The 115,343-nt window shown below is 54.3% G+C and carries 100 protein-coding genes and 1 riboswitch (1 of these 101 running past the window's edge); of the genes, 70 read left to right on the top strand and 30 right to left on the bottom strand.

The genetic code is table 11. The features are described 5' to 3' along the window. The 9 genes from RB297_RS23165 to RB297_RS23125 all read left to right on the top strand — a co-directional run. Positions 1 to 233: the 3' portion of a threonine/serine exporter family protein gene (locus tag RB297_RS23165; protein ID WP_009592993.1), read on the top strand. 214 nt of this gene lie to the left of the window's left edge; the window shows 233 of its 447 coding nt (coding positions 215-447); the start codon falls outside the window, past its left edge; it ends in the stop codon at positions 231 to 233. A gap of 411 nt (positions 234 to 644) precedes the next feature. Continuing rightward, the gene (locus tag RB297_RS23160; protein WP_375121547.1) at positions 645 to 2,411 is read left to right on the top strand and encodes a LytS/YhcK type 5TM receptor domain-containing protein; all 1,767 of its coding nucleotides are present in this window, start codon (positions 645 to 647) and stop codon (positions 2,409 to 2,411) included. Continuing rightward, on the top strand, positions 2,398 to 3,192 hold the full coding sequence (locus RB297_RS23155; protein ID WP_081746233.1) for a LytR/AlgR family response regulator transcription factor: 795 nt from the start codon (positions 2,398 to 2,400) through the stop codon (positions 3,190 to 3,192). The genes RB297_RS23160 and RB297_RS23155 overlap by 14 nt, the downstream gene beginning before the upstream one ends. Before the next feature lie 195 nt (positions 3,193 to 3,387). Next, the gene (locus RB297_RS23150) at positions 3,388 to 3,687 is read left to right on the top strand and encodes a DUF485 domain-containing protein (protein ID WP_009593006.1); all 300 of its coding nucleotides are present in this window, start codon (positions 3,388 to 3,390) and stop codon (positions 3,685 to 3,687) included. A gap of 6 nt (positions 3,688 to 3,693) precedes the next feature. Then, positions 3,694 to 5,205 carry a solute symporter family protein gene (locus tag RB297_RS23145; protein ID WP_009593011.1) on the top strand — a complete coding sequence of 504 codons (1,512 nt, stop codon included), beginning with the start codon at positions 3,694 to 3,696 and terminating at the stop codon, positions 5,203 to 5,205. Positions 5,206 to 5,341: 136 nt separating this feature from the next. Next, positions 5,342 to 6,880 (top strand): solute symporter family protein, encoded by a 1,539-nt coding sequence (locus RB297_RS23140; RefSeq protein ID WP_096775749.1) that lies wholly within the window; start codon positions 5,342 to 5,344, stop codon positions 6,878 to 6,880. A gap of 208 nt (positions 6,881 to 7,088) precedes the next feature. Next, complete coding sequence (locus RB297_RS23135; RefSeq protein WP_267132923.1) at positions 7,089 to 7,259, top strand: hypothetical protein; 171 nt, start codon at positions 7,089 to 7,091, stop codon at positions 7,257 to 7,259. 28 nt (positions 7,260 to 7,287) lie between these two features. Next, positions 7,288 to 8,436, top strand: coding sequence for a glycerate kinase family protein (locus tag RB297_RS23130; protein WP_375121546.1), 1,149 nt, complete (start codon positions 7,288 to 7,290; stop codon positions 8,434 to 8,436). A gap of 183 nt (positions 8,437 to 8,619) precedes the next feature. Further along, positions 8,620 to 9,654: a CdaR family transcriptional regulator gene (locus RB297_RS23125; protein ID WP_375121545.1), complete on the top strand. Its 1,035-nt coding sequence runs from the start codon at positions 8,620 to 8,622 to the stop codon at positions 9,652 to 9,654. A gap of 129 nt (positions 9,655 to 9,783) precedes the next feature. On the opposite strand, the gene RB297_RS23120 is transcribed toward RB297_RS23125, so the two are convergent. Continuing rightward, positions 9,784 to 10,665, bottom strand: coding sequence for a class I SAM-dependent methyltransferase (locus RB297_RS23120; RefSeq protein WP_375121544.1), 882 nt, complete (start codon positions 10,663 to 10,665; stop codon positions 9,784 to 9,786). 219 nt (positions 10,666 to 10,884) lie between these two features. Between RB297_RS23120 and RB297_RS23115 the strand changes: the two genes are divergently transcribed. The 4 genes from RB297_RS23115 to RB297_RS23100 all read left to right on the top strand — a co-directional run bounded on the left by RB297_RS23115 (position 10,885) and on the right by RB297_RS23100 (position 13,156). Beyond that, on the top strand, positions 10,885 to 11,625 hold the full coding sequence (locus RB297_RS23115) for an HAD family hydrolase (protein WP_096775753.1): 741 nt from the start codon (positions 10,885 to 10,887) through the stop codon (positions 11,623 to 11,625). Between the two features lie 159 nt (positions 11,626 to 11,784). Further along, entirely contained in the window at positions 11,785 to 12,129 is a 345-nt protein-coding gene (locus tag RB297_RS23110) for an ArsR/SmtB family transcription factor (RefSeq protein ID WP_015737884.1), read from the top strand. Positions 12,130 to 12,227: 98 nt separating this feature from the next. Then, complete coding sequence (locus RB297_RS23105) at positions 12,228 to 12,725, top strand: SRPBCC family protein (RefSeq protein ID WP_015737883.1); 498 nt, start codon at positions 12,228 to 12,230, stop codon at positions 12,723 to 12,725. Between the two features lie 29 nt (positions 12,726 to 12,754). Further along, positions 12,755 to 13,156: a VOC family protein gene (locus tag RB297_RS23100; protein ID WP_375121543.1), complete on the top strand. Its 402-nt coding sequence runs from the start codon at positions 12,755 to 12,757 to the stop codon at positions 13,154 to 13,156. A 184-nt stretch (positions 13,157 to 13,340) separates the two neighbouring features. Here RB297_RS23100 and RB297_RS23095 read toward each other — a convergent pair whose 3' ends face one another. Continuing rightward, positions 13,341 to 14,165 (bottom strand): helix-turn-helix transcriptional regulator, encoded by an 825-nt coding sequence (locus tag RB297_RS23095; protein ID WP_375121542.1) that lies wholly within the window; start codon positions 14,163 to 14,165, stop codon positions 13,341 to 13,343. A gap of 139 nt (positions 14,166 to 14,304) precedes the next feature. Here RB297_RS23095 and RB297_RS23090 point away from each other — a divergent pair, with 139 nt between their 5' ends. Then, positions 14,305 to 16,281 (top strand): glycoside hydrolase family 127 protein, encoded by a 1,977-nt coding sequence (locus RB297_RS23090; protein WP_375121541.1) that lies wholly within the window; start codon positions 14,305 to 14,307, stop codon positions 16,279 to 16,281. Positions 16,282 to 16,461: 180 nt separating this feature from the next. Here RB297_RS23090 and RB297_RS23085 read toward each other — a convergent pair whose 3' ends face one another. Beyond that, the gene (locus tag RB297_RS23085; protein WP_009592987.1) at positions 16,462 to 16,938 is read right to left on the bottom strand and encodes a glutathione peroxidase; all 477 of its coding nucleotides are present in this window, start codon (positions 16,936 to 16,938) and stop codon (positions 16,462 to 16,464) included. Positions 16,939 to 17,202: 264 nt separating this feature from the next. Between RB297_RS23085 and RB297_RS23080 the strand changes: the two genes are divergently transcribed. Both RB297_RS23080 and RB297_RS23075 read left to right on the top strand, forming a co-directional pair. Continuing rightward, positions 17,203 to 18,111 carry an ABC transporter permease subunit gene (locus RB297_RS23080; RefSeq protein WP_009593013.1) on the top strand — a complete coding sequence of 303 codons (909 nt, stop codon included), beginning with the start codon at positions 17,203 to 17,205 and terminating at the stop codon, positions 18,109 to 18,111. A gap of 19 nt (positions 18,112 to 18,130) precedes the next feature. Further along, on the top strand, positions 18,131 to 19,030 hold the full coding sequence (locus tag RB297_RS23075) for an ABC transporter permease subunit (RefSeq protein ID WP_192570316.1): 900 nt from the start codon (positions 18,131 to 18,133) through the stop codon (positions 19,028 to 19,030). Between the two features lie 133 nt (positions 19,031 to 19,163). Here RB297_RS23075 and RB297_RS23070 read toward each other — a convergent pair whose 3' ends face one another. Together RB297_RS23070 and RB297_RS23065 are read right to left on the bottom strand one after the other, a co-directional pair. Beyond that, the gene (locus tag RB297_RS23070; protein WP_192570317.1) at positions 19,164 to 20,633 is read right to left on the bottom strand and encodes an alpha-amylase; all 1,470 of its coding nucleotides are present in this window, start codon (positions 20,631 to 20,633) and stop codon (positions 19,164 to 19,166) included. A gap of 292 nt (positions 20,634 to 20,925) precedes the next feature. After that, on the bottom strand, positions 20,926 to 21,969 hold the full coding sequence (locus tag RB297_RS23065; RefSeq protein ID WP_096775758.1) for a YeiH family protein: 1,044 nt from the start codon (positions 21,967 to 21,969) through the stop codon (positions 20,926 to 20,928). Positions 21,970 to 22,126: 157 nt separating this feature from the next. Between RB297_RS23065 and RB297_RS23060 the strand changes: the two genes are divergently transcribed. Next, positions 22,127 to 23,023 (top strand): LysR family transcriptional regulator, encoded by an 897-nt coding sequence (locus RB297_RS23060; RefSeq protein ID WP_192570319.1) that lies wholly within the window; start codon positions 22,127 to 22,129, stop codon positions 23,021 to 23,023. Between the two features lie 168 nt (positions 23,024 to 23,191). Next, positions 23,192 to 23,410 (top strand): DUF378 domain-containing protein, encoded by a 219-nt coding sequence (locus RB297_RS23055; RefSeq protein WP_009593023.1) that lies wholly within the window; start codon positions 23,192 to 23,194, stop codon positions 23,408 to 23,410. Between the two features lie 395 nt (positions 23,411 to 23,805). Here the strand turns inward: RB297_RS23055 and RB297_RS23050 are convergent, their stop codons facing one another. After that, positions 23,806 to 24,840, bottom strand: coding sequence for a glycoside hydrolase family 18 protein (locus RB297_RS23050; protein ID WP_375121540.1), 1,035 nt, complete (start codon positions 24,838 to 24,840; stop codon positions 23,806 to 23,808). Positions 24,841 to 25,264: 424 nt separating this feature from the next. Here RB297_RS23050 and RB297_RS23045 point away from each other — a divergent pair, with 424 nt between their 5' ends. From RB297_RS23045 to RB297_RS23010, 8 genes are all read left to right on the top strand, one after another. Continuing rightward, complete coding sequence (locus RB297_RS23045) at positions 25,265 to 26,236, top strand: ABC transporter permease (protein WP_375121539.1); 972 nt, start codon at positions 25,265 to 25,267, stop codon at positions 26,234 to 26,236. 15 nt (positions 26,237 to 26,251) lie between these two features. Next, positions 26,252 to 27,160, top strand: coding sequence for a carbohydrate ABC transporter permease (locus RB297_RS23040; RefSeq protein WP_096775761.1), 909 nt, complete (start codon positions 26,252 to 26,254; stop codon positions 27,158 to 27,160). A 43-nt stretch (positions 27,161 to 27,203) separates the two neighbouring features. Then, on the top strand, positions 27,204 to 28,814 hold the full coding sequence (locus RB297_RS23035) for an extracellular solute-binding protein (protein WP_015737871.1): 1,611 nt from the start codon (positions 27,204 to 27,206) through the stop codon (positions 28,812 to 28,814). Between the two features lie 144 nt (positions 28,815 to 28,958). Then, a complete protein-coding gene (locus RB297_RS23030; protein WP_096775762.1) occupies positions 28,959 to 30,344 on the top strand; it encodes an alpha-L-fucosidase in 1,386 nt (461 codons plus the stop codon). Positions 30,345 to 30,407: 63 nt separating this feature from the next. Beyond that, positions 30,408 to 31,694, top strand: a complete 1,287-nt coding sequence (locus tag RB297_RS23025; RefSeq protein ID WP_375121538.1) for an alpha-L-fucosidase — start codon at positions 30,408 to 30,410, stop codon at positions 31,692 to 31,694. Positions 31,695 to 31,759: 65 nt separating this feature from the next. Then, positions 31,760 to 32,785, top strand: coding sequence for a carbohydrate-binding family 9-like protein (locus tag RB297_RS23020; protein WP_192570321.1), 1,026 nt, complete (start codon positions 31,760 to 31,762; stop codon positions 32,783 to 32,785). A gap of 7 nt (positions 32,786 to 32,792) precedes the next feature. Beyond that, positions 32,793 to 35,411: a transglutaminase domain-containing protein gene (locus RB297_RS23015; RefSeq protein WP_375121537.1), complete on the top strand. Its 2,619-nt coding sequence runs from the start codon at positions 32,793 to 32,795 to the stop codon at positions 35,409 to 35,411. A 21-nt stretch (positions 35,412 to 35,432) separates the two neighbouring features. After that, complete coding sequence (locus RB297_RS23010) at positions 35,433 to 36,479, top strand: glycoside hydrolase family 18 protein (protein WP_096775765.1); 1,047 nt, start codon at positions 35,433 to 35,435, stop codon at positions 36,477 to 36,479. 108 nt (positions 36,480 to 36,587) lie between these two features. On the opposite strand, the gene RB297_RS23005 is transcribed toward RB297_RS23010, so the two are convergent. From RB297_RS23005 to RB297_RS22975, 7 genes are all read right to left on the bottom strand, one after another. Continuing rightward, positions 36,588 to 38,885, bottom strand: coding sequence for a helix-turn-helix domain-containing protein (locus RB297_RS23005; RefSeq protein WP_375121536.1), 2,298 nt, complete (start codon positions 38,883 to 38,885; stop codon positions 36,588 to 36,590). A 439-nt stretch (positions 38,886 to 39,324) separates the two neighbouring features. Continuing rightward, the gene (locus RB297_RS23000) at positions 39,325 to 40,902 is read right to left on the bottom strand and encodes an amidase (protein WP_375121535.1); all 1,578 of its coding nucleotides are present in this window, start codon (positions 40,900 to 40,902) and stop codon (positions 39,325 to 39,327) included. Positions 40,903 to 41,264: 362 nt separating this feature from the next. Then, positions 41,265 to 42,038: a twin-arginine translocase subunit TatC gene (tatC, locus tag RB297_RS22995; protein WP_192572731.1), complete on the bottom strand. Its 774-nt coding sequence runs from the start codon at positions 42,036 to 42,038 to the stop codon at positions 41,265 to 41,267. Then, the gene (gene tatA, locus RB297_RS22990) at positions 41,995 to 42,216 is read right to left on the bottom strand and encodes a twin-arginine translocase TatA/TatE family subunit (RefSeq protein ID WP_375121534.1); all 222 of its coding nucleotides are present in this window, start codon (positions 42,214 to 42,216) and stop codon (positions 41,995 to 41,997) included. The genes tatC and tatA overlap by 44 nt, the downstream gene beginning before the upstream one ends. Before the next feature lie 24 nt (positions 42,217 to 42,240). After that, complete coding sequence (locus RB297_RS22985; protein WP_192572732.1) at positions 42,241 to 43,866, bottom strand: PhoX family protein; 1,626 nt, start codon at positions 43,864 to 43,866, stop codon at positions 42,241 to 42,243. Between the two features lie 123 nt (positions 43,867 to 43,989). Further along, positions 43,990 to 44,247, bottom strand: coding sequence for an HNH endonuclease (locus RB297_RS22980; RefSeq protein ID WP_283771839.1), 258 nt, complete (start codon positions 44,245 to 44,247; stop codon positions 43,990 to 43,992). A gap of 102 nt (positions 44,248 to 44,349) precedes the next feature. Then, positions 44,350 to 45,207 (bottom strand): lipoate--protein ligase family protein, encoded by an 858-nt coding sequence (locus RB297_RS22975; RefSeq protein ID WP_375121533.1) that lies wholly within the window; start codon positions 45,205 to 45,207, stop codon positions 44,350 to 44,352. A gap of 586 nt (positions 45,208 to 45,793) precedes the next feature. On the opposite strand from RB297_RS22975, the gene cysK reads away from it, so the two are divergent. Beyond that, complete coding sequence (gene cysK / locus RB297_RS22970) at positions 45,794 to 46,708, top strand: cysteine synthase A (protein ID WP_375121532.1); 915 nt, start codon at positions 45,794 to 45,796, stop codon at positions 46,706 to 46,708. 17 nt (positions 46,709 to 46,725) lie between these two features. Here cysK and RB297_RS22965 read toward each other — a convergent pair whose 3' ends face one another. Both RB297_RS22965 and RB297_RS22960 read right to left on the bottom strand, forming a co-directional pair. Then, a complete protein-coding gene (locus RB297_RS22965) occupies positions 46,726 to 47,280 on the bottom strand; it encodes a P-loop NTPase family protein (RefSeq protein WP_375121531.1) in 555 nt (184 codons plus the stop codon). Positions 47,281 to 47,363: 83 nt separating this feature from the next. Further along, complete coding sequence (locus RB297_RS22960; protein ID WP_192570329.1) at positions 47,364 to 48,533, bottom strand: epoxide hydrolase family protein; 1,170 nt, start codon at positions 48,531 to 48,533, stop codon at positions 47,364 to 47,366. Between the two features lie 191 nt (positions 48,534 to 48,724). On the opposite strand from RB297_RS22960, the gene RB297_RS22955 reads away from it, so the two are divergent. The 5 genes from RB297_RS22955 to RB297_RS22935 all read left to right on the top strand — a co-directional run bounded on the left by RB297_RS22955 (position 48,725) and on the right by RB297_RS22935 (position 52,191). Beyond that, a complete protein-coding gene (locus RB297_RS22955; RefSeq protein ID WP_375121530.1) occupies positions 48,725 to 49,282 on the top strand; it encodes a CGNR zinc finger domain-containing protein in 558 nt (185 codons plus the stop codon). 262 nt (positions 49,283 to 49,544) lie between these two features. Then, positions 49,545 to 49,976 carry a YciI family protein gene (locus tag RB297_RS22950; protein ID WP_009590355.1) on the top strand — a complete coding sequence of 144 codons (432 nt, stop codon included), beginning with the start codon at positions 49,545 to 49,547 and terminating at the stop codon, positions 49,974 to 49,976. After that, on the top strand, positions 49,976 to 51,238 hold the full coding sequence (locus tag RB297_RS22945; protein WP_096775776.1) for an RNA polymerase sigma factor: 1,263 nt from the start codon (positions 49,976 to 49,978) through the stop codon (positions 51,236 to 51,238). Before RB297_RS22950 ends, RB297_RS22945 begins: the two co-directional genes overlap by 1 nt. 124 nt (positions 51,239 to 51,362) lie before the next feature. Beyond that, a complete protein-coding gene (locus RB297_RS22940) occupies positions 51,363 to 51,761 on the top strand; it encodes a VOC family protein (protein ID WP_096775777.1) in 399 nt (132 codons plus the stop codon). A gap of 88 nt (positions 51,762 to 51,849) precedes the next feature. Continuing rightward, positions 51,850 to 52,191: a DUF1801 domain-containing protein gene (locus tag RB297_RS22935; RefSeq protein ID WP_119850991.1), complete on the top strand. Its 342-nt coding sequence runs from the start codon at positions 51,850 to 51,852 to the stop codon at positions 52,189 to 52,191. 97 nt (positions 52,192 to 52,288) lie between these two features. Here the strand turns inward: RB297_RS22935 and RB297_RS22930 are convergent, their stop codons facing one another. Beyond that, the gene (locus RB297_RS22930) at positions 52,289 to 52,420 is read right to left on the bottom strand and encodes a DUF4023 domain-containing protein (RefSeq protein ID WP_009590359.1); all 132 of its coding nucleotides are present in this window, start codon (positions 52,418 to 52,420) and stop codon (positions 52,289 to 52,291) included. A 140-nt stretch (positions 52,421 to 52,560) separates the two neighbouring features. On the opposite strand from RB297_RS22930, the gene RB297_RS22925 reads away from it, so the two are divergent. After that, the gene (locus tag RB297_RS22925) at positions 52,561 to 53,019 is read left to right on the top strand and encodes a hypothetical protein (protein ID WP_015737850.1); all 459 of its coding nucleotides are present in this window, start codon (positions 52,561 to 52,563) and stop codon (positions 53,017 to 53,019) included. 164 nt (positions 53,020 to 53,183) lie between these two features. On the opposite strand, the gene RB297_RS22920 is transcribed toward RB297_RS22925, so the two are convergent. Both RB297_RS22920 and RB297_RS22915 read right to left on the bottom strand, forming a co-directional pair. Further along, a complete protein-coding gene (locus RB297_RS22920; RefSeq protein ID WP_036659302.1) occupies positions 53,184 to 53,489 on the bottom strand; it encodes an antibiotic biosynthesis monooxygenase in 306 nt (101 codons plus the stop codon). A gap of 147 nt (positions 53,490 to 53,636) precedes the next feature. After that, positions 53,637 to 54,866: a DUF418 domain-containing protein gene (locus RB297_RS22915; protein ID WP_213580717.1), complete on the bottom strand. Its 1,230-nt coding sequence runs from the start codon at positions 54,864 to 54,866 to the stop codon at positions 53,637 to 53,639. Positions 54,867 to 55,007: 141 nt separating this feature from the next. Between RB297_RS22915 and RB297_RS22910 the strand changes: the two genes are divergently transcribed. The 13 genes from RB297_RS22910 (at position 55,008) to RB297_RS22850 (ending at position 73,191) form a co-directional block, all read left to right on the top strand. After that, positions 55,008 to 55,727, top strand: coding sequence for a response regulator transcription factor (locus RB297_RS22910; RefSeq protein ID WP_277747270.1), 720 nt, complete (start codon positions 55,008 to 55,010; stop codon positions 55,725 to 55,727). Further along, on the top strand, positions 55,724 to 57,496 hold the full coding sequence (locus RB297_RS22905) for a sensor histidine kinase (protein WP_192570333.1): 1,773 nt from the start codon (positions 55,724 to 55,726) through the stop codon (positions 57,494 to 57,496). The genes RB297_RS22910 and RB297_RS22905 overlap by 4 nt, the downstream gene beginning before the upstream one ends. Before the next feature lie 124 nt (positions 57,497 to 57,620). After that, positions 57,621 to 58,865, top strand: a complete 1,245-nt coding sequence (locus RB297_RS22900; RefSeq protein ID WP_375121529.1) for an MFS transporter — start codon at positions 57,621 to 57,623, stop codon at positions 58,863 to 58,865. A 154-nt stretch (positions 58,866 to 59,019) separates the two neighbouring features. After that, the gene (locus RB297_RS22895; protein WP_375121617.1) at positions 59,020 to 59,610 is read left to right on the top strand and encodes a TetR/AcrR family transcriptional regulator; all 591 of its coding nucleotides are present in this window, start codon (positions 59,020 to 59,022) and stop codon (positions 59,608 to 59,610) included. Between the two features lie 60 nt (positions 59,611 to 59,670). Then, complete coding sequence (locus RB297_RS22890; RefSeq protein ID WP_192570335.1) at positions 59,671 to 60,249, top strand: NAD(P)H-dependent oxidoreductase; 579 nt, start codon at positions 59,671 to 59,673, stop codon at positions 60,247 to 60,249. 106 nt (positions 60,250 to 60,355) lie between these two features. Next, a riboswitch (purine riboswitch) is annotated at positions 60,356 to 60,457 on the top strand. Positions 60,458 to 60,807: 350 nt separating this feature from the next. After that, positions 60,808 to 62,610 (top strand): adenine deaminase, encoded by a 1,803-nt coding sequence (gene ade / locus RB297_RS22885; RefSeq protein WP_375121528.1) that lies wholly within the window; start codon positions 60,808 to 60,810, stop codon positions 62,608 to 62,610. Positions 62,611 to 62,897: 287 nt separating this feature from the next. After that, positions 62,898 to 64,301, top strand: a complete 1,404-nt coding sequence (locus tag RB297_RS22880) for a cytochrome ubiquinol oxidase subunit I (RefSeq protein ID WP_375121527.1) — start codon at positions 62,898 to 62,900, stop codon at positions 64,299 to 64,301. After that, positions 64,288 to 65,304, top strand: a complete 1,017-nt coding sequence (gene cydB / locus RB297_RS22875) for a cytochrome d ubiquinol oxidase subunit II (RefSeq protein WP_009590373.1) — start codon at positions 64,288 to 64,290, stop codon at positions 65,302 to 65,304. The genes RB297_RS22880 and cydB overlap by 14 nt, the downstream gene beginning before the upstream one ends. After that, a complete protein-coding gene (cydD, locus tag RB297_RS22870) occupies positions 65,304 to 67,184 on the top strand; it encodes a thiol reductant ABC exporter subunit CydD (protein WP_375121526.1) in 1,881 nt (626 codons plus the stop codon). The genes cydB and cydD overlap by 1 nt, the downstream gene beginning before the upstream one ends. After that, complete coding sequence (gene cydC, locus RB297_RS22865; RefSeq protein ID WP_375121525.1) at positions 67,181 to 68,977, top strand: thiol reductant ABC exporter subunit CydC; 1,797 nt, start codon at positions 67,181 to 67,183, stop codon at positions 68,975 to 68,977. Before cydD ends, cydC begins: the two co-directional genes overlap by 4 nt. 182 nt (positions 68,978 to 69,159) lie before the next feature. Continuing rightward, positions 69,160 to 70,185, top strand: coding sequence for a DUF2332 domain-containing protein (locus tag RB297_RS22860; protein ID WP_375121524.1), 1,026 nt, complete (start codon positions 69,160 to 69,162; stop codon positions 70,183 to 70,185). Positions 70,186 to 70,493: 308 nt separating this feature from the next. After that, complete coding sequence (fumC, locus tag RB297_RS22855; RefSeq protein ID WP_192570340.1) at positions 70,494 to 71,882, top strand: class II fumarate hydratase; 1,389 nt, start codon at positions 70,494 to 70,496, stop codon at positions 71,880 to 71,882. Between the two features lie 268 nt (positions 71,883 to 72,150). Continuing rightward, positions 72,151 to 73,191 (top strand): hypothetical protein, encoded by a 1,041-nt coding sequence (locus RB297_RS22850; protein WP_375121523.1) that lies wholly within the window; start codon positions 72,151 to 72,153, stop codon positions 73,189 to 73,191. A 111-nt stretch (positions 73,192 to 73,302) separates the two neighbouring features. On the opposite strand, the gene RB297_RS22845 is transcribed toward RB297_RS22850, so the two are convergent. From RB297_RS22845 to RB297_RS22820, 6 genes are all read right to left on the bottom strand, one after another. After that, entirely contained in the window at positions 73,303 to 73,860 is a 558-nt protein-coding gene (locus RB297_RS22845; protein ID WP_096775790.1) for a hypothetical protein, read from the bottom strand. 346 nt (positions 73,861 to 74,206) lie between these two features. After that, positions 74,207 to 75,796 (bottom strand): PTS sugar transporter, encoded by a 1,590-nt coding sequence (locus RB297_RS22840; protein ID WP_192570343.1) that lies wholly within the window; start codon positions 75,794 to 75,796, stop codon positions 74,207 to 74,209. A 151-nt stretch (positions 75,797 to 75,947) separates the two neighbouring features. Beyond that, complete coding sequence (locus tag RB297_RS22835) at positions 75,948 to 77,300, bottom strand: hemolysin family protein (RefSeq protein ID WP_096775792.1); 1,353 nt, start codon at positions 77,298 to 77,300, stop codon at positions 75,948 to 75,950. Between the two features lie 686 nt (positions 77,301 to 77,986). Further along, positions 77,987 to 79,846, bottom strand: a complete 1,860-nt coding sequence (locus RB297_RS22830) for an LTA synthase family protein (protein ID WP_375121522.1) — start codon at positions 79,844 to 79,846, stop codon at positions 77,987 to 77,989. Between the two features lie 268 nt (positions 79,847 to 80,114). After that, on the bottom strand, positions 80,115 to 80,804 hold the full coding sequence (locus RB297_RS22825) for a CidB/LrgB family autolysis modulator (protein WP_009590333.1): 690 nt from the start codon (positions 80,802 to 80,804) through the stop codon (positions 80,115 to 80,117). Then, positions 80,801 to 81,172 carry a CidA/LrgA family protein gene (locus RB297_RS22820; protein WP_096775795.1) on the bottom strand — a complete coding sequence of 124 codons (372 nt, stop codon included), beginning with the start codon at positions 81,170 to 81,172 and terminating at the stop codon, positions 80,801 to 80,803. The genes RB297_RS22825 and RB297_RS22820 overlap by 4 nt, the downstream gene beginning before the upstream one ends. A 126-nt stretch (positions 81,173 to 81,298) precedes the next feature. On the opposite strand from RB297_RS22820, the gene cidR reads away from it, so the two are divergent. From cidR to pdaA, 4 genes are all read left to right on the top strand, one after another. Then, complete coding sequence (cidR, locus tag RB297_RS22815; RefSeq protein ID WP_096775796.1) at positions 81,299 to 82,189, top strand: cidABC operon transcriptional activator CidR; 891 nt, start codon at positions 81,299 to 81,301, stop codon at positions 82,187 to 82,189. A gap of 108 nt (positions 82,190 to 82,297) precedes the next feature. Next, positions 82,298 to 83,920, top strand: coding sequence for a catalase (locus RB297_RS22810; RefSeq protein ID WP_375121520.1), 1,623 nt, complete (start codon positions 82,298 to 82,300; stop codon positions 83,918 to 83,920). Positions 83,921 to 84,116: 196 nt separating this feature from the next. Then, the gene (locus tag RB297_RS22805; protein WP_192570348.1) at positions 84,117 to 85,160 is read left to right on the top strand and encodes an oxidoreductase; all 1,044 of its coding nucleotides are present in this window, start codon (positions 84,117 to 84,119) and stop codon (positions 85,158 to 85,160) included. Between the two features lie 146 nt (positions 85,161 to 85,306). After that, on the top strand, positions 85,307 to 86,101 hold the full coding sequence (gene pdaA, locus RB297_RS22800) for a delta-lactam-biosynthetic de-N-acetylase (RefSeq protein WP_096775799.1): 795 nt from the start codon (positions 85,307 to 85,309) through the stop codon (positions 86,099 to 86,101). Positions 86,102 to 86,118: 17 nt separating this feature from the next. On the opposite strand, the gene RB297_RS22795 is transcribed toward pdaA, so the two are convergent. Then, positions 86,119 to 86,259 (bottom strand): hypothetical protein, encoded by a 141-nt coding sequence (locus RB297_RS22795; RefSeq protein ID WP_155989813.1) that lies wholly within the window; start codon positions 86,257 to 86,259, stop codon positions 86,119 to 86,121. On the opposite strand from RB297_RS22795, the gene RB297_RS22790 reads away from it, so the two are divergent. The 7 genes from RB297_RS22790 (at position 86,258) to RB297_RS22760 (ending at position 95,927) form a co-directional block, all read left to right on the top strand. Continuing rightward, positions 86,258 to 88,546 carry an ATP-dependent DNA helicase gene (locus RB297_RS22790; protein ID WP_375121519.1) on the top strand — a complete coding sequence of 763 codons (2,289 nt, stop codon included), beginning with the start codon at positions 86,258 to 86,260 and terminating at the stop codon, positions 88,544 to 88,546. The two genes, RB297_RS22795 and RB297_RS22790, sit on opposite strands and share 2 nt — an antisense overlap. A 406-nt stretch (positions 88,547 to 88,952) precedes the next feature. Further along, on the top strand, positions 88,953 to 90,065 hold the full coding sequence (gene rsgA, locus RB297_RS22785) for a ribosome small subunit-dependent GTPase A (RefSeq protein ID WP_375121518.1): 1,113 nt from the start codon (positions 88,953 to 88,955) through the stop codon (positions 90,063 to 90,065). 122 nt (positions 90,066 to 90,187) lie between these two features. Next, a complete protein-coding gene (locus RB297_RS22780) occupies positions 90,188 to 90,748 on the top strand; it encodes a MarR family winged helix-turn-helix transcriptional regulator (RefSeq protein ID WP_375121516.1) in 561 nt (186 codons plus the stop codon). A gap of 11 nt (positions 90,749 to 90,759) precedes the next feature. Continuing rightward, a complete protein-coding gene (locus tag RB297_RS22775) occupies positions 90,760 to 92,487 on the top strand; it encodes an ABC transporter ATP-binding protein (protein WP_375121515.1) in 1,728 nt (575 codons plus the stop codon). After that, entirely contained in the window at positions 92,484 to 94,358 is a 1,875-nt protein-coding gene (locus RB297_RS22770; protein ID WP_375121514.1) for an ABC transporter ATP-binding protein, read from the top strand. Before RB297_RS22775 ends, RB297_RS22770 begins: the two co-directional genes overlap by 4 nt. 211 nt (positions 94,359 to 94,569) lie before the next feature. Beyond that, positions 94,570 to 95,385, top strand: a complete 816-nt coding sequence (locus tag RB297_RS22765; RefSeq protein ID WP_375121616.1) for a diacylglycerol/lipid kinase family protein — start codon at positions 94,570 to 94,572, stop codon at positions 95,383 to 95,385. 89 nt (positions 95,386 to 95,474) lie between these two features. Further along, entirely contained in the window at positions 95,475 to 95,927 is a 453-nt protein-coding gene (locus RB297_RS22760; protein WP_090909828.1) for a hypothetical protein, read from the top strand. Between the two features lie 211 nt (positions 95,928 to 96,138). Here the strand turns inward: RB297_RS22760 and RB297_RS22755 are convergent, their stop codons facing one another. Beyond that, on the bottom strand, positions 96,139 to 97,692 hold the full coding sequence (locus RB297_RS22755; RefSeq protein WP_375121513.1) for an FAD-dependent oxidoreductase: 1,554 nt from the start codon (positions 97,690 to 97,692) through the stop codon (positions 96,139 to 96,141). Positions 97,693 to 97,907: 215 nt separating this feature from the next. Here RB297_RS22755 and RB297_RS22750 point away from each other — a divergent pair, with 215 nt between their 5' ends. The 4 genes from RB297_RS22750 to RB297_RS22735 all read left to right on the top strand — a co-directional run bounded on the left by RB297_RS22750 (position 97,908) and on the right by RB297_RS22735 (position 102,507). Continuing rightward, positions 97,908 to 99,269: a spore germination protein gene (locus tag RB297_RS22750; RefSeq protein ID WP_096775807.1), complete on the top strand. Its 1,362-nt coding sequence runs from the start codon at positions 97,908 to 97,910 to the stop codon at positions 99,267 to 99,269. Then, positions 99,262 to 100,371, top strand: coding sequence for a GerAB/ArcD/ProY family transporter (locus RB297_RS22745; protein WP_096775808.1), 1,110 nt, complete (start codon positions 99,262 to 99,264; stop codon positions 100,369 to 100,371). The genes RB297_RS22750 and RB297_RS22745 overlap by 8 nt, the downstream gene beginning before the upstream one ends. Further along, positions 100,368 to 101,477, top strand: coding sequence for a Ger(x)C family spore germination protein (locus RB297_RS22740; protein WP_375121512.1), 1,110 nt, complete (start codon positions 100,368 to 100,370; stop codon positions 101,475 to 101,477). The genes RB297_RS22745 and RB297_RS22740 overlap by 4 nt, the downstream gene beginning before the upstream one ends. Before the next feature lie 79 nt (positions 101,478 to 101,556). Continuing rightward, entirely contained in the window at positions 101,557 to 102,507 is a 951-nt protein-coding gene (locus RB297_RS22735) for an aldo/keto reductase family protein (protein WP_096775810.1), read from the top strand. Here the strand turns inward: RB297_RS22735 and RB297_RS22730 are convergent. From RB297_RS22730 to RB297_RS22715, 4 genes are all read right to left on the bottom strand, one after another. After that, a complete protein-coding gene (locus RB297_RS22730; RefSeq protein WP_036662016.1) occupies positions 102,504 to 103,616 on the bottom strand; it encodes a diguanylate cyclase in 1,113 nt (370 codons plus the stop codon). The genes RB297_RS22735 and RB297_RS22730 overlap by 4 nt on opposite strands. Positions 103,617 to 103,729: 113 nt before the next feature. Next, complete coding sequence (locus tag RB297_RS22725; RefSeq protein ID WP_096775811.1) at positions 103,730 to 104,827, bottom strand: sensor histidine kinase; 1,098 nt, start codon at positions 104,825 to 104,827, stop codon at positions 103,730 to 103,732. Further along, positions 104,820 to 105,515: a response regulator transcription factor gene (locus RB297_RS22720; protein WP_096775812.1), complete on the bottom strand. Its 696-nt coding sequence runs from the start codon at positions 105,513 to 105,515 to the stop codon at positions 104,820 to 104,822. Before RB297_RS22720 ends, RB297_RS22725 begins: the two co-directional genes overlap by 8 nt. A 119-nt stretch (positions 105,516 to 105,634) precedes the next feature. Beyond that, entirely contained in the window at positions 105,635 to 106,645 is a 1,011-nt protein-coding gene (locus RB297_RS22715; RefSeq protein ID WP_375121511.1) for a D-alanyl-D-alanine carboxypeptidase family protein, read from the bottom strand. A 198-nt stretch (positions 106,646 to 106,843) separates the two neighbouring features. On the opposite strand from RB297_RS22715, the gene RB297_RS22710 reads away from it, so the two are divergent. The 9 genes from RB297_RS22710 to RB297_RS22670 all read left to right on the top strand — a co-directional run bounded on the left by RB297_RS22710 (position 106,844) and on the right by RB297_RS22670 (position 115,139). Then, positions 106,844 to 107,239: a Fur family transcriptional regulator gene (locus RB297_RS22710; RefSeq protein WP_009590342.1), complete on the top strand. Its 396-nt coding sequence runs from the start codon at positions 106,844 to 106,846 to the stop codon at positions 107,237 to 107,239. Then, entirely contained in the window at positions 107,215 to 108,033 is an 819-nt protein-coding gene (locus RB297_RS22705; protein ID WP_009590363.1) for a winged helix-turn-helix domain-containing protein, read from the top strand. Before RB297_RS22710 ends, RB297_RS22705 begins: the two co-directional genes overlap by 25 nt. A 186-nt stretch (positions 108,034 to 108,219) precedes the next feature. After that, positions 108,220 to 109,680: a catalase gene (locus tag RB297_RS22700; protein ID WP_096775813.1), complete on the top strand. Its 1,461-nt coding sequence runs from the start codon at positions 108,220 to 108,222 to the stop codon at positions 109,678 to 109,680. A gap of 333 nt (positions 109,681 to 110,013) precedes the next feature. Continuing rightward, complete coding sequence (locus RB297_RS22695; RefSeq protein WP_096775814.1) at positions 110,014 to 110,829, top strand: uroporphyrinogen-III synthase; 816 nt, start codon at positions 110,014 to 110,016, stop codon at positions 110,827 to 110,829. A 108-nt stretch (positions 110,830 to 110,937) separates the two neighbouring features. Then, the gene (locus RB297_RS22690; RefSeq protein WP_009590348.1) at positions 110,938 to 111,576 is read left to right on the top strand and encodes a ThuA domain-containing protein; all 639 of its coding nucleotides are present in this window, start codon (positions 110,938 to 110,940) and stop codon (positions 111,574 to 111,576) included. A gap of 34 nt (positions 111,577 to 111,610) precedes the next feature. Further along, entirely contained in the window at positions 111,611 to 112,309 is a 699-nt protein-coding gene (locus tag RB297_RS22685; protein WP_096775815.1) for a response regulator transcription factor, read from the top strand. Then, the gene (locus RB297_RS22680) at positions 112,306 to 113,658 is read left to right on the top strand and encodes a sensor histidine kinase (protein WP_375121510.1); all 1,353 of its coding nucleotides are present in this window, start codon (positions 112,306 to 112,308) and stop codon (positions 113,656 to 113,658) included. Before RB297_RS22685 ends, RB297_RS22680 begins: the two co-directional genes overlap by 4 nt. Before the next feature lie 88 nt (positions 113,659 to 113,746). Next, the gene (locus tag RB297_RS22675; RefSeq protein WP_375121508.1) at positions 113,747 to 114,367 is read left to right on the top strand and encodes a PepSY domain-containing protein; all 621 of its coding nucleotides are present in this window, start codon (positions 113,747 to 113,749) and stop codon (positions 114,365 to 114,367) included. Positions 114,368 to 114,485: 118 nt separating this feature from the next. Further along, the gene (locus tag RB297_RS22670) at positions 114,486 to 115,139 is read left to right on the top strand and encodes a PepSY domain-containing protein (protein ID WP_375121507.1); all 654 of its coding nucleotides are present in this window, start codon (positions 114,486 to 114,488) and stop codon (positions 115,137 to 115,139) included. Positions 115,140 to 115,343: the final 204 nt, after the last annotated feature.

The following is a 115,343-nucleotide window of genomic DNA, read 5'->3' as shown; positions in this document are numbered from 1 at the left end:
TTTTCGCCAAAAAATACAAGACTCCCATCATCGTGTTCAGCGTGTCGGGGATTATTCCGCTCGTACCGGGCGGTGTCGCCTATAATGCCCTTCGCCATGTGGCCCAGAATCAATTCGATCAGGCCGTCCAGCTGGGGGCCCAAGCGTTCATGATTTCAGGCGCCATCGCGCTGGGGTTGCTGCTGTCGGAGGTGACCAATCAGGTCATAAGGAAATGGTCGATAACCCGATAAACCAGTAACCCTGAAACCCGAACCCCGTCAACCCGAAACGAACCCGGTTTATATGCGAAGCATGCGCTTCGATCCGGCGGGAAAATGCCCATGCTCCGACTCGTTATCATCCGGGGGAGGGACACCTATGCGTGTGTAATTGAATTGATGAACCAGCCGTATGTACGCATTTTGCGGGATACGGTTTTTTACGCGCTCGCCAAGGCGTGAATATCCTCCCCTCCTTCATGCATTTTTTTACATTAGTTTCATGTTATGCCTTTTTATTGTCCAAATCCTCGACATGCTATATAATCTTTCTTGCAAAAATGAAACCGTATTCAAAGGTGTTCTTCCCGTATCTACAGCGTTACCGTACGTCAGATGAAGATTCGATTCGATTCGAAGTCCATCAAAAAAAGAGGGATGTCCATGCAGGAGCTGACGCTGCATTTGTTCGAACGGATGGGCATGCTGCTCATCCTGACTTTTATACTGACGAGAATTCCGCTGTTCCGCCAATTGCTGGACCGCAAAGAGATGTCCGGCATGCGGATGTTCATCTATTCCGGCCTGTTCGGGCTCTTCGGCATCCTCGGGACCTATGCGGGCGTTGTCGTGGAGAACGGCGAGTCCAGTTCCTCCTTCTGGCTGATGCGGCTGACCGGAGAGCAGGCCCTGGCCCACTCCGCCCTGGTCGGGGTGGTGATCGGCGGACTGATTGGCGGTCCCCGCGTTGGCATCGGGGGCGGGCTTCTGGCAGGAGCCCACCTCCTGTATATCGGAGGTGCCACGGGGCTGGCAGGCGCAATCGCCGTGCCGTTAACGGGAGCGCTGGCGGGAGGCGTGGCCCGATTCTTCTCGCAGGAGCGGGTCATCTCGCCGGCGAAAGCGTTATTCGTCGGCATGTTCGCTCCGATCCTGCTCATGGGGATGATTTTGATCTGTGCGGATGAGCCGGATCGTGCAGTGGAACTGGTCAACCTGATCGGCCTGCCGATGGTGCTGACGAACAGCATCTCCATTGCAATCTTTACGACGATGCTGCGGGTCGCGCTCACCGAGGAGGAACGTGCAGCCGCGTATGAGACGGAGAAGGCATTCCATATCGCCGAATCGGCGCTCCCGCATCTGAAGCAGGGACTGACGTACCGTACGGCTCAGGCCGTGGCGGCCTTGCTGCTGCGAGAGCTGAAAACAGCGGCCGTCGCCATTACCGATACGGAGCGGTTCCTGGCCCATGCCGGCACAGCAAGCCGTATCCTTGATCCCGGAGAAGAGATCCAATCGGACTTGACCAAGAGCGTCATCGCGACCGGCGAGCTTCGGATCATCGAGAATGCGGAAGAGATCCAGCCCCGGCATCCGGCGCTCGGCGCCGCCATCCTTGTCCCGATCATAGAGGCGGGCCAGGTCGTGGGCGTCATTCAATTCTACTTCAAGCGGCCGGAGGATATCCGGCGCGTCGAGCTGGTGATGGCCCAGGGGCTGGGACAGCTGATTTCCTATCAGCTCGGGGCCACCGCACACGAGAAGATGAGCCATTTAATGAAAGAGGCGGAACTCAAGCTGCTGCAGGCGCAGATCAATCCGCACTTTCTATTCAATACCCTCAACGCGATTCATTCGTTGATTCGCACCGATCCGCTGCTGGCACGACATGCCACGATGCAGCTGGGGGCGTTCATGCGCCTGAACGTCAAGGTCATGGCGTCCCGCAGAACGACCATTCGCGAGGAGATGGAGCTGTTGAATGCCTATCTGGACATTATACAGATCCGGTTCGAGGATCAGTTCTCGTTTGAGTGCCAGCTCGATCCCGCGCTTGGCGAGCTTATGATTCCGCCGGCAACGCTGCAAATGCTGGTGGAGAACAGCATTAAGCACGGCCTGCGCGACAAAGCGAGCGGAGGCGTCATTCGGCTGAGCCTAAGCCGGGCCGGTGACATGGCGGTTGTTCAACTGCGGGACAACGGGACCGGCATTTCGCCGGAAGTGCTGGACAGCTTAGGCGATCAACCGATCATCGGCAGCGAGGGTACGGGAAACGGCATTTACAATATCAATCAGCGTTTAATCAGCATGTTTGGCAAAGAGGCCAGACTTATCGTGGAGAATCTGGCAGAGGGCGGCTGCAGCATATCCTTCAGCATCCCCTGCAGCTTGTCGGAAGGGAGCCGGTACCGTGAAGCGAATTAAAACGATGATAGCGGAAGACGAACGATTGGCAAGGGAGGAGCTGGCTTATTTGCTGGAACAGGAGCCCGATATCGAGCTGCTTCCGCATGCCGCGAACGGACGTGAGCTGCTGGAGCTTGTCCCCTTGCGGCAGCCGGATGTCGTCTTTCTCGACGTTCATATGCCGGAGCTGGAAGGGTTGCAGGCGGCGCGCATGCTGAAGGCCTCCCCGATCTCGCCCTTGATTGTGTTTACGACGGCCTACGACGAGTATGCCGTTGAAGCGTTTGGCCTGAACGCGATCGATTACCTGCTGAAGCCTTACAGCCATATGCGGTTGAAAGAAACCCTGCAGCGAATTCGAAGCAGGATTCAGGAAGGGAATGCCTTCCCGAAACAGGAGGCTCACGATGCTATTCAGGCTGCTCCCTATCCATCCACGGAGGCTGCCGCCCGCAGCATGCGCGGCAAACTTCTGTTCGACGACGGGGATAAACATGTGCTGGTTGATCCCGAGGCGATCCTGTACGCGGTGCGCGAGGAACGTGTCATTCGCGTATGGACGGCGGAAGGCCAGCGGATTACGAGCAAAAGCACCCTGCAGGAGCTGGAGGAGAAGCTTGCGGGTTACTCCTTCTTTCGCCCTCATCGCAGTTATCTGGTTAACGTGAACTGGATCGCGGAGCTCTCCCCTTGGCAGAACGGGGCTTACAACATCGTGCTGAAGGATGAGCAGCGGTCGATGATTCCATTGTCCCGGGAGGCTGCACGGGATTTGTTCCGGTTGCTCAGGGAGGCTTGAAAAAGAACAAAGAAAGACGCTCGAGTATGGCGGTTGCCTCCCGGTTCGGGCGGCATATCCGCCCTTTCGCGCACCCTGTCGGACGTTTCGCGCAGGAGCTGTGGTCGATGGCAATCCTCCCGTATATAATCATTCTAAAGCGCTTTCATTGATGAAAGACGCAATAGATCCTGATCGTTAATGGAGGGAAAGGCAATGGAAGAAAAAAGCTATACCGAAGTATGGCATTCCGAAAAATTCAAAACGCTGCTCTCCCGCAAGAAACGGTTCATTATTCCGATGACCGTCTTTTTTCTTCTGTTTTATTTTGCGCTGCCGATCCTTACTTCGTACACCGACGTGTTGAATCACCCGGCGATCGGCCCGATCACGTGGGCATGGGTATTTGCCTTCGCCCAATTCGTCATGACATGGGTTCTGTGCATTCTCTACTCCCGCAAGGCGGCCCAGTTTGACCGAATGGTAGACGATATCAAAAAGGATATGGGGGCGTAATCGACTATGGCTATTGCGTTGTTTTGCGGAATTGTACTGCTTACGCTGATCATTACGTATTACGCTGCCAAGAAAACGACCAACACGAGCGATTTCTATACGGCAGGCGGAGGACTCAAGGGCTGGCAGAACGGGACAGCCATTGCCGGCGACTATATGTCTGCAGCCTCCTTCCTCGGGATCGCAGGCTCGATCGCGTTAGTCGGCTTTGACGGCTTCTTCTACAGCATCGGCTTCCTCGTGGCTTACCTGGTGGTGCTGTACCTTGTCGCCGAGCCGCTGCGGAACCTCGGCAAGTATACGGTGGCGGACATGATTGCCGCCCGTTTCTCCGACAAGAAGGTGCGGGGCGTGGCAGCATTGAACACGATTTCCATCTCCATCTTCTACATGATTGCGCAGCTGGTTGGAGCGGGCGCGCTGATTAAGCTGTTGTTAGGCTTGGACTATGTCACGTCCGTATTGATTGTGGGCGTGCTCATGACCATCTACGTTGTTTTCGGGGGCATGCATGCGACAAGCTGGGTTCAAATCTCGAAAGCCGTGCTGCTCATGGCCGGCACGTTCATCATCTCGCTGATCGTATTCGCCAAATTCGATTTCAGCCTGACCCAGATGTTCCACCATATGAAGACGGCCACCCCGCTGCAGGAGGCCTTCCTGAACCCGGGGAATAAATACAAAATCCCGCTCGAGACGCTGTCCCTCAACCTTGCCCTGGTACTCGGCACGGCAGGTCTGCCGCATATTTTGACCCGCTTCTTTACCGTTAAGGACGCGAAGACGGCGCGCAGCTCCGTGGTGTACGCCACCTGGATTATCGGCATCTTCTATGTGATGACGATCTTTCTCGGATTCGGGGCAGCCGCCTTCGTAGGCGCGGCCGATATTACCGAGGTCGATAAAGCGGGCAACATGGCAGCGCCGCTCTTGGCCAAAGCGATCGGCGGCGACTTCCTGTTCGCGCTCATCTCGGCGGTTGCTTTCGCGACGATCCTCGCGGTGGTGACGGGGCTTGTGCTGTCCGCCGCATCGGCCTTCGCCCATGATTTCTACGGCCAAATCGTGCGCCGCGGCGAATCGTCCGAGAAGGAGCAGCTGAAGATGGCACGGTACGCTTCGATCGGCGTATCCGTCGTCTCGATCCTGCTAGCGTTGTTCGCGCAGAAGATGAACGTGGCGTTTCTGGTCTCGTTGGCCTTCGCCGTTGCAGCCAGCGCGAATTTGCCGGTCATTCTGTTCACCGTGTTCTGGAAGAGATTTAATACGACGGGCGCGGTCACAGGGATGCTGACGGGTTTGATCAGCACGGTGATTCTCGTGGCCCTTAGCCCGAATATATGGGATCCGGCCGGCAAAGCGATTTTGGTAGGCGATCCGATCTTCCCGATGAGCAACCCGGGCATCGTCTCCATTCCGCTTGGTTTCCTGGCAGCCTATGTCGGCACGCTGCTCTCCTCTTCCAAGGATGAGGCGAAGTATGCCGAAGTGCTGGTCAAAGCGAATACGGGCGCGTAAACCCAACAACGGTTTCTTATGAAAAAAAGGGTGAACTCCGCTGGTTAACAGCGAAGGGAGTCGCCCTTTTTTTGCCATTCTATCGTAAAATAAAAAGCAACAACATTTTGGGGCCATGGCGGAAGGAGGCAGGCAAGTGAACATATCCGGCATCGTTTTTTTTCTGGCGATTGTGGTCGGCACGTTAATGATTACGTATTATGCCGCCAGGCGGACAACGAGCACGAACGATTTCTATGCCGCAGGCAACCGTCTCAGCGGGCTGCAGAACGGCCTAGCCATTTCCGGCGACTATATGAGCGCGGCGTCCTTCCTTGGCATCGCGGGCTCCATTGCGGTGTACGGCTTCGACGGCTTTTTCTATTCGATCGGCTTCCTTGCCTCCTATGTGATCGTGCAGTACATCATAGCCGAGCCCCTTCATAACCTGGGCAGGTATACGATGGCGGATGCGGTGGCGGTCCGGTTCGGCGAGAAACGGCTGCGCGGATGCATCGCCGTCAATAACATGATGATCACCGTCTTCTATATGATCGCCCAGCTCGTCGGCGCCGGGTGGCTCGTCCATTTGCTGTTCGGGCTGGAGACGTCGCTCGCCATCGTGCTGGTCGGCGGCTTAATGACCGTCTACGTCACGTTTGGCGGCATGCTCGCGACTTCCTGGGTGCAGATCGTCAAATCCATTTTGCTGGTGAGCAGCACCTTTATCGTGAGCCTCATCGTGCTGGCAAGGTTCGATTGGGATCTGCTCGGTTTATTCGAATCCATGAAGAGGGCGACCCCATTACAGGAGCGTTTTCTGATGGCGGGCAACATGTTTGACCACCCGCTGGACATGCTGTCGTTTAATATGGCGCTGGTGTTAGGGACAGCGGGACTGCCGCATATTATTGCGCGCTTTTACACGGTTAGGGACCCGCGTACGGTCCGTGCTTCGGTCAGAACGGCGACGTTTACGATCGGCGTCTTTTACGCCATGACGATTTTTCTTGGCTTTGGAGCGGCTGCCTTCGTAGATTGGTCCATATTGTCCGATCGGGTGGAGCTGGCGGCCCCGCTGCTCGCAAGCGAGCTGGGCGGCGAATTCTTAATGGCCTTTGTATCCGCCGTTGCCTTCGCAACGATACTGGCCGTGATCTCCGGGCTTGTGCTCACGGCCTCCTCGGCGTTTGCCCATGACGTCTACAGCAGCATCTTCCGCAGCGGACGGGCGACCGAGGCGCAGCAGATGAGGGTGGCCAAGCTTTCGGCCATCGTCGTTGGCGCGGCTTCGATCGTGCTTGCGCTCGGGGCACAGACGCTGAACGTGGCGTTCCTCGTGTCGTTTGCTTTCGCGGTTGCCGCCTCGGCTAACCTGCCGGTGCTGCTGTTCACGCTATTTTGGCGGAAATTTAATACGCAAGGCGCCATATCGAGCATTACGGCCGGCCTCTCGTCTTCTTTGCTGCTCATGGCTGTCGGGCCCAATGTAATGGACCCAGTGGCAGGCTGGATTCGGGCGGAAGCGATCTTCCCGCTTAAGCATCCGGGCATCGTCTCCATTCCGATCGGGTTCGCCGGCGGCATCGTCGGCACCCTGCTATCGCGTAAACGGGGTTCGAGCGGCCATTTCGAGCATATGCAGGCCGTTGCCCATGTCGCGCCGGGTGAAAACCGTTCCCGCGAATTGGGATAACTGCTAATTACATATGAATTTTAGTTTGGGCCACAATCGTTTCCCTGTACCGTTCATTGTGCATGTGCACAATAAATACCGTTATGGCGTCAATAGGATTGAACGCGACATTCCGTTTATACTGTATCATGTAAGCGCAATCATAGTTTCATAAGGCATGATTACATCATTGTTCACAAGCTATATTGCTTAAGGAGGCATTCACAACATGGATGGGACAGTTATACATTGGGGCGGAGCCGTTGCCGGACTGATTATCGCCATTGTCTTGATTTTTAGAAAGGTGAACCCGGTCTATGCCTTGTTTGGAGGCGCTGTCATTGGAGGCCTGCTGGGCGGAGCTACCATTGATCTTTTAAGAGATCGTACTGTGGAGTGAAATATATAAGGATAGGCAGGGGATAACCATGAAGCAGGATTATGTTATTGTACTCGCGCCCGATTCATTTAAAGAGAGCATGACCGCAAAGGAAGTCTGCGAAGCGATGGAACGCGGCATCAAGAAGGGAAACCCGAATGTGACGTGTATCCATGTGCCCATGGCTGACGGCGGTGAAGGTACGATGCAATCCCTTGTGGATGCTACGGGCGGTACGGTCCATACCGTCACCGTGACGGGTCCGTTGGGCGATCAGGTGGAGGCATCCTACGGCATTTCAGGCGATGGCAGCACCGGGGTACTGGAAATGGCCAGCGCCAGCGGAATTCATCTGGTCCCGATCGCACAGCGGAATCCGCTGGTGACCACCACCTACGGGACGGGCGAGCTGATCAAGGCTTGCCTTGACCACGGCGTAAGCCGGCTGCTGATCGGGATCGGCGGCAGCGCGACGAATGACGGCGGTGCCGGGGTGGTTCAGGCGCTCGGCGGCAAGCTGCTGGATGCGGAAGGGAAGGAGCTTGCTTTTGGCGGAGGGGAGCTGGGTCGTCTTGCGCGCTTGGACTTAAGCGGCTTTGATCCGCGGCTTCAGGATGTCGAGGTCGAAGTGGCCTGCGACGTGACCAACCCGCTCTGCGGCGAAACGGGAGCCTCTCATGTATTCGGACCGCAGAAGGGCGCTACGCCGGAGATGATCGAGCAGCTGGACAGAAATCTCCGGCATTACGCCGGGGTAATGAAGCAGCAGCTGGGCAAGGATATCATAGACTATCCAGGCGCCGGCGCGGCCGGTGGTCTTGGTGGCGGGCTGATGGTCTTCCTGAACGGGACGCTGAAGAAAGGGATCGATATGGTCGTTGACTATACGGGACTTGAAGAGAAAGTGCGCCAGGCGGATATGGTATGGACCGGCGAAGGCGGGATGGACTTCCAGACGCAGTATGGCAAAACTCCGTTCGGTGTCGCGAGAGTGGCGAAGAAGCATGGCAAGCCTGTCGTTGCTCTGGCCGGCCGGGTTGGTGACGGGATCGATGTGCTGTATGATCAAGGAATGGACGCGATTTTCGGCATCATGCCGGGTGCAGCCACGCTGTCGGAGGCGCTAGCGAACGGCGTGCAGAACGTGGAGAGAACATCCGAGAATATCGTCCGTCTCATGGCTTCTTTGAACAAGTAATCATACCCTTCTTAAAGAGGATGCAAGGGAGCTGACCTGCCGGGGGCGGCTTCTTTTTTCTCTGCGGGCGGGATATGGATCGGCAGCCGGATGTGCACACTAGGAAAAGATTTTTTTCCTATGGAGTCTACAATGTCATCATATTGGTAACAAATGACAGGCATGTTAGGAGGGGCATCATGCATGAAACTATCACGACCTTTGGCGGAAAATATCGCAAGAGAAATGATGCGCGTCATTCCTTACAACATTAACGTGATGGATGAGAACGGAATCATTATGGGCAGCGGGGACCCCGCTCGGATCGGCACGCTGCACACAGGTGCACAGAAAGCCATACAAACCGGACGGATCTATGAGGTTTATGAAGCCGGCGGCGGCATGAAGCCCGGTGTGAACGAACCCATTGTGGTGGATGATGAGGTGATCGGCGTTGTTGGCATTACAGGTCATCCGGATGAGGTGAGACCGCTCAGCAATTTGCTCCAGGTGACCGTTGTGTTATTGATCGAGCAGGAGCGTCAGAACAAGGCGATGTTAAACCAACGTCAAAACCGGGAGAAGTTCTATCATGAGCTATCCTATCGCAAGGTTCCTTATGATGAGCCTTTTATGGAGCGTGCTGAGGCCTATGGGCTTGACCTGACGCGCAAATGCCGGGTGCTGTTAGTGCAGAGCTCGATGGGCGAGAAGGCGTTCCGCCATTTGCAGCAAGCGTACCCCCAAAGCTGGAACTTGGAGAATGACAAAACCGTATTTTTCGTGACGGATGTCTTAAGATTCGGGAGTCTTCTGGACAGGCTGATCGACCTGGACGAAGTCCTTCGCATGGGGATCGGGGAGCAGGAAGAGCTCGCTTCTACCTCGCTGGAGCAGGCGGTATCCGCCCTGGAGCTGGGAATGAACATCGATCCCCATCGCAAGGTGAATTTTTATAAGGATTTAAGGTTTCTGATCGGACTGTCCCATACTTCGGATGATGCTCATGCCTCGCTGTATCCTTTGCTGGAGCAGGGCGGAGACAAGCTGGATCTGATAGAGACGCTTCAGGTCTACATTGCCGAGAACGGTGATCATAACAGCACGGTCAAAAGACTCAACATTCACCGGAACACCTTGAACTACCGCTTAAACCGGATCAAGCAGCTGACTGGCAAAAATCCGCGCCATGTGCTGGAGCTGTTTGAATTGCTGTGCGGGTTGATGTGGAGAAGGTGATGGCCGCTCAAGCATGGGCGGCTTTTATCTCCATAATCTTTCGTGGATGATTACCACCCCGCATTCTTCGTTCTTCACGTTCAAAAGGGCAGTTCCAAGCGTCGATAGACCTTGGGCTGCCCCTTCTGTTTATTTAATGCCAAGCCGCATGCGGTAGCTGAGCATCACGGGAAGCGTCCGCCCCTGGAAATGCTCCTCGACCAGCGCATGGAACTGCGCGATGTTGTCGTTCAATTCGTTTGGTTTCAGCTTGAATACGGTCTGGATGCCGCCTTGGCTGACGGCAAGGCCGGTATACCGGTCGGCGGTGAACGGCTCCATATGGTGGAACACGATCTCTTTGGAGAACCGGAACAGTCCGCTTTCCCGGATATGCTTCAGATGCTCGTTCTTATTTCCTTTATAGGCCTGCTCCTGAGGCTCCACATGGTCGTCGATGATGGCCTCTGCCCGTTCAATCAGCCCATGGTAGGCTTGCTCCACCTTCCAGGTCAGGCTCGGCGGCCAATCGCAATCATATACCGCGAATATCCCTTCGTCACGCAGAACGCGGGAAACCTCCTTCAATGTGCTGGCCGGGTCCATCCAGTGAAAGGATTGGGAACAGGTGATGATGTCGGCGGACTGATCCTTCAGCGCCAATTGGTTGGAATAGCCGGAGACGAACTTGATGTCGGCGATATCCGTGCCGCTGCTGCGTGCTTCCTGTTCCAGCGTTTGCAATTTGGCGACGGCTTTGCCGCGCATATCATCATTCGGCTCAACCCCGATGACTTGATCCGCCACGTCTTTCCATAGAAAGGAGGAAAGCCCCGTTCCGCATCCCAAGTCGACGACGACAGAGGGCTTGCGTTCCAAATAGCCTGTCAGCAGGGCGACAACCTCCTGGGGGGCTTCGGGGCGATGCTGGTCGTAGGTATCCTCAAAGCCGGTAAAACGATCCACGTTGCTGGCACGGTTTCCCTCGGGAACAAAATCCTTGCTCCACACTTCGGTCATATCCTTGGTCATCGTTACTCATCTCCTTATCCGGGTACATGAATCAGGCATTAGGCATCAGGCATAACAAAAGGTGCTTTCTTGGCTTGCGCAATTATGGACGAAGGCTCCAATCGCCGTTTTCTGCCGCTGTAATGCCATCATACCATAGGAAAGGAACTTATTAACAGACGGGCTTGACCCGGGTAGTGCTGATGCGGGTACAATAGAGGAATCGAATGAGGAAGAGGGATGAACATGAAGACACCAACAGCAACGAAGGGGATCTTCTTCGATGTGGACGATACATTGTATGACCATCTGGCGCCTTTTCGCGAGGCCGTGCAGGAGATTGCCAATCCCGATGAGGCATTTCCTTATGAAGCCGCCTACCACCGGATGCGCTATTACAGCGACAAGCTGTCCGTCGAGCTGGGAGGAGCCGGAACGGCAGCTTACGGGGATGCGGTCGAGGATATGCGCAGACGCCGGTTTCAGTTAGCGTTGGCCGAATTCGGCGTGCGACTGACTCTTGAGGAGGCCGAAGCGGTACAGCAGACGTATCTGGACCTGCAGTATAACATCACGATGTTTGAGGGCGCCCGGGAGCTTCTGATGAAACTGGCGGATGCCGGGCATGTCGTAGGCCTGATTACCAATGGACCGGCCGAACACCAGATGAACAAAATCGCGGCGATGAAGCTGGGCGGCCTGATACCGGAGGATCGGCTATTCGTATCCGGTGCCGTCGGCTGGGACAAGCCCGATCCGCGGATCTTCCACCATGTGAACAGGCAGACCGGGACGAAGCCGGAGAACTCTTATTACGTCGGGGACTCATGGCGCAATGACGTGGTCGGAGCCCTGGCTGCGGGCTGGCATGTAATTTGGTTCAATCACCGGAGCGTCGGGCCGGAATCGGAGCATCGGCCGCAGCATACCGTTGCGAGTTACGAAGAGCTCGAGCGGCTGCTGGAAGAGATTATCGGATAACAAAATGGGCGGTCCCCCTGATCCGCTGCCCAAGCGGGCTGCTGCCGCATTGTTCGAAAGGCTATGGTCAGGCTCTTTAAACGAAGAGCTTGGCTTTTTTTTGTTCTATATTCAACCGAATGGTTGACTTTATGTAATTCGCCCATTATAGTTAACCATATGGTTGAACAAAATAATGAAGAACAACTGGATCACATCTTCCATGCTCTGGCTGACCCGACCCGAAGAGAGATGGTGCGCATGATCGCATCGCAGGAACGGACGGTATCTGAGCTGGCTGAACCGTTTGACATGTCGCTTGCGGCAGCCTCCAAGCATATCAAGGTACTGGAGCGCTCCGGCCTGCTCGAACGTTCCATCCATGGACGGACGCATACCTGTCGTCTGAATCCGAACGTCATGTCAAGAGCGATGGAATGGCTGCAATTCTACGAACGATTCTGGAATCGGCAATTTGATGCACTTGAACGCGAGCTGAACAAAGCGAAGAGGGAGGAGCACTAGAAGAATCCTTAGGAATACCGCTGAACATCCTGGACAACGATGAGTAACGTAGGGAAATAGACGCATTACCACTTTTGATAAGAGAAGGATGATTAACATTGGATAACGCCTCCACTACCACGCTGATCATGAAACGCCAATTTGAGGCAGCGCCGGAAAGAGTATTTGATGCCTGGTTAAATCCCGACATGATGAGGAAATGGTTGTTTACGATGGAAACAACGAACAAAATCGCCCGCAACGATCCGCGCGTGGGCGGAAGCTGGGAGATTGTTGACGTGAGGGAAGGCAAGGAGTACCGGGCCATTGGAGAGTATCTGGTCATAGACCGGCCGCGCAAGCTGGTGCTCACCTTCAAGATGCCCCAGTTCAGCGACACCGTGGACCGCATTACGGTGGAGTTCAAAGCCGTAGACGCGGGATGCGAAATGACGTTCTCCCAGGAGATCGTTGTCCCTCATGAGGAAGACTGGACCGCAGAGGATATTGAAAAAGCGCTGACCGAATACCATGACCAAACCGAGCATGGCTGGGGTTATATGTTTGAGGGGCTGAAGCAGCTGTTAGAGACAGGAACGATAAACTACCCATCTTAAACCGATGAATAAGGGAGCGTGTGTTATCGATGAAGAGTGTGACCCCGTTTTTAATGTTTCAGGGCAACGCGGAAGAAGCTATAAACCATTACATTTCCATTATTGAGGATTCCGAAATCATCAGCATTACCCGTTATGGACCCAATCAGCCGGGAGCCGAGGGAAGCGTCATGCATGCGGCCTTTTCGTTGAAGGGACAAACGTTCATGTGCATCGACAGCAACGTGAAGCATGAGTTTACGTTCACGCCTTCCTTCTCCATCTATCTGACTTGCGAGTCCGAAGCCGAGATCGAGAAGGTATACGGTGCTTTGATCGATGGCGGAGGTGCGATGATGCCGCTGGATAACTATGGATTCAGCCAAAAGTTCGGCTGGATCGCGGACAAGTTCGGCGTATCCTGGCAGCTTAATCTGCCAAGCGAAGCGTAGCCTTGAGCAGTTGATTAATCTAGGGACGGGCCCGGAAGGGGCCTGTCCCTTTTTGCGCTGCGCTGCAAGGAAGGCATTGCGCAGCTTGATGCTCTCGATCAAGAGCCGTCTGTCCCTCACCGCATGCCCGACGGAAGAATATAGCAATGCGCAGCCGCAAATCCCATGCCGCTGCTTATGCTGCTTATTCCGTGTACTGCTTTCGGAATTGCAGCGGCGACAGGCCGAAACGGGCGGAGAAGCGGCGGGAGAAATAGGGCGGGTATTGAAATCCCACATGCTCCGCGATCCGGGCCATGGACCACTGGGTAGTCAGTAGCAGCCGCTTCGCCTGGTCCAGGCGGTACTGCAGCAGGTATTCCGTTGGCGTCAAGCCGTGCGAGGCCTTCATGCAGCGCGTCAGGTAATTGTAGTGGAAATGCAGGTCAGACGATAAACGTGCGTTGCTGATGGGCTCGCGGTAATGCATTTTGATATAGGATTCCACCTGCTCCGCGACTTTGCGCACCCGCGATTGCTCCTGATCGGACCGCGACGGATCCAGCAGCTCCAGCAGCTCGATAAACAGGGTCTGTTCGCGCCAAAACGCCGTAGATCTCGGCTCCGTAGCCTGAAGGTGCAAGGAATCGAACAGCTGATAGGCTTGCTCCGGATAAGGGATATGGCCTTGCCTGGGCAGCTTGATATTGTGTGAGATCGACGCATGATCGGTTGTGCTCGTTGCCGCCGATTGAAAATGCAGCCAATAAAAGGAGGTTTCCTCCCGGCACTCTTGCACAGCGTAGTGGTGCGCGTCCGGCATCAATACGGCCATATCCCCGGCACGTAGTGCCCACTGCAGGTTCTCCTCGCCCAGAAACAAGCAGCCGCGTTGAACGAGGATGAGGTCGAAGACGCCAAGGTTTCTCCGGTTCGGATGCGATTCGCCCGGCATGTAGTGCGTTTTACCGGATTCAAGGAAGTAGGGCAGCGGCAGAGAGGTGAAGGAAAGCACTCTTTGTTCCGACATGGTAACACCTCCAAGGAAGTGTGAAATCGTATAAGAAATTAGGTCGATTCTGTTATCGTTTTCATCCTATCATAGATCGTAGAATGGGAAGTGTCGAGGCTTTATCCTATTCGAACCCCAAAAGGAGTGTATATCCGAGATGATGACTCTTACTACGCGTTCAGCTGCCGTGCCTCTTAAGCAAGTGAAACTGACCGACCCTTACTGGTCGAATTACATAGAACTGGTAAGGGAAGTGGTGATTCCCTACCAATACGAGGCCCTCCATGATCGAATTCCGGGCATTGAGCCGAGCCATGGCGTATCCAATTTTCGCATCGCTGCCGGCAGGGACGAGGGTGAATACGGGGGCATGGTGTTTCAGGACAGCGATGTCGCCAAATGGCTTGAGGCTGCGGCTTATTCGCTGGCCACTCATCGGGATCCGAAGCTGGAAGAACAGGTGGATGAACTGATTGATCTGGTTGCCGACGCCCAGCAGCCGGATGGCTATCTGAATACGTATTTTACGGTGAATGAGCCGGAGAAACGCTGGACCAATCTGACGGACTGCCATGAGCTGTACTGCGCCGGTCATATGATTGAAGCCGGAGTTGCTCACTACAGGGCGACGGGAAAGCGGAAGCTACTGGATGTGGTATGCCGCTTGGCGGATCATATCGATAGCGTTTTTGGACCCGAGGATGGGAAAATCCATGGGTTTGACGGCCATCAGGAGATTGAGCTGGCCCTGGTGAAATTGTATGAGGTGACTCAAGAGCCTAGATATTTGAGCCTGAGCCAATATTTCATCGATGAGCGCGGGACGGAACCCCACTTCTTCCTTCAGGAGTGGGAACAGCGCGGGAAGAAATCCTTCTATCGCTCGGTGCTGCACGCCCCGCATTTGGCTTATCATCAGAGCCATCTGCCTGTTAGGGAGCAGACGGAGGCCGTCGGGCACTCGGTCCGGGCCGTATATATGTACACGGCGATGGCGGATCTGGCCGCCAGAACGAAGGACCCGGCTCTGCTTGAGGCTTGCGATGCCTTGTGGCGGAACATGGTCCATAAACAGATGTACATTACCGGAGGGATCGGCTCCACTCATCACGGCGAGGCGTTTACGACGGATTACGATCTGCCGAATGATACCGTGTATTCCGAGACCTGTGCATCCATCGGCTTGATCTTTTTTGCCCAACGTATGCTCCAGCTGGCACCTAAATCCGAGTATGCGGACGTGATGGAGCGCGCGCTGTTTAACACGGTCATTAGCAGCATGGCTCAGGACGGGCGGCATTTCTTCTATGTAAACCCGCTTGAGGTATGGCCTGCGGCCTGCCGCCATAATCCGGGCAAGGCTCATGTGAAGCCGGTTCGGCCGGGATGGTTCGCCTGCGCCTGCTGCCCGCCGAACGTGGCAAGGCTTCTGTCATCGCTGGGCGAATACGTGTATACGATGAATGACGATACGCTGTATGCCCATCTGTACATCGGCGGCGAAGCGGAGGTGCGGTTCGGGGACGTGCCTGTGAAGGTAATGCAGAACAGCGCGCTGCCTTGGGACGGGGACGTTACGTTTACGCTTCAGCCTGAGCAGGCTGTCGAGTGGACGGTGGCGCTTCGCATTCCGGAATGGTCGCGCGGCAAAGCCGGCTTGCGCGTGAACGGGCAAGAAATGAACGTAGAGGATATTACTCAAGACGGTTATGCCTGCGTGAAGAGAGTATGGGCGCCGGGAGACACCGTGGAGTTGGCATTCTCCATGGAGATCCATCAGGTCAGAGCCAATCCGAATATACGGGGGAATGCCGGCAAGGCCGCGATTCAGCGCGGGCCGCTCGTATACTGCCTGGAAAGCGTCGATCATGGAGTGCCTGTATCCTCGCTATCGCTTGCGGGTGATCCGAAGCTTCGTTCGCGATTTGATCCGAATCTTCTCGGCGGAGCGGTTGTCATTGAAGGAGCCGGGTGGCTTGAAGAGTCTGACGATTGGGGCGATGAGCAGCTGTATCGTTCTTCTCCCAAAAAGATGCTTCCCGCATCATTAAAGGCTATTCCCTATTATTTATGGGGCCACCGCGGCGAGAATGAAATGGCCGTCTGGGTGCGCGAGCAGCCGCGCACGGTATAAAGATCGTACAGACGGCCTATCCGGATAGAGATTGGAAACACAGCCGGAAAATGCTGCGTACCATAACCATGACGATTCCAAGCATCATAACATAAAGGGCTTGCCCAAGGTCGATGGACCTCGGGCAAGCCCTTTTTTAGGTGACAAGCAAACGGAGAATGGATCCTGTCCTGCATCGGTTTACAACAGCTTCTTGATATCCTCTTCCATCTTCTCCGGAGTGTCAGTCGGTGCAAAGCGCTTGATCACCTTGCCGCTGCGGTCCACCAGAAATTTGGTGAAGTTCCATTTGATCGCCTTGATGCCCAGTGCGCCGGGGGCTTCGCTGGTCAGATATTTGTAAAGCGGATGAGCGTTCGTGCCGTTCACATCGATCTTGGAAAACAGCGGGAAGGTGACGCCGTGATTAAGCTTGCAGGCCTCTTCGATCGCGGCATCCTCCTCCAGCTCTTGATTCATGAATTGGCTGCTGGGGAAGCCGAGAACGGCCAATCCCTGGTCGCGGTAGGTTTGGTGCAGCTTCTCCAGACCGTCGAATTGAGGGGCAAAGCCGCATTTGGTCGCCGTATTGACGATCAGCATGACGTCGCCTTTATAAGATTCCAGCGTTTGGGATTCGCCGCGTATCGTTTTTACTTCATATTCATAGATCGACATCGCCGTAGAAACCTCCTCCAATGAGATGTATTAAGTTCAGAGTATATCCTTTTACGGCGGATTGCAATTTGATAGGGCGACATCCAGGGTTTATGCCAGCGGGTACATGGATATATGAATTTCAATACCTGATGCGGAAATATCAAAAGTAAAATTTTGTATTTTCATCTGGACTTATTTAGGAGATGTATGATAGTAGTAGAATAAGTGCTTAATCGAATGAACCAAGAGGGGTACTACTGAAATCATGTGTGGGAGGACGGTATGAGATTAAAAACGCAAATGCTCAAAACGACGGTGACCAGCCTGCTGGCTTTTATGTTCATCGTCCTCATCGTCCTGGTTCCAAGGGATCTGAATCTGTCGCTGGACAGCAATTTATGGGTGACAAATTATTCCTTTGATCTGGGTGAGTATGTAACGCATATCCGGGATTATTTTGCAGCGGCGATTCAGAACGGTACGCTGGGGGAATCGCGATATAACGGCCAGTCTTCGGAAGCGGCCGCTTTCGGAGCCGTCGGCAAAAGCCTGCTCGTTATTGTATCCGCTTTATTCATAGGATTCGTGTTCGGCATTCTGAAGGGAGTCCTGGACTACAAATTGTCCAAGACCAAATTTAGCGCGCTGGGGCACTGGACGACATGGCTGTTCCAGTCCATTCCGGATTTTTTCCTGATGCTGATCGCCCAGTGGGTGCTTATTAAGCATGTTCCGGCTATCCGTTATTTTGCGGTTGACGGTTGGGAGGCTTTCGTGCTGCCTTCGCTGCTTGTCTCGATTTACCCGATTTTCTTCATTGCCCGAATCACGTCGGCTTCGCTGCTCGCACAGGAAGGCAAGATGTACATACTGCTGGCTAAAGCCAAAGGTCTGAGCGACCGGAAGGTTGTCTACAAACATATGCTGCGCAACGGCATCGCGACCATCCTGACCCATCTTCCGGGCCTGCTTGTCTTCATCTTATCCAACCTGCTCGTGGTGGAATATTACCGCAACTATCCAGGGGCGGCGTGGAGATTGTTTCTGGCACTGGATTTCAATACGTTCAGCGGCACCGGCGGCAATTATGAACCGGGTGTCATTATTTATATCGCATTTTCCTTTATGGTGCTGTTCATGATCGTCCAATGGATCAGTCATTCGGCACGCAAGTACTTTGATCCACGATAAAGATACGGGGTGAGTCGTCTTGAAGAACTTTCCTTTATGGATAGGCAGTATTTTGCTTGCTTTCTTTGTTTTCGTTATGCTGGCGGGGCCTTACATGCCCTTCATTGATAAGGATTTAAAGAAGGAACCCTCCAGATGGGTCATGAAGGACGGGAAGCAGAAGCTGACCCTGCCGCCCTATAAGCCTTCCTCGAAGAATTGGCTTGGATCGGACAAGCGAGGGGTCGATAACCTGAGCAAGCTGGTTGTGACCGCCAAGGATACGATCCTGCTGGTGCTCGCGATTACGGCTGTCCGATATGCGATCGGGGTGCCCCTGGGATTGATTGCCCGCAAGAAAAAGGGGTTCACCCACCGGTTCATCACCTTTTGGAACCAGTTGTGCTCCTATTTGCCGCCGGTCTTCGCATCCGCGCTGCTGCTTGCGCTTCCGTTCTTTCTCTTCTCCCAGCAGCGGATGGGCTGGGCCATTCTGATTCTGGCTAGCGTCGAGGCCGGGCGGGTGGCCATCACGATTCAGCAGCAGGCCCACAAGATGGCAAGCGAGCCTTATATGGAGGCCGGAACCGCGTTAGGTCTTCGCACGAGGACGCTGACGAAGAATTACTATATCCCGGTCATGTTCCCCGAAGTGATCGTCAACTTCTGTTTGGATATGGGAAAGGTCATGCTCCTGCTCGGCCAGCTTGCGATCGTGAACATCTTCCTTGGTCATGAATGGAAGGAAGTTAATTATTACGTCATGGAATTCGTGGAGACGGGTTATAACTGGGCGACCATTCTGTCCAAGCATCGGGCAGACATCTGGCTTGGGAAGTTCCAATTCGTGGTCTATCCGGCGTTTGCCATGATGCTGCTGATCATCACGTTCAACCTGTTAGGCGAGGGTTTGCGCCGCCGTTTTCAGGTTAAGGGCTGATTGAGGGGCTCTGGCTGTTAACGCAAAAAAACCGGAAGAATGAAAGCTTATGCAGGTGCTTCCCATAAGGAGGCAAGCTTCTGCCGAAGCCGATTTCTTCCGGTCTTTTTATGTCCATGCCGAATGCGGTTTGTCACGCTTCTACGGGGATATCCGGGTGAGCCCAGACGGACACGCTGCCGCCGTTCACCGGGAACAGGCCGAAGCCGTCCTCGCCGATCGTTACGCGATCCTTCCGGGTGCGGGTCAGATCCACCCATACCTCTCCGGCGCGATGCTCGCCGACAAACATTCGCTTATCCCCGGCTTCGCCGTTGGCGATGACCACCGCGCAGCCGGAACATTCGATTTCCGGTATGCCGCGGCGGACCCAGCCTATCGTATTCGGGTGGTCAAAATAATCATCCTGCTCGCCGTACGCCCGATTCGCCCTGGCATACAACAAAGGATCAATCGCTTCCCGTTTGCCGGGAATGGGGTTCTCGCCGCCGATTCCGTAATAATCGCCGTAGAAGACCGAAGGATAACCGTCCTTCCTCAGCAGGATCAACGCATAAGCGCTCTGCTTGAACCAATCCTCGACCCAGGATTCCAGCGATTCCTGCGGCTGCGAGTCGTGATTGTCCACAAACGTGACGGCATTCATCGGATGCGATTGCACGAGCGTATCGTCGAAAATCGTCCGCAGATCGAAGGAGCGGCCGGCTTTCGAAGCCGCTTGGAGTTTATAGTGAAGAGACACGTCGAACAGATCGATTTTATAATCCACCGTATCCAGGAAATTCCGGCAGTCCTGAAGCTCGGGGTTCCAGAACTCCCCCACGATGTAAAAATCATCGCCGCGCTTTTTTTTCATGGCTGCCGCAAATTCTTTGATGAAGTCATGATTGATGTGCTTGATCGCATCCAGCCGGAATCCGCTGCATTGCAGCGTATCCACCAGCCATTTTCCCCATGCAATCATTTCCTTGCGCACATCCGGATGGCTGTAATCAATGTTGGCAAACATCAGGTAGTCGTAATTGCCGAATTCATTGTCCACCTTGTCGCTCCACGATTTATTCTCGCCGACGATGCGGTAAATGCCGGAACGTTTGTTGATTTCGTCGTAATCGGTCCCGTTGAAATGAGTGAAGTTCCATTGGAAGGCAGAGTATTGGTCCCCCCGGCCGGGGAACGTGAATTTGGTCCATCCCTCGATCTCGAACGGCTTCGATATATCCTTGGTCCGATCCATCTCGTCGACCTGTACCACCCGGAAACGTTCGGTCTCATCGGCGCCCGCCTTATGGTTCATCACCAGATCCACATAAACCGCGATCCCGTTCTTCTGGCAGGCCGCGATGGCATCGGTCAATTCCTGCTTGGTTCCGTACTTCGTGCGAACCGTTCCCTTCTGATCGAATTCTCCCAGATCATACAGGTCGTAAACGCCGTAACCATTGTCCTCGGCGGACGATGCCTTTGTCACCGGAGGAATCCAAACCGCGTCGATCCCTGCCTTGCTCAGCTCCGGCGCTGCGTTCTTGAGCCGGTTCCAGTGGGAGCCGTCGGCTGCCACATGCCATTCGAAGAATTGCATAATCGTATGATTTCGCTGCATACTTCCATCTCCTCTATCCTGATCGATCTGCATGATGACTGCATACTAAGCTCAAATACCCAAGAAAGCGGGGGAGCTAAACCGTCCCCCGGATCGGGCAGACCCCGCTCTTTTAGTTTTACCCTAAAATGGAAAGAAAAAGACGGGGCTGGCCATGCTGCAAAAACCGGAGTCGGTCTGAATCCAAAGCCCGGAGGATGGAAAGGGATTGGAGGCATTCACCGCCGAAAAGCCATCCCCCGCGAGCAGGGAATGGCTTTTCGTTTCGTGCACTGGGCCGTCACCTGATTGCTTATGCCATGGCATAAGTCAGCAGGATCAGCAGCACGGTGGTGATGGCCATGGCCAGCAGCGGCCGCCAGGCGCCGCGTATGTCCTTCAAGTGGACATTCAGGCCAAGTCCCACCATCGCCATGGCAAGGATGAAGGAGGCTGCCTGGGATATCGTATCCTTGATCGGCAGGGGAATGATCGGTTGTCCGGTAAATTCCCAGCTTCCCAGCAAGCTCGCTGCGATGAAGCCAAGCAGGAACCAGGGAAACTCCATCCGCGTTTGGCTCTGCAAACGTCCGGTCCGCTTCATCCAGACCATTAGCACGATGCTGAGCGGCACGAGCAGAAATACGCGGCCAAGCTTGGCAAGCAAGCTGATGGCAAGAGCATCTTCGCCTGCCGGAGCGGCTGCGAGTGCCACATGGGCGATCTCATGAAGACTTACGCCCGACCAGATGCCGTATTGGGTATCCGATAAGGGAAGCAGCGGCTGGACGAGGGTATAACCGATCGCGACTATGGTTCCGAGAAAGGCAATAAGCCCTGCTCCAAGCGCGGTATCCTTTTCCTTGGCTTTCACGATCGGGGACACGGCGGCGATGGCCGCCGCGCCGCATACGCCTGTTCCGATCCCGAGCAGAAGGGACAGGGACATATCGGCCTTCAGCCATTTGGCAATCAGCAGTGTAAGCCCGATCGCAAACACGACGCTGATGACATCTCTCAGCATTAAACCCAAGCCTTGCTGGAATACGACGCCGATATTCAGCTTTAAGCCGTATAGAATGATCGCTAGGCGCAGCAGACGCTTGGCCGTGAATTGGATCCCGATGCGCAGTCTCTCCGGGTAACCGCGGAGCTGCCGGTATACAGCGGCGATCAGAATTGCCCAGGCAAGCTGGCCAAGATAGCCAAGGCCCGGCACGCTGGCTAATCCGTAACCGATAAGGGCGATGACAAAGGTAAAGGCTACGCCGCCAGCAGTGGCGGGCAGCGAATGCTGCGTCCATCGAACCAGACGATGGACGTGCTCTTGAGATTTGGAATATGCGGGTTCAGCCATAAGACATAACCTCCGATTCGTTCGGTTGGTCTGAACCCATCGTATCCCATTGCTTAGAATAAGAAAAATAAATCATTATGATGATCATCATAAGTAATTTATTATGGTAATATAACGCATAACCAAATATGGATCTGGAACGAAGGGGGCTAAAAGCGTGGATCAAGCACTGGAAGTATTCGTAGCCGTCGTAGACAAGGGGAATTTTACCCGCGCGGCCGAGGAACTGCTTATGACACAGCCGGCGGTAAGCCAGTATATCCAAGCGTTGGAGCGTTCCGTTGGCACCAAGCTGCTGGAGAGAACCAATAAATACGTCCGGCTTACGAAAGCGGGAGAGATCGTATACCATCATGCGAAGGACATTTTGGGCCTGTACACCCGCATGAATGCCCTTGTGGACGATTTGATGCATCGGGCAAGCGGCCATCTGTCCATCGGCTCCAGCTATACCTTCGGGGAGTACATGCTGCCGCATTTGATCGCTTATATGAGGGAGCGTTATCCCTTGATCCGCCCGTCGATTACGATCGGGAACACTAAAGAGGTGGCGGAGATGATATTGCGACATGAGGCGGATATTGGGATCGTCGAGGGCGACTATCAGGATGAGAAACTGCATATCGAGGCTTTCGCGGAGGATGAAATGGTGGTGATGGTCCCCCGTGACGGGCGGTATGACCATCTGCAGGAGGTGCCGCTGTCCGAGCTGGCGGATGAGACCTGGATTGTCAGGGAAGCCGGTTCGGGCACCCGCGAGGCAACGGAGCGGATGTTCTCCCGGTATCATGTTCATCCTAAGCATATCGTAGAGTTCGGAAGCACCCAGTTGATCAAGGAATCCGTGGAGGCAGGCCTTGGCGTTACGCTGTTGTCGAGGTGGGCGGTGCGCAAGGAGATTCGACTCGGAACGCTGCATATGCTGGTACCGGATGGCAAGCCGGTGGCGCGCCAGTTCTCATGGATTACGCAGAAGACGCCTTATCACACCAAGGCCGTTGAGATCTTTCTGGAGCTTCTGCGTCAACAGCGTGGATTTCCTAAGGAAGTGTAGGGGAAGAAGGCAATTTCGAATCGAGTATCAAGGACATCCCGCTTAGGGATGTTTTTTTGTCCGGTCATGATTATAAATGCAATTGTTGGTTAAAAATAGTTACCAGAATCTATTGTATAAACCATATAAGAAATGACATGAAAAAAAGGGCGTAAGGAGGGTTAAACGATGAGAACATTTAATACCATCGCATTGCTGTTATTGATTATCGGAGGCATCAACTGGCTGCTCGTGGGTCTGTTTCAATACGACCTGGTCGCTGCATTGTTTGGTGGGCAGAGCTCTGTAGGCTCCCGCATCATCTATACGATTGTCGGACTGTGTGCACTGTACTCGATCCGCTTCTTCGGTGACGTTACGAATGACGACCGTTCAACAGCTAAGTAGGTTATATTTAGTGACATAAACATAACGCGAACGACAAGAAATGCCCGGGTTTGCATAAGCCAAAAAGCCGGTCCCTATTGGGGACCGGCTTTTTTTAATGTCCAAAACTTTGAAACTGTCCGTGTGGCGGCATGCTTATGTGAGGTGCAAATTCAACATATGCAGTATGAATTTCCCAGTATGAATAAGGGTTTTCGTGCTCTATAGTTATAGATAAAAACGACATATTTACGGGATCCGGAAGGAACCCATAGAATGAAGCCAAGTCATTGCAGCGCAAGAAGATGAAGTCAACTGCATGTTATATAAAATAACGTGCAGCTCGTCTATCATCAACTTTTCTAAGACATGATGAAGGGAGTGAATCTGCTGCAGCTCGTGCTAGCTCAGCCCCGCTAAGAGCGCAATGCTTTGTACAAGGCATCCACCAGGCTGTGCGTAGCATCGCAGCTGTATTCCCAGAACATGATGCCGGCCAGCCCCTGCTCCTGTATGTATTTGCATTTATGGGTCAGGGATTCGGCGTCATCGTATGTGATGAAGCTGCTGCCGTCGAATAAATAAGGCGCTTTGGCTTCGTCGTCCCAGTACCTCTTATAGGAAGGATTGCTAAAATACTCGGCAGCGAGCTGGGTATAGGTCGGGCCGTAACCTCCGGGGGAAGGAGCGACCTGGAGGTATCCGTTGTTCACGTCCGGCACATCGTTCCACTTCCTGGAGTAGAATGCGGCCCCGATCACGATTTTTTCGCGCGGCACACCAGCTAGGGTAAACAGACGGACCGATGCGTCGACGCTGATTCGGAACAGATCGCCGGTGGAGGTGTACAGGTTGGTGTGGTGGCCCGTCAGCGTCTGGAATCCACCGCGCATGTCGTACGTCATCAGCTGAATGAAGTCGAGATAGGGGTGGATGTCATTGATTTCGGTGCTGTCGATATAATATTGATCGGCTCCGGCCGCGATGGTCAACAGGTAGTGTGTCTCGCCCCGCCCGTACTGATCCAGCGTTTCCCGGAGCTCCTTCAGCAGCAGCGTAAAGTTTTCCTTGTCGTTTGGCGATGCCGCCGTTCCGGCGATCGAGTAGCATGGATACTCCCAGTCCAGGTCAATGCCGTCGAAGGGAAACTCTTGCAGCAGCTTGATCGCCGATTCGCACACGCTTTGTCTACCTTCCGACGTGGCTGCCGCTCTCGAGAATCCGTCGGAGCCCCAGCCGCCAACGGACAACAGTATGGTTAATTCGGGATTGACGGCTTTCAAGCGTTGGATCTCGTGAATGGTGTTCGTGTCGGTATACGTAATCTTGTCTTCTTGGATATGGGCAAAAGCGATGTTCAAGTGAGTGAGCCGCCGGGCATCTTCGGCCGTGATCTCGGATAAGACTTTGCGCCCTGCGTAGCCGGCTAAAATCCAGGATGATGGCTGCATGCATAATACCTCGTTTCTTTTAGAATATGTCAGTTTTGCTTTTACGGTTTATTTTTCCAACTTACGGTCAGATATGACATCTGTCAAGGATCATCCCGTTAGCGAGGATGACAATTTACCGTAGGGTAAGGGGTCAAAAACCACATGTTTTCCTGCCCGAAAAATGACAATACAAGACTGGGAAGGACGTGAAAAGCCCGTCATACCAATGGATGGCGCTGTTATAACCGGACAATTGAAAATGACATATTTACGGATGATGCCGCGATCCATACACTTGGGATGTAAGCGTTAACAATTCTGAAGCGGGCAAAGCCGCACGCTAAGGATGTGTGGTCAGGAAGGCTCTTTCTTTTACATTGAACAGGGGTGCTTTTCCGAAAAAAAATGGCCGGATTTTCATTAGAAAAGGAGGGGGCAACCTATGCAGCAAGATGGTCATTCCGCCCTGACGCAAAGCTTATCGGTGAACACGATGCCGAATCGTAAGAAAAATACATTATGGAGGAGGATGATTCGAAACTGGGAGCTGTATTTGTTTATCGCTCCGGCATTTCTGTATTTTGTCATTTTCCATTATGGCCCGATGTACGGGATCCAAATTGCCTTCAAAAACTTCATCCCGACGTTGGGAATAACGGGAAGCCCGTGGGTCGGATTCGACCATTTCGAACGCTTCTTTAACTCTTATTACTTCTGGGACTTGCTCTGGAATACCTTGAGCATCAGCTTGTATGAGCTGGCGATCGGCTTTCCGCTTCCCATCATCCTGGCATTGGCCTTCAATGAAGTGAAGGATTCATTCTTCAAGCGTACGGTACAGACCGTCACGTATGCGCCGCATTTTATATCGGTTGTCGTTATGTCCGGCATGATCATTACCTTCTTGTCCCCTTCGTCGGGCATGATCGTTAATTTTGTGGAAATGCTCGGTTTCCAGCCGCCGCAATTCTTGACGGACCCTGCCTGGTTTAAGACCGTGTACGTGCTGTCCGGCGTGTGGCAGAGTGCGGGCTGGGGCACCATCATCTATCTGGCCGCATTGTCGGGCGTCGATCCGCAGCTGCACGAGGCAGCCGTCGTGGATGGTGCCAGCCGATTCAAGCGCATTCTGCACATCAATATTCCGGCGATCGTACCTACGATCACGATCCTGTTGATTCTGAATATGGGCAGCATTTTAGGGGTTGGATTCGAGAAAATCCTGCTGCTGCAAAACCCGCTGAACATGAGTTCATCCGATGTCATCTCGACCTTCGTCTACCGGTCCGGTCTGGTCGATGCCCAGTACAGCTTCTCCACGGCCGTCGGATTGTTCAACTCGGTAATTAATGCGATACTGCTGATCGCGGTGAACCAAATTGCACGCCGCACCAGTGAAAACAGCCTGTGGTAGAAGGGGGAATAACATATGCCATCCACGGTAAGGGAAAGCAAGGGGGATAAATTATTCCTGCTATGCAACTACATCTATTTGACGATTGCACTGATCATCGTACTGTACCCGCTGCTGTACATTGTCAGCGCTTCTATCAGTGATCCGAAGTACGTAAGCTCAGGTGAAATGTGGCTGATTCCGAAAGGGATAACTTTTGATGGATATGCCAGGGTGTTTGAGAATGCCAACATTTGGATTGGCTATAAGAACACGATTATTTATACAGTGATAGGTACGATCGTGAATTTGATTGTCACGCTGCCTGCAGCCTATGCGCTCAGTCGCTCAGATTTTGTGGGTAGAGGATTCTTTATGGCGGTGTTCCTGGTTACGATGTTTTTCGGCGGGGGACTGATTCCGAGTTACCTGCTCGTGAAAGATCTTGGCATGGTCAACAGCATGTGGGCTCTTATACTGCCGGGAGCTGCGTCCATATGGAACATCATTGTGTCCCGGACGTTCTTCCAATCGACCATTCCGAAGGAGCTTCAGGAAGCGGCCCATATCGACGGCTGTACGAACTTCCGGTTATTCGTCAAAATCGTATTGCCGCTCTCGATGCCGATTATTGCCGTCATGGCGCTTTTCTACGGCGTCGGACATTGGAATAGTTACTTCAGCGCCATGATTTATCTGAACGATGCGGCGAAGTATCCGCTGCAGCTCTTCCTGCGTCAAATCCTGGTGCTTCAGGAGATGGCGGCTCAGGGCGGCGGGGCGATTGACGCCTCATCCGCTGCAGCGATGAATTCCAAAGCGGAAATTGCCGCACTGGTCAAATATGCGGTCATTATCGTTGCGACACTTCCGGTTATTGCTGTTTACCCGTTTCTTCAACGTTATTTTGTGCAGGGTGTTATGATTGGTTCCGTTAAGGGCTGATCTTAAACCATACAATCCACACCAAAAAAGGGGAGTTGTTGTCATGAAAAAGCTTCGCAAGGCATCATCTATTTTACTCTGCCTCACCCTCTCAGCAACAATGCTTGCAGCCTGTGGTTCACCTAAAGGAGATGGCGCTGCTACAGCACCGTCCGGGACAGCCAGCACGGAAGGGGTAAAGAAGGAAGGTTTCCCGATTGTGGATGAGCCGATCACGCTGACGGTCATGTCACAGGATGCCGGTGTAGCCGATTGGAATACGATGCCCGTACTACAAGAGATGGAGAAATTGTCAGGCATCAAGCTGGAATATCAGCTTTCTCCGATTGACAGCTTTGAAACAAAGAAAAATCTGGTGTTTGCGAGCGGCGATTTGCCCGATATGTTCTATGCGGCGGATCTGAAGCCGGCTGAGCAGGTAACTTACGGCAGCCAGGGCATCCTCATTCCGCTGGAGAAGTACATTGACGAGGGTTATGCACCGAACATCAAAAAGATTTTTGACGAGAATCCGGATGTCCGCAAATCTTTCACAACCCCGGACGGACATATTTACGCCCTGCCGTTCGTTGACAAGGCTGCCGTATGGTACAGAGGCCCGATGTGGTACAACGGCAAGTTCCTAAAAGCGCTAAACGTGTCCGAACCTAAGACTACTGAGGAATTATATACATTCTTGAAACGCGTCAAGGAAGAAGATCCTAACGGAAACGGAAAGAAAGACGAGATTCCGCTGACTTCCGTCAAGCTGGATGACCTGCGTATGTACTTCTTCGGCTTCTGGGGCATGTACAACGAAGGCATCTATTCCGACAAGGATGGGAAAGTACACTACCCTTATCAGGAAGAAGGCTACAAAGGCTATCTGACGTTCATGAACCGTCTGTGGAAGGAAGAACTGCTGGATCATGAGACCTTCTCGCAAACAGGCGATCAGAAAAAAGCCAAGGGAGAAAACAATCAGCTGGCTCTGTTTAACGACTACCATGCGTACTTCACGCTCGGCGGCGAGCCTAGCAGCGAGCATCCGCTCATGACGCCGGTGAAGAGTGAAATCGCCGACTCTCCGGTATACGGCATGCATCCTGGCATGTCGGCAAGAGGCACATTCGCCATTTCGAGCAGCAACCCGGCTCCGGAAGCGACCATGCGCTGGATCGATTACCTGTACAGCTATGAAGGCGCTACGCTGTTTAACCAAGGACCGGAAGGCACCCTGTGGAAATTCAAGGATGAAGCTAACCGCGTGAAAGAATGGCTCCCAGTGCCGGGCGGCGGCGATCGTGAGGAGTATCGCGGCAAAATCACGCCGAACTACGGCATTCTGACGCCTGGCGTCAATGATCCGGATGTTGCGAAAGGTCTTCGCACCGAATTCGATGAGTGGATCGATCAGCAGAATCAAGAGAAACTGGTGCCGATCGGCAAATCGCCGTTCCCTAACGTTTATTTGACGAATGAAGAGCAGAGCGAGGCAACTGCGCTGTTGTCCGATTTGGAAACGTACGTGAAACAGATGGAAGCCAAATTCGTGACAGGCCAAGAGCCGCTTGAAAACTGGGATAAATATGTTGCACAAGTCAAGAAAATGGGCAGCGACCGTCTCGTCGAGCTGTATCAAGGCGCATACGACCGCTGGAATGCCGAGCAATAATCAGATGCATAGTTGAACAACAAAGGGCCAACGTATCCCGGTCGATTCTTGACCGGGGGTTGGCTATTGTTTTTAAAGGGCAGGCAAGGCTATACAAACGGTCTTCCTAGTACCGTTATCACAAATGAAATATGGAGGTACACCATGTCGGAGAACAAGCTGGTAGAGGAAGAGCAAGCGGTAGTGGAGCAGGGCGTACATAATTTCAGCAGCGAGGACAAGTGGGTCAAGCCGGAGGATCCGCTGCTCCTGGAGCGCCTGGAATGGTTCAAGGACCAGAAGCTGGGCCTGATGATGCATTGGGGGCCGTATTCCCAGCTCGGCCTGGTCGAATCGTGGGCGCTGAGCGATAAAGACGCGGACTGGTCGCGCGACGGCATTGATTGGGATATCGATGCGGAGGAGCTTAAGCGGCAGTATTTCGATCTGAACAAGACGTTCAACCCGCTTCGGTTTCAGCCTGATCTGTGGGCTGATCTGGCAGCGGAGAACGGCTTCAAATATTTGAATTTTACGACCAAGCATCATGACGGGTTCTGCATGTGGGATACGCATACGACCGACTACCGCGTCACGGGGCCGGACTGTCCGTTCCATACGCATAAATACGCCGATATTACGAAGGAGCTGTTTGATGCCTTCCGTGCCAAGGGGCTCGGCATTTCCGCCTATTTCTCCAAGGCCGATTGGCATACGCCGTACTACTGGGCGCCGGGAATGGAAGCGGGGAGCTTTACGTCACGCGGACCCAGCTACGATCCGAAGAAATATCCGTGGCTGTGGGAACAGTTCGTTCAGTTTACCCATGAGCAGATCATGGAACTGATGACCCGTTACGGCCGCATTGATGTGCTGTGGCTCGATGCAGGCTGGGTGAACGATTACCGGGACCAGAATATCCGATTGGGCGAAGCGGTGGAGAAAGCGCGCAAAATCCAGCCTTGGCTCCTCTCGGCGGACCGGACGGTCGGCGGGCCTTACGAGAATCTGATCACGCCGGAGCAGACCCTCCCTGAACGTGCTCTTCACGTGCCTTGGGAAAGCTGCATCACGATGGGAACCTCCTTCTCTTTCCGTTACGAAGATCGTTACAAATCGGTTCGTCAGCTCATCCATCTGCTGGTCGAGATCGTGGCCAAAGGCGGCAATCTCGCGCTGAACATAGGCCCGCAGCCGGACGGAAGACTGTCCGAGACGGCCATTTCAAGAATGAAGGGCATGGGCGCGTGGCTGAAGGTCTACGGAGAGGCCATCTATGGAACGCGTGTCTGCGAGCCGTATTCCTCCGGCGCGGTCCAGTTTACCCAAAAAGACGATACGACCTATGCCATTTATCTGTATCGTAATGAGCAAGAAGCCGTCCCTGAGGAGCTGTTCATTCCGATTCAGACGGCGTTCGGCCGAGTTGATCTGGTCGGGGGTCAGGAGGCACTGGATTATCGCCGCACGGACGATGGTGTCGCGGTCCGTCTTCCGGATCAGGAGCGTCAGGGAACGGCGCCGATCGCGCATGTATTGCGGTTTCGGTAAGAGGCGGACTGCATAAACGATTTCTCTCACGTATAACGACTTCAAGAAGAGGTGTGGACAGATATGCAGAAATGGTTCGAAGAAGCCAAGCTGGGGATCTTCATTCACTACGGCATCTATGCCGTGGACGGGGTCTCGGAATCCTGGTCCTTCTATAACGGGAGGATCACGTACGACGAGTACATGAAGCAGCTGGACGGTTTTACGGCATCGAAGTTCAATGCAGAGAAATGGGCGGACTTGATCGAAAAATCCGGCGCCCGTTATGCCGTGCTGACAACGAAGCACCATGACGGCGTCGCCCTGTGGGATACGCAGTACAGCGATCTCAACGTGGTCAAGCGGACGCCGGCCAATCGGGACATCGTGCGGGAGTATGCGGAAGCGATCAGGGAGAAGGGGATTCACCTGGGCATGTATTTCTCCCTGATCGACTGGTCGCATCCGGATTATCCGAGCGTGTTCGAAGGAGGCAGGGTGCCGGAGGATCTCAGCGGCGTCAACCCGCACACCAGTCCCGTGGACGGCGTTCAGGATCAGGAGAAGTGGCAGAAATTCCTGGAGTTCAACAACAATCAGCTGCGGGAAATCCTGACGAATTACGGGAAGGTGGATCTGCTGTGGTTCGACGGCGATTGGGAACGCAGCGCCGAGCAGTGGAATCTGCCGGAGTTCAAGCATTATCTGCAATCCTTCAATCCGGATATCATCATCAACTCGCGGCTTCAGGGCCACGGCGATTATAAAACGCCGGAACAGGGCATTCCGATCACGAGACCGGAGGGACCGTGGGAATTCTGCACCACGATCAACACCTCATGGGGCTACGTGCCGACAGACCATAAATACAAATCATTAAACCAGATCATTCGGATGTTCTGCGACTGCATCTCCATGGGCGGCAATATGCTCTTGGATATCGGTCCCCGCGAGGACGGCACCATCGATCCAAGGCAGGAGGACATTCTGCTTGGGCTGGGAGCTTGGATCCGAACTCATGAGGAGGCCGTATTCGGAACGGGCGAAGGCATTATGACCCGCTATTATCTGGGAGGAAGCACGATCTCCGAGGATCGAAAGACAATGTATTTATTTGTCTATGACGACCCGAAGGAGAATGTGTGCATCAAGGGACTGTGCAATCCGATCAAGAAAATTACCGTGCTGCATTCGGGCAAAGAGCTTGAACATGAAATCCATGGAGGCGTGCCTTGGTTCAACATCCCGGGGACGACGTGGATCAAAATGACGCCGGAAGATACGCATGAGCAGGTGACGGTCCTTAAGCTGGAGTTTGACGAAGAGCTGGAGATGTACGGCGGCTCGGGAGCCGTCGTCACCCATAACTAACCATATCACGGGGAGATAAACGCTTGATAGGCGCTTAGCCTCCCTCACGAAGCGGGGAGAATGACATGAACAGAAGTGGAGTGCCGGAGCCGAGGATTGAGTATGCTCCCAAGCATTACATATGCAGGCGTGCGGGACAGCCGCTCGTGCTGGACGGCCGCGTGGATAAGGCATTCTGGGATGCGGCGGAATGGACCGACGATTTCGTTGATATCGAAGGGGATCTTCGCCCGAAGCCGGCCAAACGGACCCGGGTTAAAATGCTGTGGGATGACGACTATTTTTATTTTGCCGCCGAGCTGATCGAGGATCAGATTTGGGCGACCTTGACGGAACGCGATTCGGTTATTTTCTATGATAATGACTTTGAAATATTCATTGATCCGGACGGGGACAGCCATCAATATTACGAATTCGAGATCAATGCACTGAATACGGTATGGGACCTGCTGCTGGTGAAACCGTACCGGGATGGCGGGCCGCCGGTTAACGGCTGGGATATCAGCGGTCTCAAGACAGCGGTGTTTATCGATGGGGAGTTGAATCGGCCTGGCGCCGATAACCGGAAATGGAGCGTGGAGGTCGCGATTCCTTGGTCCAGTCTGAAGGAATGCGCCGAAGACGGCCGCCCGCCGTTGCCGGGCGAGTTCTGGCGCGTCAACTTCTCGCGCGTCGAATGGCAGACCGAAGTGCAAGACGGGGAGTATCGCAAGGTGATGAATCCGGAGACGGGCAAGCCTTTCCCGGAGGACAACTGGGTATGGTCGCCCATGGGCATCATCAATATGCATTACCCGGAGCTGTGGGGTTATGTCGTATTCGCCGACGGCGAGGAGGGGCATCAAGCGTTCACGCTTCCGGAAGACGAGCGGATCAAATGGGAGCTGCGCAGGCTCTATTACCGGCAGCGTAATCACTATGAAGCCCACGGTGAATTTGCGCGGGAAATGAAGGAGCTCATGGGCGAGGATTCGTGGAGCATCCAACCCGTGATTGAAACGACCCGCAGCCTGTTCCAGATGAGCGCGCCTTCTTCCGACGGCACGGCTCTGATCTGCATTCGGGAAGACGGAAAGCTATGGAGGGAGTGAGCGGAGGATGACCAGCCAAACCATGGTGTTCTCGCTGGATTCGCAAACGCTGGAGCGGATCGAGCAGAAGTTTCAGGAGAAAATCGTTTTTGCGGAGGCCCGCAAGGATCAGCTGTTTCACGTATTTGAGCAGGAACTGACGGAAGAAGAGACTTGGGCCTTGAAATATTTGTTTGCTTACATGCCGGTGAACGACTTGGCCGACTACGATGGTGCATTGTTCTTAAGCCATGTGCGCCAAGCCTTGGACATCCGTAAGCGCGTGCCTTGGGGCGAGCGTGTGCCGGATCATCTGTTCCTGCATTTTGTGCTTCCATATCGGGTCAATACGGAAAATATTGAGGATTTCCGCGGTATCCTTTACAACGAGCTGGCCGAACGGACCGCGCGGTTATCGATGGCAGACGCCATTCTGGAGACCAACTACTGGTGTCATGAGAAGGCCACCTACATCGGCAGCGATCTGCGGACGATTTCGCCGCTGACGATGATCCGGAATGCGCGCGGACGCTGCGGCGAGGAGTCTACGCTGGCGGTGGCCGCGCTGCGAAGCATCGGCATTCCCGCGCGTCAGGTGTATACGCCGCGCTGGGCCCATTGCGACAGCAATCATGCCTGGGTGGAAGCATGGGCGGACGGCCAGTGGTATTACATCGGGGCATGCGAACCGGAAGCCCGGTTGAACCAAGGGTGGTTCAGTCCGCCGGCGCGCAGGGCCATGCTGATCAATACGCGAATTTTTGCCGATTACCCGGGGCCGGAGGATATTACCCTGAATGAGAAGGGATTTACGGAAATCAATTTGCTGGAGAACTATGCGCCGGCTCGCACCCTTGACGTGATCGTGAGGAACGAGCGGGGAGAGCCCGTATCCGGTGCAAGCGTCCGGTTTGAGCTGTACAATATGGCCGAATTTTATCCCATTGCCGAGATCAGAACGGATGAACGGGGAGTGGCCTCCTTTAAGACGGGTTATGGCGATCTCTTGATTCGAGCGGTCAGCGAAGGCAAGTGGAGCGAAATCTTATATAAGGCCCACGATAACGAACGTATTGAGCTTGTGCTTGCTTCATCCGAACAGCCGGCAGGAATCGTGGATTTCGATATGGTTCCTCCGCCCGAAGGAGAAGGAGATGCCGCGTCGGCGCTGCCGGAAGAGATGATCCGGGCTCATAATCGCCGTCTGGAGGAAGGGTCAAAGATCCGGACCGACTACGAGGGGACATTCCTGAGCGAGGAAAAGGCATTCGCGGTGGCCAAGACGCTAGGGCTGCCACCCGAACGGGTGTGGGAAGTTCTGCAAAAGGCCAGGGGCAACAGCCGCGAAATCGCCGCTTTCTTGGAGGAGCGATCGGGCGAATATGGCGAGTGGCCGCTGCGGCTGCTGGAGTCGCTGAACGAAAAGGATTTGATTGATACCTTCCGGCAAACGCTGGATGATCATCTGATGGGCGCGGTCTCCCGGCGCGGATCGTGGGATGAGGATACTTTCGTGAAGTACATCCTGTGCCCGCGGGTCTCTTATGAAATGCTGGTTCCGTATCGACGCGTATTCGACCATGCCTTTACGGCTGCGGAGGCAGAAGCGTTCAGGGAAAATCCATCGAAGCTTGCCGGTCATTTGGAGCAAGGCTATGCGTATCATGAAGATCTTCCCAACTTGAAGGGCAAGGGGAATCCGGCCGGTACGTACAGCCTGATGAAGGGAGACCAGCAGTCGCTGGATATCCTGTTCGTGGCGGTATGCCGCAGTCTGGGAATTCCTGCCCGGCTGCATCCGAGCGAGCAGAAGCCGCAGTACCTAGGTGATGGCGGTTGGGAAGATGCCGTATTCCGTCTGGCTTCCCATCGGAACCAGGAGGGATCGAGCTGGGGGATGCTGCAGCTCCTCAGGGATACGGAGGTTTCGAAGGACGCGCCGGCCGCATCCTATGCCGAGAATTTTACCTTCGCCCGCTTGGAAGATGGCGTGTACAAGACGCTGGTATACCCTTATGGCATGACCGATGTTTACGATGGGCCGTATGAGGTGGAGCCGGGTTCTTACCGCTTGACTTCGGGCGTCCGGCTGAAGGACGGCACGGTAAGCGTGCGCTTCACGTACTTTACCGTGCGAGCGGATGATACCGTAGCGGTAGCGCTGACGTATCGGGAAACGGCGGTCGACATTCCCGTGCTGGGCAAGCTCGAGACGGGCGGCGTTTTGACCCGGCTGGATGGAGCTGGGGCCGTTCTGAAGGGGCTGTTGGGATCAGAGGGAGCCATCGCTGCCTGGATCGAACCGGAGCGGGAGCCGACCAAGCATCTGCTTCGCGAGCTTAGCGAGCTGGCTGAGCCGCTCGACAAGCTGGGATTGCCGATTGTGCTGGCAATCGGAGATGCGGAATGGACGGCTTCCTTTGATCCGGCCGGCTATCCCAGGCTGCCGGCTCGCACGGTATTCGTGCGGGATTCCGGTTATGCTTCCTTATCGGGCTTCATCCCGGATCCTGCCGCGCATGAAGCCGGTTACCCTCATTTGTTCGTCCTGGACGGCCAGGACCAGATACGTTATGCGGCTTCGGGATACAAGATCGGCACCGGGAAAGAAGCGCTGCAAATTGCAGCCGCGATATCACAACCCTAGAATGGATCGGAGTGAAGTGTAATGACGAAGTACATTGCGGCGGGATACGCCGTCGATTCGGCTCTTCCCGACATGACGCATGAGGATTTGACGAAATTGACGCATCTGAACGTGGCCTTCGGTCATGTCAAGAACGATGAGATCACGACCGAGCATCTGAAGAATGGCGAGGTTGTCCGGAACATCAAACGGGATCACCCCGGTCTTACGGTGCTGCTGTCCGTTGGCGGCTGGAGTGCGGGCGGTTTCTCGGAAGCCGCCTCAACTGAAGGGGGAAGGGGCCGCATGGCCGCATCCGCCATACGGGTGCTGGAGGAATACCCTTTTGACGGGATCGATCTGGACTGGGAATATCCTTGCTACGGGGAGGCCGGCATAGCGTCAAGTCCGGACGATAAACGGAATTTTACCCTTCTGCTCAAGACGATCCGGGAGGCTCTTGATGCCAAGGGCTCGCAAGACGGGCGTCACTACCTGCTTACGATAGCTGCGGGGGCCGACCAGTACTATGTAGACGGCACGGAGATGGCGGAGGTGCAGAAGTATCTGGATTTTGTCCAGTTGATGACCTATGACATGCGCGGCGGGTTTCAGATCCTGACCGGACATCATACGAATCTGTACACGCCCACCGGCGATCTGTTCCGAATCAGCACGGATGCTTCCGTGAGCCTGTTCGTCCAAGCCGGCGTTCCGAAGGAGAAGATCGTCATCGGTGCCGCATTTTATTCGCGCGTATGGAATGAAGTGCCGGACCGGAACAACGGCCTTCACCAAATGGCCGGAAGCACGGGCGGTTATGGTCCGGCGTTCGCGGAGTTGGCTGCCGAGTACATCAACAAGAACGGCTACATCCGTTATTGGGATGAGGAGGCTTGTGCGCCGTATCTGTTTAACGGCTCCAGCCTGATTTCTTATGACGATGAGGAATCGATTCGGTGCAAATGCCAATACGTGAAGGAGCAAGGCTTGGCCGGGATCATGTTCTGGGAATACGGATGCGACCCGACCCGTCGCCTGCTGACGGCCATGCATCAAGGACTTCAGAGCATCCCGGCCGGGAAATAGAAGATGCCGGCGCGGCGCGACGGCTGGCTGATAACGCCTTAAAACATACGAAAACCTCCCTTGGACCCTAGGGCCCGAAGGGAGGTTTTCATTTATCCGGCGAAACCGTTACCCGATGCACTCCTCGTCGTCATCGTCCGTGGAATCGGCGGCGTTGGGACTGTGCATTTTGCGGTATTGGCCCGGCGTGTAACCCGTCTCTTTCTTGAATTTCCGGATGAAGTTCGGTGTATCCAGGTAACCGACCCGCGTAATGATATCCTTTAACGGGTCGGATGTGTGGAGCAGCTGCCGGATGACCTCGTCCATCCGCTTCTGCCAGATGTACTGCGTAAAGTTCATGCCGATCTTCTCTTTGAAGGAGCGGCTGAAATACGACGAGGAGATGGAGAACTTGGACGAAATCGTGCCGAGACTCAGGTCATAATCCGTGAAATTGGCATCGATGTAGGCGACGATTTCGTCCATCAGGGAGCTTTCTTCCGTCTCGCTCTTCGCCTCGACATGGGCGCAGATTTCGGCGGCAAGGCCTGCCAGCTTCTTCTCCAAATCCTCCAGCGAGTCATAGGAAGTAACGCGCGGCAGCTGATTGACCACATGATGGATGCCCAGCTCCGAAGCCGTCTTCAGCATCGTGTTCAGGATATCAAAGCATATGCAGCGCAGCAGCGGTACGGACGGCATTTCCGCCTTCAGGTTATTCAAGGCGGTGGATACCATTTGAACCGCCACGTCGTAGCTGCCCTGCTTCAAGCTTTGTACCAGTTTCAGCAGCACATCCTTAGGAACCCAGAAGGAGGAATCCTGCGCACCGGAGCCCGAAAGAGCGTTAAAGAAGGTGCTGCTCCCCTGTCCATGCAGCATGGATGCTTCCAGCGCGGTCGTTGCCTCGATGAAGGACTGATTCAGCTGTTCCGGATAGCTGTAGCGGTTGCCTACCCCGATTGCTGGAGAGACGCCCGTGTGCTCGGCCGCGATCGATTGCAGCGCCAGGGCAATGGGCTCCATGCGAGCGTTAAGGCTCGCTTCATGGCCGGTTTCCGCATCGAATCCGACGATGAGGGCCAGCTGATCGGGCTGCGGCAGCTCCACGCCATAAGCATAGGCGGAAAAAGCGGTCAGCTCCACATCGTTCATCAGCTGCATGACAGGCCGCCGTTCCGGATTGTCGCCGATGGGAAGGGCATGCGACTCCCAGCCCATGGTCACGACAAAATAGTGGGATCGGCTGAAGCGGATGCCCAGCTTCTCCGTATACTCGGCGGGAAATTCCCCGGTATGGCCGTGCTTCAGCAGCATGAGCAGTATATGATTTCGGGCATAGGGCTCTTGAAGGTCGACGCGCTGGCTGTAATCATGCAGCGTCTTTTTGATCCATTCCAGCTCGTTGCTGGGGGTGGATGGTTCGGGATCATTCTTCAAGCGAATGAACTCCATCAAATCCGAAATCGGATGGTATTGCCTGCGGGCCAGCAAGATCGCCAGAATGGTGCCCATCATCACCACGAAGGAGAATACCAGAACGATAAAAGTGCGAATATGCACGATGCGGCCGAAAAATTGGTTGCTTGGCATCGCGGTGACATAAGTCCAGCCCGTGTCGGATTTGACGGATACAACCGAATGGGGCTCTTGGTTCAACGAAAGGCTGTGCGTTCCCGGCTCAAGCGAGAACAGCGCGTTGACCTCCTGCTCGGTAATGGTCTCGCCTTTGTAATTGGCGGCCAGCACTTGTCCGTAATTATCGAAAATATAAGTCATCCCATGATAATCGCTGAGGATGGAGTCGATCAATCCCGTCAGATTCGATTCGTGGATGAAATACATGACGGTGCCGTGAGCCGGCGTATTGTTGGGTGCGATCGGCACAAGGTATGCCAGCATGGAATTCTGGGTTTTGGTCCCTTGCACGACTTGTTCCGCCGGACGCATGGTCGGGATCTGGACGGAGTTTAAATCCCGGACCATCTCCGTTTCGTTCCAGCTGTTGAATTTGTAGCGGTCGGTAAAAACGTTCAGGTTCTCAAAGCCTTGGGACGAGTAAATGCTGTTATCTCCGCGGAAGAAGAGGAACAGTTCATCGATGATGGAACTGGTCGCTTTGTATTTGACCAAGGCCCCGATGGATTCCCGGCTGTAGTACGGATGGTGGGTCCAATAGCGGGTCAGCTGCTCGTCGTAGGCAATTCGAAACGCGATGTCCTGCAGTTCCTTCATGCGCTCGTCGATGACGGTTTTGGCCTGGGTCAGCTGATTGACGTTGGTCTGCTCGATCTCGGAACGGAGCGTATCCACGGCATTGTGGTAAATGATGATGGTTAATATAACAAGAGGTATCAGGAAAATGGATATGTAGGACAGTGTGTATTTAAGCAGAAGCTTGGACTTGAAGTGATTCCATTTCATATCTGCAACCTCCCGGTATTTTAAGATTATGGAATGATAAGTTTACAGCAGAGCTGAACCATTCGATAATCGCAAGAAAATCTCCTCTGGGCATAAGTCTATCATCTGCGAAGGTGCGTCGATAGACGTTTGATCTTTTCTATTGTCTGATAGCGCTATCATAAATAAAGGCAAGGCTGTAGCTTTTCACGATTAGCCGCCGGATGTTCCTAATGAAAATACTAGGAGAACTTGACTAATAAATCAATGGATCATGACTAAAATTAATTGGAAACATGCAAAATTTCAAAATCGCGATGTAAATAACGAAGGTAATGGGTGCTTATAGGCCGTTCGCCGGGCTTCTATGGAAGCGGATGTCTTATCATTGCATACGTTGCTTGAAAAACCGGAGCCGCTGCGGCTCCGGTTGATTTGGGCTAGGCTGATCAGGCAGGTATTAAGGCTTGGCGACAAGCGTTGGAGCGACGCGATGCTTCGTTGCCTGCTCGTAGTCGTAGGCCATGCCGAGCAAGTCGGCTTCGCTCCACATTTTGCCGACAAAGGCGATGGAGAACGGAGAACCGCTCTTATAATATCCGGCCGGCACCGTGACGAGAGGAACTCCCGCGATGTTGATCTCGGGAACGGTAGTGTCGGCGATTTTGTCCTCGCTGTGAAGCAGCGGCGTTTCCTTATACATCTGAGGGAAGACGAGTGCATCCAGCTTGTGTTGATCCAGCACGTCGTTAAAAATTTGGAGATACTTCGTTCGGATTTCCGTGAATGTTGAGAGATCAGGGACGGAGCCGGGATTTTTCAAGGCTTCCGGGTACCTGGCGAGCGCCGATGGGGTCTCGCCCGTCTTCTCGATCAGTTCATCCACCGACTGAATGGCGGCATTCGGACCCAGGCGCTTCAGATACTGCTCCATATCGTACACGATCGATTCAATGCCGATGGAGCCTGCCGATTTGGCGAATTCGGCGAATTCCGTATCGGCGAACGGATCGGTAACCACGATGGCTCCCTGGCTCTCCAGTTCCTTCACGGCCCGGTCATATAGTTTCTGGGTCTCCGCCGTCAGCTCTTCGCCAAGCCACCCCGGGCCATAGAGACCGATGCGTTTGTTCTTGAGGGCCAACGGATTCAGCTTGGAGGTGTAGCCTTTCTTGGGAATGTTGCCGATCGATGCAACGGTCTTGGCATCCTCGGCCGTGTAGCCTGCGATGACGTCCAGCATGACGGCGGCGTCGTGAACCGTGCGGGCATGAGGGCCGACAACGTCTCTGGTGCTTCCGGCGAGAGGCACGACCCCGGCATTCGGCACCAATCCGAAGGTTGGTTTGATGCCGACCAGCGCTTGGGCCGCCGCCGGATTCTGGATCGATCCGCCGGTTTCTTCGGCAATGCCGAGCACGGCAAAGTTGCCCGATATGGACATCGCCGTGCCGGAGCTGCTGGCGCCCGGGACCAGCTTCCGGTCGATGGCGTTATAGGTGTCGCCGGCCCAGCTGGAGCTGGCGCGCGTACCGTCGGAGCTGAATGCCGGGATATTGGTCTTGCCCAGGATAATGGCGCCGGCCGCCTTCAAGCGGGCAACGACGGGGGCGTCCTTCTCCGGAATCAGCTCGATTCCGCCGAGCTCTTTGCTGAGCGGGGCCCAGCCGAAGGTGGACGGGAAGCCAGCGACGTCGACGGCTTCCTTGATGACAATCGGCACACCTGCAAGGGGGCCGAGCTTCTCGCCGGCCGCCCGGCGCCGATCAACCTCGCGGGCTTCCTGAAGCGCGCCCGCATTCATCATGGTGAACGCATTGTAATTGGATTCATAGATGCCGATCCGGTCGAGGTAGGCCTTCACAACCTCTTCGGTTTTGAACGTTCCTTCCGCGTAACCCTTCTCAAGCTCCTTCAATGTAATTTCCTCATAGGGAAACCGTTCAGCTGCCGCAGCGGTTATGCTGTTCATGGCCAACCCAAGCAGGAGTGCCATGGACAACACGCGTTTGAATATCTTGGTTTGTTTTTTCATCATTCATCATTTCCCCCATTCGTCGTTTTTTCGCATCTCCCATGCGATCTTAGAGACTATCAAGGAACTGAACTGCAATAATGTAAGTATTAATAACATAAATATGACAATCTCTAAGTGATTTAGAACATTTCACCTCCTGATTCATAACATTTTAATGACAAATTGGTGTTGGATTCTTTGTTAATTAGTAAAGTTAATGGTTTTTTTTGAAAGTGTCAATCATTTTATGAGATTTCGATAAAAATAATGTAAGATAATCTCACACAAAATAGAACCCGTGTTCACGACAACCTGCTTGCTTAGGCTGTCTGGTCACGGGTTCTTGAAGGTTCCGTCCAACTTCGGGGGAAACGGACGTGGAATTAGGTTGCGCTGCCCTCCGCTTGAGCGAGCTGCAGCTGCTTGCGATAGATGAATCTGGAGATCGAAACGCTGATTTCGTACAGCAGGAACAGCGGGACGATCACGATCAGATCGGACATGATATCCGGCGGCGTAATGGTCACGGCCACGATGCAGAGCAGGAAGTAGGCTGATTTGCGCATCTTGGCCAGCCGGTGCGGATTCACGATGCCGAGCTTCGTCAGAAAAACGACGATAGCGGGCATTTCGAACAGAAATCCGAACGGTACGGTCATATGAATCATGAACGTAAAGTATTTTTGCGCGGTATACATCGTTTGGAAGGCCCCTTCGGCCATGCGCTGCATGAACTGCAGCACCATCGGGAACAGCACGAAGTATCCGAAGCAGATGCCGGTAATGAATAACACGCTGATGACGGGAATGAGCAGCATGGCGGAGCGGTGGGTTCCGTCCGGCAGCGCCGGCTGCACGAACCGCCATATTTGGTAAGCGGCAATGGGAAGCGTGACGGTGACGGCCACCACGCCCGCAATGATCATATACACCCACATCACTTCGGAGGGACCGAGCAGAACGAGCTGCTCGTCCATCCCGCGTACCAGCCAGTGATAGATCTTCTCGACGTAGATGAAGGCGGCCACCATCGCGACCAGAAACGCAATCAGCGTGCGGATCAGGCGCTTCCGCATTTCCTCCAGGTGCTCGATCGCGCTTTGGTCGTTCGGATTAGCTGTGCTGCTTATTGACCGCTGGAGCAGTCTGCGGAGCATCGTCTTTTTTCCCATTCTCGTCGTCTCCGTTCATCAAGCCGCGGGTTGCGCCCTTAAATTCGCTTAAGGTTCGCCCGAAAGCGCGACCGAGCTCGGGAAGCTTGGAGGGACCGAATATGATGAGTGCGATAATCAAAATAAGAATTAAACCACCGATTCCAATGTTGCCAAACGGCATGATCCTCGCTCCTTTCGATTGGTATTATTCCAGTTTGAAGCCGCTAATCGCCACGACCGCGCAGCGCGCCATCTTTTCGCCGGAGCGGTGAGGCCATGTACTGGTTGGGTTGCTGAGGTCTTCCGTATTTTCGCCCGGGTGTTGAACGGACAGGAAGAGCGTCTGCTCGTCAGGAGTGAAGAAAGGGCCTGTCAGCTCGGACTCTACCGGCCCGGAAGCGAATTGCAGCGCAACTCCTTGTTCCGGCCCGCTTGTTGGGATCACGAACAGTCCGTTGTTCATAAAGGATTTATGAACGCCTTTGTTCTGGCTGCTGCTGGAGATGTCCGTCACGACCCACAGGTCGCCGTTCGAGTCGAACGCCAGGTTGTCCGGCGAGCTGAATCCGGATTGGCGTCCGCCGGCAGCAAAGATCTCAAAGTCGAACTCCATGGCGGCCAGATCGTTGCCTGCTTCAAAGATACGCGTGATATGACCGTGGATGTTGCCGTGATTGTCGTTGTTCGTATGGCAGACAAACACGGTGTTATCGAACGGCGAGATTTCGATGTCTTCCGGACGGTCCGTCGGCGTTCCGCCGACAAGACGCGCAGCTTCCTGGCAGTAAGTCACAACGTCCCCTTGGGACTTGAATTTGGCCTGGAGCTCTTTATCTTCTGCAGTGGCCTTGGCTACGGCTTCAAGGGTGACCGGCTGCCACTTACCCGATTTGAGGTTGGCAACGTACAGGGTTCCGTCTTCAAGAAGCGCAGAGTTGGCGCGCCCTTTGCTCTTATCGTATTTGTGCTTGCTGATGAATTTATAGACGCAGGCATCCTTTTTGTCGTCGCCCATATAGACAACGACCCGGCCGTCTGCGGCAAGGCCCATGGCGGTGTTTTCATGATTGAATCTGCCGAGGGCGGTATGCTTTTTCAAGAAGGATTTATCGAACGGGTCCACCTCGACGACCCAGCCGTAGTGCGTATCCGGCAGGTTCGAGACAGCAGCCGTGTCTTCGAAATTCTCTTCGCAGGACAAAACCGTGTTCCACAGCGTTACGCCGCCGGAGCAGTTGGCAAACGTGCCGGTCGCCGTCGTGGCGCCCTTCAGGGCAGGGATCCCCTTGGCCGGGCCGGTGATGTCGAATTTGCTGAAGCCGTTGATGCGGCGGGCATGGGTGGAGGTGGTGTCCATTTTCCATACGCCCTTCTCGTCGCGGTATACCTCAATGACCGACATGCCTTGGTAATACAGGTTTTTATGGATTTGATCCGCCGTCATTTTCCCGTCCTTCACAGGTCCGATCGAGAAGATGGTGGAATACTCATGATTGTTGACCAGGAGGCCACGGACATTGGAGCCCTTGAGCGGGAAAAATGCGTTGTAATCGCAGCCGGAGCCGAATTTTTCGCCAGCCGGATTGATTACGTCGTCGAATGCCGCAATGACATCATATTTAAAATTTTTAGGCAGGACGAGCTGGTCTGCTTTGGTTGGTTCGATTGGCTCGAAGTAGCCGCTGACCCGATTCGTTTTGAATCCGAACAGATGATTTGCGGTTCCGGACATGGCAGAGGCCTTTCCTTCCAATACGCCTAAGCCAGCGGAAGCGGCTGCCAATGCGGTTGCGCCCGTACCCAGATAAGACAGAAACGTTTTGCGATCCATCGTTTTATTCAAGCTTATCCACCCCTAATGTATAAATTGCCATCAGGACAAGTTTATAGGGGAAATGTTATGGGAATATCATCGGTGAATGGTGGAAATGTAAAAATAAAGTAATCTAGGGGGCTATCGCCGCCCCCGAACATTTTTGGACTTGCGGGATTTGGGGATGGTGCCGGGAGGAGTCTTGCGGATCCAGCGGATGAAGGATTGCATGGCCGGATCCTGTTGCAGTGCCGTCAAGGTCGTTAAGCCTTGATCGACGAGCTGTTTATTGGTATAGAGATGATGGATTTGCTTGTGGCATGGAATGCACAACAGGGCGGTGGGAAGGCGAGCGCCGCCATACTCCCGGGGAGTCAGATGGTGAACGGTGGTTTCCACTCCGGTCCTGCCGCAGCAAGCGCACCGATTCTCTGTATCGTCCAGAGGAGCACCTCCTTCATGGTTGTGGGATCGAAGCTAAATCCGCTTTATTGGTTTGCCTCAAATGGAGGTACGTTTATACCGCTGACGCATCTGATCAGCCATAATGCGGATATCCTCGGCCCCAGGCATCGTAAACCTGGAAGCCGCTTCGGCCAAATCCTTGCCTGCCTGCCATCCTCGAATGACCCCTTTAACGGCTGCGGTGAATTGACGCACCGCGTCGAAGCCGATGCCGATGTTGGTCAGTTCCTCGAGGCTCGCGGTGCTGTCAGCTTCTACTAGAGGATAATGCTTGGGATCGGCTCCCTCAGCTGCGATATCATAGAAGGAACGAACCAGCCGGGCGCGTTCGCTGCCCGAACCTTCGGCAATGATAAAAGCCTGGATAATGAAGGCTTTCCGCTGCCGCCGCTGGGCAATGCCGCAAAATTTGAGGCCGCCGATGCTGAGATCAAACGTACCGGGGCAGAAGGCGCCGGCGATTTCGCCGGTATCAACGTTTCGGCCCGTGCCGCGGAGGGCTTCCCGGATCAGCTCCACCATAATTTCAAAGTCCTGATGGAAATCAGGCGCCGGTCCGGCGGAGGAAAACGGAAGGATGAGGGAGAGGTTCACCACGCCCGCGTCCAAGGGTACCGCGGCACCGCCCGAATGGCGGACGGCGGTGTCATAGCCGAGGTAACGAAGGTGGGCCTCCCCTTGCAGCGCCTCGGGCAGGCGGCTGTCGCGCACGCCCATGACAAAGGCTCGCGGATGCCGCCACAGATGGCAGATGGCAGGCCCGCCCTCTCCGGTCAGCCTGCATAAAAGCTCGTCCAGCGCAAAATGATACAGCACGTCCTGATGCGCTAAATTATCGGTCCGGTCAAGCAGCAGGACGGGTTGGTCTTCTGGTAGTATCAGCGGAATGTTCACGCTTGTTGCGCCTCCTTAATAGGGAAAGGGTAAAGTAAAGCCCGATCAAATCTTGTTCCATGAACAGCATACCATAAATTCATGATCTTCCTGATATCGCAAGAAAAACTTCCTTTAAATGCGGTCTGTCATCTGCGAATGTACGTCGATCAACGTTTTTGTTTAGATATCAGAGAGTATAAACTTCGAAGCATGATCTTCCTGATATCGCAAGAAAAACTTCATCTAACTGCGGTCTGTCATCTGCGAATGTACGTCGATCAACGTTTTTGTTTAGATTTCAGAGAGTATAAACTTCGAAGCATGATCTTCCTGATATCGCAAGAAAAACTTCATCTAACCGCGGTCTGTCCTCTGCGAATGTACGTCGATCAACGTTTTTGTTTAGATGTCAGAGAGTATGAACTTCGAAGCATGAACTTCCTGATATCGCAAGAAAAACTTCATCTAACTGCGGTCTGTTATCTGTGAATGTACGTCGATCAACGTTTTTGTTATAATCCGAGTAAGCTTATTGTCTTTGTGAGTCATATGGTTTGATTGGAGAATGACTTCACTTCATATATAAAAGGAGAAGATCAACATCATGGAGATCTATAATAGTGTGGTTGATATGATCGGCCAGACGCCAATGGTGAAACTTCGGCGGGTAGTGCCAGAAGGATCAGCCGACGTCTATGTAAAGCTTGAGAGATTCAATCCTTCAGGCAGCGTGAAGGACCGCGCGGCCTACAATCTAATTCATACCGCGGAGGAGCAAGGCCTGCTCCAACCGGGCGGCACCATTATCGAGCCGACGAGCGGGAATACCGGCATCGGCTTGGCGATGATTGCAGCCGCCAAGGGCTATCGGGCCATCTTGATTATGCCGGACAACATGTCCAAGGAACGGATTAATATCTTGAAGGCCTACGGTGCGGAGGTCGTGCTGACACCGAGCAGCGAACGCATGCCGGGCTCGATTGCCAAGGCGCTCGTGCTTAGGGAGCAGATTCCGGGCAGCTTCATTCCGCAGCAGTTCGAGAATGCGGCCAACCCGGACATTCACAGGGTGACGACAGCACCGGAAATAATGGAACAGATGGAAGGGCGGCTGGACGCCTTCGTGGCGACGGCGGGAACGGGCGGCACCGTAACCGGAACCGGGGAAGAGCTGAGGAAGTCTTTGCCGAACCTCCATATCGCGGTGGTCGAGCCGCAGGGCTCGCCCGTGCTCTCCGGCGGACAGCCGGGACCGCACAAGCTCGTGGGCACAAGCCCGGGCTTCGTACCAAAGATCCTGAATACAAGCGTATATGACGAGATTATCCAGATCGCCGACGAGGATGCATTGCAGACCGCTCGAAATTTGGCCCGCAAGGAAGGAATACTGGTAGGCCCATCCTCCGGCGCATCGGTATTCGCGGCCCTTCGCGTAGCGAAGCGGCTGGGGGAAGGGAAGCGGGTTGTCTGCATTGCCCCGGATACGGGAGAGCGGTATCTCAGCATGGATATTTTCTAAGCGGGAAGGACCTCCGGTTAACCGGAGGTCCTTTCTTGGTGTTCTATGGAGGGCATCCGCTGCTTAAGCTCCTGCATGAGTTGTTCATGGCTCCTCACGACGACCACTTTGCCGGGATAATCCGCAAGCGTGTCCTGGATCTGATATCTGCCCTCCCGCTGATAGGAGGCGCTCCAATCGAACATTTTTTTGAGCATGTTCCAAGTAGGGGTATAGTGCGCTTGTTCAAGTCGCAGTCGTTGCTTGATGAACCTTGTGATGATCCGGTAGGTTATTGTGGAGTAGGACGGGTTCAGAAAAACGATGAGATCCGCATGGCGGAAGCTGGGGCTGACCCATTTCAGATGAGCGCCCTCGATGATCCAGCCATTCGTGTTCACGATGCTTAGCAATAGCGCGTCCCGATCCGCCTCACTCCTCCTGATATCGTCCGGCTGGGCCCGCTCCCATACGACATTGTCGAGCTCGTAATAAGGGAGATTAAACTGGGCGGACAGCTTCCGGGCAAGCGTTGTCTTGCCGCTGCCGACGGAGCCGATAATATGGATCCGGTTCGGGATCTTAGTGTCCATAAGAGATCACCGCATTCATGAGAAATGGTAGTTAAACATTTCGGTACCGGAGCGGGGATGTCCTTGTTTCGTTAGTCGTAAAATTATAGTGCCTCCTGCGGCGAATCGCAAATCTGCTTGAAGAAGGCCGTGATTTGCTCGGCAATCCAGGAGGGTTGTTCCGCGGCAATGAAATGCCCGCCCGCATTCAGGTCCTTCCAGTGGATCACATTCGGAAATATCCGCTCCACGAATGTCCGGGGCGGACGCTCATTCCGCTGAGCGGTTAAGGTGACTCCGTGCGGTACAGGTGAAAACTCTTCGGGCCCCGGCCACCTCGTATGCTTGCCTTCATAATAATAACGGTTCGAGGCATTGATGCTCTGGGTCAGCCAGTAAATGGAGACGTTGGCCATGAGCTGCTCCTTGCTGAAATGCTGCAAGACGTTATCATCCTCGGGAGAGGTCCAGTAGTGCCATTTTTCCAGAATGAACGCGGCCAGCGCTACGGGCGAATCATGCAAACCATAGGCCGCGGTCTGCGGACGTGTGCCCAGGATATGGGCGTAAGCGCCCTCCTCGCGTTCCCATTGCTTCTGATATTCGAGGAAAGCGGTCTCCTCGTCGGACAGCGTGGAAGACGAATCCGCATAGGGACTTGGGTTCCCAGGCGAGGTGGTATGATAGCCGATGAACCGGTCGGGATGGTCAAGACACATAAGTCCGAGGATGCTGGCACCGATATCGTAGCCATGTGCGCCGAATCGTTCATAACCAAGCCCTGTCATTAGTTTCATGAGCAGTTCCCCGGCCTGACGGTCCTCAAAGCCCGGACGTAGAGGAATGCCGGAGAACCCATGGCCCGGGATAGACGGTATGACAACGTCAAAGGAAATTTCCGCATGACCGCCGAATTGCCCAGGATTCATAAGATATGGGATAAGTTCCAGCATTTCATAGAAGGAGCTCGGCCAACCATGAGCAATGAGGAGCGGTACGGAGTGTTCGCCGCTGCCCTTGATATGTATAAAGTGAATATCGATTCCATCGATTTGGGCGATATAATTCGGATAAGTCTGAATGGAGCGCCGGAAGGCTCCCCAATCGAATTCATGCCTCCAGTAGGCGACCATGTCCTTCATGAAATCAAGGGGGATGCCATAATTCCAATTTCCGCCGGGGATTTCGTCAGGCCACCGGGTCATGTCCAGGCGCCGATATAAATCGTCGATGGCAGCGGACTCGATTTGAAAAGAAAACGGTTGGATATTCATTCGCTTCACCTCTTAGGAAGAATGGGAGTCTGGTATACTGATACCAGCAGACTTGCAGCAGAATAGATAAAAATGGAGCAGGGGTGCTTTCTTTTAATGTGATGACCATTAAAATATTATAAATGGTTAGCTAACCGATAAATACACTTTACTGGTTTGTTATAGGGAAATCAATAGGAGGTTTGTTTGTTGTGGGAAATGAATTTCAGCAGCTCGAAATCATCGCCGATTTTATCAACACCCATGATAAACGGATGCGGTATGAGGGGGACCCGGGTTTGGAGCTGCTTTCTACCGCGGACGATCTGCGTACATGGCTGTTAAAAAACGGTTTTATTCTGAAACAGGACACCGTATCCGAAGAGGATCTGGCTTTGGCCCGCGATCTGCGGAGCGGCTTAAGGGCAGCCATTCCGAATAATATACATGACCACAAGGAAGCGGGCTTCCAAGCGTTAAACCGTGCAGCCGGCCGATTCCGGTTCGCCTATAGCTTCAGTGAAGCCTCTGACGCCATTGAGCCAGTGGATGCACAAGGAAGAGGGGGCTTGGCCCGGCTGCTGATTCTGGTATTCCGGCTTCGTGAGAACAACGTGTGGAACAGATTGAGAGTGTGCACAGCCGCGGATTGCCAGTGGGTATTCGTTGACCGCTCCAGGCCGGGAACGGGCAAGTGGTGCTCAATGAAGGCCTGCGGCAATCGGGCAAAAAATAAGACGTATCGGGAGCGGGCGAAGTCCATGGGATGAACTGCCTGCCATAGGAACGGGCTTGGATAAGGATCATCGCCCCTCCATCGACCAATCAAGCGTTTGTCTTGATCGGTCTTTTTTTCGTGGAGCCGAACGTTTTCAACAGGAATACACGGTCCTATAACGAAATGGTTGTTACTTATTATTTTTTTTATTGAAAAATGTGAAGCGTTTGTCGATTAGGGGAAACTCTATTCGTTGGTTAAACATAGGACGAAAAATTTAAGCGAAAGCAACGATAACCAGGAGGGGAAGAAACATGAGATTTATGATGATCGTGAAAGCAACCGAGGATTCCGAGGCAGGCGTGCTACCAAGCGCAGAGCAATTGGATGCCATGATGAGGTACAACATGGAGCTGGCGAGGGCGGGCGTGCTGCTTGCTGCGGATGGGCTCCATCCAAGCTCCGGCGCCATCCGGATTTCTTATCCGGAGCCGGGAGGCAAGCCGAAAATCACCGATGGTCCCTTTACGGAAGCGAAGGAACTGATCGCGGGTTATACCTTGATCGAAGTGAAAACGAGGGAAGAGGCGATCGAGTGGGCCAAACGCATGCCTGATCCGCACGGTTTCGGCGCGGGGCAGATCGAGCTCCGTCAGGTATTCGAACCGACAGAGCTGACGCAGGACCCGGAAGCGCAGGCCAAACAATATGAAATGCGCGAACATATCCAAAGGCAGAATCCATAATGTCGGCGGCCGATACCCATCGTACGATCGAGGCCATCTGGAGAATCGAATCTTCCAAAATCATTGCCTACCTGACACGGATGGTCCGTGACATCGGCCTCGCCGAGGATCTGGCTCAGGATGCGCTCATTGCAGCGCTGGAACGGTGGCCGAATGACGGAATACCGGATAACCCCGGCGGATGGCTTATGACCGCGGCAAAGCGCAAAGCGCTGGACCTGCTGCGCCGGAATAAGGTGCGCGATCGGAAGTATGAGCTGTTGGGACGCGAAATGGATTCCCGGATGGATTCGGAAATGGAGGTGCCGGAGGCGGGAGAAGTGAACGACGATCTTCTGCGGCTGATCTTTATGACCTGCCATCCGGTTCTGTCCCCCGAGGCCCGCGTAGCCCTGACGCTGCGTCTGCTCGGCGGGTTGACGACTGCGGAGATCGCCCGCGCTTATCTTGTGCCGGAACCGACGATCGCGCAGCGAATCGTTCGTGCCAAACGGACGCTGTCCGCGACCCGGGTTGCATTCGAGATTCCCCAAGGAACCGAACTGAAGCCGCGATTAGCATCAGTCCTCGAGGTCATCTACCTCATGTTTAATGAGGGATACGCCGCCTCATCGGGCAGCCAGTGGATTCGTCCGCTGCTGTGCCAGGAAGCGCTTCGTATCGGACGGGTGCTGGCGGAGATTGCGCCGACCGAGGCCGAGGTGCACGGATTGGTCGCGTTGATGGAATTTCAGTCCTCCCGGTTCAAGTCGCGGGTCAATGCGCAGGGCGAGCCTGTGCTACTCATGGACCAGAATCGGGCATTATGGGATTATTTATTGATCCGGCGCGGTTTTGCCGCTCTTGAGCGAATCGAACGGTTGGGGGGAATGACCGGGCCTTACGCTATTCAGGCAGCCATCTCGGCATGTCATGCCGGAGCGCCCAGTGCCGCAGAGACCGATTGGATTCGGATCTCCGCGTTGTATGAGGCATTGGCGCAGGTGTCTCCCTCGCCGATCGTGGAATTGAACCGGGCCGTGGCCCTCTCCATGGCTTTCGGTCCGGAGATCGGGCTTGAGATCGTGGACGTTTTGCGAAGCGAGCCGGCCTTGAAAGGATATCATCTTCTACCGAGCGTGAGGGGTGACTTGCTCTTTAAGCTGGGTCGCCTGGACGAAGCCTGCGCGGAGTTCAAGCTGGCCGCATCGCTGACGGATAATCAGAGGGAGCGGGCGCTGCTCCTTGATCGTGCGGCAGAATGCCTGCGAGCGGCCCCTTGAGATACGCTTTGGCAGCATTATATAAAAAAATCCGAAAAAAATGTGAAAGTCGTGTCGATTACGTCAAATCCCGTTCGTCATTAAGATATAAAACAAAAAAAATCGAACCGAGAGGAAGATGAACATGCAAGCACAAATGGTACCTTTTATTATTTCCGAGGATGCAAGAGGCCAGGCCGAATTCTATATGCAGGCGATTGGCGGAGAGATCGGTTTATTGACTACATTCAAAGACATGCCGGGAATACCCGAAGCCCATCAGGATAAAGTCATGCATATGTCGTTAACGCTGGCCGGCGGCAATCAGCTGATTCTCTCCGACGCTTTTCAAGAAACCGGCAAGAGCACGAGCATGGGGCTGGCCATCACGTTCGATCACGAGGAAGACGCCCGCGCTGCTTATCGCCATCTCAGCGACGGGGGGACCGAGAAGTATCCTTTTGCCCTGCAGCCTTGGGGAGCCTATTACGGCGAAGTGGTGGACCGGTACGGCATGACTTGGCAGATGGTTCATCAGGCCTGAGCCTAGAGCTGCCGGAAGCATCAATCCGAAATTGAAATCCATACACATTTGAAAAATACCATACTACGATACAGAAGGAGCCAATAAGATGAATCAAGAGGTAACGGATTACATGGCAGCCATCAGCGATACCTGGAAGGTCGAAGTCAGCGAGAGGCTTCGGGAGCTCGTGCACAATACGATCCCGGACGTCGCGGAACGGCTTCAATATAAAAAGCCGCATTTTCTGAAAAACGGAAAATACGCGGCGGTAATCAGCGTCGCGAAGAGCGCCGTGAGCTTTACGATTTTCAATGCGGAAGGGCTGGAATGGCCCGAGACGCTGTTCGAGGGGCCGCCAGAGCGGAAGACCATCAAAATATCGGCCGGGCAGCAGGTCGACTACGCAGCGCTGGCTTCCTTGCTGAAGCAGGCATCCGAAGGTCTGTAATCCATATGTAGCAAGAGGTGCGACACGGGTAACAATACCGCGGGAGCGCCCCGGCATCTAAAGCCGCGATCCTAGGAGGATCGCGGTAAACGTCATTCTATTTCTTGGTGCCGTGCTGTTTGGTTGGCAGCTTGTCGCTTGGCGTTCCTTTGCCGTGATTCTCTTTGTTGCGACGGGCCTTCTCCGCGTTCTCGTTCATTTTTTCCACGAAATCATGCGTGCTTTCCATAGGATATAGACTCCTTTCATATAGAATGTTGCTTGCCTGATCGTGCTTAATATAACCATTTCGTTGTGATCCTATTTGAAGATTTTGAAGACTCTGGAACGGGTAGGGATTGTGAGATTTTCGTATTGGGGGGATGAAGGATGTCCAGTAAACTCGTGTTGATCATGGTGGGAATGCTCGTTGTTCTGGGTATCGCCGGCTGCAGCGGAATTAACGAGGATACCGGATCAGCGGACCAACGGCTGTATTCGGTCAAGAAACTGATGAAGCTGGACGCAGCGAAGGTAAAAGCCATTCAAGTCGTGTATGGGGATGGCACGCGGATGGTGCTCGACCAGGAACAGGACATTGAGCCGATCATGAAGCGGGTGGATACCCTTCAAGCCAAACGGATGGCGGGTAACGAGGAACCGGGGTTTCTGTTCTTTATGGATGTCGTGCAGGGCGAGCAGCAGATTCGCGTGGCGAGCGAGTTTGAGGTGGATGGGGAGTCGTATATATTGGCAGGCCCGGAGCTGCCCGAACTGAACGCGTACATGGTGGAGCTGGGACGCTCCCATAACCCCGAATTGCTGCCGGGATTAACGTTTAACGAATAACTTCCCCGTGGGGAGCTTTGCCGCGAATCCGTCAGCTTGCGGAATGGATGCCAAACGGTCAATTATACGCAAAAAAAGATCCAGCCGGGCCAATGCCCGGGCTGCATCTTGTTCGCAGGAGTCTAAAGACAGCCTAAATCCCGCTGCCGGATCCAACGTCTCGCTTACTTCTTGTGACTGATCAGCAGCTCGTATTTGTTCAAGGATGCACCCAAAATATTCTCGTTGCGGCCCTGACCGTGGGATTGCCGGAACGATTCGCTGGAAGTCCAGCGCTTGAACGCCTCCTCGTCTTCCCATACCGTAGAGATCTTCAGTTCCTCGGCCTCTGCGCCTTCCTTGGCTTCATGCCATACTTCCATCCGCACGAATCCTTCAATCTCCTGAACGCCCTTCGCTTCAGCGAACCGCTGCGCGATTTCTTGTCCGAAGCCCGGTTTGACCTTGATCGAGTTTGTAACAACCAGCATATACGTGATCCTCCTTCGGTTTATGAGCGGAATAATTCCCGACATGTCTTGTTCTTTCTTGTACGTCCATTATACATGAACGAAAGAACCGATTTCATCTCAGGGGACCGGGATAACCCTGGCTTCATGCCCGAAGAGAAGGAAAACTCAGGTCGCGGGGGGACCTTCAGCCGGGAGCTCCGCCGCAGGTACGGCGGAAGCCGGGGCTGCCGCTTTAGGTTTTGCCCTTCCGCTCCACGACCAGTAGGTGCCTATACGGAGCAGCCGTTCAACCGGTCCGCTGCGGAACCGTTTCAACCAGAGCAGGCTGGCCGTTGCCAGTACGGCATAGATGAGGATCGCCAGCAGCGCTCCCTGCAGCACGCCGAGTTTGCCGAACATGCCCAATCCGAAACCGTAAAATATCAATACGCATACAACGCTTTGCGTCAGATAGTTCGTTAACGACATTCGCCCCACCGCTTCGAACGCCCGGATCACCACCGATTGTTTGGACGAGAAGGCGTATAAGGACGCGAACAGGTGGAGATACCCCAGCGCGAGCAGGGGGCCGCCGAGCATCATCAGGACGCCGCTCCAGTTGTTCGTGGATTCGAGCATAACGCCTGCGGTTTTCAGTCCAAGCCCGACCGGAATGAGCAGCGACCATCTTAAATACAGCTTGATCTCCATGGACGGATGGAGGAAGCGCCCGCGTTTCGCGGCGACCATACCAAACAGGAACATCGGCGCGCTCATGAGAGGGGCAATCAGGATCACCAGCAGCATCAGCCAGTCCGGGAGGTCGATGGGCATTTCCTCGGTTGACCGGAAGTTTAGGATCTCGCTATACGTGCCGCTGCCGTAGACTTCGATGGACTGCTTCACATAGTTCTCCATGCGCTCCGCTTCGCCTGCCGCAGGCTCCATGGAGCCGTACCCCAAGACGGCCATCAGCGCGAGCAAGAGAATGCCCCAGATCAAAATCGTTTTGGCCTTCCGTTTCACGAACAGCACCAGGAAGAGGCCGATCCCCCCATAGAACAGCAGAATATCGCCTTCCCAGATGAATATGGAATGCAGCAGGCCGAGTACGATCAGAAGAACCGACCTGCGGAAGAAGCTGCGTCCGTATTTAAACCCCTTGCCGATCAGGCTTTCCCGCATCTTGATCATGCTGTAGCCGAACAGGAACGTAAAGATAGGCATGAAGCTGCCCTCTACGAACACCTTGAGCATGTCATGGCTGATCAGGTCCAGCGTGGAAGGCTGGAAGAAATGCAGCTCGTCTTTACCGAACATGCCGTACTGGAAAATAAGCATATTGGCCATCAGGATGCCGAGCAAGCTCAAGCCGCGAATCGCATCCACGGCGGTCGAACGTTTATTTGAATTCATGTCAATCACCTCTGACACCCAGTATAAAGCTCCAAACGAAATAACTCGGAAACGGCATCCTAACTTTTTCTTAACACTTCTAGCATTTGTTTAACTCCTGTTAAGGTTGCTGTGCTAGCATAAATGTCGGGTGAGGATAAAATGGATCAAACGCGAATTCTAATCGTAGACGACGAACCTTCCATTGTGAAAATGCTGCAGATGGTGCTGCGCAAGGAAGGCTTTAACCGAATATACACGGCTTCCAGCTGCAAGGAAGCGCTCAGCGAAATCGCTGCGCACGGAGCGGATATCGTGCTGCTGGATGTCATGCTGCCGGACGGCACGGGATTTGACCTCTGTCCGCAGATCCGTTCCTATGGCAGTCCGCACATCCTGTTCCTGACGGCCAAGGCGTCGGATCTGGATGTGCTGACCGGTTTTGCGATGGGCGGGGACGATTATGTCACCAAGCCCTTTAATCCGCTGGAGATCGCTGCAAGGATCAAGGCGCGTCTGCGCCGGGGCGGCTTTGGACCGGCGGCTGCGGCAGAGCAGCAGGCGATTCAGCGCGCATGGGATTTCGGCCGGTTCAAGGTCGACGAAGCCGCAGGCGAACTGACGGTGCTGGGAGAGCCGGTGCCTTGTCCGGCGCAGGTCTTTCAGCTGCTGCTGTATTTTTGCAAGCATCCCGGGGTCGTATTCTCCAAGTCGCAGCTGTACGAAGCGGTATGGGGCATCGACGGCATGGGCGAGGACAACACCGTCATGGTGCATATCCGCCGCATCCGCGAGCGCATCGAGGAGGATCCGAGCAACCCGCAGTATCTGCTGACGGTCCGGGGGCTTGGCTACAAGCTGATCAAGGAGAAAGCGCGATGAGGCTGCGCAGAAGGCTTGCCTTCCATTTTACATACCAATTAATTGCATTCTCGGCGTTTATGTTTTGCTTTCTGATCGTGCTCTTATTCTTCCTAATCAAACATATCGGTGACGAAGAGATCAAACGCAACTTTCCTGCAGGCGTGCTGGAAGGCATCGTGACGGAGACGGTGACGGAGAATGGGGAGGTTCTGCTGGCCGATCATTGGGAGCTCTTGCTTCAGGAGGAGGGCATGTGGCTGCAGGTAGTGGATATGGCGGGCAATGCGATATACTCCACTAACACGGATTCGGATGTTCCGTCAGCGTACTCGGTAAGCACCTTGCTTCAGATCAAAGAAGAGCGGCGCTTTGGCGAATACACCATGGATTGGCAGATGGATCTGACTTATGAAGAGCCGCTGCTGTATCTGATCGGACGTATCGATAAGAGCTCGGACCATCTTCGGGAATGGGTTGCCCGTTTTCAGGACGGCGGGAAGGTGAGACCGGAGGATGAAGCCGAGCTGGGACGCGAATTGGCCGATCTAGGTGGTTATTTGCATGTGATTGATCGGGACGGGCGCGTTGTCCAAGCGATTGGGACGGGTTCCGATAATAAGGTGAGCTACCACCCGCTAGAGATCATCACCATGCAGGAGCAGCCGGGCACGTATTCCACGCATATCGCAGTTTACCGCGATGCGGACAGCGGCAACACCTGGGTATATCACACGCCTCAGGACGGGTCGCAGCAGAAGCGGCCAATGATGAACGAGCTGATCCGCGTGGCGCTGTGGACGATGATCTGCGTGCTTGTGCTGTCGCTTGGGGTGGCGATATGGCATGGATACCGGTACAGCCGTCCGCTGCTGCTGTTTACCGGATGGTTCGAGCGGATGGGCAGGGGAGCGTACGAGGAAGTGCTGACGCCGAAGGACCGGAAGCGGGTCTTCCGCAAGAACGGGAAGCTCCGCACGCGTTACAGGCTGTATAAGGAAGTGATCCATTCCTTTTATAGGATGGCGGAGCAGCTGGCCGAAACCGAACGGGAACGGGAGCGGCTGGATCGAAATCGGGAAGAATGGATGTCCGGGATATCGCATGATTTGCGTACGCCTTTGTCTTCCATTCAAGGGTACGGCTATATGCTTGAGAATGCACCGCAGGATTGGAGCCAGGAGGAATTGCGGGAGATGGGAACCGTAATTCGGGAAAAAGGCGACTACATGCTGGAGCTGATCAACGATTTCTCGCTCGTCTTCCGTCTGAGAAGCGAAATCCGCCCTCAGGAGCGGACCCGGCTTGACCTGAATGAGCTGGTGCGCCGCTGCGTGCTGAAATACGTCAATGATGCCACGCTGGATGCGAATTTCAACTATATCGGCGGCGAAGAGGCGCTGCCCGTCGACGGCAATGCCAAGTGGCTGCAGCGGTTGATGGATAACCTGATCACGAATGCCGTGAAGCATAATCCGGATGGGGTTAACGTCGAGGTCCGGGTGGAGAGTCGTCCCGGCGGCGCGGCGATCGTGGTTGCGGATCAAGGCGTGGGGATGGACGAAGAAACCCGTTGCAACCTGTTCGAGCGTTACTACCGGGGAACGAATACCGAAGAGAGCATGGACGGCTCGGGACTCGGGATGAGCATCGCGAAGGCGATCGTCGAAGCGCATAGGGGGCGGGTAAGCGTCTGGTCGGAATTGGGCAGGGGAACCACCATTACCGTATTTTTGCCTGAGGCCACCGCACAAGAAGGCGAGGGGGCAAGTACGCGCGGGAAGGAGTAGCCCTGCTGCTTGGATCCGCATATTCGGAATCGCTTCAAAAATCCTGCAACTTTCCTATCCTGCTCCTGCCCCGGGTGCGCTATAATGGCTAGGCAACGATTATATTTCATGTCCGGAGGATATTATGGGTTCAACTTCGTTTCGGCAATTGACCGGCAATGCGCGGGGCTGTCTCGTTTACGAGCCTCTGTTTCTAATCCCTTACAGCATGTTCACGACGTACACCTCCATCTACATGTACCAACTGGGGGTAACCGAGACGGGGATCGGCTGGATTACCTCGATCGGTCTGCTTGTGCAGGTGCTGTCCTCGTTTCTCAGCGGGTATTTAACGGACCGTTTGGGCCGAAAAAAAGCGCTCCTTTACTTCGACGTGCTGAGCTGGAGCGTGGCCACGCTGCTCTGGGCAGTCTCCCAGAACTTCTGGTTTTTTGTGATCGCCGCCGTCATCAACGGCTTTCAGAAGGTGCCGCATACCGCCTTTTACTGTTTGCTGGTGGAGGATACGGCGCCGAAGGAGCGTACCTACGTCTTTACGCTGCTGCAGCTGATTAGCGTCGTCGGCGGATTGTTTGCGCCGCTCGGCGGTCTTCTGGTGTATCATTTCTCGCTTGTGCCCGGGGTGCGCATCATGTTCGTCCTTGCCTGCCTCCTGATGACGATCCAGTTCATCGGGCGCCATTATGCGACGAGGGAGACGGAGATCGGGTACCGCAAAATGAAGGAAACGAAGGCGATGGGCCTGCGTGAAGGGATGTCCGACTATGTCCAAGTGATGAAGAGCATCCTGGGAAATCCGCTGCTGCTGATGATCTTCGGCGTTTATATCCTGTTTAATTTTCAGATGACGGTGAAGACAACCTACGTCTCCATCTTCATGGTGGAATATTTGCATTTGGGCAGCGGCCTGATCTCCGTTTTTCCGGCGTTCTCCTCCGTCATTATGCTGATATTCATGCGGTGGATCATGCCCCGGATCGGGGAGCGGCACGTGCACCGGACGATGGTATGGGGCTTTGTCATCTCGGTATTGTCCAATGTCATGCTGGTGTTTGCACCGCAAGGAGATCTGCTGGTGCTGAGCCTGAGCACCGTCATTGCCGCATTCGGCACGATGATGACGTATCCGTATCTGGAGACGGCGGTGGCCAATGCCATCGACGACGAGAACCGCGCCAAAATATTCGCGCTGCTCCAGGTGCTCATCCTCATCGTCATTTCGCCTTCCGGCATCATTGGCGGCTGGGCGTACGGCATCGATCCGAGAATACCGTTCCTGCTTGTGGCCGGCGCATTTGTCATCAGCATTCCGCTCATGCTGCTGTACAGCAACAAGGTAAAGGCAACTCCCATCGAAGCGGGGGTTTAGCTTGGAAAGGAGGGCCGAGCCCAAGACTGGCGTGCGTCTTTAGCGATATATACGAAAAGTAAAGAGTACGTACGAAGAGAGGCGCCCTAAGTCTTGGGGGGCCTTTTTTGTGCCTCTTATTGCAATTTGGTTAGTGTTCACTTATGATATGAGCATGAAAAAGAAACCTCATTTCGACAGCAAGAAGAAGGAAATTTTGCAGGCAGCCATGAAGCTCTTTGCCGAGAAGGGCGTGGACGGCGTATCGGTGAAGGAGATCGGCGCGGCGGCAGGCGTGACGGATGCGGCGATTTATAAGCATTTTACGAATAAGGATGCCGTTGCCGCGGAGGCGTTCGACGAATATTGCGGCAGTTATACGCGCTTGGTGGATGAATATGCTACCCGGCCCGGCCCGTTCGCGGTGAGGCTATCGGCTCTCGTAACCCGCGTACTGGAATCGTATGACGAGGATAAATACGGCTTGCTGCTATTGTCTCAGCATCACGAGCTGTTTACCGAGGTAGTCAAGAGCAGGGGGCGCCAACCGCTTGATGCTTTGGAGGAGCTGCTCGAGCAAGCGGTGCTGCAGCGGGATATTCCGCCGCAGAATACACGGTTAACGGCTGTTCTGATCATCGGTGCATTCAGTCAGCTTGCGATATCCACGATGCAGGGGGAGCTGGAAGAACCGCTGTCTCCGCTGTCACCTGAAGTAACGGCGCATTTATTGGCATTAACCGGTTTGGGAAAAGGTCAGGCGTGACCTTTTCTTTTTGCCATCAGGTTAGTGATTGTTAACCAAATTATTAGGGGGAGGACGCATATGAAAAAGGTTTTAATCATCCAAGGCAATCCCATTGAAAACAGCTATGGCCGTCACCTGGCGGAGGCCTATGCAAGGGGGGCGGGCGAATCCGGAGCGGAGGTGCGGAAGCTGGTGCTTGCGGAGATGGAGTTTGACCTGAACCTGTCCGGCGGCTATAAGGGCAAGCAACCGCTCGAACCCGATCTGCAAGAAGCACAGGAGCTGATTGCCTGGGCGGACCATCTGGTGTTTGTGTATCCGAATTGGTGGGGCGGCATGCCTGCGCTGCTCAAAGGGTTCATCGACAGGGTTTTTCTGCCGGGATTCGCCTTTAAGTACCGCCGGAACTCGCCTTTGCCGGAGCAGCTGCTCAAAGGGAAGACGGCCCGTCTGATCGTCACGATGGATTCGCCGTACGTTTACTACCGGTTCTATCTCGGACAGCCGGGACATCAGATGATGAAGCATTCCATTCTGAAGTTCTGCGGCGTGGGCACCGTCCGTGCCACGAACATTACCCAGCTCCGCAAAATGCCCGAGACGGCAAGAAGACAATGGCTCGAGCGCGTGCAGAGAATGGGACGGAAATTGGCGTGATCGGGTAGTAGGGGCGATGTGCAGTTCCTTCCAATGGCTTGACTTCTCGGGCAGGAGGATTATAATTCATACAACAAATGAAACGACCAAAGAATTGAATGGATCATGGTTCAAAATCAAATCTTGATGTATATGCCGGGGAATAGGGCCCAGGCGTTTCTACCAGGTTACCGTAAATGACTTGACTACATGAAGGTTGAGAATCCGCTCCCCAAGCCCGGCTTTGCATAAACATCGAAGCCGGGCTGCAAGATCGCCTGAAATGGGATCTAAGCACGTTTTAACGGATGGGGTGATGTGCAGACTATTAGCAATGCATGGCTGCCGCGCGGACTTCTCTTCCTCAATGGATATAGTTGCAGGCAACCCGGGCAGATACGCTGTCCGGGTTGTTTGGCGTGTTACGCAAGATCGATTTTGTGCTTTTACCGATTCATTATAAGAAAAACGTCTACCGACGACCGCAGTAAGAAGAAGTTTTTATTGCGAGATTAGGAAGTCACAAGCTTCCGAGTTTATACTTTCTGATATCTAAAAAAAGGGGAGCGTGCAATCATCATGAGTTCAATCCAGAGACAGAAACGATACGAGGTCAGCCGGCAGCTGGGGAAGGTTGCTTTAGGACAAGAGCCAGCCGATCTGGTCATCAAAAACGGCACGCTGGTCAATGTGTTTACGGGCGAGCTTCAGGAACGGATAGACGTGGCGATGGCGTGCGGGCGCATCGCTTATATCGGCAGCGCCGATCATACGATCGGAGAGGGGACGCAGGTGATCGAAGCGAATGGGCGCTTCATCTCGCCGGGTCTGCTGGACGGCCATATGCATGTGGAGAGCACGATGCTGACCGTAACGGAGTTTGCCAAAGCGGCCATCGTTACGGGAACGACCGGGGTTTATATGGATCCCCATGAGATCGCCAACGTGTTCGGCATGGAGGGCGTGCGCTGGATGCACGAGGAAGGGCAGCAGCTGCCGATGAAGGTGTTCACCACCATTCCTTCCTGCGTACCGGCGACGTTCGATCTGGAGGATGCCGGGGCGCAGCTGGGCGTAGCCGATATCGAGGAAGGGCTGACCTGGCCCGGCGTCGCTGGGCTTGGCGAAGTGATGAACTTCCCGGGCGTCGTATACGGCGATCCGACCATGAGCGGAGAGATCGAAGCCACGCTGCGTGCGGGCAAGACGGTGACGGGGCATTTTCCGGCCGAGGACGACCGGATGCTACAAGCCTATCTGGCAACCGGCGTCAGCTCCGATCATGAGACGGTAACGAGAGAGCAGGCTTTGGAAAAGGTTCGCCTCGGTATGCATCTGATGATCCGCGAAGGTTCGGCTTGGCAGGATGTGAAGGAAGTGATTAAGGTGGTAACGGAGGACAAGGTACGTACCGACAATATCTCCTTGGTCACGGATGATGTGTATCCGCAGACGCTGCTGCGGCTCGGCCATATGAACCATGTGGTCCGCCGCGCCATGGAGGAGGGCGTGGACCCGGTTACTGCGATCCAGATGGGCACGATCAACGTGGCTCGATATTTCGGCATGGATATGGAGCTCGGCAGCATTTCACCGGGCAAAACGGCTGATATTTTGCTCATTGACGATCTGAAGAGCATGGTGCCTTCGGTGGTGATCACGGACGGCGAAGTGGTCGCGGAGAACGGCCGTCTCGTGAAGGCGTTCCCGGCGTATTCGTATCCGGAAAAGGCCTTTCAATCGGTTCGGCTGCAGCGTTCGCTTACCGCCGACGACTTTTTGCTGCGCAGCAAGTTCGATGCGGCGCGTACGGAAGTGAACGTGGTGCGCGTCATCGAGAACAGTGCCCGTACCGCCAAAATGACCGCGGTGCTCGCCGTGGAGCAGGGCGTCATCCAGCCGGACCTGGGCCAAGACGTGGTTCAGCTGGCATGCATCGAGCGCCACGGCGCAACCGGGCAGATCTCGCTCGGCTTTGCGAGCGGCTTCGGACTACAGTCCGGCGCGGTTGCTTCCACGGTGGCGCACGATAGCCACAACCTGCTCGTGATGGGCACGAACGCCGAGGATATGGCGCTTGCGGCGAACGAGCTGGCAGCATGCGGAGGCGGCATGATCGTGGTGCAGAACGGCCAGGTGCTGGCGAAGGTGGCGATGCCGATTGCGGGCTTGCTGGCGGACCGTCCGGTCGAGGTTGTAGCCGAGGAAGTCGCTGCCCTGGAGGAAGCGTGGAAACAGCTCGGCTGCTCCATCCATGCGCCGTTCATGACGTTCTCGCTCATTGCGCTTCCGGTCATTCCGGAGATCCGCATTACCAATCGCGGGATCGCGGACGTGACGGAATTCAAGCTCATCGAGACGGAGATCGGTCCGGTACAATAAGGTGGCACATACATTAAAGCAGGTTGGCCTACATGGCTAACCTGCTTTTTTGGTGCGTAAATACTGGGCTTAGCCTGTGAGTGGATGCCGCAAGCCACGCTCCCATGGATAATCCTCACATAATCCATTGCCTACTTAGTGATTTTCGTCACAAATTGATAACTTTTTCACCTATTTCGGCCATTATATTGTGATGTCTATCACAATCCTTTAGGACGCGGTCTGCGACAATACAAAAAGAATCAAATTTGAAGTGATCACGTGAGCTAAAGGAAGGGGTATCTTTTATGGATCCGGTTATGCTGGCGCGAATCCAATTCGCATCGACAACCATTTTTCACTTTATTTTCGTACCGTTATCCATCGGATTGGCGTTTCTGATCGCCATCATGGAGACGATGTATGTTGTCAAGGGCCAGGAAGTCTACAAGAAAATGGCCAAGTTCTGGGGAAAGCTGTTCCTGATCAACTTTGCGGTCGGGGTTGTGACAGGGATTCTGCAGGAATTCCAGTTCGGGATGAACTGGTCGGATTACTCGCGCTTTGTCGGGGACGTATTCGGCGCACCGCTTGCGATCGAAGCCCTGCTGGCGTTTTTCCTAGAGTCGACGTTTATCGGGCTGTGGATATTCGGGTGGGACCGGTTATCCAAGAAGGTCCATCTGCTCAGCATCTGGCTGGTGTCCTTCGGCACCCTGATGTCCGCCTTCTGGATCCTGGCAGCGAACTCTTTCATGCAGCGTCCGGTCGGTTTTGAGATCAACAATGGACGGGCGGAGATGAATGATTTCTTCGCGCTGATCACGAACGGTCAGCTGCTGGTGGAATTCCCGCACACGATCTTCGGTGCGCTGGCAACCGGGGCTTTCCTGGTAGCGGGGGTAAGCGCGTATAAGCTGCTGAAGAAGCAGGATTTGGATTTCTTCAAAAAATCATTCCACATCGCCATCGTGGTGGGTCTCATCACCTCCATTCTGGTTGCGGTATTCGGCCACCAGCAAGCGCAGTATCTGGTGGATACGCAGCCGATGAAGATGGCCGCCGCCGAGAGCTTGTGGGAAACGAGCGACGATCCCGCGTCTTGGACGGTCATAGCCGCCATCGATCCGGATAAGCAGGAGAATACGATGGAGTTCAAAATCCCGTATTTGCTCAGCTTTTTGTCCTACAGCAAATTTTCCGGCGAAGTCATCGGAATGAAGGAGCTGCAAGCCCAATACGAGCAGGAATACGGTCCTGGAGACTATATTCCGCCGGTCCGCACCACCTTCTGGAGCTTCCGGATTATGGTGGCTGCCGGCAGCGTCATGATTCTGCTGGGATTGTACGGCGCGTGGCTGATGCTGCGCAAAAAAGTCGAGAAGGCCGGCAAATGGTTCCTCAGACTGATGCTGTTCGGCATTTCCCTGCCGTTTATCGCCAACACATCGGGATGGATCATGACGGAGATCGGACGCCAGCCTTGGACGGTATTCGGGCTGATCACCACGGAGAACAGCGTTTCGCCGAACGTAAGCGCAGGCTCGATCCTGTTCTCGCTCATCATGTTTACCGCCATTTATGCAGTGCTGGCAGCCGTGATGGCCTATCTGTTCATCAAAGTCATTAAGAAAGGACCGTATGCGGCGGAGGAAGACGATCACCACGCAAGCGATCCGTTTAATAAGGAGGACTACAATGCTGTCTCTTAACGAACTGTGGTTTGTGCTCGTCGCCGTATTGTTTATCGGGTTCTTCTTCCTGGAGGGCTTCGATTTCGGAGTCGGGATGTCCACGCAGCTGCTGGCCAAAAACGATACCCAGCGCCGGGTGCTGATCAACTCGATCGGCCCGTTCTGGGACGCCAACGAGGTTTGGCTGCTGACGGCGGGCGGCGCGATGTTCGCGGCCTTCCCGAACTGGTATGCCACGCTGTTCAGCGGGTTCTACATTCCGCTTGTCTTTCTTCTGCTGGCCTTGATCGGGCGCGGCGTGGCATTTGAATTCCGCGGCAAGGTGGGCGATGTCCGCTGGAAAAGGGTGTGGGACGGAGCGATCTTCACCGGAAGCGTGCTTCCGCCATTCCTGCTCGGCGTTGTTTTTGCCTGCCTGATCCAGGGGCTCCCGATTAACGAAGAGATGCAGCTGCATGCCGGATTCTTCGATGTCGTGAATCTCTATACCGTGGTCGGCGGGTTGACGATGGTAATGCTCTGCCTGCTGCATGGCTTGATGTTCACGACGCTGCGCACGCTGGGGGATCTCCAAGAGCGGGCGCGCCGCATGGCCCGGCGGCTTCTGATTCCTGTTGCGGCCCTGTTCGTGGCATTCGGGGTGATGACGTATTTCATGACCGATATCTTCGAGAAGCGCGGCGTGGCGTTAACCGTCCTGCTGGTGCTGGCCCTGCTTGCATTCCTGCTGGGCGGATATTTCATGAACGTCAAGCGGGACGGCTGGGCTTTCGGGATGACCGGCGCGGTCATCGCACTCTTGGTAACGTCCGTGTTCGTGGGCTTGTTCCCGCGCGTGATGGTCAGCTCCATCAACGCTGCATTTGACCTGACCATTTATAATGCGGCCTCCGGACCGTATTCCCTCAAGATTATGACGATTGTGGCCGTATCGCTGCTGCCTTTTGTTTTGGGCTATCAAATTTGGAGTTACTTCGTTTTCCACAAACGGGTACATGAGAAGGAGCATCTGGAGTACTGATGGGAAAAGATCTGCTGGGATACAAAGGCGCCAAGACGGTGTTCTTCCTTGTCGCCGTATGTACCCTGGCACAGAGCATGGCCATCCTTCTGCAAGCCAAATGGCTGGCGGAAGCCGTATCCGCCCTGTTTGCGGGATCAACGCTGCAGGAGCAGGGGGAGACCATTGCCTTGTTCCTGCTTGCCTTTCTGGCACGCCACGGGATCTCGGTCGTGCAGCAAGGAATCGCGCAGCGCTTTGCCGAGGAGACGGGCACGAGCCTGAGAAAGCAGCTGCTGGAGGAGCTGTTTCGGAACGGGCCGTCCTTTGTCCGGTCGGAAGGAACAGGCAATGTGGTTACGCTTGTGCTGGAGGGCATCGGCAAGTTCCGCAAATATGCGGAGCTGACCATACCTCGCATGATAGGGGCGGGCATTACCCCGGCGCTGGTATGGCTGTACGTTTTCATGACGGACCGGATCTCGGGCATCATTCTGCTGGTGACCATGCCGATCCTGATCGTGTTTCTCATCCTCGTGGGACTTGCCGCGAGAAAGCAGACCGAGCGGCAGCTGGATTCCTACCGGATGCTGTCCAATCATTTCGTGGATTCGCTGAGAGGGCTGACCACCCTGAAGTTTCTGGGACAGAGCCGCAAGCACGGCGCGAGCATACAGCAGGTCAGCGAGGGGTATCGTGCAGCTACCATGCGGACGCTGCGCGTGGCGTTTCTGTCCTCTTTTGCGCTGGATTTCTTTACGATGCTGTCCGTGGCGTCGGTTGCGGTAAACCTGGGCCTACGCCTCATTAACGGCAGCCTGGAGCTGTCGCCCGCGCTGCTCATCCTGATCCTGGCACCGGAGTATTTCCTGCCGGTACGCATGGTCGGAGCCGACTTCCACGCCACGCTGGACGGCAAGCAGGCAGGGGAAGCGATGCAATCCATCATCCGGGAAGCCCGAAAGGGGCACACGAGCGGAAGTTCGGGTTCTGTTGCCGCGGAGGGTTCGGCTAACGGCGCGGGTCCATTCGAGCCAACGGAAGCGCTTGAAGCCCCGGCGGCAGAAACGATGGAACGAAGCTCAACGGGCCTAACATTTAAAATTCAAAATAATTTCTCGGGTCCCAGCCGCAGGCCGCAGCCACCATTCCGATGGGAAAAGGACAGCGTGCTGGAGCTCTCCGGTATCGGCCTCAGACACGAAGAACAAGGGCCCGCTTCATTGGAGGAGGTCACCTTCCGAATACCGGGACGACGCAAGATCGGCATCGTCGGGGAGAGCGGAGCCGGCAAATCCACGCTGATCGAGCTGTTAGGCGGCTTCATGGCGCCAACATCCGGAGCGGTAGCGCTGAACGGCATGATGCTGGAAGAATCGAACCGACGCGAGTGGCGGTCGGAGGTCACCTATATGCCGCAGCAGCCGTATTTGTTCGGAGCAACCTTGGAGGAGAACGTGCGCTTTTATGCGCCGGGGGCGTCCAGAGCTAAAGTGGAAGCGGCGGTAAAGGCGGCAGGTCTGTCGGAGCTGGTAAAAAGCTTGCCGGGCGGCCTTGCGGAGATGATCGGCGGCGGCGGACGCGCTTTAAGCGGCGGCCAGGCACAACGCGTGGCTTTGGCCAGGGCGCTGCTCGGCGGCCGGCAGGTTCTGCTGCTGGATGAGCCGACGGCGCATCTGGATATTGAGACGGAGTATGAGCTGAAGGAGACGATGCTGTCCCTTTTTCAAGACAAGTGGGTATTTCTGGCGACGCACAGGCTTCACTGGATGCAGGATATGGATTATATCATCGTTCTGCACCAGGGGCGCGTTGCGGAAAAGGGAACCCACGAGGAGCTTATGGCACGACAGGGCGTCTATTACGGACTGATGACATCGCAGATGGAGGGAGTACAATGAAGCAGGAATCGTGGTTTCGACCCTATGTAACGGCAAATTTCTGGCGTTTTCTGCTCATTGTCACGCTGGGCGTGCTCACCATTATGTTTGCCGGGATGCTGATGTTCACATCCGGTTATTTGATCTCCAAATCCGCCCTGCGTCCGGAAAACATCCTGATGGTGTACGTGCCGACCGTAGGGGTTCGTACCTTCGGCATCGGACGGGCGGTGATCCATTACGTGGAGCGCCTGGTGGGGCATGATACGATTCTTCGCATCCTGTCCCGCATGAGGCTTCGGCTGTACCGCATTCTGGAACCGCAAGCCCTCCGTTTATCTTCCCGGTATCGCACCGGGGATCTGCTGGGGGTGCTCTCCGATGACATCGAGTATTTGCAGGACGTTTACATCCGAACGGTCTTCCCATCGATTGTTGCGCTTGTGTTATATGCCGGGGTCATTCTGGCCGTCGGTCTGTTTGATCCGGCATTCGCCCTTCTGCTCGCACTGTATATAGCGGTGCTGGTGCTGGTGCTGCCGCTGATCTCGCTGCTGCTCACCAAACGGAAGAATCGGGAAGTGAAACAGGCCCGCAGCCACCTCTACCGGAAGCTGACCGACGCGGTGCTGGGCATTCATGAATGGTACGTCAGCGGCCGGCAGGCGGAATTCCTGACCGGTTACGAGGCGGATGAAGCCGAGGTGGACCGGACCGACCGTTCGCTTAAGCGCTGGTCGCGCTTGCGCGCCTTTATCGGTCAAGGCGTGGTTGCCGTGACGGTGGTCTCGGTGGTGTATTGGTCGGGACGACAGTATGCGGACGGTGCCATCGACGTTACGCTGATCGCGGCTTTTGTGCTGGTTGTGTTCCCGTTAATGGATGCATTTCTGCCGGTATCCGAAGCCGTTGAGCGGATTCCGCAGTACGGCCAATCGGTCGCAAGGCTCCGGGCGATTGAAAGCGCGGATGCCTCCGAAGGGCGGCAGGACCTGCCGCAGATGCTGGATAAGGCAGAGGTGGAATCCGTCATAAGCCGCGGCGTTCATGTGAAGGCGGACGGCGTCAGCTTCCGCTATGATCAGGGGGCAGACGGCCCATCGGGGCTGGAACCATCCGGCGTGGACAGGGAGGCGTCTGCATTAACCGATGTGTCGCTGGATATTGCTCCCGGCGCCAAGGTAGCCGTCATCGGGCGCTCCGGTGCCGGCAAGTCGACCCTGCTGCAGCTGATCCAGGGCGTGCTGGCGCCATCGGGAGGAAGCCTTACCCTAGGCGGCGTGGAGTCAGCGCGTTTCGGCGATGAGATCTCTTCCGTCATTTCGGTATTGAACCAGAGTCCACACTTGTTCGACACAACGCTTGCGAACAATATTCGGCTTGGCTCTCCGGACGCCACGGAGGCTGAAATCCGGGAAGCCGCCGCCATGGCACGGCTTGAATCGCTGGTAGCCTCCCTTCCGGAAGGACTTGGCACCCGCATGCAGGAAGCCGGGCAGCGTTTCTCCGGAGGAGAGCGCCAGCGCGTGGCCTTGGCCCGAATCCTGCTGCAGAAGACGCCCGTTGTCATTCTGGATGAGCCCACGGTCGGGCTAGATCCCAGAACCGAGCGGGAACTGCTGTCCACCATGTTCGCCAGCCTGCAGGACCGCACCTTGATTTGGGTGACGCATCATCTGGTCGGCGTGGAGCGCATGGATGAGATCCTCTTCATGGAAGACGGTCGAATCGTTATGCGGGGCACCCACGATGAGCTGATGGAGCGATATCCGCGGTATCGGAACTTGTACCGTTTGGATCGTCCGGCGGTATAGACAGCTGAGGCGATTTACCAGCAGAAGAACCGGCCTTTCAGGAGGCGGGTTCTTCTTTTTGTTGCCTTCTTTTTTCTTATGAGTCCGATAAAAGATCGGAATCCACGCGGCTTCTGGAAAGATGTAACATTAGTCTTAAGCAGGATCAAGGGTTCATTACAACGTTAGGGGTGTGGTATAGGGTGGATTCGAAACGGTTGGTGAACGTATTTCGTCATTTTGCCGAGCGGGAATGTCCGGGTTCCAGCGTGTTTTATGAGTATTTGGCCCGGCATATTGCCGATGATGAAGAGGTGCTGCAGGTCGCTGCGTTGGTTCCGTCCGGCCAGCCCGTGCCCAATATGCTGTTCGGAGCGGTTCAATACTTGCTGCTTCAGGGCGAGGGTCCGGAGCTGAGGGCGTATTACCCCGGCCTTGCGGAGCACCCGAAGGAGATGGCCTCTTGTTATCCCCATTTCCGGGCATTCGTGCTGGAGCATGAAGCAGCCATTATCGGAATCCTGAAGCGCAAACGGGTACAGACGAACGAGGTCCGTCGCTGCGCGTACCTGTATCCGGTGTTCTGCTTCATTTATGACAAGGTCCGGAAGCCGCTTGCCCTGGTGGAGCTTGGAACGAGTGCCGGATTGCAGCTGCTGTGGGATCAATACAGTTATTCCTATGGAGACACGGCGAGTTACGGCCTTACGGAATCGAAAGTGCGCATTACATCGGAGATCAGGGGAGACCGCAAACCGTTCCTGCTGGCCTCCAGTCCGCCGGTTGTTTACCGGATGGGGATCGATCTGCATGTGAATGACGTACGGAACCCGGAGCATTTCTTATGGCTGCGAGCTTTGATTTGGCCGGGCAATCACGATCGGGTGTCCATGCTGGAGCATGCGGCGGAAGCGTTGAAGCAGCAGTCAGACGTACGTTTCCGGGAGGGGGATGGGACGGAGCTGCTGCCTGACATCGTGAAGGAGATTCCGGAAGAGGCCGTGATCTGCGTGTTTCATACGCATGTGGCCAACCAGATTCCGGAGGCGTCCAAGCAAAAATTGCTGCGGCATCTGAGCGAGATTGGAAGCAAGCGCGATATTGTGCACGTCTACAACAATATGCAGGATGAGGATCTGCATGCCGAGTATATCCTCGGGGGCGTGCCGAGCAAGTTTACGGCGGCACGCACGGATGGGCATGCGCGCTGGTTCGAGTGGCTGTTATAAGGCCGGGAGATGATTGACTCAGCCTGAATAAGGACGGCGAACGGAACGGTGACCGCCGTTCGTTACAAGTCATATGCCCGTAAACGACCGCGAGCCCGGAAGGCAGCCGGGCTGAGACTTAGAGAACAACAGCCGCAGCCTTCATCGCGTATATTTTTTTATTGGGCAAGTCTGTGTCATAATAGGAGAGATGGAATATAAAGCGCTTTATGCTATGCGATTGAACCCGAGGATCGGGCTCTTCCATGGTGGAAGGGCTCTCGTTCAGGGCATGGCAGCATTCAAGGAGACCAAAGGAGGAAGTTGGGATGGATTATCGTATTGAGAAGGATACCCTGGGTGAGATTAAAGTGCCTGCGGATAAGTTATGGGCAGCGCAGACACAGCGCAGTTCCGAGAATTTCCGGATAGGAACCGAAACGATGCCGAAGGAGATCATTCGGGCGTTCGCGATATTGAAGAAGAGCGCGGCCATCGTCAACGGCAAGCTCGGCAAGCTGGATGCAGATAAGGTGGATGCGATCACAACCGCGGCCGACGAGATCGTGGACGGCAAGTGGGATGAGCATTTTCCGCTGGTGGTTTGGCAGACCGGCAGCGGCACGCAGTCCAACATGAACGTGAACGAAGTCATTGCGAATCGGGCCAATCAGCTGCTCGAGCGAAAAGACAGCACGCTGCGCGTTCATCCCAACGATGACGTCAACAAATCCCAAAGCTCCAACGATACGTTTCCGACGGCGATGCACATGGCTGCGGTCGTGGCCATGGAAGATCAAGTGATGCCTGCGCTCCGCCGCTTGAAGAAAACGTTCGAGAAGAAAAGCGATGAATATAAGGACCTGATCAAAATCGGCCGTACGCACCTTCAGGATGCAACGCCGCTGACGCTCGGACAGGAAATCAGCGGCTGGCACCGGATGCTGGAGAAGTGCGAATTGATGCTGGCTTCGGCCGTAGAACCGCTGCGCGAGCTGGCTATTGGCGGCACCGCCGTGGGTACCGGCATTAACGCGCATCCGAAATTCGGAGAAATGACGGCGGCCGAAATCAGCCTGCAGATCGGAAAAAGCTACGCGTCCGCCAGCAACAAGTTCCATTCGCTGACCAGCCATGACGAGATCGTATTTGCCCATGGGGCGCTGAAGGCACTGGCTGCCGATCTGATGAAGATCGCCAACGATGTTCGCTGGCTGGCAAGCGGTCCCCGTTCCGGCATCGGCGAGCTCACGATCCCTGCCAACGAACCGGGAAGCTCCATCATGCCGGGGAAAGTAAATCCAACCCAGAGCGAAGCGCTGACGATGGTGGTCTGCCAAGTGATGGGCAACGATGCCACGATCGGTTTTGCGGCAAGCCAGGGCAATTTTGAGCTGAACGTCTTCAAGCCGGTCATCATTTATAATTTCCTGCAGTCCGTGCGTCTGCTGTCGGATGCCATGGATTCGTTCGACCAGAATTGCGCCATCGGCATCGAAGCCAATCTTGACGTGATCCGCGCGAACATGGAGCGGTCGCTGATGCTGGTGACGGCGCTGAATCCGCATATCGGATACGAGAATGCCGCCGCCATCGCGAAACGTGCGCATCAAGAAGGGACAACGCTTCGCGAAGCGGCGCTGGCAAGCGGTCTGCTTAGCGGAGAGGATTTTGACCGGATCGTCCGTCCGGAAGAAATGATACATCCGAAGGAATAGGGGATTTCTTTTGAGCTTTATTTCAAGGCAGGTTTCCCTTTGAAACAAGAGCCCATTTCACCACGGTGATGTGGGCTTTTATGGTTGATTAGAAGAAGTTACCCGCCGAGTTGAACGCATTCGATCATCGCAAGAAAAACATCACGGAACGCCGCTCGTCTGATGCGAAAGTGCTTCGATCGTTTATCTCCGGCTTCGCAGCGGTTATAATATGGTGACAGCATCTGACAATACTTCACAAACAAACGTAAGAAGGACGGATGATAACTTGAAGAAACATCAATGGATGGCTATGCTGCTCTCTCTGATATGCACCGGGCTCGGGATGTTTTATATCGGGACGCCGGGCATGATCATAGGCGGAATGCTGCTCATGGCGCTGCAGGGAGCGGCTTTGTTTATTTTTTTCATGACACTGGGATACTTGGGCTTGATTATCGGTCCGCTAGCTATTGGGCTTCATATTATAGGTTTGATCATACCGGTCATCTACTTCAGCTACCGATCGCCCAGGAAACCGATGTTCGACGAGAAGCGGCGGCGTCAGCTCGCCTCCCCTTGGAAAATCGTCGTGCGGACGATCATCGGACTGGCCCTGTTCGCAGGGTCGATTTACGCCGGGTACACCTGGGGATCCGCCCCGTTCATGAAGACGGCTGCAGAGAAACGCGAGGTTCAGGAAGCGGCGGAGTCCTATCTGGAACAGAAGTACAACGAACCCTTTAAGGTCACGGACGTGGATTATACCTGGGCCATAGGCTCGTATAATCTCACGGCCCATCCGGAGCAGGCGCCAGAGCTTGAATTTACGCTGAGCAGCAATGAAGCCAGCCCTCCCGTCATATCCAATGATACCTACCTGAACCGGCTCTGGGGACAGCAGCTGAGGGACCGGCTGAAACCTCTGCTGGATGAGCTTTATCCGGACCAGGCGTTTGGGGAGGCGTTTGTCTTCGCAGGTAGCGACACGGTAGAGCGTGATTATAGCCAACTGGCGAATAACGCCGATGGCGATGTCAGCCAGAACATAAGACTGATCGTATTCGCGGATTTGACGGCGGATAATCTGGCGCAGGAGAAGGAACGGGTGCTGGAGCTGATTCGGCGGCTGCCTTCGGTGACGGTGCCGGGGGAGACGGATCTTACCATCGATTATTACGCTGCGGATTTGAAGACGCCGGAGAGCGTGAAGAAGGTGGAGCAGGATATCGATTATATGAAGGGGAAAACCAGTACCTACAGCTTCAGGGTGTTCGACATTTCGGACATTACGTCCGCGGATGACATCGAGATCAAAGGGCTGGAATGAGGATTTTGCTGGAGTATAAATTGATTCTAGATTCAGAAGCCAGGCGGAGTGGATAACTCCGCCTGGCTTCTTGTTGATGAATCATGATCCAACATGTGAAGGGAGCCTTCGTTAATGCAGGGACAGCTGGATGCTGCGTCCTTTCGGCGTCTTCGTCATGGTCAGCTTTAAGTTCAAGGCCTTGGCCATGTCGCGGACAGGGACGTAGAGGGTGTTCTTTATGAACAGGGGACCGTCGTACTTGCTCTTGTCCAGCTTGCAGTGGTCCGATTCTTCGGCACACAGCCTCGCCGGTTTATAAATGTCGATATCGTTCACGCTCATCTCTTGCGTAGCCCGCCGTACGATCGTATATCCCCAGCTGTCGTTTCCCCATACCGATACTGGGGGTCCGCTTGCCGCTTTCAGGTCATATTGATGAAAGTTGTCCAGCTCCTCCTGCATCGTATACGAGATTTCGTATCCCATTGCATCGGCTAAGGATTTGAGCGGAACGTACGCCTTGCCTTTGCGAACATGGACGTCCTTTATATGGGTGCCGCCGACGTTTACGTAATAGCCTTCCGCTTCGTTAGCGGCTGCTTGCTCGCCCTGCCAGATGAGGGAAGCGGCTAACAGGACGCTGGTCAGCGCGAAGAGCGATATCCTTCTGAATTTCTCGATCGTCATAACCTCCTTGCATACCGAATGGGTGTAGGCAGCCGAATGGGGAGCCTATCTACTATATAGACTCTTTTTCTGATCCATTGGTTAGCCCGTTTTCGTAAGAAAATAAGGACAAGCTTGCGAATGTAAGCTCTTTAGGAACCTTGATTCAGGCTGGCCCGCAGCTGTCAGCAAGGAATCCAGCACCGCTAGGATCCGGTATTGCGCCATTATGGGGAAGCCGATGGGGGAGGCAGAGAGCATGCATGATAAAAGGACGGACCAAGCTGATGCGCTTGATCCGTCCTTTTATTGAGGGGCTTCTTATGTCATGGAGAAGCACCTATGCATAGGTGGAACCGGCTTCGCATTACATGCTCACGGTATTCCGGGCATCCCGGTAACCGGACAGCTTGTTAACGAAGAAGGTGATCAGGAACGAACAGAGCAGGCTGGCTGCCATCGAGATCAGGAAGCCCATCGTGTTATTCGATGTAATGGGCCCGATGAAGGAGGGCACATAGGCCGTCCCCCGAACCCCGAACAAACCGACGAGCATGCCGCCAAGTCCAGCCGAGGCAATCGCTCCGGCAAATACAAGCTTGTTCGAAAACATGAACGGATAGGCGGCCTCAACGAAGGTGCCAAACCCCATGTTGATGGCGAATCCGGGGGCTGCGACTGCGGCTTCTCCCTTATCCCGCGGAGCGATAATATTGGCTAGCGTGATGCCTGCGGATACCATCACCAAGCCGACCATATCGACCGCGCCGAGGAAGCTGTTGCTGGTTGTTTCCATCTCCAGCAGCACAATCGGCAGGATGGCCGCATGATAGACGCCGCCGATGATGGCGGGCCAGATCAGCAGGCCGGCAATCAATCCAGCCATGGCGGGGCTCCAGGAGACAAGGGTCTCGATCAGGAAGCGGATGCCTTGCCCTGCGCTCAGCGCAATCGGCGCAATGAGGAAGTAGACCAGCAAACCGGCAATCAGTCCCGACACGCCGCCGGCAACAATGTTGACCGTCGTAGCGGGGAAACGCCACTCCACGCATTGGCGGAATATGTAATGGACGATAATGCCTGCGCCGATCCCGCCGATGATGCCGCCGATAATGCCTCCTTCGACGGACAGAACGCCTGCCACGATGCCCGCCACGATGGACACCTCGTCCAACTCGGAGACCTGTTTGGCCGCAATGACCGCAACGATGACCGGCAGCGCCTTAATCAGCAGGTCAAACACTTCGGTCAACGAAGATAACCCCGGGATTTTGCTGACCGCCAGGATCAGGGCCATGCCGATGAAACCGGGGAGGGACGCCATCATGATGCCCCGAATATTGATTCTTCCCCATGGAGATGAGCTGCCGGACGCCGCATGGATATTTGCGGACGCATTCCCGATGACCGGCCGGTACGTAAGCCGCCAATGCTTGCTGAGGGAAGTGACAAAGGTGACCGCACGCGTTCTGTTGGTGGTTCCGGTTGTGCCCGAAGCCGCAATGACATGCGCGCCTTTGGTTTGGATGATGGCCATGGAGGTTCCGCCCGTACCGGTCACCGGCAGGCGGAATTTGGCAGCGGCCTCAATGGCATGCCGGTTGCTGCCCTCCGGGTCGGCGCTCATGACGATGATGCCGTCAATTTCGCCGAGTTCAATCTGCTCGGCAATCTCCCGGTCCAACCGCTCGGCCGCCTGATTGACCTGCTGAAGGGTGCCTTCAGCGACAATGATGGGCTCTCCTTGGGAAGAGCTCCAGCTGTAAAGAGCCGCGGGCGTCGTATCCTTGGCTGCGTCCATGGAGACCTGGGCGGCGATAAACTGCAAGGCCCCGCAGGACAGGCCGGCGCTATCGAGCTGCATCAATATCTCATCCAGCAGTTTGCGCGGGTCTTTGCCGCCGAGATTGTACAGATTGCCGCCGCTGCTTCCGATGATGGCGATTTGACGATTCATGACTTGCTGCCCCCAATACGTTAGAAATAAGATAATTTCTATATTACAGCAGAGTTATAACTTGTTAAAGTGTTAAAATGCGATCCTGCCAAATCAAAAGCCGCCATGCATACCCGGTAAGGGCTGCATGGCGGCTTAGTCATCTAGTTGTCTATTCGTTGCTTTCGCTGGCCGCTGCAACGGCAGAGGCTTCCTCCGCCGCTTCTTCAGGCGTTTCTTTGACGATTTGCAGCTTCGTATAGCGGTGGGTCTTCTTCTCGATGACGGTGAACGTCAGGTCATTGTACCTCCACGTATCGCCTTTGGCGAGTTCGGAGTTATGACCGTACAGCCAGCCGCCGATCGTATCCAGGTCATCGGTGCTCAGGTCCGTATGAAGCAGGTCGTTGATCCGGTTAATGGATACCTTGCCGTCTGCGATGATGCGGTTCGGCTCAGGCTGGGTCAGCTCGCGCTCTTCATCCTCGTCGAATTCGTCGCGGATTTCGCCGACGATCTCCTCCAAAATATCCTCGATGGTGATCATGCCGGACGTACCGCCGTATTCGTCGATCAGGATGGCCATATGCGTGCCTTCCTGCTGCATTTTTCGAAGCAGCTTCTTGATCGGGATCGCTTCGGATACCGTCATGGCCGGATGAATCAGCTTGGTCAAGTCGATATTGGAATTGTCATCGAACTCCAGGAAGAACTGTTTGGTGTTCACCATGCCGACGATCTGATCCTTGTCTCCGCGGACAACCGGGAACCGGGTGTACTGCTCGCGCTTGATAATCTGCAGGTTGGCGGCAAGCGGCTTGTCAACATACAGACAGATCATGTCGGTACGAGGTACCATAATCTCTTTGGCAAGCATATCGTCAAAAGCAAAAATTCGGCTTACATAACCGTATTCGGCTTGGTTAATCTTTCCGCTCTCATAGCTGTCGCTGAGAATCATGCGGAGTTCTTCTTCCGAGTGAGCCTCTTCATGTTCACTTGCCGGATGCATGCCGAACAGGCGAACGATTTTATTGGCCGATCCGTTCAAGAGCCAGATGAACGGGTACATAATCCGGTTGAACCATATGATCGGCGTCGCGCAGAGGAACGACACGGCTTCAGCTTTATTGATAGCGATCGTTTTCGGTGCAAGTTCACCGATAACGACGTGAATGTAAGTCATGATAATAAATGCAAGCAGGAATGAAATCAGCGATGCGATTGCCGCAGGAATGGCAAGGCTGTCAAACACCGGGTGCAGAATCTTCTCGATGGTCGGTTCCCCGAGCCAACCGAGACCGAGCGCCGTGATGGTAATCCCGAGCTGACACGCGGACAGATATCCGTCGAGATTCGAAGTTACCTTTTTAACGGCAAGAGCACCTTTGCGCCCTTCCATCACCAATTGGTCTACCCGGCTGGGACGAAGTCTTATGATAGCAAATTCCGTCATAACGAAAAAAGCGGTAGCTGCGATAAGTACAGCGACTAGGAATAAATTCAAGCCTATATTGTCGTCCAAACAAAACACATCCTTTTTGTTATCTGATCTGAATTAGTTTTTTAATAACCAACGTTTACTATGCATGGCTGTCAACATAATTCGATCGAAACTTCAAAGGTTCTAGCAGCATGTGCTTGAGGAGCAAAAACATATCGGTATCCGTGTTGCATGTAACGTTATGCAAGGAAAGCAGAGACACATGGCGTTTCGACTCCAGCATCAACCGAACGGGCTCCGGACTTTTGGGTACCGGCGTCGGCGCTGGAAGAGTGCCTTCAGACGCTTCCATCCCCTGCGTCGCCGCAGCGGAATCGGTGATGTCCACTAGGGGGACATTACAAACGGAAGCAATCAGCAGTAAGCCAAGTGTGGAACATATAATTCTGTTTATCCTTCGTATGGGGTCCAAGTCGGATCGTCACTCCTACAATTCGTAATCGATTTGCTCTAAAAAATATATGGCTTAATTGTCAGCGTATGAATATGAAGTGATTTGAGTAGTTGTACGTAATTTCACCACGAACGCGGTCTTCAAAACAAGGTATATTGCTATTAATCATAAGAAAAAGTAAGCCACTATGTCAAATAACAGTCGCACTCGGCTATATAAATCCTTATATATCAAGGGTTTTTGATGATCGCCAGGCATACAAAAAAAGACAACTCTCCAAGAATTCCGGAGAGTTGTCCCATGCAGCAAGGGCCTATTTATGGTATGGCAGCTGTCTGATATAACTGTCGGACAGATGAAGCAGCTGGAGCGAGCGTTCGAATTCTTCCTTGGTAGCCTGGGTCTTCTTCACGTCCGAATTCGGAAGCGGATGCTTGGTTCCGTCCTCAAAGCCGATGCCCGGAATGTACAGGGTCGTATTGTTGATGAACGTACCCGAAGGCAGATAATACCGCTCCGGCAGCAAATTATTATCGGTGTGGTTCAGCAGATCCTGGCCGAAATGAAGCTGATTGTCGATCGATACGCCAAGCAGGTTGGACACCGTCGGCAAGAGGTCGATTTGTCCGCCGACCTGCTCCTTCACTTCAGGCTGAATTCCCTCGCCATGGATGATAAGCGGAATGTTGATCATATCTCCGGAGGTATATTCGCGGCCGTAAATTTCGTGCATCAGTTCTTTATCCTTGTGGTCCAGGGAGTAAATCGGCAGTCCAAGATGATCGCCGTAGAGAACAATCAAGCTGTTATCCCATACGCCGTCTTTCTTCAGCTGCTCGATGAATTTGCCGAGCGCGTCATCGGCATAATTCTGGGAACGGATGTAGTCGCCGACAAAGGTGCCTTCATATCGCTCCGGCAGGGTCATCCGATATTTATCCTCAGGAATCGTGAACGGATGGTGAGCCGACATGGAAATGACCTGGGTATAGAAAGGTTTACCGGCATCGTTCATTTTCTTCAGCTCGGCAGCCGTTTTGGTATACAGGGCGTCATCCGAGGCGCCGAAGAACAGCTTATCGTCTTCCCCGAAGAACGCTTTATCGTAATAACGGTTGAAACCGAGCGCCTTGTACAGCTCCCCGCGGTTCCAGAACTCCACGACGTTGGTGTGGAAGGTCGCGGTATCATATCCTTCCCCTTGCAGCAGTCTCGGCAGGCTTGGCAGAACCCTGTCCGCATAATGCTGCGTAGCCGCACCCCGCGGCGGGATGTAGAAGGAAGTATTCACAACAAACTCGGCATCCGAGGTATTGCCTTGACCGACGTTCTGGTAGAAGTTCGGAAAGTAATTGCTCTCGCGGGCCAGCTTGTTGATGTTAGGCGTAATTTCCTTGCCGTCAATCGTGAGGTCGACCAAGAACTTCTGGAAGGACTCCATCTGGATGATGATCAGATTCTTCCCTTTGGCGACACCTGTGAGCAGGGCCTCCTTATCGGACGCGTTCAGGCCTTTCAATGCGTTGACTTTATCCTGGGTTATGGTTTTGGCATCCACGAGCTCTTTATTCTCCTGTTGGAAAATCGTGTAGGCCTCGTAGTTCAAAATCCCCATTTCCTGCGCCTTCACGATTTCATTCATGCTTGCGCGGTTCGGCATGATCTGGAACAGGCACAGCATTAAAGAGACGACAAAAACAATCGGGATGATCTTGCGTTTTTCTTTCTTCGCATGCCGAATCTTCCAGTTCTTAACGCGGTCGCTGCGCCACAACAGAACGAACATCACGATGATATCCGTGAAGATCAGCAGATAGTAAGGGTCCATCAAGGAGAATACGCTGTTGCTTACCGCCGTTACCTGGTTCACCTGCTCTAACGCGTGATAGGTAACGATGACACCGTAATATTTATAATACATAATGGCTGCAAAGAAGATGGCGGTCAGCAGCAGGTTAACGCTCATATAGGCCGTCAGCTTTCGCTTGGAAGCAAACCATTCGATCAAGCTGAACACAAGCCAGATAAAGGGGATTTCCGTAATCAGCGGTTTCCATGGCATGACATCATCAAAAATGACCGTCCAGGCCAGGTAGCTTTTGAGCAGCATAATAACAGAGAAAAATATAAATGGCTTCGTAATCGTTAACCGAAACCGCGAGGTGGAGAACACCTGTATCGCCTTCCTTTCAGGGCCGCCACAGACCTGTTCGCAAAACTTCGGCGGCTATTCGTTTTTTAAGAATACATAGACGTTATTCTTACTGTAGATTTACGTTCCGTATACCATTTATTTAACAAAACTAATGAACAGAATTTATTATGACCTCTTCGGAGGAGGTTGTCAAAGAGTTAAAGTAAGTCCCGAAATTTCCTATAACAACACAAAAAGACGACGAAAAAACCGGCCATCGCCGGTTTTGTCAGAGTTTTAGCAAATATTAATAAAGAAAGGACATGATCAGCGGTGCGGTTCCGAGGGTGAAGAGCGCGGCGACGATCATCGAAATGCTGGATATGGTTCCCGAGAGGGAACTGAATTCGAATGCTTTGGAGGTGCCGGTTCCGTGGGCGCTGGTCCCAAACAGAACCCCTCTCGCGATATCGCCCCGGATCCGGAAGATCCGCATGACGGCGGGTCCGATCATGGACCCGAGAATCCCGGTCATAATGACGAAGACGGCGGTCATGTTCGGCACGCCCCCGATCACCTCGGATACGTTCATGGCGATAGGCGTCGTAATGGAGCGCGGCACCAGGCTGGTAGCCAGAGAACTGTTCAGGTGCATCCATTTTGCGAGAAACGCGGAGGATAACATGGCTAGCACCGATCCCGTCAGCACGCTGAGCATAATCTCGGCCGCGTGTTTCTTCAGGGTTTGGAAGTTCTTGTACAGCGGCACGGCAAAAGCGATCGTGGCCGGTCCGAGCAGCTTGCTGATCCACTGCGCACCTTCATTGTATGATTCATAGGATACGCCCGTTTGTGTCAATATCACAACAATCAGCACCGGCGTGATCAGGAGCGGCGATAAATAAACCTTCGGCAGGCGGCGATACAGCCTTTTGGCTCCCCCGTAAATCCCGATCGTTAACAGCAGGCCGAGGATGACGGTCAGCAGGATGTTCATGGCGTTTTACGCCCCTTTCTGGATGAGATGAAGCCGGCCGTCAGCCCAGAGCTTACCATCACGATGACGGTGCTGAACAAAACGACGGCCAGAATCTGGAGCCCTTCGGTTTCCAGCATCGGGAAATATTTCATGATTCCGACCGCGGCGGGGATAAAGAACAGCAGCAGTTCGGCGAGAAGCCAATTGGCGCCAAGCTCGATCCACTCCAGACGGAGGATCTTGGTTTCGAGAAGGATAAACACAACCACGATTCCGAGAATGCTGCCTGGAATTCCTATATTCAGCCAGGCGGCCAGTTGATCCATCCCTAAGGAAAGAAGCATGAATCCGGCCACTTGAAGCGTTCCTTTCAACATGTTGACCATGACCGGCCTCCTTATTTTCATTGGTATTGAAATTTTACAACGATAATTTTCATAGGTAAAATGCATATATCGCATGATAAGTATTCCATTTATCTATACATAGCCAAAATGAAGGGAGCATCGGGAATGGACATACGGCACCTGGAGTATTTTCTTGAGGTAGCGAGGAACCAGAGCTTCACCAAGGCCGCAGAGAAGCTGTACATTACGCAGCCGACGATCAGCAAAACGATTCGCAACATGGAGGACGAGTGGGGCGTTACCTTGTTCTATCGTCAGGGTAAACGGATTGAGCTGACCGATGCCGGCCACATCATGTACCAGCAGGCCCAGCAGATGGTGGAATCCTTCCAGCGGGTATCGGCCGAGCTGGAAGATCTCATGAACCTGAAGCGCGGCCATCTGCGCATCGGGCTTCCGCCCATGGTGGGCTCAAGCTTTTTTCCCGAAGTAATCGGGCAGTTCCACCGGGAATATCCGAAGATTACCATTCAGCTGATCGAGGACGGCGCCAAGAAGGTGGAGGCGGACGTGGAGAGCGGCCAGACGGACATCGGCGTTGCCGTGCTGCCTGTCAATGAAGACGTATTCCATTACTATTCCTTCGTGAAAGAGAAGCTGAATCTGCTTCTGCATCCGTCCCATCGGTTGGCCGGAAGGGAGCATGTACACCTGAGTGAGCTTGCTGACGAGGCGTTTGTGTTGTTCCGCGAGGACTTTACGCTCCATGACCGGATTATCCGCGAGTGCGTCAGCGCCGGCTTCGAGCCGCGGGTGGTCTACGAAAGCTCGCAGTGGGATCTCATCAGCGGCATGGTTGCCGCCAATCTGGGGATTGCCCTGCTTCCCGAAACGATATGCAAAGAGATCGATTCTTCGCGCGTGACGATACTGCCGCTGGACAATCCGTCGATCCCGTGGCAGCTCGGGATGATCTGGAGAAAAGACCGCTACCTGTCCTTTGCCGTCAGGGAATGGATCAGCTTTACGCGTTCCCTGCTGGGCGAGCATGAGTAAGTTTGTTATAAATTGAAGGGCATTTCATACATTTTCACGCCTTGGACATAATATCCATAGTAAAGAGAACCCATTTACAAGATTTATAACCAAGGAGGAGTGACATTCGTGAGTGGCCAAGATCATGATGTTAATCATGGAATAAACCAAGAACGGGCAGGATACGCCGAGAATCGGGGCGAGACGGAACGCGAGGATACGCTGACCAATCGGCAGGGACATCCTATTTCGGATAATCAGAATGTGCGAACGGTCGGGAATCGGGGGCCGATGACCCTGGAGAACTATCATTTTTTGGAGAAAATCACGCATTTTGACCGCGAACGCATTCCGGAGCGCGTCGTGCATGCCAGAGGTGCGGGAGCGCACGGATATTTTGAAGCGTACGGGAAAGTAGGCGACGAGCCGGTTTCGAAGTATACCCGGGCCAAGCTGTTCCAGGTCGAAGGCAAGCGCACGCCGGTATTTGTCAGGTTCTCAACCGTAATCCACGGTTCCGGCTCGCCTGAAACGCTTCGGGATCCGCGTGGGTTCGCCGTGAAATTCTACACCGAGGAAGGCAACTGGGACCTGGTCGGCAACAACCTGAAAATATTCTTTATCCGCGATCCGCTCAAATTCCCGGATATGGTCCATGCGTTCAAGCCGGATCCGGTATCCAACGTTCCGGGTCCCGTAGGCATGTTCGATTTCGTTTCCCGTTCCCCGGAAGCGACGCATATGATCACGTTTGTGTATTCCCCTTGGGGCATCCCGGCCAACTATCGCCAAATGCAGGGCTCCGGCGTGAATACATATAAATGGGTCAATGCAGAAGGCACCGGCGTGCTCGTCAAATATCATTGGGAGCCGCTGAAGCAGGGGATTAAGAATCTTACGCAGGAAGAGGCGAACAAGATTCAGGGCATGAATGACAGCCATGCGACGCAGGACCTGTACGAAGCCATTGAACGCGGGGATTTCCCGGAGTGGGAGCTGTGCGTGCAGATTATGAGCGACGACGAGCATCCCGAGCTGGAATTCGATCCGCTGGATCCGACGAAGCTGTGGCCCGAGGATCAGTTCCCGTTCCTGAAGGTAGGCAAAATGGTGCTGAACAAAAATCCGGAGAACTACTACAACGAAGTGGAGCAGGCGGCCTTCGGCACGGGCGTGCTGGTTGACGGGCTTGATTTCTCGGACGACAAGCTGCTGCAGGGGCGTACCTTCTCCTACTCGGATACCCAGCGGCACCGCGTGGGCACGAACTACCTGCAGCTGCCGATCAATGCGCCGAAGAAACGGGTCGCTACCAATCAGCGGGGCGGGCAAATGTCCTTTTTCGTGGATAAGGCGCCTGGTCAAAGCCCGCATGTGGATTACGAGCCGTCCATGACGGATGGGCTGGTGGAAGCATCGCAGACGGCGAAGCCGCATCAGCCGCATTACGATGCCAACCTCGTGCGGCAGAAGCTGGATCGCACGCTGGATTTCAAGCAGGCCGGGGATACGTACAGAGCGTTTGAGGATTGGGAGCGAAACGACCTGATCAACAACCTCGTGGGTGCGCTGATCCAATGCGATATCCGGATTCAAGACAAGATGGTGGAATATTTCACGAATGCGGACGAGGACTATGGGCGCCGCGTGCGGGAAGGACTCGAGCAGGCAAGGAAGGGCTCGAACGAGACCGTCCGGGAGCAGGCCGTAGAGGATGCAAACCGTATGGGCCACGAGGCAGACCCTTATTGATGCTTTGCCGGCCTTAGAGACGCCGTCCCGCAAACGCGGACAGCACGGAATGGCGAAGCCGCCTGCACAAGAATGACGTGCAGGCGGCTTTCCCTTATATGGTTGTAAAATATTTGCGGAATGTTAAGATGTTGCAAGGAAACCAAGCGATACATATCGAATCAACATAGAACCATGGGAAGAGGAGGCTTGCGTTATGGCAATACAAGCGGGAATCATCGGCTACGGCTTGTCCGGGTCGGTGTTTCATGCACCTATCCTTAGAAGCGTGCCGGATTACAGGGTGCACACGGTTGTATCATCGGATCCGGACAAGGTCCACCAGGATATGCCCGATACGGCCGTTGTCGACAGCGTGGATGAGCTCTTGTCCAATCCGGATATCGATGTTGTCATCATTACGAGTCCGAATGCAACGCATTATGAATATACCCGGTTAGCCATCGAGGCCGGAAAGCATGTGGTCGTCGAGAAGCCGTTTACCGTAACATCCGCCGAAGCGGACGAGCTGATTGATCTGGCCAAGCAGAAGGGCGTGCTGCTGACGGTGTACCACAACCGCCGCTGGGACAATGATTTTCTGACCGTCCGCAATCTGCTGGAGACGGGAGCCTTAGGCAAGCTTTCCATCTATCAGTCGCAGTTCAGCCGCTACCGTCCGGAAGTTCAGTCGGAGCGGTGGAGGGAGCAAGCGATGGCCGGATCCGGGATCTTGTATGACTTAGGTTCGCATTTGATCGATCAGGCGCTGTTCCTGTTCGGCCTGCCGGAGACGCTCTGGGCGGACTTGAGAACGGAGCGCAAAGGGTCCAAAGCCCACGATTATTTTCATTTGGTGCTGGGTTATAAGACGTTTCGCGTCATTCTGCATTCCGGTTCGCTGGTACGGCAGGCAGGGCCGAAATTCGAGCTGCATGGCGATAAGGGAAGCTTCCTGAAATATGGAACGGATCCGCAGGAAGGCCAGCTGAAGCAGGGCATGCATCCCGGGGACGCGGGCTGGGGCGAAGACCAGCCGGACCAATACGGGGAGCTGGCTACCGAGCTGAGCGGGCTGGCGGTGCAAGGGGAGATTGAGACGCTGCCGGGACGCTATCAAGCTTTTTACCAGGGATTGGCCGAAGCGATCCTTAAAGGCGGTTCGCTGCCTGTCCAGCCTGAAGAAGCCCGCAATGTCATTCGGATGATCGAATATGCGCTGCAGAGCCATCAGAAGGGCCGGTTGATCAAGATCACGTAAACATGCCGCCGCATCCGAAACCAGGACTGTCCTGGATTGACACATAGTTTGCTCCGATTTGTGGGATATTAGGTGATGCCACCCTTGGTACGTCTTTCATCAGGGGAGTCGATCCATATCACAACAATGAAGGAGAGAGAACGGATATGAAGAAACGTGGTATCCTTCGGCCGGCCCTTATGCTTCTTGTGAGCCTGGCGGTGACGCTGTCCATCTCCGGAGCTGCTTTGGCAGGCGGAAGCGGTCCGTTTCACTTTGGATTTAAGAAAAGCGTCAACGGCCAGCTGCCCTCGATCAATGAGGAGGGCTTCAAGGAGCTTCTGCAAAAATACGATGCGGTCTTCATGGGCGATGCCGAGCAAAAGGAGCTTTATCTTACGTTTGATAACGGGTATGAGAACGGGTATACCTCCCGTATTCTGGATACGCTTAAAGAGAAGAAGGTGCCTGCCACCTTTTTCGTGACCGGACATTACGTGAAGACACAGGAAGATCTGCTGAAACGGATGACGGCGGAAGGCCATATTATCGGCAACCATTCCTGGAATCACCCGGACGTGACCACGATCTCGGCAGAGAAGCTGACCGAGGAGCTGGAACGGGTGAAGAAGGAGGTAATGCGCATCACCGGCCAGCCGGACATGAAATATTTGCGCACGCCCCGCGGCATCTTCGATGAGCGGTCCCTGGCGACCAGCAAGCAGCTGGGGTACACCAATGTCTTCTGGTCGCTCGCGTATATGGATTGGGACGTGAAGTCCCAGCGCGGCGCGCAGTATGCTTACGATAAAGTGACCGCGCAGCTCCACCCCGGCGCCGTAATCCTGCTGCACTCCATCTCCAAGGACAACACGGAGGCGCTGGGACGGATCATTGACGAAGCAAGGAACCGGGGCTACGAGTTCAAGAGCCTCGATCAGATGCAAAAGAAATCCCCGTAAGCATATGCCGCATATGCTTACAGCGTGCAGACGCCATCCTGCCAGGAGGCCGTCTGCACGCTTTTTTTGTTATCGAATGCCCGCGGATGCTTCGCATTCCGGAACGAATGTTTGGTATAATACCCTTCATATAGAACATGAACGAAGGAGACCATCATGCCTCATACTATCCAAATATCCGTCAGGCCGCTGGTGGAATATGTCTTTCGCAGCGGCAGCATTACCTCCGGTTTTCGCACGGCGACGTCCCTGACCGAGGGAACCCGTGCGCATCAACAGGTACAGCGCGATTATGGCGAGAACGACCAGAAGGAAGTTCAGCTTGAAGCGGAGATTCCTTACGAGGATCTGCTGTTTGTGGTGGAAGGTCGCTGCGACGGCCTGATTCAAGAGGACGAGCGGATCATGATCGACGAGATCAAGTCGACCTCCGGCGATTTGGGCGAGATTACGGAGCACACGTACCCGGTTCATTGGGCTCAGGCCAAAATGTATGCCTATATGTACGCGAGGTTGCATGAGATTCCGACGATGGCCGTGAGACTGACCTACTTCCAGGTCCCGAGCGGAGAGCGGAAGCAGTTCGTGCAGGAATGGAGCTTCGCTCAGCTGGAATCCTTTGTGCTCGAGGTTGTGGCGGCCTACGCGCCTTACGCCAACCTGCTGCGGGAGCATGGCGAGCGGAGGGACCGGAGCATCCGCGAACTGAAGTTTCCGTTTCCCGCCTACCGCGAGGGACAGAGGAAGCTGGCCGGAGCCGTGTATAAAAGCATCGGGGAAGGACGAAGATTGTTTGCCAAAGCCCCTACGGGCATCGGCAAAACCATATCCACGCTGTTTCCTTCGGTCAAAGCGATCGGCGAGGGCCTGTTATCCCGGATTTTTTACCTGACGGCCAAGACGATTACCCGAACCACCGCGGAGGAAGCCATGGCGCGCATGGAGCGTCAAGGGCTCTGCATGCATACGGTCACGCTGACGGCGAAGGACAAGATCTGTTTCAGCGAAGCGGAAGGCTGCAGCCAGATGGGCTGCGTGTTCTCGGAGGGCTACTATGACCGGATTAATGACGCCATACTGGATTTGCTCTCGAATGAAACGTTGATCACGAGGCCCGTCGTTGAAGAGTATGCCCGCAAGCATACGGTGTGCCCGTTTGAATTCTCTCTGGATGCCGCGTACGCCGCCGATGCCGTCATCTGCGATTACAACTACGTGTTCGACCCGCGCGTCTCCTTCAAGCGGATGCCGGAGGACGTGAAGAGGCGCAGCGTGCTGCTCATTGACGAGGCGCACAACCTGGTCGACCGGGCGCGGGGGATGTTCTCGGCCGAGCTGAATAAGTCCGCGTTCCTGGAGCTGCAAAGGGCGTACAAAGAGAGCAATCCCGGGCTTTACAACACGGCGAAGCGGGTGAATAACCGCTTTAAGGTGCTGCGCAAGGTCAGCGAGGAGGAAGAGCGGATCGTCGGGTCCCAGCAGCCGGAGATGATGGTCGAGCTGCTGGAGGATTTCTCGCTCCAGGCAGAGGCCGAACTGATGACCGGCAAGAGCGGGGATGAGGCCGATGCGCTTTTGGAATGTTATTTTGCCGTGCAGGGGTATCTGCGCATCTCGAAGCTGTATGACGACCGCTTTGTCACGTATGCGGAGATGAGCGGGAGCGAGGTGTTTCTCAAGCTGTTTTGCCTGGACCCCTCTTATTTGCTCCAGCAGGCGGGTAAAAACTACCGCTCCAGCGTATTTTTCTCGGCAACACTCATGCCACTCGGATACTACCGCGACATGCTCGGAGCCGAGGAAGAGGATTACAGCCTCTCGATTCCCTCGCCCTTCTCTTCCGAGCAATTGGATGTTCGGATTTTGCCGTTATCGACGCGCTTCAAGGATCGGGAGCGCAATCGCGAGGCCATCGTTCGGATGCTGAGTGCACTGGTTCAGGAAAAACCGGTGAATACCTTGATCTTCCTGCCGTCCTATCCCTACATGCAGGATATTCATGAGGCGTTTGCCAGAATGAATCCGGAAGCCCATACCTTGCTCCAGGGGCATGGAATGAGCGAGGAGGAGCGGGAGGCGTTCCTGAATGCATTCCAGGCGGATGCGGAAGATCCGCTGATCGGCTTTGCCGTGATGGGCGGTATTTTCTCCGAAGGCATCGATTTGAAGGGAGAACGGCTTTCGAGCGTCGTGGTCATCGGCGTAGGATTGCCGCAGCTATCCTTCGAGAATGATATCATCAAGGATTATTTTGATCGTACCGGCAAGAGGGGATACGATTACGCCTACGTGTACCCCGGCATGAACAAAGTGCTGCAGGCCGGAGGGCGCTTGATCCGATCCGAGCAGGACAGCGGGACGCTGACGCTCGTCGATGACCGCTTTCTGAATCGACAGTACGGGATGCTGCTGCCGGAGGAGTGGAGGCATTACAGGCGCATCTAATTTTTACATGGGATGTTGACACCTGGAAATGCGAACCCTATAATACGGATATATTAATTAAGCTGAAGGAGGCTGATGTCAAATGGTTATGATGCATAGTGGATGGGTCGCATTGACGTTGGTCTCTTTGGACGGGAAATTCTAATGGTAACCGGGGTGTAAGGCATTGGGTTTAACATGTCTTCATCTCCGTACCTAAGAACCCGCAGGAGACCGTGCTTGGTATCCTGCGGGTTTTTTGTGTCTATGCAAGGCTCCGGTATGATCTTTGGCGGTTTGGCCGCCGAGGATCGATGCCTTCTTCCTGCATAGTCTCAGATCAGCCGCGGATACAAATCTGCGGTTTTTTTTGTGTTTGATCATTTGTTAACAACCAATCCAACAACGATAAGGGGATATCACGAATTTGACGAAACAAGACATGACAACGTTGCAAGCCTATGGATGGAATGAACATTGGCGTTTGATGGCCGCGCAGATCCCGAAGCAGGACAAGGCGCTGGTGCCGGCCCGCATTACGGCCCAATTCTCGAAGCAGTACCGCATTATCACCCAAGAGGGTGAGCAGACGGCCATTGTCACAGGCAAGTATGAATACGAAGCGGGCAGCAAAAGCGACTTTCCCGCAGTCGGCGATTGGGTCATGGTGGAGCCGCTGCAGGGCGAATCCCGTGCCGTCATTCATCATCTGCTGCCCCGCCAATCCGCCGTCACGCGCAGGGAGGCAGGAAGCGTGCCGGATGAGCAGATCATTGCGGCCAACATGGATACCGTGTTTATCATTAACGCGCTCAACAAGGATTTTAATGTTCGCCGGATTGAACGCTATCTGATTGCGGTCTGGGAGAGCGGTGCCGCACCGGTCGTGCTGCTCACCAAGGCGGACCTATGCGAATCGCCGGAAGCGTACGTCGCGGAGGTAGAGGCGGTTGCTCCGGGCGTGCCGGTCCATGCGGTAAGCTCCCTGATGGATCAAGGGAAGGAGCAGCTTGGAGAGTATCTGGTGCAAGGGAAAACGGTCGCCATAACGGGTACCTCCGGTGCCGGCAAATCGACGCTGCTGAACTGGCTGTCCGGCCAGGAAATGCAGCGGGTTCAAGGGATACGCGAGGAGGACGCAAGAGGACGGCACACCACGACGCACCGGGAGCTTTTCGTGCTGCCGGGAGGCGCGATCATGGTGGATACGCCGGGCATGCGGGAGCTGCAGCTGTGGGATTCGGAAGAAGGCTTCGAGGCGACCTTCGCGGATATTTCCGCGCTGGCGCAGCAGTGCCGGTTCCATGATTGCCGGCATGAAACGGAGGCCGGCTGTGCGGTCCGGGAAGCGCTGCAGGACGGAACGCTGGATGCAAAGCGATATGCGAATTACAAGAAGACGGAGCGGGAGCTGGCCCATATCGCCCGCAAAGAGAGGGTAAGCACCCGCCGCCAGAACAAGAGCTCGGGCAAGTCGTCGCGCAAGGGCGACCGAGGCCGCAAAGGGGCATATCAGCAGCTGCTGTACGATGATGAATAATGGATGTTAAAGGAAGGCCGGAGTCGATTTGACTTCGGTCATCTTCCGGGTATATAGTTAGGTAACCAAATAAATTGGCAATCTATCTATTTATTCGAGCCGTTGCCGAGAAGAGGTGGACCATGGCGGAGGATCAACATCCAGATTTACATAAAGAAGTGAACGGGAGCGAGGACCAACATTCGCGGGAAGGACCATGCATGAAGGGCGGCAGGCGGGAGGACAGCGTTGCCGGCAGGCTCTTGTACAGCATTCGCATGTTCCACAAGCAGGAATGGGATCAGCACTTGATTTCAGGGTATACACCCGGCGAGATCCGCGTTCTGATGGGACTCAAACATCATATCGAGCCCGATGGCCCCGGCATGAAAGTGTCCGAGATCAGCAGCATGATGAATGTTACGTCGCCGACGATCACGCAATTCATCAATGCGCTGGAGAGCAAAGGGCTGGTGGAGCGGGTGATGGATGCGCAGGATCGGCGTGCGGTCCGCGTGCAGCTGACGGAGGAAGGGAACCGCGTTGTCCAGCAAACCTATCAGAACGTCAAGAACAGCTTTAACGAGCTGGTGGATTTCCTCGGGGAAGAGGACAGCGTCAAACTGACGGAGCTGCTGACGAAGGTGTACCATTTTCATGAACAAAAACGCAAATCGAACGAAACGACATCAGACAACGAGTAGGGGTGGGGGATTTGTTAAAGCTGTTTCACTATATGAAACCGTACCGGACAGCGGTCATTTTGGTCCTGCTATTCACATTTTTCCAGTGTCTGTCTGATCTGTACTTGCCTACCTTGATGGCGGACATCGTGGATATCGGCATCGTGAAGGGAGACGTCCCTTATATTTGGCGCGTGGGCGGCTTCATGCTGCTGGTTGCGGCGGGGGGCATGGTTTGCTCTATAGCCGCGAGTTATCTCGCATCCAAATCGGCTACCGGATTCGGGAAGATTCTTCGCGGGCGCGTGTTCTCCCATGTCGAGAATTTTACGCTGCAGGAGTTCGACAAGATCGGCACGGCCTCGCTGATTACCCGTACGACAAACGACATTACGCAGGTGCAGCAGGTTACGATCATGATCCTTCGCATGATGGCGATTGCGCCGATGATGTGTATCGGGGGCATCGTGATGGCCGTGTCGAGAGATCCCGGACTGACAACGGTGCTGTTGATTGTCCTGCCGGTTCTGGCACTTGCTATTTTCCTGATCGCCAAAAAAGGCATTCCGCTCTTCAAAGCGATTCAGGTGAAGATCGATACGCTGAGCCGGGTGCTGCGGGAGAATCTGACCGGAATCCGGGTCATCCGTTCCTTTAACCGGATGGACCATGAGACGGTCCGCTTTAACGACGCGAACGAGGACCTGACGGCCACTTCGATCAAAGTCAATAAAATCATGGGGGCGATGATGCCCGTCATGATGCTGGTCATGAACTTTGCCACGCTGGCGATCGTCTGGTTCGGAGCCCACCGCATAGATGCCGAACATATGAAGGTCGGCGACCTCATGGCGTTTCTCCAATACGCGATGATGATCATGTTCTCGCTGATCATGCTATCCGTCATGTTTGTCATGATTCCGCGCGCCCAGGCATCGGCGGTCCGGATCAATGAAGTATTGAACATGATGCCTGAGATCCACGATCCGAAACAGCCGCGCAATGCCGGCGTGTTGCAGGGATCGATCGAATTTCAGGATGTGACCTTCTATTATCCCGGCGCGGAGGAGCCCGCCATATCCGATATCTCCTTCCATGCCGGGCCGGGCGAAGTCACGGCGATCATCGGCGGAACCGGCTCGGGCAAATCCACGCTGATCAGCCTGATCCCGCGTTTCTATGACGTGACGTCGGGACGGATTCTCGTCAACGGGACCGATATCCGCGACATGACGCAGGAGGATCTGCGGAACCGGCTCGGATTCGTGCCGCAGAAGGCGCTGCTCTTCACCGGGACCATCGCGGAGAATATCCGGTACGGCAAAGAGGATGCCACGGACGAGGAGATCCGGCATGCAGCGAAGGTTGCCCAGGCCGCCGATTTCATCTCCTCCATGGAAGGCGGTTACGATGCCGAGATTTCGCAGGGCGGCAGCAACGTATCCGGCGGCCAGAAGCAGCGGCTCTCGATTGCAAGGGCGCTGGTTCGCAGACCCGAGATTTATGTGTTTGACGACAGCTTCTCGGCGCTGGATTTCAAGACGGACGCCAATCTTCGCGCAGCGCTTCGCGAGGAAACGACGGAGGCCACCGTTTTGATCGTTGCTCAGCGGGTCAGCACCGTCATGGACGCCGACCGGATTATCGTGCTGGACGAGGGACGCATTGCCGGCATCGGCACGCATGAGGAGCTCATGGCTTCCAGCGATGTGTACCGCGAAATCGTCACCTCGCAGCTGTCAGAGGAGGAGATCGCATGAGTGAGAAGAAACGGGGAGGACATCCTCGGGGACCGGGCGGTCCCTTTGGCGGCGGCCCGCACGGGCCTGGGATGCCAGGGGAGAAAGCCAAGGACTTCAAAGGCACGTTTCGCAGGTTAACGCGATATCTCAAGCCGCATACCGGCAAGCTGCTGATCGTCTTGATCGCAGCGATCCTCAGTACGATATTCAGCATCGTGAGCCCGAAAATATTGGGGGATGCCACCACGATCCTGTTCAAAGGCTTCATGGCCAAGATGCAAGGCGTGCCGGGTGCCGGGATCGATTTTGACGCCATTCGGACAATCATGCTCTGGCTTGCAGGACTATATCTCTTAAGCTCGCTGTTTGCGTACATCCAGCAGTATGTCATGGCCGGCGTGGCCCAGCGCACCGTGTATGATTTGCGCAAAGATGTGTACAACAAACTGGGCCGCCTGCCGCTGAAATATTTCGACGCCCGCACGCATGGGGAAACGCTGAGCCGGGTGACCAATGATATGGACAATATCAGCAGCACGCTTCAGCAGAGTTTGACGCAGATGATTACGTCCGTGGTCACGCTGGTCGGCGTCATCGTCATGATGCTCACGATCAGCCCGCTGCTGACGTTGGTGGTTATTCTGACCCTCCCGCTCAGCGTGGTGGTGACCATCATGGTTGCCAAGCGCTCGCAGAAGCATTTCGTGGCCCAGCAGAAGCATCTGGGTCAGCTGAACGGACATGTGGAGGAAATGTACACCGGTCATAAAGTAGTGAAGGCTTTCGGCCGTGAACGGCAGTCCATGGCGCAATTCGATGAGGTTAACGACAAACTCTATGATGCCGGTTGGAAAGCCCAGTTTATATCGGGCACCATCATGCCGCTCATGAGTTTTGTCGGCAATATCGGATATGTGATCGTCAGCGTCGTCGGCGGTGTTTTGGTTACCCGCCGGGCGATCGAGATCGGGGATATTCAGGCCTTCATTCAATATTCTCGCCAATTTACGCAGCCGATTACTCAGCTTGCGAACATCGCAAACGTCATTCAATCCACCGTAGCCTCGGCAGAGCGCGTGTTCGAAGTGCTGGACGAGGAAGAAGAGGTGTCAGAGCATACCGCTCCTGCCGAGCTTAAGCAGCCGCTTGGCGACGTGACCTTCGAGAACGTGAGCTTCGGCTATAAATCGGACCAGCTTCTCATCGAAAATATGAATGTGGACGTGAAGCACGGCCAAACGGTCGCGATTGTCGGTCCGACCGGTGCAGGGAAGACCACGCTCATTAATCTGCTGATGCGGTTCTATGAGCTGAATCAGGGCAAAATTACGATAGACGGCACGGATATTACGGCTCTTCGGCGCAGTGAACTGCGCAGCCTGTTCGGAATGGTGCTGCAGGATACCTGGCTCTTTAACGGGACGATCCGGGATAATATCGGATACGGACGGGAAGGCGCCACGGAACAAGAGATCATCCGGGCGGCTGAAGCGGCTCATGCGGATCATTTCATCCGGACGCTTCCGGAGGGCTACGATACCGTTCTGAACGAGGAAGCCTCCAATATATCGCAAGGGCAGAAACAGCTTCTGACGATTGCGCGGGCCATTCTCGCCAACCCGTCGATTCTCATCCTTGATGAGGCCACCAGCAGCGTGGATACGCGGACGGAGCTTTATATCCAGAAAGCGATGAATGAGCTGATGAAGGACCGGACCAGCTTTGTCATTGCCCATCGGTTGTCCACGATCCGGGATGCTGACCTGATTCTGGTCATGAACAAGGGCAGCATCATCGAGCAGGGAACCCACGAAGAGCTGTTGTCCCAAGGCGGCTTCTACGCCGACCTGTATAACAGCCAATTCAGTGATCAGCATGAAGCCGGATAACGAGGCAAGGAAAGCTATGACAAGAAGACCCCTTCGATTGCGAAGCGGGTCTTCTTTTTGTTGATTAATCGCTTCATAACAAAGGGTAATAATAGAAGCAAGCCAATCAGGAACGGATCAGAGGGAGGCTGGAATGATGTATCATCGGGCTTTGTTGGTGTATAACCGCAGTGCGGGTCAGCAGGAGACCCTGCAGTAGCTTGCGGCTGTCATCCCGATACTGGCGGAAGGAATCAAGGAGCTGGTATTGTTTCAGACCTCGGCGCCGGGAGAAGGGGAAGCCGTGTGCAGGGAGCAGGGGGAGGCGTATGAGCTCATCCTGGTTATGGGAGGAGACGGGTCGGTCCATGAGTGCGTGAACGGCATTGCGGCTCTGGAACAACCGCCCCTTATCGGAATTCTGCCCGTGGGGACCTGCAACGACTTTGCCCGCTCCATGAATCTGCCGGTCGAGCTGACATCGGCAGCTCGAGCATTAATGAAGGGACAAGTCCGCGCATTGGATATCGGCATGGCGCATGACAGGGTGTTTACGAATTTCTTTGGCGTCGGGCTCATAACGGCCACTTCCGAGAACATCAACCCGGATCTGAAAGGAGCGCTTGGCAGGCTCAGTTATTTCATCAGCATGCTGCAAACCGTGCGATCGGCCGAGCCGTTCTCCTACAGGATGGAATATGACGGCCATTCCAGTGAAGGAGAAGCAATTATGATTTACATATCGAATGGACGATACTTAGGTACCCGCCCGCTGCCTTTTACATTCGATTCGTTGACGGACGGTTTGCTGGATGTACTCATCATTCGCGAAGCCGGACTCCCCCTGTTAAAAGAGCTGCTAAGCCGTAAAATCGAAGGGGAGTGGAAGCCGGCCAACGAGAGCATCTCGTATGTGAGGGCCGCTTCGATCAAGCTGATAACGGATGGGCCCATGAAGGCCGACACGGACGGGGAGATATATATGGAGACGCCTGCGGCCGTATCCGTCAAGCCGCGCCGCTTAAGGTTTTTGACAGGCTCGGAGTAAGCCGGCAGGCATATTTGATATTGCAATTTCATATGGTTCTTTTATAATGATGTTTATGTTTATATCTTTAAAGGGAGCCATGATCATTATTGAATAAGTCCGAACTGAACCGAATTACGCAAGAGCTTCTACGTCGGTCGGGCAGCAGTGTCACCGTGGAGATGGAGGCGTATTTTCCAGGGGGCCGGTTAATCGGCGGAAAATATGTGATGCATTCGCACAGCGTGACGATGTATACCGAAGTCATACGCCAGCAGTGCTTGCAGCTGTTTGGCACGCTTGAGCCGTTCCATGCCTATTTTGCGGTGGTATTCGCACATGAGCTGGGCCATTCAATGGACATGACCCTGACAGAGCTGTGCGACCGGATGGATCAAACGGTGGATGAATGGGATCAGAGGCAGCTCGCGCTTCAAATCGAGGAAAATGCTTGGAATAACGCCATGCCTTGGATCCAGGATATCGATCCCGATTTCATACAGGTCATCGTGGATCAGTCGCTTGCGGCATACCGCGAGGAGCTGGCGCCGGAAATCGCATAGGCTGTCGTGCAAAGAGCATCTTCGCCATATCAAGACACAGGCACCCGTCAGGGTGCCTTTTTTGAATGAAAGAATAAATCTGCAGAGATTTGCCGTCCGAATCCCGTAGGTGCTGCTAATCTCGCAAGTGATGTATAAAAAAGAAGTGAAGCCCGGTGGCTTCACTTCTTTTTGGTTTAGGGTCCTCTTAAGGCGCGGTGGGCTGGGATTATTAGCTCTCCGGGTCCAATTGCTTCAACGGCTCAATAGCCGGTCCTTCCAGCACCTCGCCGTTATGGCGGAAGCGTGATCCGTGGCAAGGGCAATCCCATGAACGTTCGCCCTCGTTCCATTCCACCTCGCAGCCGAGATGGGTACAGGTGGTATCCACAAGATAGAGGTTTCCTTGATCATCCTTATAGGCCCCGGCACGCTGCCCGTTATGGCGGACGACGGCGCCTTCGCCCGGCTTCAGTTCAGTAATATCGGCGTGGGACATTTCGAACTTGCCGGCAACGAAATCCTTCGCAACCATGGCATTTTGCGCGACGAATGTTTTGATGCTCGGGTCTGCCTTGAAGCGGGACGGGTTAAAGACGTCGGCATAACGGTTATCTTTCTCCAGTATTTGATCGCAAATGATCTTCGCGGCCAATGTTCCCGTTGTCATCCCCCATTTCCGGAAGCCTGTCGCGACAAAGATCCGGTCCTGATTGGACGTGATCGGCCCGATATAAGGCATGTTGTCCAGCGTGATCAGGTCCTGGGTCGACCAGCGATAAGGAATGGCGGAAGCGCCCAACAGATTTCCTGCAAAAAGCTCCAGGTTTTCGTAATGCTGATGGGTACAGATGCTGCGTCCCGTCGGATGGTTCTCGCCGCCGACGATAACCAGCTCCTCGCCGTTATAGGTAGCCGACCGCAGGGAACGGGTCGGCTGATCCACGCTCAGGAACATCCCGCCGGGATAAGCGGTTTCGGGTTTGACGGCAACCGCATAGGAACGTTCCACATGCAGCCGCGTGAAGTACAGCCCTTTCCCGTCATAGAACGGAAAATGAGACGCGGATACGGCGTGGTTGCAAGTAATCCGGTGGCCGCCCCGTTTGGTGAGCAGCGTGATCGGTCCGTCGGTTTCGACTTTTTCATCCATGGTCGTATTCTCATAGATTCGTCCACCGAGCTTCAGGAATTGTTCCGTCAGATGCTTAAGATATTGCAGGGGATGGAACTGATATTGCCCCGGCATCTTGATCGCTCCACGGACGGGCATAGGCAGAGGCAGGCTTTCCTGCCATTCTCCCGGGATGCCGAGCTTCTCGTAGGCTTTGATTTCGTCCTCCAGCTTGGAGAGGTATTTGTCTTCCGTTTGAGCGTAAATATAGGCATCCTCCAGCTTTAGCCCAAACTTCTCCTCGTCTCCGCCAACAATGTCCCTAATGAATTCAATCGCTTCCCGATTCCCTTCGTAATAGAGCCTTGTCTTCTCATCCCCGAAATGATTCAGGAATTCATGATAAATCAGCCCGTGCTGGGCCGTGACTTTGGCTGTTGTATGACCGGTGGTCCCGTTCAGGATTTGCCCTGCCTCGATCAGCACGACATCTTTACCTGCCTTGGCCAGCAGATAAGCGGTCGTGATGCCGGTTATGCCGGCCCCGACTACAGCCACATCCGTCTCGATATCTTCGGCCAAGCGGGGAAAGGCAGGCAGTTCAGTTGTAGCTACCCACAGCGACTCCGGAAATTGCGGCAGTTCCTGATGCGATGAATTGGATGGGTTCATTCACGATTCCTCCTTGGTTACTATGGGGATCACCCATAAACTCAGTCTCTTGTCTTCATTATTACCACCTGGGAATGATTAGAAACTATGCCGATGGGATGGAAAGATGCTTCTTGAAGTTTTCTGGAGGATTGTAAATATTTTGGGACATTTGTGCAGAACCTAGGGAAACCAGCGGAAGTTCACGGAAATATAAGAAGATGGGGGATGGTATCATGACGAGCGAACAGTATTTGAACGCGGACCAAGCCAAGAACTGCCTGAAGGAGCAGCTTAACCGCATCGGTGATATCGAGCAGCGCGAACTGAAGAACGAGGGTGAACACGCGCTGCTGGTCTATTTAAAAAGTATGTGCGATCCTGCCATGATCAACGATAATTTGATTAATCGCTTTTATGAGCTGAATTCCTTGCACTTATACGAGCAATTCATCCGCTCCTTTCCATCGAGCATGGAGCCGAAAGATGAGCAGGAATTGCTGCGCAATATACTGAGGGGCTGCGTTGCCATATTCATACGGAACACCGTGCTTCTTTTTGACGCCGTCTTGGTTAATGCTAGTTTCATCCAGCCCGCCAGTACGGAGAACGTCATTCAGGGACCCGATGATTCGTTTACGGAGAATATCGAGGTGAACCTGAACCTGGTTCGCCATCGATACCAAACCACCGATTTGAAGACGGAATTCATGACCGTCGGCAAAATATCGCAGACCCGGATCATCATTATGTACGATGCGCTCAAAGTCGAAGAGACGGTACTGCAGGAGCTTAAAAAGCGATTGTCCGAACTCAAAGCGGATATTGTGCAGTCGGCATCCGAAATCGAGAGACATACGATGCACCCCAGATTCCGGCTATACCCGACGCTGATGCTGACTGAACGCCCTGACCGGACCGTATTGAATATATCGCAAGGAAAGATTGCGGTATTAATGGATTCAACGGGGTATGCGCTCCTGCTGCCGGCCATATTCAATGATTTCTTTACCGCGATGGATGATAAAATCCAGCTTCCCCCGATCGGCTGGTTTCTCAAGGCCATCCGGTATATCGCCTTGTTTGTAACCGTGCTGATGCCAAGCTTTTACGTGGCATTCACCTCTTATAACCCGGAGATATTGAGGATGCAAGTTACGCTTCTCATTGCGGGAAGCCGGGCCACGGTGCCGTACCCGTCCTTCTTCGAAGTGATCTTTATGCTGCTCGCGATGGAATTTCTGACGGAGGCCAGCGTTCGGCTGCCCAAAGCGATTGGACAGACCGCGACCACGGTCGGGGGTCTCATTCTGGGAACCGCCGCTACGGAGGCCGGACTGGTCAGCAACATCATGATCATTCTGGTGTCCGCGGTTGCCATAACGAATTTCGTCATCCCGATCACGATGATGAGCTCCGGCATCCGCGTTACGAAGTATCTGTTCATCGTGCTTGCCACCTTCTTCGGCTTGGTTGGCATCGTGTTGGGTGTGGTGGCCATGATCATGTACCTCACGAGCCTACGGTCCTTCGGCAAACCTTACTTGAAGATGTTTGCCGTGGATCGGAACAAGAAAGGAGACCAGCGAAGTGGTTAGAAACAAATATTTTTATTACCTCTTCCTGCTCAACGCAACCATCAACCTGATTAACTATGTCCCCCGCATCTTGATTACGGATCGCTTTGACGGTGCGCTGATGTCGATCCTCGTATCCATCCCGATCGGGACCCTGATAATGTTCGGCTTCATCAAACTGATTCAGAAATTTCCGGGACAAGGGCTGCCGGAGATTTTCCAATCGGTGATGCCGAAATGGATATCCGGCGCCCTGCTTGTGTTATACGGACTTGCGTGGTATTTCTCCAGCGTTATTACCTTGGCCAGCTTCATGGATATTACCAACCGTTACATCAGTCCGGACGTGTCTCCCTATATCGTTCTGATGGGATTTCTGGTGGTTGTGGCACTTAGCGCCAGGCTCGATTCCGAGTCGATTCTTTACGGGTTGGAGATGATTTTGTACATTACCGTCCCCCTGATTGCTTATATGTCATGGCGCGTCTTCAGCAATCCGTATTTCAGCTGGGATGCCGTAAGGCAGATCATTACCCATGCCTGGAATTTACCTAATTACGGGACGGTTGCGGCAGCAACCTATATTTTTACGGGGTACATCAACATGGTGGTTTTTAACCGGATCTTTCACCAATTCAGAGTTCGTCATATTTGGGCGATCATGGTAGTCAGCATCATGACCCTTCTCGTTTCAATGTTCGCGCCCATCGGGATACTGGGAGCTGCAGGAGCCGGAGGACACGTGTATCCGGCCTTTTCGACGATAGACGCACTCCGGATCCGTTATTTCATCATTGAACGGATGATTTATGTCTTCTACGTGGTGTATATGTGCCTTTCCCTCGTGAATTCCATCATACACTGGCATGTTGGCAAGGAATTGATCCTGGGAGGCTTCGGTTTAACCGGGGATAAGGGCAAATCGATGGATAAAAAGCGGAAAATCGAATGGTGGGTCCTGTTGCTCTTTTCGCTGATTACATTCGGGACGTCGTTAATTGTGAATCAATACATATTGAACGATATGGCGATCGTATTCCTGGACGTCCGGTTCTTAGGAGAATTCCTGCTTATTGCCCTGTTAATCTATGCGGTATGGAAGAAAAGGAGGAAGAGAGCATGAATGGCCTGAAACGAGGGCTGCTCTGTGTCATGTGCTGCTCTTTTTTGTTTCTGTCGGGCTGCGAATTCCGGGATATCGATCTCAGGCTCTTCGTGGTGTCCATTGGCATTGATGTTTCGGAGAATAACCCTGAAATGCATCGGTTCAGCTTCAAAATCGCCATTCCTTCGGGCGATCCGAAGACCGGGGACAAAAAATCCCTGCTCATTACGCAAGAATCGACAAGCATTGCGGAGGCGATCCGGGGGGTCAAATCCAAAGTCGATAAGGAGCTCGACTTCGGTCATTGCAAGGGAGTCATGTACGGCGAGGCTTTCGCGCGGACAGACATCAGCAAAATTCAAGACTGGACCGTTCGGAGGCGGGACATGCAGCTGCTCATGTATCCGGCTGTTGCCGTTCCTACCGCAGAAGCCGTATTGAAAGCGGAGCCCCCTACGGAGCGGATCGCCGGAAACGCCATATTTCTGGCGCTCAGCGAGGATGGCACCGAATCTCCTTTCATCTCGAAGACCTATTCCTTCGATCTGACCCGGCGAATGATGGAGGAGGGGGAGGACCCGGTTATGCCCGTCGTGGAAACGACCGAAGACGAGGTGCTGAATATCGATAAAGTAGCCCTGATGGACAAGAACAAAGTGAAGTTCATTCTGACCCCGGATGAAACCAGGCTGTACAATCTGCTGGACCTTCGGAATTTAAGCACGAATTTCGGAACGAAGATTGACGGCAAATTGCTTGAAGTGAACACGGACAGAACCCGGGCCAGATATAAGATCGTAACGGATATACGGGGGGAAGAAACGATTGATTATAAGATAAGGATCACGGCGATATTGGAGGAGAAGGAGGATCCCGCACAGCTGGATCCCAAGAATCTGCATAAGATCGAAGCGCAATTCAGCAAGGAACTATCCCAAGCGGTCAAAAGCGTTCTGGAGAAAATTCAAAAAACAGGGCTGGATCCGCTGGGTTTCGGCCTCCGGTATGGCGGCACGCATTGGAACAACCGGACGGAGATGGAGGAATGGGCTGCCATTTATCCGCATGCCAAGTTTAATGTGTCGGTCAAGGTAAAAATAAAGTCTACCGGCTACAAACGCTAGGCGGGGGATATCTGTTTATCGTACAGGAAGATGTTACAATAAGGATAAGCATCTATCTTGTATGAAGGAGGTTTCACATATGGAATTCAGAAGATTGGGCGGAAGCGGACTGAAGGTTAGCGATATCAGCCTCGGGAGCTGGCTGACCTACGGGGGATACGTGGAACGGGAAAATGCGGTCAAGTCGATTCAGACTGCCTATGGACTCGGCGTCAATTTTTTCGATACGGCGAACGTCTATGCTCAAGGAGCGGCCGAAGTCGTCGTGGGCGAGACGTTAAGGGCATTTCCGAGGGAATCCTATGTGCTGGCCACAAAGGTGTTCGGCAAGATGGGAGACGGACCGAATGATCAGGGACTGTCCCGCAAGCATATCAAAGAGCAGTGCGATGCCAGCCTGAAGCGGCTGGGCACCGATTACATCGACATCTACTACTGCCATCGATATCATGAGGAAACGCCGCTTGAGGAGACGCTTCGCGCGCTGGATGATCTTGTCCGGCAAGGCAAGGTGCTCTATGTCGGCGTCAGCATGTGGACGGCGGCCCAGATGGAAGCGGCCTTGGCCGTTGCGGACCGGTATTTACTGGACCGCATCGTGGTGAATCAGCCGCTGTATAACATGTTCGAGCGCAAGATCGAGGAGGAGATTATCCCGCTTGGCGAGAAGAAGGGGATTGGACAAGTCGTATACTCCCCGCTCGCTCAAGGGCTTCTGACCGGCAAGTACGCCTCGAAGCAGGACGTGCCGGAGAACAGCCGCGCGTCGAGGATTGGAGCAGACCGGCTCAAAATAAACGAAGATCGCATACAGAAGGTGCAGGCGCTGGGCCTTGTCGCAAGCGAGCTGGACATGACCGTCGGCCAATTGGCCTTGGCCTGGATTCTGCGCCAGAACAACGTAGCCAGCGCACTGGTGGGCGCCAGCCGTCCGGAACAGGTGGAAGAGAACGTGAAGGCTTCCGGCATGAAATTGTCCTCGGATACGCTGGCTGTCATCGAGGACATCCTGAAGGCGGATCCGAATTAGGAAAGAATCAGGTCATTGATTTCGGGTGCGGAGCATACGCGGTTGCGCCCGCTTTCCTTGGCGCGGTACAGCTCGCGGTCCGCTTGCTGGAGCAGCTCCTTGGCATTTTTGGACCGGATCGTATCGGGATGCACGGCAGCGCCGATGGACACGGTGATTCGTAGCTTGGCTCCGTCTTCGAGGGTGAAGACGTGGTCCTCTACCGCGGCTCGGATTCGTTCCGCGATCGCGGCCGTCTCGTCGATGGTGGCTTCCGGGACCAGTACCGAGAATTCCTCCCCGCCGTTGCGGGATACCTCGTCAAAAGAACGGGAATGATCCCTCAGCACTTTGCTGAGCTGCTGCAAAACGACATCTCCGGCCGCATGGCCGTAGGTGTCGTTTATTTGTTTGAAATGATCGATGTCCACGACCAGGACACCCAGCCGCTCGCTGAAATGCTGGGCTTCGAGGAAGCGTTCCGACAACAGCTGCTCGAACTGGCGCAAATTGTGCAGGCTGGTCAGGTAATCCGTTTCCGCGTTCTTTTTCATCTGCAGGAACAGTTTATTCGAGGTGTTGATATACTCGGTCAGCATGTAGATGACCACCGTGGCCAGCACCGATATGACGAGCTGTTGCGTGAAGACGGTAAACACCTTTTGATGGTTCGGGATGTTCATCCACATAATGAACAAGATGACCAACATGCTGGATAGGCTCATTAGCAGCATTTTGCTCAGACGATTCCAATGGGTGCGGGAGAGGATCCCGCAGACGACGCTGATCAGCAGCATGCCCGCACCTGCAATGGCCGAGGAAGCGGACATGCCGAACAGGATCAGCCGTCCAAGTGCAATCAGCATGCCGGCAATCAAGGACGGAAGCCATCCCAGGTAGGTGGCGATCACCATAATGGCCAGATGCCGCAAATCAGCAAAAAACCGCGGGTCGATGGGGAACGAGTAGTACATTAAAATGATCCCATAGATGCCAAAGAGCAGCCCGGCGTTGATCTTGACGGTGAAGGAGGGCACCACGACACCTGCGACATATTTTTGGGACAGCAGTCCGGATAAGTATAAGAACGTTACAAATATACAAAAATTGGTAAATAGTATATTAGTCATAGGGGATCATTCCTTTCACGTACCCTGCGGTAGGAACGACAGAGCGATGAAGACATTCACCCCTATTTTATCGGAAAATGGAATTGTATGTCGAATGATAAACGTAATTTTTGTTAATTTTCTGGGACCTGCAATGGTAGGCGAACCTCGAACATCGTCAACTCTGTCGTACTGGTCACCTGGATCGTGCCATGATGGGCATCGACGATGGTTTTTACGATGGCCAGGCCAAGCCCCGAGCCGCCGGTTTGATCGGTCCGCGATTCATCTGCCCGGTAAAACCGCTCGAACAAGTGGGGGATGGCATGCTGGGGAATCGGAGGACCGTAGTTGATCACCTGCACGATGGCAAACTTGGGATCCTGCGATACTTTTAAATCCACACGCCCGGCCTCCCGTCCGTGCCTTACCGCATTGGACAGCAGATTCTCGAAGGTGCGCATCAGCTTATCCCCGTCCGATGAGATCATGATTTTCTCCACGGCAGGCGTAAACACGACCTGTACTCCTTCATGCTGCCCGGTCAATGAAAAGTCCACGGACAATTGGGCAAGCAGCTCAACCAAATTGATGTCCACACGGTTAATCGGGGAGTACCCCATCCGGGTGTACTCAAACAAATCATTCACGAGGCCGCCCAGACGCAGCGATTTATCGTAGGCGATATCGGTGTAATAGCGGAGTTCGACCTCATCCTTGTAATGGTCTTCGTTGACCAGCCGCAAGTACCCGATGATGGAGGTGAGCGGGGTGCGCAGATCATGCGATACGTTGCTGATAAGCTCGTTTTTGGACTGGACCGCCATTCGCTCCTCTGCCAGCGACAGCTTGAGCTGCTGGGCCATTTGATTGATTTGCACGGCCATCTGGCCCAGCTCGTCGTTCGAGCTTACGATGATCGCCTGGTCCAACTCGCCCTTCGCCAAACGCTGCGTCCCCTGCATCAATTGATTGATTTGGCGAATGGTGCCTTGACTTAAGAGAAGCACCATGCAGATAAACAGCACGATGCCGATGATCGTCGGGACGACCGGAAAGCCGAAGAAACTCGACAGCGTGCGTTCCACTCTGAAAAGGGTGTCTACCCAGGGCTCCTTCCAATACTCCCGGCCGATCAATCGCATGATCTGCTGTGCGATGAACAATATGGACAAGGTCAAGGCACCGCTGGCGAAGAACAGCGTGATAATCTTCCATTGCAGCTTACGCATGGATTTTGTACCCGACGCCCCATACCGTTTGGATGAGTTTATAACCGAGTTCCTTCTCGAGCTTGTCCCTCAGGTTGCTGATATGAACCATGACCGTATTGTTGGAGACGTAATATTTTTCCTTCCAGACCTGCTGGAAGATATCCTCGGCGCTAAAGATTCTCCCCGGCTGACGGGCAAGCAAGTACAAAATCTCGAATTCCCTGGCCGTCAGGGAGATCGCACGGCCATTGGCCGTTACTTCATGCGTTGTCCGGTTAATGTCGAGCCCGTCGATCCGGATCCGGTCGCTGTCCCCCTGGTGAAGGTCCACGTTGTACTGGGTGGAGCGCCGCAGCAGCGTTTTGACCCGTGTCGTCAGTTCCAGCGGATTGAACGGTTTAATCATATAATCATCCGCGCCTGTCATGAGCCCCAGTATTTTATCCATATCCTCGCTCTTCGCGCTCAGCATCAGAATGGGAATGGACGAGGTTTCCCGGATTCTGCGGCAGGTGTCGATCCCGTTCAGCTTGGGCATCATGACGTCCAGAATCACGAGATCTATCATTCCGTTGTTCGAGGTCATGGCCTGCAGGGCTTCTTCCCCGTCGTGGGCTTGGATTACGCGGTATCCCTCATTCTCCAGATAAATGGAGATCAGCCCGGATATTTCTTTATCGTCATCTACGATTAATACGCTTCTCATTCGATATCCTCCCGTACATCTCCCATGAAAACTATGATTCCTTTAGGAACAGTGTACCCTAAATCAACCGCATAAAGTGCAGCTTTGCCTTCAAAAACTAGGGAGTACTTGCACAATAGCTATTTAAAAAGGCCGGATACGAGATTCGAAAGGATGCCTTGGCGATCGAATCCGTAATCCATCAGCTTCCGGGTTTCCGTAAACCGCTGATCGGCGTCCCCGGTTCCCATCACGACGGAAATCAGCCGGTTTCCGCCCCGTGACGCGGTTCCCGTGAAGCAATAACCGGCCGAGGCCGTATACCCGGTCTTAAAGCCGTCATTGCCTTGGTAAGCATGCGGCTCGCCGGGCAGCATGAGATTCGTGGTGTGCAGGGAGAGTTCCTTCTGCGGGACGGGCAAATCCCGCTGGCTGGTTACCTCAAGCAGATCCGGGTGTTTGTTCACCAGCCATCTGGCGAGCATGGCCGAGTCCCGGGCCGTCATGACGGTGTCCCCTTCGGAGGCCGCCTCGGCAAAAGGAACCAGGTCCGCCGCAGGCAAACCGGAAGCGTTGGCGAATACGGTGCGGTCAGAGAGGCCGATTTCCTTCGCCCGGGCATTCATGGTTTCCACGAATCGGGCCTCCGACCCGCCGAGGTGCTCCGCAATAGCAACGGCCGCATCATTGGCCGAATGGATAATGAGTGCTTCGAACAGCTGCTTCAGCGTGTAACGTTCGCCTTCATGCATGCCGATGGCCGAACCGGGTACCTCTGCGGCATATCGGCTGACCGGTACGTTCTCGTCCCAGGCATGCTGCCCGGAACGAACAGCATCCAGCACCAGCAGCTCGGTCATCATCTTGGACATGCTTGCGGGAGGAAGGGGGAGATCGGCATGCATCGCGTAGAGCACGCGGCCCGTATCCGCATGAATCAGGATGGCCGAGCTCGCTTTGATGGGAGGGGGTATAAATACCCTTGCTATGAACACGGCTATCAGAATGACGCCGAACAGCAGCAGCAACAGGCTTAATTTCGCGCGTCCCTTGCCGCGTTTCGCACGCTGATGCCGAAGCGTGCCGGTTTGCTGCCGGGATGATTCAGGGGCTGGAGGTGCTTTGCGGGGATGCTTGGTTATGGATTCCATGGCGCTCTATCGTCTCCTTTGACTGGTTATGCGTCTCATTTATGTATGTTCTAAGTCTAGCCAGACAAACTAAAGTAATTTTTAATTGAATCTAAAGAAATCTTAAAGATTACCAGCAGCGTTTTTGGCGCGGGATGTTGACCTTGAAACGAATAAGATTTATACTTGATCTAAAAATAAATTAAAAGGGTGAATACCTTGAAATCTTTAAATCTGACGACGCAACGCCAAGCGGTGTACGATGTCCTTCGGGAATCGCATGATCATCCGACTGCTGCGGATATCATGAACCGGCTGGTGGAGAAAGGATATAATCTCGCGTACGGGACCGTTTATAATTCCCTGCGTTACTTGACGGATAAACAGCTGATCCGGGAATTGAAGCTGGGCGAGAGCGCGAGCCGATACGATGCCCGTACCGACGAGCACCAGCATATTATTTGTGAAGTCTGCGGCAAAGTGGACGAGGTCATGACGGAGGTGCCAGAGGATTGGGCTGCTACGGTAGCCGGTGAAACCAACTACGTTATCCATCATGCTCACGTCGTATTCGGGGGGGTGTGTCCAGAATGTCAAATCAAACGGAAGAAATGACGGAGCTCGGGAAAGTCTATGCTTTTCCGGATTTCCAATCCGGCAATCTGTATGTGCGTCCCACGACGCCGATGGCGATTGGAGATGCTTGTCCCACCACGCTGCGGGCCGCATTGATCAGCCGTTCTCCGGGGCGCGTGAACGAAATGTTCATAACCTTGACGGAGAACTGCTTCGAGGTCATGATGTTCCGTAAATGGGAACCGCGACTGCAGTCCGCCCTGAACACGGGACTGATTATCGCCGACATGACGGGCTGCCGGAATATGGCGGCGTTCAACAAGGAGAAGGAGCTTCTTCTGCCGGAACATACCACGATTCCGATCCTGTATCTTGTAGGCGAGGAGCTCATGAGCAATGCAGGATCAAGCCTGTTGGATGAAGAGCTGATGGTATGGCCGGCCCGTTCCAAAGATACGATGATGTATCAGGTGCAGCGGACGATTCGCTTGTTCTCCCCGGCAGCGGGTTTGTCGGGTGGAGAAGAGGTCATGCGGGGACTGATCTATAAAGATTTATCGATCGACCGGGATAAAATGACCATCCACCGGGGCAGCACCCCGATTCACTTGACCAAGACGGAGTATCATCTGCTGATGCTGCTGCTGGACAGCGAAGGGGCCGTATGCACGCGTGAGGACCTGATGTGCAAAATTTGGGATACCGATTTTATGGGCGGCAGCAACGTGGTGGATGTCCACATCAAAAGCTTGCGCAAGAAGCTGAACGACAACGCGGGTGCCCCGCGCTATATCGCAACGGTTAGAGGAGTGGGATACCGCCTGGCGGATTAATCCCCTCCTTTTTTTTGTTCATTCGCGATTGTTGCAATGATTCATCCGAACTTCATATAAGGCTCATGGAAGGGTCACATAACGCTCACGCGACAATCATGATCCGAGCGAACCTCCGATGATACAATCATTTCATAAATTTAGATTCAGTCTAAAATCAATTATAGAATGATGGAGGGTTCATAGATGGATAGATTGACAACCAACCAAGGTGCTCCCGTAGGAGATAACCAAAATTCCAAAACGGCGGGCCGCCGCGGACCGACACTGCTTGAGGATTATCATCTGATCGAAAAAATCGCCCACTTCGACCGTGAACGGATTCCGGAGCGCGTCGTTCATGCACGCGGAGCAGGTGCCCACGGCGTATTTGTGGTCGAGCATGACATGAAGCCGTACACCAAAGCGGCATTCCTGCAGGAAATCGGTCAGGAAACCCCCGTGTTCGTCCGGTTCTCCACGGTTATCCATGGAACCGGGTCGCCCGAAACGGCACGCGATCCGCGCGGATTCGCCGTGAAGTTCTATACGGAGGAAGGGAACTATGACATTGTAGGCAATCATCTCCCGGTCTTCTTCATTCGGGACGCGATCAAATTTCCCGATATGGTGCATTCCTTGAAGCCTTCGCCGGAAAGCAACATTCAAGAGCCAGGCCGGTATTGGGATTTCATGACGCTGTCTCCGGAATCCACCCATATGATGACCTGGCTGTTCTCGGATCATGGCACGCCGGCAAACTATCGCGAGTTGGACGGATTCAGCGTCCATGCGTTCAAGTGGGTGAACAGCGAAGGCAAAGTGACCTACATTAAATACAAATGGGAATCCGTGCAAGGCATCAACACGCTGAATGCAGACGAAGTGGGAGCGGTGCAGGGCAAGGACTTCAATCATGCCACCCGTGATCTTCGCGAACACATCGCTAACGGGAATTTCCCGAAATGGCGCCTGCAGGTGCAGCTGATGTCTCCGGAAGAAATGGATGATTTGTCCTTTGATCCCCTGGATCCGACCAAGACTTGGCCGGAGGATCGCTTCCCGTTCATAACCGTGGGTACGATGACCCTGAACCGTAACCCGCAGAATTTCTTCGCCGAGGTGGAGCAGGCGGCTTTCTCCCCAAGCGCATTGGTGCCCGGTATTGAGCCGTCCGAGGATAAATTGCTGCAGGGCCGGTTATTCTCTTACCCGGATACGCAGCGTCATCGTCTGGGCGCCAATTATTTGCAGATCCCGATCAACTGCCCGTATGCCCCTGTGCGCAATCATCAACGCGACGGCTTGATGAACGTGAATCAAGATCCGTCGCCGGTGAACTATGAACCGAACAGCTATACAACGGGCCCTGTGGAAGATCCGTCCGTGAATGAGAGCGAAGCTCCGCTGAGCGGTCATGTCGTTCGTCAGCGCATCGAGAAAACGGATGACTTCACCCAAGCCGGCGAATTGTACCGTTCGTTTACGGAGCAGCAGAAGGATCATCTGCTTCGCAATCTGGTTGATGACCTGAGCCAGGTCAAATCCGACATCCAGCTCCGTGCCGTATGCAATTTCTACCGTGCAGACGCCGAATATGGCGCAAGACTTGCCGCAGGGCTTGGCGTAGACCTGAGCGGATTCATCCCGGCCGGTCAGCCGAAGTAACACCAAACATATAAGAGCCCGCCATCCTGTTTCCGCTGTGCAGGATGGAAGGCCTTTATATAGACGGCGATCCATGGTCGCCGGCCAAAAGAGGTACCCGCATAAATGGGTGCCTCTTTTTTTCATCCACTGAAATATATAAGTGGAGCAGCAGAGGAACGCCTATTCCTTTGCTGCTTTTTTGCATGCGGCAGGAAAGGGGGGCTTTTTGGAAGAATAAGACCTTAGTGGCTTTATCTATGGGATCATGGCCTTTATACTGGAGTCAGCTGCTAGAAGCTATACGGCATGAAGGTTGCACAAGCTAGAATTTAAGAGAGTGAGGCATATATCATGGCACAGCATATGAAAGATCGGGTTGTAGCCTTGGCAGGCCCGCGCAAAGCGGCGGACATGGCCAAGCTGGTGGAGAAGATGGGAGGCACGGCGGTGCTTCGCCCGGCGCAGGGGACGGTATTTTTGGATGATGAAGTGCTCCGGCGTTCCATCGAAGCTTGGCTCGAGGCGCCTGCGCCGTGGGCGATCTTTACGACGGGAATCGGCCTGGAGGCCATTTACGATACGGCCGAGCAGATGGGCCTGTTGGATACATTGAATGAAACGCTTCAAGACACCTCGATTGCGGCAAGAGGGTACAAGACCGCGAATGCTCTGAAAAAACGCGGTTTGGCACCGGTCGTCAGAGACGATGACGGCAGCACGTCCGGACTGATCCGGTCGCTTGCGCCGCATGACTTGTCGGGTCAACGCGTCATTCTGCAGCTGCATGGCGAGTCTGCGCCTAAGCTGGTCGATTGGCTTCAGCAACGGGGAGCGGAGGTGCAGCAGATTCTGCCTTATAAGCATATTCCGCCGCTGGAGGAGGATATTTCCCTGCTCGTTGACGAAATCGTTGGCGGCAAGGTTCATGCGGTTGCTTTTACAAGTGCGCCACAGTTTCGTTTTCTTGCGGATTATGCTCGTGCCCATGGCAAGCTGGAAGCCGTGCTGGAGGCGTTCCGCGGACCGGTCGTGGCGGCGGCTGTCGGCAAGGTGACGGCTCAGGGACTCCGCGAGGAAGGCATTGAACGCATGGTGGTTCCCGAGGAAGAGCGAATGGGCAGCATGATGGTGACGCTTGGCCGTTATTTTGCTCAAAATCAAGAATAATGTCATGATATAACGTAACGAAGCTAAGGATTTCGATCCATTCCAGCTCGTCGATGCATGTTCCTCAGGTTCATGTGAAATATTGAGTAGTAAATAGGAGGATGACCGATGGATAAGAGAAAAGCATTGCTGCTCGGCAGCTACACGCACCCGAAGTTTCATCCGCTGCAAGGCATAGACAAACAGATCACGCATCTGCTGAACGACATGTTCACCGTGCAGTGCACGGAAAACCATAAAATGCTTCATGAAAGCAATCTCTACCCTTACGAGCTGTGCATCGCCTATAGCGACTTGTGGGACGAGCGGGTTTCGCCGCGGCAGACCGCAGGCCTGCTGTCCTACGTTAGCGGAGGCGGCGGCTTGCTCGTGATTCATAATGGCGTTACCTTGGCAAACCGTTATGAGCTGGCGCAGCTGATTGGCGCCCGTTTTGACGGGCACCCGCCGATGGAGAAGCTGTATTTCGTTCCGGGGGAGACCGATCACGATATTACGGAGGGCGTTGAGCCGTTTGTGCTGGACGAGGAGCCTTACCGGTTCGTATTCAGTCCGTTCACGGAAAAAACCGTGCTGCTGCATTATGAGTACGAAGGCAAGCAGTGGCCTGCCGCCTGGTGCCATACGTATGGCATTGGACGCGTGGTCTTCTTGATGCCGGGCCATCATGAGCCGTCCTTTCTCCAGCCTCAGCTGCGTTTAATGATTACGCAAGCGGCCAAGTGGGCGGCGCGCGTTCCGGGTTAAGGCATTTCGAAATGATCGGGCAGGAGGGACGCGCGTGAGCGGGAAGATACTAATTGTTGAGGATGAAGCGAAAATATCCCGTTTGCTTGAAATCGAGCTGGAGAGTGAAGGATACCAGGTCACCAAGGCGGATAACGGGCTGGATGCGCTTGAGGCATACCGCAGCCAGGAGGTGGATCTCATTCTGCTGGATGTCATGCTTCCGGGTATGAGCGGCATTGAGCTGCTGCGGCGGATTCGTGCCCATGATTCCCATACGGCCGTGCTGCTGCTTACGGCGAAGAGCTCCGTTGAAGATAAGGTATCGGGGCTGGATCTTGGAGCCAATGATTATATTACGAAGCCGTTTCAGATCGAAGAGCTGCTGGCGCGGATTCGTGCTGCATTACGGCTTCAGGGAAAGCCTCATCCGGAAGAAGAACCGGCTGGGGAGTGGCTTACGGCCGCGGATTTGAAATTGAATGAAGGCACGCGGGAAGTGATTCGCGACGGCAGAAGGATCGATCTGACGCCGCGTGAATTTGACTTGCTCGTCTATTTGCTGAAGAACAAGCGGCAGGTGCTGAACCGCGAGCAGATTCTTGCTGCCGTGTGGGGGTACGATTATTACGGCGATACCAACGTCGTTGATGTATACATACGTTACGTCCGCAAGAAAATCGATCATGGCGGCACGCAAGAGCTCATCCACACCGTTCGCGGCGTCGGCTACGTGCTGAAAGAAACCCTATGAAGCTGAGCAGCAAAATCCATCTCTATTCGTCGGTGCTGATGGCCGCCATCCTGATTGTCATGAATTTATCCGTGTATTACGTGTTCAGCAAAATGACGGTGGACAGCCAGCTGGAGCAGGCGGAAGCCGAGGCGGGAAGCATAGTCAGAAGCATTGCGCATTCTTCCGCGACCATTCCCATTGACGATCTGCTGCGAAGTTATGTCCCGGCTGACGGAAAGATTCAATTCGTCCCGGCTGACAGCAAGGCCAAGTCTCCTTACGTGACCTCCTCCGGCGAGGATATGGATGAGCTGAGGCTGCCTTATAACGCCAATAAGCAGGTCGAGCAGATCCGATATGAAGGAATGCGTTATGTGCTGGTGTCCCTGCCTGTCATTTGGAGCGACGGGGCGGTATACAACATCCAAATTTCCCGCAGCCTTGCCGCTACGATGGAGACGCTGCAGGTGCTGCGCATTGTGCTGATGGCCGTAACCGCGATCGCTTTGGTTCCGGTCATCATTTCGACGCGGATATTGGGGCGTTTAATCGTGCAGCCGATTACGGCCTTAATCCGTACGATGCGGGAGATTCGGCAGAGCGGACGGTTCCGTCGGATCGAGCTGAAGGAAACATCCAAGGATGAGCTGGTGGAGATGGGGGCTGCGTTCAATGACATGATCACGCTGCTGGAGAGCAACCATGCGAGGCAGGAACAATTCGTGTCCAACGCTTCCCATGAGTTAAAAACACCGCTCACCATCATCGAGAGTTACGCCAGTTTGTTGAAGCGGCGAGGCCTGGATCGGCCGGAGCTGTTCATGGAGTCCGTCGATGCGATCCATTCGGAAGCGATCCGGATGAAGGAGATGACGGAGCAGCTGCTGCTGCTTGCCCGCAACCAGGACCAATGGCAGGTCGAGATGGAGCAGGTGGATCTCGCAGCATTATCGGAGTCTTCCGCTCGCGCATTTCGCGATGCCTATAACCGCACGGTCGAGGTTGAAGCCGACGGCGAGGTTCTGGGCTGGACGGACAGCCGCAGGCTCAAGCAGCTCTTGTTCATTCTGCTGGATAATGCACGCAAATACAGTGACGAACATATCGTCATCCAGGTGGGCAGAAAGCCGTCGGAGGTATATATCCGGGTCATCGACCGCGGAATCGGCATTGCCAAAGAAGAGCTGGAGCACGTCTTCGACCGTTTCTACCGGGTGGACGAAGCTCGTACTCGCCGGGGCGGGGGAGCCGGCCTTGGATTGTCGTTGGCCAAGGATATCGCGGAGGCCATCTCTGCTGAGCTGGAGCTGGACAGCCTGCCCGGCGTGGGCACAACGGCCACCATTCGGCTCCAAGAATCGAAATAAACGTCAGCAGCCCACCGTTTTCTCATCGAATTCTAACCATGCTGCGCTATACTGACGGTAAAGACCGAATGGGTTGCGAGGTGATTCAATGCGTAAAAAAGTGAGTGTGCTGCTGGGCGTCATTATCGTGGTGGCCGTCATGATCATCGTGAATGCGGTATGGAGTCCGTTTACCCGTTCGACGGAGGCGATGTCGCAGGAGGAAGCCGTAAGCGGAGTATTGAAACAATATCCGGACGGTGAGATTACAAAAGCAACGCTGGATGGGGAGATGTACCGGATGGAGCTGGAGTCCAATTCCGGAAGGTATGAGATGACGGTGGATGCCCGTCAAGGCGATATCGTGTCCATCAAGCAGCTGGACAAAGCGCCAGCGAAGCAAGAGCCCGGTGAAACCAAGCAGCCGACCGACAATCCAAGCACGACTCCTGCGGAGCCCGCTGAGAATGGCGAGAAGGGATCAGCGGATGGTGAAAGCGGAACTGCGGAGCCGCCTGCAACGATGATCACCAAAGAGTACGCGATCAAGCTTTCTTTAGAGAAGGTACCGGGAACGGTGGAAGACGTGGAATATCGCGAGAGCAAGAGCAGCCGTTATTATCTGGTCGAGATCGAGCGGGAAGACGGGCGCGAAGCGACCATTCAGGTCCACGCGATTACCGGCAAGATCATGACCGTGACTTGGGATGACGAGGATGACGATGAATAGATCAGAGGCCTATTCTCATTTTCTCATCGTATTCTAATGTTTCTCTCCGAAAGCTCTCATGTTGAGACGGTATATTGGGTTTGTAGAGATCACACAGAGAGTTTTGAGGAGGCGTAAGATGATGAACAAAAGAACATGGTGGGCAGGCGCACTGTCCGTAGCGATCGCGGCAAGTGGAGTATACGGCTATAGCGCCGTGCAGGCTGCAGGGTCAGGACAGACAACGCCGGCAGGAACCCAGGCGGCAGCCAAACAGGAGAAGCAGCTCATTGGAATGGAAAAAGCCGAACAATTGGCACTCGCGGCTGCCAGCGGTAAAGTGGAGAGCATTGACATCGACCGCAAAAAGGGCAAGCTGGTGTACGATGTTGAGATTCGGCAGAGCAACCGGGATGTCGATGTATGGATTGATGCCTACACAGGCAAATCCCTTAGCGTCATAGTAGATCGGGATGATGACGATGATGACCGTGACAGCATTCCGGGGAATCTGATCGGTGCCGGCAAGGCATCCGCGATCGCTGTCAAACACGTCAAGAGCGGGACAGCCGTAGAGGTTGATCTGGACCACGATGACGGCCGGTGGGTGTATGACGTCGAAGTGAAGACGGCCAAAGGCTCGTCCGAGGTTGAGATCAACGCGGTCAGCGGCAAAGTGATCAAGGCAGAATACGAAAAATACGACGACCATGATGATGACGACCACGATGACCATGATGATTGGGATGATGATCACGATGATCATTACGATGATGATCGGGATGACGATTAAACCGTTCTTCATCTGCGTAGGATAGCCGTATCAGCGAACAGCACGGGATATAACCCGGCTGTTCGCTTTTTTGTCATGGCATTAGTGCATTCCCGCCGTCCACCCGATTGGCCCTCATATTTCATGGAAAATCAGGGGACATTGATAAGGGAGCTTCTCGATACTTAGAAAGCAAGTCCAAGGATAGATGTTTTTGCCAGCGTT

The organism is Paenibacillus sp. CR_12, from assembly GCF_041953985.1.
In the GTDB taxonomy this organism is placed as follows: Bacteria; Bacillota; Bacilli; order Paenibacillales; family Paenibacillaceae; genus Paenibacillus_AQ; species Paenibacillus_AQ lautus_A.
The sequence above is the reverse complement of the archived record's forward strand: the minus strand, read 5'-3'. Positions and strand labels throughout refer to the sequence as shown.

Excerpts from the sequence above, each read along its gene's own strand:
- RB297_RS22820 (WP_096775795.1), bottom strand. The coding sequence starts at position 81,172 with ATGGTCAACATGTTGAAAGGAACGCTTCAAGTGGCCGGATTCATGCTT.
- RB297_RS22755 (WP_375121513.1), bottom strand. The coding sequence starts at position 97,692 with ATGAACCCATCCAATTCATCGCATCAGGAACTGCCGCAATTTCCGGAG.
- RB297_RS22740 (WP_375121512.1), top strand. The coding sequence starts at position 100,368 with ATGAATGGCCTGAAACGAGGGCTGCTCTGTGTCATGTGCTGCTCTTTT.
- RB297_RS22940 (WP_096775777.1), top strand. The coding sequence starts at position 51,363 with ATGCAAGCACAAATGGTACCTTTTATTATTTCCGAGGATGCAAGAGGC.
- RB297_RS22750 (WP_096775807.1), top strand. The coding sequence starts at position 97,908 with ATGACGAGCGAACAGTATTTGAACGCGGACCAAGCCAAGAACTGCCTG.
- RB297_RS22700 (WP_096775813.1), top strand. The coding sequence starts at position 108,220 with ATGGATAGATTGACAACCAACCAAGGTGCTCCCGTAGGAGATAACCAA.
- RB297_RS23125 (WP_375121545.1), top strand. The coding sequence starts at position 8,620 with ATGAAACTATCACGACCTTTGGCGGAAAATATCGCAAGAGAAATGATG.
- RB297_RS23115 (WP_096775753.1), top strand. The coding sequence starts at position 10,885 with ATGAACATGAAGACACCAACAGCAACGAAGGGGATCTTCTTCGATGTG.
- RB297_RS23025 (WP_375121538.1), top strand. The coding sequence starts at position 30,408 with ATGCAGAAATGGTTCGAAGAAGCCAAGCTGGGGATCTTCATTCACTAC.
- RB297_RS22960 (WP_192570329.1), bottom strand. The coding sequence starts at position 48,533 with ATGAATATCCAACCGTTTTCTTTTCAAATCGAGTCCGCTGCCATCGAC.
- RB297_RS23120 (WP_375121544.1), bottom strand. The coding sequence starts at position 10,665 with ATGACCAAGGATATGACCGAAGTGTGGAGCAAGGATTTTGTTCCCGAG.
- cidR (WP_096775796.1), top strand. The coding sequence starts at position 81,299 with ATGGACATACGGCACCTGGAGTATTTTCTTGAGGTAGCGAGGAACCAG.
- RB297_RS23040 (WP_096775761.1), top strand. The coding sequence starts at position 26,252 with ATGCCATCCACGGTAAGGGAAAGCAAGGGGGATAAATTATTCCTGCTA.
- RB297_RS22680 (WP_375121510.1), top strand. The coding sequence starts at position 112,306 with ATGAAGCTGAGCAGCAAAATCCATCTCTATTCGTCGGTGCTGATGGCC.
- RB297_RS23000 (WP_375121535.1), bottom strand. The coding sequence starts at position 40,902 with ATGATGAAAAAACAAACCAAGATATTCAAACGCGTGTTGTCCATGGCA.
- RB297_RS23150 (WP_009593006.1), top strand. The coding sequence starts at position 3,388 with ATGGAAGAAAAAAGCTATACCGAAGTATGGCATTCCGAAAAATTCAAA.
- RB297_RS22950 (WP_009590355.1), top strand. The coding sequence starts at position 49,545 with ATGAGATTTATGATGATCGTGAAAGCAACCGAGGATTCCGAGGCAGGC.
- RB297_RS22770 (WP_375121514.1), top strand. The coding sequence starts at position 92,484 with ATGAGTGAGAAGAAACGGGGAGGACATCCTCGGGGACCGGGCGGTCCC.
- pdaA (WP_096775799.1), top strand. The coding sequence starts at position 85,307 with ATGAAGAAACGTGGTATCCTTCGGCCGGCCCTTATGCTTCTTGTGAGC.
- RB297_RS22905 (WP_192570333.1), top strand. The coding sequence starts at position 55,724 with ATGAGGCTGCGCAGAAGGCTTGCCTTCCATTTTACATACCAATTAATT.
- RB297_RS23080 (WP_009593013.1), top strand. The coding sequence starts at position 17,203 with ATGAGATTAAAAACGCAAATGCTCAAAACGACGGTGACCAGCCTGCTG.
- RB297_RS22900 (WP_375121529.1), top strand. The coding sequence starts at position 57,621 with ATGGGTTCAACTTCGTTTCGGCAATTGACCGGCAATGCGCGGGGCTGT.
- RB297_RS22695 (WP_096775814.1), top strand. The coding sequence starts at position 110,014 with ATGGCACAGCATATGAAAGATCGGGTTGTAGCCTTGGCAGGCCCGCGC.
- RB297_RS23135 (WP_267132923.1), top strand. The coding sequence starts at position 7,089 with ATGGATGGGACAGTTATACATTGGGGCGGAGCCGTTGCCGGACTGATT.
- RB297_RS22915 (WP_213580717.1), bottom strand. The coding sequence starts at position 54,866 with ATGAATTCAAATAAACGTTCGACCGCCGTGGATGCGATTCGCGGCTTG.
- RB297_RS23070 (WP_192570317.1), bottom strand. The coding sequence starts at position 20,633 with ATGCAGCGAAATCATACGATTATGCAATTCTTCGAATGGCATGTGGCA.
- RB297_RS22895 (WP_375121617.1), top strand. The coding sequence starts at position 59,020 with ATGAAAAAGAAACCTCATTTCGACAGCAAGAAGAAGGAAATTTTGCAG.
- RB297_RS22945 (WP_096775776.1), top strand. The coding sequence starts at position 49,976 with ATGTCGGCGGCCGATACCCATCGTACGATCGAGGCCATCTGGAGAATC.
- RB297_RS22805 (WP_192570348.1), top strand. The coding sequence starts at position 84,117 with ATGGCAATACAAGCGGGAATCATCGGCTACGGCTTGTCCGGGTCGGTG.
- RB297_RS23045 (WP_375121539.1), top strand. The coding sequence starts at position 25,265 with ATGCAGCAAGATGGTCATTCCGCCCTGACGCAAAGCTTATCGGTGAAC.
- RB297_RS23090 (WP_375121541.1), top strand. The coding sequence starts at position 14,305 with ATGATGACTCTTACTACGCGTTCAGCTGCCGTGCCTCTTAAGCAAGTG.
- RB297_RS22880 (WP_375121527.1), top strand. The coding sequence starts at position 62,898 with ATGGATCCGGTTATGCTGGCGCGAATCCAATTCGCATCGACAACCATT.
- RB297_RS22920 (WP_036659302.1), bottom strand. The coding sequence starts at position 53,489 with ATGCTGGTTGTTACAAACTCGATCAAGGTCAAACCGGGCTTCGGACAA.
- ade (WP_375121528.1), top strand. The coding sequence starts at position 60,808 with ATGAGTTCAATCCAGAGACAGAAACGATACGAGGTCAGCCGGCAGCTG.
- RB297_RS22715 (WP_375121511.1), bottom strand. The coding sequence starts at position 106,645 with ATGGAATCCATAACCAAGCATCCCCGCAAAGCACCTCCAGCCCCTGAA.
- RB297_RS22735 (WP_096775810.1), top strand. The coding sequence starts at position 101,557 with ATGGAATTCAGAAGATTGGGCGGAAGCGGACTGAAGGTTAGCGATATC.
- cydB (WP_009590373.1), top strand. The coding sequence starts at position 64,288 with ATGCTGTCTCTTAACGAACTGTGGTTTGTGCTCGTCGCCGTATTGTTT.
- fumC (WP_192570340.1), top strand. The coding sequence starts at position 70,494 with ATGGATTATCGTATTGAGAAGGATACCCTGGGTGAGATTAAAGTGCCT.
- RB297_RS22930 (WP_009590359.1), bottom strand. The coding sequence starts at position 52,420 with ATGGAAAGCACGCATGATTTCGTGGAAAAAATGAACGAGAACGCGGAG.
- RB297_RS22840 (WP_192570343.1), bottom strand. The coding sequence starts at position 75,796 with ATGAATCGTCAAATCGCCATCATCGGAAGCAGCGGCGGCAATCTGTAC.
- RB297_RS23085 (WP_009592987.1), bottom strand. The coding sequence starts at position 16,938 with ATGTCGATCTATGAATATGAAGTAAAAACGATACGCGGCGAATCCCAA.
- RB297_RS23110 (WP_015737884.1), top strand. The coding sequence starts at position 11,785 with ATGGTTGAACAAAATAATGAAGAACAACTGGATCACATCTTCCATGCT.
- RB297_RS22675 (WP_375121508.1), top strand. The coding sequence starts at position 113,747 with ATGCGTAAAAAAGTGAGTGTGCTGCTGGGCGTCATTATCGTGGTGGCC.
- RB297_RS23100 (WP_375121543.1), top strand. The coding sequence starts at position 12,755 with ATGAAGAGTGTGACCCCGTTTTTAATGTTTCAGGGCAACGCGGAAGAA.
- RB297_RS22935 (WP_119850991.1), top strand. The coding sequence starts at position 51,850 with ATGAATCAAGAGGTAACGGATTACATGGCAGCCATCAGCGATACCTGG.
- RB297_RS22795 (WP_155989813.1), bottom strand. The coding sequence starts at position 86,259 with ATGATGGTCTCCTTCGTTCATGTTCTATATGAAGGGTATTATACCAAA.
- RB297_RS22890 (WP_192570335.1), top strand. The coding sequence starts at position 59,671 with ATGAAAAAGGTTTTAATCATCCAAGGCAATCCCATTGAAAACAGCTAT.
- RB297_RS23160 (WP_375121547.1), top strand. The coding sequence starts at position 645 with ATGCAGGAGCTGACGCTGCATTTGTTCGAACGGATGGGCATGCTGCTC.
- RB297_RS22910 (WP_277747270.1), top strand. The coding sequence starts at position 55,008 with ATGGATCAAACGCGAATTCTAATCGTAGACGACGAACCTTCCATTGTG.
- RB297_RS23095 (WP_375121542.1), bottom strand. The coding sequence starts at position 14,165 with ATGTCGGAACAAAGAGTGCTTTCCTTCACCTCTCTGCCGCTGCCCTAC.
- RB297_RS22845 (WP_096775790.1), bottom strand. The coding sequence starts at position 73,860 with ATGACGATCGAGAAATTCAGAAGGATATCGCTCTTCGCGCTGACCAGC.
- RB297_RS23050 (WP_375121540.1), bottom strand. The coding sequence starts at position 24,840 with ATGCAGCCATCATCCTGGATTTTAGCCGGCTACGCAGGGCGCAAAGTC.
- RB297_RS23055 (WP_009593023.1), top strand. The coding sequence starts at position 23,192 with ATGAGAACATTTAATACCATCGCATTGCTGTTATTGATTATCGGAGGC.
- tatC (WP_192572731.1), bottom strand. The coding sequence starts at position 42,038 with ATGCTCCGCAGACTGCTCCAGCGGTCAATAAGCAGCACAGCTAATCCG.
- RB297_RS23005 (WP_375121536.1), bottom strand. The coding sequence starts at position 38,885 with ATGAAATGGAATCACTTCAAGTCCAAGCTTCTGCTTAAATACACACTG.
- RB297_RS22965 (WP_375121531.1), bottom strand. The coding sequence starts at position 47,280 with ATGGACACTAAGATCCCGAACCGGATCCATATTATCGGCTCCGTCGGC.
- RB297_RS22670 (WP_375121507.1), top strand. The coding sequence starts at position 114,486 with ATGATGAACAAAAGAACATGGTGGGCAGGCGCACTGTCCGTAGCGATC.
- cydC (WP_375121525.1), top strand. The coding sequence starts at position 67,181 with ATGAAGCAGGAATCGTGGTTTCGACCCTATGTAACGGCAAATTTCTGG.
- RB297_RS22720 (WP_096775812.1), bottom strand. The coding sequence starts at position 105,515 with ATGAGAAGCGTATTAATCGTAGATGACGATAAAGAAATATCCGGGCTG.
- RB297_RS22790 (WP_375121519.1), top strand. The coding sequence starts at position 86,258 with ATGCCTCATACTATCCAAATATCCGTCAGGCCGCTGGTGGAATATGTC.
- cysK (WP_375121532.1), top strand. The coding sequence starts at position 45,794 with ATGGAGATCTATAATAGTGTGGTTGATATGATCGGCCAGACGCCAATG.
- RB297_RS22985 (WP_192572732.1), bottom strand. The coding sequence starts at position 43,866 with ATGGATCGCAAAACGTTTCTGTCTTATCTGGGTACGGGCGCAACCGCA.
- RB297_RS22780 (WP_375121516.1), top strand. The coding sequence starts at position 90,188 with ATGGCGGAGGATCAACATCCAGATTTACATAAAGAAGTGAACGGGAGC.
- RB297_RS23010 (WP_096775765.1), top strand. The coding sequence starts at position 35,433 with ATGACGAAGTACATTGCGGCGGGATACGCCGTCGATTCGGCTCTTCCC.
- RB297_RS23065 (WP_096775758.1), bottom strand. The coding sequence starts at position 21,969 with ATGGCTGAACCCGCATATTCCAAATCTCAAGAGCACGTCCATCGTCTG.
- RB297_RS22825 (WP_009590333.1), bottom strand. The coding sequence starts at position 80,804 with ATGAACATCCTGCTGACCGTCATCCTCGGCCTGCTGTTAACGATCGGG.
- RB297_RS22705 (WP_009590363.1), top strand. The coding sequence starts at position 107,215 with ATGTCAAATCAAACGGAAGAAATGACGGAGCTCGGGAAAGTCTATGCT.
- RB297_RS23130 (WP_375121546.1), top strand. The coding sequence starts at position 7,288 with ATGAAGCAGGATTATGTTATTGTACTCGCGCCCGATTCATTTAAAGAG.
- RB297_RS22730 (WP_036662016.1), bottom strand. The coding sequence starts at position 103,616 with ATGACTAATATACTATTTACCAATTTTTGTATATTTGTAACGTTCTTA.
- RB297_RS22925 (WP_015737850.1), top strand. The coding sequence starts at position 52,561 with ATGTCCAGTAAACTCGTGTTGATCATGGTGGGAATGCTCGTTGTTCTG.
- RB297_RS23020 (WP_192570321.1), top strand. The coding sequence starts at position 31,760 with ATGAACAGAAGTGGAGTGCCGGAGCCGAGGATTGAGTATGCTCCCAAG.
- RB297_RS22725 (WP_096775811.1), bottom strand. The coding sequence starts at position 104,827 with ATGCGTAAGCTGCAATGGAAGATTATCACGCTGTTCTTCGCCAGCGGT.
- RB297_RS23015 (WP_375121537.1), top strand. The coding sequence starts at position 32,793 with ATGACCAGCCAAACCATGGTGTTCTCGCTGGATTCGCAAACGCTGGAG.
- RB297_RS23145 (WP_009593011.1), top strand. The coding sequence starts at position 3,694 with ATGGCTATTGCGTTGTTTTGCGGAATTGTACTGCTTACGCTGATCATT.
- RB297_RS23035 (WP_015737871.1), top strand. The coding sequence starts at position 27,204 with ATGAAAAAGCTTCGCAAGGCATCATCTATTTTACTCTGCCTCACCCTC.
- cydD (WP_375121526.1), top strand. The coding sequence starts at position 65,304 with ATGGGAAAAGATCTGCTGGGATACAAAGGCGCCAAGACGGTGTTCTTC.
- tatA (WP_375121534.1), bottom strand. The coding sequence starts at position 42,216 with ATGCCGTTTGGCAACATTGGAATCGGTGGTTTAATTCTTATTTTGATT.
- RB297_RS23030 (WP_096775762.1), top strand. The coding sequence starts at position 28,959 with ATGTCGGAGAACAAGCTGGTAGAGGAAGAGCAAGCGGTAGTGGAGCAG.
- RB297_RS22690 (WP_009590348.1), top strand. The coding sequence starts at position 110,938 with ATGGATAAGAGAAAAGCATTGCTGCTCGGCAGCTACACGCACCCGAAG.